The sequence below is a fragment of the Acinetobacter sp. ANC 3832 genome (assembly GCF_002135415.1).
In the GTDB taxonomy this organism is placed as follows: Bacteria; Pseudomonadota; Gammaproteobacteria; order Pseudomonadales; family Moraxellaceae; genus Acinetobacter.
The window spans coordinates 115344-230686 of record NZ_NEGJ01000002.1 but is presented as its reverse complement, the minus strand read 5'-3'; the positions used below and the strand labels follow the sequence as shown (position 1 = coordinate 230686).

At 38.4% G+C, this 115343-nt stretch carries 94 protein-coding genes and 1 tRNA gene (1 of these 95 only partly in view); 53 read left to right on the top strand and 42 right to left on the bottom strand.

All coding sequences use genetic code 11. The features are described from left to right. Positions 1-295 precede the first annotated feature (295 nt). On the top strand, positions 296-1957 hold the full coding sequence (ettA, locus tag B9T35_RS03475; RefSeq protein WP_086189738.1) for an energy-dependent translational throttle protein EttA: 1662 nt from the start codon (positions 296-298) through the stop codon (positions 1955-1957). Positions 1958-2049: 92 nt separating this feature from the next. Here the strand turns inward: ettA and B9T35_RS03470 are convergent, their stop codons facing one another. Continuing rightward, the gene (locus tag B9T35_RS03470; RefSeq protein ID WP_086189737.1) at positions 2050-2454 is read right to left on the bottom strand and encodes a tetratricopeptide repeat protein; all 405 of its coding nucleotides are present in this window, start codon (positions 2452-2454) and stop codon (positions 2050-2052) included. 168 nt (positions 2455-2622) lie between these two features. Then, complete coding sequence (locus tag B9T35_RS18805; RefSeq protein ID WP_086189736.1) at positions 2623-2997, bottom strand: SEL1-like repeat protein; 375 nt, start codon at positions 2995-2997, stop codon at positions 2623-2625. Between the two features lie 273 nt (positions 2998-3270). Here B9T35_RS18805 and B9T35_RS03460 point away from each other — a divergent pair, with 273 nt between their 5' ends. From B9T35_RS03460 to B9T35_RS03445, 4 genes are all read left to right on the top strand, one after another. Next, positions 3271-3723 carry a cation efflux protein, CzcI-like gene (locus B9T35_RS03460; RefSeq protein WP_086189735.1) on the top strand — a complete coding sequence of 151 codons (453 nt, stop codon included), beginning with the start codon at positions 3271-3273 and terminating at the stop codon, positions 3721-3723. Positions 3724-3785: 62 nt separating this feature from the next. Continuing rightward, entirely contained in the window at positions 3786-5192 is a 1407-nt protein-coding gene (locus tag B9T35_RS03455) for a TolC family protein (protein WP_086189734.1), read from the top strand. 1 nt (position 5193) lies between these two features. Then, positions 5194-6498, top strand: a complete 1305-nt coding sequence (locus tag B9T35_RS03450; protein ID WP_086189733.1) for an efflux RND transporter periplasmic adaptor subunit — start codon at positions 5194-5196, stop codon at positions 6496-6498. Then, positions 6488-9718, top strand: a complete 3231-nt coding sequence (locus B9T35_RS03445; protein WP_086189732.1) for an efflux RND transporter permease subunit — start codon at positions 6488-6490, stop codon at positions 9716-9718. The genes B9T35_RS03450 and B9T35_RS03445 overlap by 11 nt, the downstream gene beginning before the upstream one ends. A gap of 54 nt (positions 9719-9772) precedes the next feature. Here the strand turns inward: B9T35_RS03445 and B9T35_RS03440 are convergent, their stop codons facing one another. After that, the gene (locus B9T35_RS03440) at positions 9773-10576 is read right to left on the bottom strand and encodes a DUF4198 domain-containing protein (RefSeq protein WP_086189731.1); all 804 of its coding nucleotides are present in this window, start codon (positions 10574-10576) and stop codon (positions 9773-9775) included. Positions 10577-10756: 180 nt separating this feature from the next. Here B9T35_RS03440 and B9T35_RS03435 point away from each other — a divergent pair, with 180 nt between their 5' ends. Beyond that, positions 10757-11728 carry a cation diffusion facilitator family transporter gene (locus tag B9T35_RS03435; RefSeq protein WP_086189730.1) on the top strand — a complete coding sequence of 324 codons (972 nt, stop codon included), beginning with the start codon at positions 10757-10759 and terminating at the stop codon, positions 11726-11728. A gap of 104 nt (positions 11729-11832) precedes the next feature. On the opposite strand, the gene B9T35_RS03430 is transcribed toward B9T35_RS03435, so the two are convergent. The 4 genes from B9T35_RS03430 to B9T35_RS03415 all read right to left on the bottom strand — a co-directional run bounded on the left by B9T35_RS03430 (position 11833) and on the right by B9T35_RS03415 (position 14475). Next, positions 11833-12177, bottom strand: coding sequence for a hypothetical protein (locus tag B9T35_RS03430; RefSeq protein ID WP_086189729.1), 345 nt, complete (start codon positions 12175-12177; stop codon positions 11833-11835). 144 nt (positions 12178-12321) lie between these two features. Beyond that, a tRNA-Glu gene (locus tag B9T35_RS03425) sits at positions 12322-12397 on the bottom strand. Between the two features lie 118 nt (positions 12398-12515). Then, positions 12516-14024, bottom strand: a complete 1509-nt coding sequence (gltX, locus tag B9T35_RS03420) for a glutamate--tRNA ligase (RefSeq protein WP_086189728.1) — start codon at positions 14022-14024, stop codon at positions 12516-12518. Positions 14025-14151: 127 nt separating this feature from the next. Then, on the bottom strand, positions 14152-14475 hold the full coding sequence (locus tag B9T35_RS03415) for a hypothetical protein (RefSeq protein ID WP_086189727.1): 324 nt from the start codon (positions 14473-14475) through the stop codon (positions 14152-14154). A gap of 385 nt (positions 14476-14860) precedes the next feature. Here B9T35_RS03415 and B9T35_RS03410 point away from each other — a divergent pair, with 385 nt between their 5' ends. The 9 genes from B9T35_RS03410 (at position 14861) to B9T35_RS03370 (ending at position 25348) form a co-directional block, all read left to right on the top strand. Beyond that, positions 14861-15859 (top strand): sulfate ABC transporter substrate-binding protein, encoded by a 999-nt coding sequence (locus B9T35_RS03410; protein ID WP_086189726.1) that lies wholly within the window; start codon positions 14861-14863, stop codon positions 15857-15859. 231 nt (positions 15860-16090) lie between these two features. Beyond that, positions 16091-17107 carry a sulfate ABC transporter substrate-binding protein gene (locus B9T35_RS03405; protein WP_086189725.1) on the top strand — a complete coding sequence of 339 codons (1017 nt, stop codon included), beginning with the start codon at positions 16091-16093 and terminating at the stop codon, positions 17105-17107. Between the two features lie 213 nt (positions 17108-17320). After that, positions 17321-18247, top strand: coding sequence for a 16S rRNA (cytosine(1402)-N(4))-methyltransferase RsmH (rsmH, locus tag B9T35_RS03400; RefSeq protein ID WP_086189724.1), 927 nt, complete (start codon positions 17321-17323; stop codon positions 18245-18247). After that, positions 18244-18576 carry a cell division protein FtsL gene (gene ftsL, locus B9T35_RS03395; RefSeq protein WP_086189723.1) on the top strand — a complete coding sequence of 111 codons (333 nt, stop codon included), beginning with the start codon at positions 18244-18246 and terminating at the stop codon, positions 18574-18576. The genes rsmH and ftsL overlap by 4 nt, the downstream gene beginning before the upstream one ends. 10 nt (positions 18577-18586) lie before the next feature. Further along, on the top strand, positions 18587-20419 hold the full coding sequence (ftsI, locus tag B9T35_RS03390) for a penicillin-binding protein PBP3 (RefSeq protein WP_086189722.1): 1833 nt from the start codon (positions 18587-18589) through the stop codon (positions 20417-20419). Positions 20420-20430: 11 nt separating this feature from the next. Beyond that, positions 20431-21927, top strand: coding sequence for a UDP-N-acetylmuramoyl-L-alanyl-D-glutamate--2,6-diaminopimelate ligase (locus B9T35_RS03385; RefSeq protein WP_086189721.1), 1497 nt, complete (start codon positions 20431-20433; stop codon positions 21925-21927). A gap of 9 nt (positions 21928-21936) precedes the next feature. Next, positions 21937-23343 (top strand): UDP-N-acetylmuramoyl-tripeptide--D-alanyl-D-alanine ligase, encoded by a 1407-nt coding sequence (locus B9T35_RS03380; RefSeq protein ID WP_086189720.1) that lies wholly within the window; start codon positions 21937-21939, stop codon positions 23341-23343. Further along, positions 23343-24461, top strand: coding sequence for a phospho-N-acetylmuramoyl-pentapeptide-transferase (gene mraY, locus B9T35_RS03375; RefSeq protein ID WP_086189719.1), 1119 nt, complete (start codon positions 23343-23345; stop codon positions 24459-24461). Before B9T35_RS03380 ends, mraY begins: the two co-directional genes overlap by 1 nt. 83 nt (positions 24462-24544) lie before the next feature. Beyond that, entirely contained in the window at positions 24545-25348 is an 804-nt protein-coding gene (locus B9T35_RS03370; protein WP_086189718.1) for a putative RNA methyltransferase, read from the top strand. Between the two features lie 92 nt (positions 25349-25440). On the opposite strand, the gene ponA is transcribed toward B9T35_RS03370, so the two are convergent. Next, the gene (gene ponA, locus B9T35_RS03365; protein WP_086189717.1) at positions 25441-27996 is read right to left on the bottom strand and encodes a penicillin-binding protein PBP1a; all 2556 of its coding nucleotides are present in this window, start codon (positions 27994-27996) and stop codon (positions 25441-25443) included. Positions 27997-28160: 164 nt separating this feature from the next. Here ponA and B9T35_RS03360 point away from each other — a divergent pair, with 164 nt between their 5' ends. From B9T35_RS03360 to B9T35_RS03305, 12 genes are all read left to right on the top strand, one after another. Beyond that, on the top strand, positions 28161-29219 hold the full coding sequence (locus tag B9T35_RS03360; RefSeq protein WP_086189716.1) for a pilus assembly protein PilM: 1059 nt from the start codon (positions 28161-28163) through the stop codon (positions 29217-29219). Next, a complete protein-coding gene (locus B9T35_RS03355; protein ID WP_086189715.1) occupies positions 29219-29851 on the top strand; it encodes a PilN domain-containing protein in 633 nt (210 codons plus the stop codon). Before B9T35_RS03360 ends, B9T35_RS03355 begins: the two co-directional genes overlap by 1 nt. Then, the gene (locus B9T35_RS03350; RefSeq protein ID WP_086189714.1) at positions 29848-30576 is read left to right on the top strand and encodes a type 4a pilus biogenesis protein PilO; all 729 of its coding nucleotides are present in this window, start codon (positions 29848-29850) and stop codon (positions 30574-30576) included. Before B9T35_RS03355 ends, B9T35_RS03350 begins: the two co-directional genes overlap by 4 nt. Further along, the gene (locus tag B9T35_RS03345; protein WP_086189713.1) at positions 30573-31100 is read left to right on the top strand and encodes a pilus assembly protein PilP; all 528 of its coding nucleotides are present in this window, start codon (positions 30573-30575) and stop codon (positions 31098-31100) included. Before B9T35_RS03350 ends, B9T35_RS03345 begins: the two co-directional genes overlap by 4 nt. A 20-nt stretch (positions 31101-31120) precedes the next feature. Further along, positions 31121-33292: a type IV pilus secretin PilQ family protein gene (gene pilQ, locus B9T35_RS03340; RefSeq protein WP_086189712.1), complete on the top strand. Its 2172-nt coding sequence runs from the start codon at positions 31121-31123 to the stop codon at positions 33290-33292. Positions 33293-33328: 36 nt separating this feature from the next. After that, positions 33329-33871 (top strand): shikimate kinase AroK, encoded by a 543-nt coding sequence (aroK, locus tag B9T35_RS03335; RefSeq protein ID WP_086189711.1) that lies wholly within the window; start codon positions 33329-33331, stop codon positions 33869-33871. A gap of 26 nt (positions 33872-33897) precedes the next feature. After that, positions 33898-34977, top strand: a complete 1080-nt coding sequence (gene aroB / locus B9T35_RS03330; RefSeq protein WP_086189710.1) for a 3-dehydroquinate synthase — start codon at positions 33898-33900, stop codon at positions 34975-34977. A gap of 15 nt (positions 34978-34992) precedes the next feature. Next, a complete protein-coding gene (locus tag B9T35_RS03325; RefSeq protein WP_086189709.1) occupies positions 34993-35859 on the top strand; it encodes a hypothetical protein in 867 nt (288 codons plus the stop codon). 427 nt (positions 35860-36286) lie between these two features. Beyond that, entirely contained in the window at positions 36287-40762 is a 4476-nt protein-coding gene (gene gltB, locus B9T35_RS03320; RefSeq protein ID WP_171264212.1) for a glutamate synthase large subunit, read from the top strand. Positions 40763-40859: 97 nt separating this feature from the next. Beyond that, positions 40860-42281, top strand: a complete 1422-nt coding sequence (locus tag B9T35_RS03315; RefSeq protein ID WP_086189707.1) for an FAD-dependent oxidoreductase — start codon at positions 40860-40862, stop codon at positions 42279-42281. A gap of 318 nt (positions 42282-42599) precedes the next feature. Next, complete coding sequence (locus tag B9T35_RS03310; protein WP_086189706.1) at positions 42600-43490, top strand: metal-dependent hydrolase; 891 nt, start codon at positions 42600-42602, stop codon at positions 43488-43490. 208 nt (positions 43491-43698) lie between these two features. Further along, positions 43699-44595, top strand: a complete 897-nt coding sequence (locus B9T35_RS03305) for an alpha/beta hydrolase (RefSeq protein WP_086189705.1) — start codon at positions 43699-43701, stop codon at positions 44593-44595. 199 nt (positions 44596-44794) lie between these two features. Here B9T35_RS03305 and B9T35_RS03300 read toward each other — a convergent pair whose 3' ends face one another. The 8 genes from B9T35_RS03300 to B9T35_RS03265 all read right to left on the bottom strand — a co-directional run bounded on the left by B9T35_RS03300 (position 44795) and on the right by B9T35_RS03265 (position 54307). Further along, complete coding sequence (locus tag B9T35_RS03300; RefSeq protein ID WP_086189920.1) at positions 44795-45175, bottom strand: Na+/H+ antiporter subunit G; 381 nt, start codon at positions 45173-45175, stop codon at positions 44795-44797. A 21-nt stretch (positions 45176-45196) separates the two neighbouring features. Next, positions 45197-45472 (bottom strand): monovalent cation/H+ antiporter subunit F, encoded by a 276-nt coding sequence (locus B9T35_RS03295; RefSeq protein ID WP_086189704.1) that lies wholly within the window; start codon positions 45470-45472, stop codon positions 45197-45199. Further along, entirely contained in the window at positions 45469-45993 is a 525-nt protein-coding gene (locus B9T35_RS03290; protein ID WP_086189703.1) for a Na+/H+ antiporter subunit E, read from the bottom strand. Before B9T35_RS03290 ends, B9T35_RS03295 begins: the two co-directional genes overlap by 4 nt. Beyond that, positions 45994-47808 carry a monovalent cation/H+ antiporter subunit D gene (locus B9T35_RS03285; protein ID WP_086189702.1) on the bottom strand — a complete coding sequence of 605 codons (1815 nt, stop codon included), beginning with the start codon at positions 47806-47808 and terminating at the stop codon, positions 45994-45996. Next, positions 47808-48176: a Na+/H+ antiporter subunit C gene (locus tag B9T35_RS03280; protein WP_086189701.1), complete on the bottom strand. Its 369-nt coding sequence runs from the start codon at positions 48174-48176 to the stop codon at positions 47808-47810. The genes B9T35_RS03285 and B9T35_RS03280 overlap by 1 nt, the downstream gene beginning before the upstream one ends. A gap of 3 nt (positions 48177-48179) precedes the next feature. Then, the gene (locus tag B9T35_RS03275) at positions 48180-51017 is read right to left on the bottom strand and encodes a monovalent cation/H+ antiporter subunit A (RefSeq protein WP_086189700.1); all 2838 of its coding nucleotides are present in this window, start codon (positions 51015-51017) and stop codon (positions 48180-48182) included. 369 nt (positions 51018-51386) lie between these two features. Continuing rightward, positions 51387-52784: an AAA family ATPase gene (locus B9T35_RS03270; RefSeq protein ID WP_086189699.1), complete on the bottom strand. Its 1398-nt coding sequence runs from the start codon at positions 52782-52784 to the stop codon at positions 51387-51389. Positions 52785-52813: 29 nt separating this feature from the next. Further along, positions 52814-54307: a UvrD-helicase domain-containing protein gene (locus tag B9T35_RS03265; protein ID WP_086189698.1), complete on the bottom strand. Its 1494-nt coding sequence runs from the start codon at positions 54305-54307 to the stop codon at positions 52814-52816. A 257-nt stretch (positions 54308-54564) separates the two neighbouring features. Between B9T35_RS03265 and B9T35_RS03260 the strand changes: the two genes are divergently transcribed. Further along, positions 54565-56556, top strand: a complete 1992-nt coding sequence (locus B9T35_RS03260) for a PhoX family protein (RefSeq protein WP_086189697.1) — start codon at positions 54565-54567, stop codon at positions 56554-56556. A gap of 147 nt (positions 56557-56703) precedes the next feature. Here the strand turns inward: B9T35_RS03260 and hisIE are convergent, their stop codons facing one another. From hisIE to B9T35_RS03230, 6 genes are all read right to left on the bottom strand, one after another. After that, a complete protein-coding gene (gene hisIE, locus B9T35_RS03255; protein ID WP_086189696.1) occupies positions 56704-57486 on the bottom strand; it encodes a bifunctional phosphoribosyl-AMP cyclohydrolase/phosphoribosyl-ATP diphosphatase HisIE in 783 nt (260 codons plus the stop codon). Between the two features lie 96 nt (positions 57487-57582). Beyond that, the gene (locus tag B9T35_RS03250; RefSeq protein ID WP_086189695.1) at positions 57583-58890 is read right to left on the bottom strand and encodes an FAD-dependent oxidoreductase; all 1308 of its coding nucleotides are present in this window, start codon (positions 58888-58890) and stop codon (positions 57583-57585) included. A gap of 197 nt (positions 58891-59087) precedes the next feature. After that, the gene (locus tag B9T35_RS03245; protein ID WP_086189694.1) at positions 59088-60707 is read right to left on the bottom strand and encodes an ABC1 kinase family protein; all 1620 of its coding nucleotides are present in this window, start codon (positions 60705-60707) and stop codon (positions 59088-59090) included. A gap of 12 nt (positions 60708-60719) precedes the next feature. After that, positions 60720-61382 carry a ubiquinone biosynthesis accessory factor UbiJ gene (locus tag B9T35_RS03240; protein ID WP_086189693.1) on the bottom strand — a complete coding sequence of 221 codons (663 nt, stop codon included), beginning with the start codon at positions 61380-61382 and terminating at the stop codon, positions 60720-60722. A 20-nt stretch (positions 61383-61402) separates the two neighbouring features. After that, positions 61403-62347 carry a bifunctional demethylmenaquinone methyltransferase/2-methoxy-6-polyprenyl-1,4-benzoquinol methylase UbiE gene (gene ubiE, locus B9T35_RS03235; RefSeq protein ID WP_086189692.1) on the bottom strand — a complete coding sequence of 315 codons (945 nt, stop codon included), beginning with the start codon at positions 62345-62347 and terminating at the stop codon, positions 61403-61405. Positions 62348-62500: 153 nt separating this feature from the next. Continuing rightward, on the bottom strand, positions 62501-63208 hold the full coding sequence (locus B9T35_RS03230; protein ID WP_086189691.1) for an FFLEELY motif protein: 708 nt from the start codon (positions 63206-63208) through the stop codon (positions 62501-62503). A 194-nt stretch (positions 63209-63402) separates the two neighbouring features. On the opposite strand from B9T35_RS03230, the gene B9T35_RS03225 reads away from it, so the two are divergent. Continuing rightward, entirely contained in the window at positions 63403-64821 is a 1419-nt protein-coding gene (locus B9T35_RS03225) for a phosphate--AMP phosphotransferase (protein WP_086189690.1), read from the top strand. A gap of 130 nt (positions 64822-64951) precedes the next feature. Here B9T35_RS03225 and B9T35_RS03220 read toward each other — a convergent pair whose 3' ends face one another. Further along, the gene (locus tag B9T35_RS03220) at positions 64952-65464 is read right to left on the bottom strand and encodes a hypothetical protein (protein ID WP_086189689.1); all 513 of its coding nucleotides are present in this window, start codon (positions 65462-65464) and stop codon (positions 64952-64954) included. A gap of 204 nt (positions 65465-65668) precedes the next feature. Here B9T35_RS03220 and B9T35_RS03215 point away from each other — a divergent pair, with 204 nt between their 5' ends. The 3 genes from B9T35_RS03215 (at position 65669) to recD (ending at position 75022) form a co-directional block, all read left to right on the top strand. After that, on the top strand, positions 65669-69400 hold the full coding sequence (locus B9T35_RS03215; RefSeq protein ID WP_086189688.1) for an exodeoxyribonuclease V subunit gamma: 3732 nt from the start codon (positions 65669-65671) through the stop codon (positions 69398-69400). A gap of 3 nt (positions 69401-69403) precedes the next feature. Then, positions 69404-73117 (top strand): UvrD-helicase domain-containing protein, encoded by a 3714-nt coding sequence (locus B9T35_RS03210; protein ID WP_086189687.1) that lies wholly within the window; start codon positions 69404-69406, stop codon positions 73115-73117. A 96-nt stretch (positions 73118-73213) separates the two neighbouring features. Next, the gene (gene recD, locus B9T35_RS03205; protein WP_213033347.1) at positions 73214-75022 is read left to right on the top strand and encodes an exodeoxyribonuclease V subunit alpha; all 1809 of its coding nucleotides are present in this window, start codon (positions 73214-73216) and stop codon (positions 75020-75022) included. 806 nt (positions 75023-75828) lie between these two features. Here the strand turns inward: recD and B9T35_RS03200 are convergent. Then, a complete protein-coding gene (locus B9T35_RS03200; protein WP_086189685.1) occupies positions 75829-77127 on the bottom strand; it encodes a serine hydrolase domain-containing protein in 1299 nt (432 codons plus the stop codon). Positions 77128-77374: 247 nt separating this feature from the next. Here B9T35_RS03200 and rpsO point away from each other — a divergent pair, with 247 nt between their 5' ends. From rpsO to B9T35_RS03185, 3 genes are all read left to right on the top strand, one after another. Beyond that, positions 77375-77644, top strand: coding sequence for a 30S ribosomal protein S15 (gene rpsO / locus B9T35_RS03195; protein WP_086189684.1), 270 nt, complete (start codon positions 77375-77377; stop codon positions 77642-77644). Between the two features lie 269 nt (positions 77645-77913). Further along, positions 77914-80013, top strand: coding sequence for a polyribonucleotide nucleotidyltransferase (gene pnp / locus B9T35_RS03190; protein ID WP_171264211.1), 2100 nt, complete (start codon positions 77914-77916; stop codon positions 80011-80013). 115 nt (positions 80014-80128) lie between these two features. Continuing rightward, positions 80129-81352 carry a magnesium transporter CorA family protein gene (locus tag B9T35_RS03185; protein ID WP_086189682.1) on the top strand — a complete coding sequence of 408 codons (1224 nt, stop codon included), beginning with the start codon at positions 80129-80131 and terminating at the stop codon, positions 81350-81352. A gap of 9 nt (positions 81353-81361) precedes the next feature. Here the strand turns inward: B9T35_RS03185 and B9T35_RS03180 are convergent, their stop codons facing one another. The 7 genes from B9T35_RS03180 to B9T35_RS03150 form a co-directional block, all read right to left on the bottom strand. Continuing rightward, positions 81362-81625 carry a YdcH family protein gene (locus tag B9T35_RS03180; protein WP_086189681.1) on the bottom strand — a complete coding sequence of 88 codons (264 nt, stop codon included), beginning with the start codon at positions 81623-81625 and terminating at the stop codon, positions 81362-81364. A gap of 106 nt (positions 81626-81731) precedes the next feature. Beyond that, positions 81732-82064 carry a chaperone modulator CbpM gene (locus B9T35_RS03175; RefSeq protein WP_086189680.1) on the bottom strand — a complete coding sequence of 111 codons (333 nt, stop codon included), beginning with the start codon at positions 82062-82064 and terminating at the stop codon, positions 81732-81734. A gap of 12 nt (positions 82065-82076) precedes the next feature. Then, positions 82077-83042, bottom strand: a complete 966-nt coding sequence (locus B9T35_RS03170; RefSeq protein WP_086189679.1) for a DnaJ C-terminal domain-containing protein — start codon at positions 83040-83042, stop codon at positions 82077-82079. A 227-nt stretch (positions 83043-83269) separates the two neighbouring features. Beyond that, positions 83270-83716: a DUF2147 domain-containing protein gene (locus B9T35_RS03165; RefSeq protein ID WP_086189678.1), complete on the bottom strand. Its 447-nt coding sequence runs from the start codon at positions 83714-83716 to the stop codon at positions 83270-83272. A gap of 118 nt (positions 83717-83834) precedes the next feature. Continuing rightward, positions 83835-84710: an Hsp33 family molecular chaperone HslO gene (gene hslO, locus B9T35_RS03160; RefSeq protein WP_086189677.1), complete on the bottom strand. Its 876-nt coding sequence runs from the start codon at positions 84708-84710 to the stop codon at positions 83835-83837. A gap of 71 nt (positions 84711-84781) precedes the next feature. Beyond that, entirely contained in the window at positions 84782-86674 is a 1893-nt protein-coding gene (locus B9T35_RS03155) for a monovalent cation:proton antiporter-2 (CPA2) family protein (protein ID WP_086189676.1), read from the bottom strand. A 193-nt stretch (positions 86675-86867) separates the two neighbouring features. Next, positions 86868-89093 carry a primosomal protein N' gene (locus tag B9T35_RS03150; protein ID WP_086189675.1) on the bottom strand — a complete coding sequence of 742 codons (2226 nt, stop codon included), beginning with the start codon at positions 89091-89093 and terminating at the stop codon, positions 86868-86870. Positions 89094-89246: 153 nt separating this feature from the next. Here B9T35_RS03150 and gspF point away from each other — a divergent pair, with 153 nt between their 5' ends. The 3 genes from gspF (at position 89247) to B9T35_RS03135 (ending at position 91573) form a co-directional block, all read left to right on the top strand. After that, positions 89247-90452 carry a type II secretion system inner membrane protein GspF gene (gene gspF, locus B9T35_RS03145; RefSeq protein WP_086189674.1) on the top strand — a complete coding sequence of 402 codons (1206 nt, stop codon included), beginning with the start codon at positions 89247-89249 and terminating at the stop codon, positions 90450-90452. 55 nt (positions 90453-90507) lie between these two features. Continuing rightward, positions 90508-90945, top strand: coding sequence for a type II secretion system major pseudopilin GspG (gspG, locus tag B9T35_RS03140; protein WP_086189673.1), 438 nt, complete (start codon positions 90508-90510; stop codon positions 90943-90945). A 292-nt stretch (positions 90946-91237) separates the two neighbouring features. Next, complete coding sequence (locus B9T35_RS03135; RefSeq protein ID WP_086189672.1) at positions 91238-91573, top strand: hypothetical protein; 336 nt, start codon at positions 91238-91240, stop codon at positions 91571-91573. 89 nt (positions 91574-91662) lie between these two features. Here B9T35_RS03135 and lnt read toward each other — a convergent pair whose 3' ends face one another. After that, positions 91663-93222 carry an apolipoprotein N-acyltransferase gene (gene lnt / locus B9T35_RS03130; RefSeq protein WP_086189671.1) on the bottom strand — a complete coding sequence of 520 codons (1560 nt, stop codon included), beginning with the start codon at positions 93220-93222 and terminating at the stop codon, positions 91663-91665. Continuing rightward, a complete protein-coding gene (locus B9T35_RS03125) occupies positions 93219-94058 on the bottom strand; it encodes an HlyC/CorC family transporter (RefSeq protein ID WP_086189670.1) in 840 nt (279 codons plus the stop codon). The genes lnt and B9T35_RS03125 overlap by 4 nt, the downstream gene beginning before the upstream one ends. Before the next feature lie 462 nt (positions 94059-94520). Here B9T35_RS03125 and tusA point away from each other — a divergent pair, with 462 nt between their 5' ends. Continuing rightward, on the top strand, positions 94521-94778 hold the full coding sequence (gene tusA / locus B9T35_RS03120) for a sulfurtransferase TusA (protein WP_086189669.1): 258 nt from the start codon (positions 94521-94523) through the stop codon (positions 94776-94778). Positions 94779-94888: 110 nt separating this feature from the next. On the opposite strand, the gene B9T35_RS03115 is transcribed toward tusA, so the two are convergent. Continuing rightward, positions 94889-96601, bottom strand: a complete 1713-nt coding sequence (locus B9T35_RS03115) for an electron transfer flavoprotein-ubiquinone oxidoreductase (protein ID WP_086189668.1) — start codon at positions 96599-96601, stop codon at positions 94889-94891. A 270-nt stretch (positions 96602-96871) separates the two neighbouring features. Here B9T35_RS03115 and B9T35_RS03110 point away from each other — a divergent pair, with 270 nt between their 5' ends. The 5 genes from B9T35_RS03110 (at position 96872) to B9T35_RS03090 (ending at position 101294) form a co-directional block, all read left to right on the top strand. Continuing rightward, positions 96872-97483, top strand: coding sequence for a DUF1285 domain-containing protein (locus tag B9T35_RS03110; RefSeq protein ID WP_086189667.1), 612 nt, complete (start codon positions 96872-96874; stop codon positions 97481-97483). Positions 97484-97528: 45 nt separating this feature from the next. Further along, positions 97529-98407, top strand: a complete 879-nt coding sequence (gene murI, locus B9T35_RS03105) for a glutamate racemase (RefSeq protein ID WP_086189666.1) — start codon at positions 97529-97531, stop codon at positions 98405-98407. A gap of 113 nt (positions 98408-98520) precedes the next feature. Then, the gene (locus B9T35_RS03100; protein WP_086189665.1) at positions 98521-99537 is read left to right on the top strand and encodes a DUF4062 domain-containing protein; all 1017 of its coding nucleotides are present in this window, start codon (positions 98521-98523) and stop codon (positions 99535-99537) included. A gap of 82 nt (positions 99538-99619) precedes the next feature. After that, on the top strand, positions 99620-100639 hold the full coding sequence (gene hemH / locus B9T35_RS03095; protein WP_086189664.1) for a ferrochelatase: 1020 nt from the start codon (positions 99620-99622) through the stop codon (positions 100637-100639). Between the two features lie 10 nt (positions 100640-100649). Then, positions 100650-101294 (top strand): MBL fold metallo-hydrolase, encoded by a 645-nt coding sequence (locus tag B9T35_RS03090; protein WP_086189663.1) that lies wholly within the window; start codon positions 100650-100652, stop codon positions 101292-101294. A gap of 418 nt (positions 101295-101712) precedes the next feature. Here B9T35_RS03090 and B9T35_RS03085 read toward each other — a convergent pair whose 3' ends face one another. Together B9T35_RS03085 and B9T35_RS03080 are read right to left on the bottom strand one after the other, a co-directional pair. After that, on the bottom strand, positions 101713-101892 hold the full coding sequence (locus tag B9T35_RS03085; RefSeq protein ID WP_086189662.1) for a hypothetical protein: 180 nt from the start codon (positions 101890-101892) through the stop codon (positions 101713-101715). Between the two features lie 143 nt (positions 101893-102035). Beyond that, complete coding sequence (locus B9T35_RS03080; protein ID WP_086189661.1) at positions 102036-102215, bottom strand: DNA gyrase inhibitor YacG; 180 nt, start codon at positions 102213-102215, stop codon at positions 102036-102038. Positions 102216-102301: 86 nt separating this feature from the next. Here B9T35_RS03080 and B9T35_RS03075 point away from each other — a divergent pair, with 86 nt between their 5' ends. The 3 genes from B9T35_RS03075 to B9T35_RS03065 all read left to right on the top strand — a co-directional run bounded on the left by B9T35_RS03075 (position 102302) and on the right by B9T35_RS03065 (position 104669). Continuing rightward, positions 102302-102985 carry an SAM-dependent methyltransferase gene (locus B9T35_RS03075; protein ID WP_171264209.1) on the top strand — a complete coding sequence of 228 codons (684 nt, stop codon included), beginning with the start codon at positions 102302-102304 and terminating at the stop codon, positions 102983-102985. Beyond that, entirely contained in the window at positions 102975-104189 is a 1215-nt protein-coding gene (locus B9T35_RS03070) for a TIGR03862 family flavoprotein (RefSeq protein WP_086189659.1), read from the top strand. Before B9T35_RS03075 ends, B9T35_RS03070 begins: the two co-directional genes overlap by 11 nt. Positions 104190-104258: 69 nt before the next feature. Further along, positions 104259-104669, top strand: a complete 411-nt coding sequence (locus B9T35_RS03065; RefSeq protein WP_086189658.1) for a GFA family protein — start codon at positions 104259-104261, stop codon at positions 104667-104669. An 81-nt stretch (positions 104670-104750) separates the two neighbouring features. Here the strand turns inward: B9T35_RS03065 and B9T35_RS03060 are convergent, their stop codons facing one another. Beyond that, on the bottom strand, positions 104751-105083 hold the full coding sequence (locus B9T35_RS03060; protein WP_086189657.1) for a HopJ type III effector protein: 333 nt from the start codon (positions 105081-105083) through the stop codon (positions 104751-104753). Positions 105084-105236: 153 nt separating this feature from the next. Between B9T35_RS03060 and B9T35_RS03055 the strand changes: the two genes are divergently transcribed. Both B9T35_RS03055 and crcB read left to right on the top strand, forming a co-directional pair. Then, positions 105237-106103, top strand: coding sequence for a DUF2071 domain-containing protein (locus tag B9T35_RS03055; protein WP_086189656.1), 867 nt, complete (start codon positions 105237-105239; stop codon positions 106101-106103). A gap of 107 nt (positions 106104-106210) precedes the next feature. Beyond that, on the top strand, positions 106211-106591 hold the full coding sequence (crcB, locus tag B9T35_RS03050) for a fluoride efflux transporter CrcB (protein WP_086189655.1): 381 nt from the start codon (positions 106211-106213) through the stop codon (positions 106589-106591). A 101-nt stretch (positions 106592-106692) separates the two neighbouring features. Here crcB and B9T35_RS03045 read toward each other — a convergent pair whose 3' ends face one another. Further along, positions 106693-106941, bottom strand: coding sequence for a type B 50S ribosomal protein L31 (locus tag B9T35_RS03045; RefSeq protein ID WP_086189654.1), 249 nt, complete (start codon positions 106939-106941; stop codon positions 106693-106695). An 81-nt stretch (positions 106942-107022) separates the two neighbouring features. Continuing rightward, a complete protein-coding gene (locus tag B9T35_RS03040) occupies positions 107023-108324 on the bottom strand; it encodes an ABC1 kinase family protein (protein ID WP_086189653.1) in 1302 nt (433 codons plus the stop codon). A 200-nt stretch (positions 108325-108524) separates the two neighbouring features. Between B9T35_RS03040 and B9T35_RS03035 the strand changes: the two genes are divergently transcribed. After that, entirely contained in the window at positions 108525-108737 is a 213-nt protein-coding gene (locus tag B9T35_RS03035) for a DUF1737 domain-containing protein (protein WP_086189652.1), read from the top strand. Positions 108738-108824: 87 nt separating this feature from the next. Here B9T35_RS03035 and B9T35_RS03030 read toward each other — a convergent pair whose 3' ends face one another. Together B9T35_RS03030 and B9T35_RS03025 are read right to left on the bottom strand one after the other, a co-directional pair. Further along, positions 108825-110183, bottom strand: a complete 1359-nt coding sequence (locus B9T35_RS03030; RefSeq protein ID WP_086189651.1) for an MATE family efflux transporter — start codon at positions 110181-110183, stop codon at positions 108825-108827. Between the two features lie 33 nt (positions 110184-110216). After that, positions 110217-110678 carry a DMT family transporter gene (locus B9T35_RS03025; protein ID WP_086189650.1) on the bottom strand — a complete coding sequence of 154 codons (462 nt, stop codon included), beginning with the start codon at positions 110676-110678 and terminating at the stop codon, positions 110217-110219. A gap of 115 nt (positions 110679-110793) precedes the next feature. Between B9T35_RS03025 and hemW the strand changes: the two genes are divergently transcribed. Both hemW and B9T35_RS03015 read left to right on the top strand, forming a co-directional pair. Beyond that, entirely contained in the window at positions 110794-111948 is a 1155-nt protein-coding gene (gene hemW, locus B9T35_RS03020; protein ID WP_086189649.1) for a radical SAM family heme chaperone HemW, read from the top strand. Between the two features lie 76 nt (positions 111949-112024). Then, positions 112025-112525, top strand: coding sequence for a hypothetical protein (locus B9T35_RS03015; protein WP_086189648.1), 501 nt, complete (start codon positions 112025-112027; stop codon positions 112523-112525). A 445-nt stretch (positions 112526-112970) separates the two neighbouring features. Here B9T35_RS03015 and B9T35_RS03005 read toward each other — a convergent pair whose 3' ends face one another. Continuing rightward, a complete protein-coding gene (locus B9T35_RS03005; protein ID WP_086189647.1) occupies positions 112971-114794 on the bottom strand; it encodes an acyl-CoA dehydrogenase C-terminal domain-containing protein in 1824 nt (607 codons plus the stop codon). A gap of 240 nt (positions 114795-115034) precedes the next feature. Here B9T35_RS03005 and B9T35_RS03000 point away from each other — a divergent pair, with 240 nt between their 5' ends. Next, positions 115035-115343, top strand: the beginning of a protein-coding gene (locus B9T35_RS03000; protein ID WP_086189646.1) for a hypothetical protein. 2061 nt of this gene lie beyond the right edge of the window; 309 of the gene's 2370 nt are visible here — the first part of the coding sequence; its start codon is at positions 115035-115037; its stop codon lies off the right edge, out of view.

Genomic DNA, 115343 nt, shown 5'->3' with positions numbered 1-115343 from the left:
ACTTTGTCATCTTATTCCGTTAATTTTCAATCGAGTGTAGCATTAAACTATATGAAGTAAAGCTACAAAAAACTGCATACTTATTCTTTTTATTTCATAAACATGAACAATTTTCATGCCGAGTTGAATTTTCTGATAGCTGTATTAATATGTTTATTTTTTAAACATGATTTGAATTGAGAAAAGCATTTTTATAATGATGGGGAGCCTTATTTTTTCGGCACTTTCATCGTATAATGCCTGCAATTATTTGTTCACATTTGTGAATGTTGGTTTTTTTATAGAGGAGTCCTACGTGGCCCAATATATTTACACGATGAACCGTGTCTCTAAGTTAGTACCGCCTAAGCGTACGATCTTAAAAGATATCTCTTTATCATTTTTCCCAGGTGCCAAAATTGGTGTGCTTGGTTTAAACGGTGCAGGTAAATCTACCTTGCTTCGTATTATGGCTGGCGTAGATAAAGATTTCTCAGGTGAAGCACGCGCTCAACCCGGTATCAAAATCGGCTATTTAGAGCAAGAACCACCATTAGATGAAACTAAAGACGTTCGTGGTAACGTTGAAGATGGCGTTCGTGAAGCATTAGATGCTTTGGCACGTTTGGATGAAGTTTTTGCTGAATATGCAGCAGAAGATGCTGACTTTGATGCACTTGCAAAAGAGCAAGAGAAATTAGAAGCCATCATTCAAACTTGGGATGCACACAATCTCAATAACCAACTCGAAATTGCAGCGGGTGCATTGAATCTTCCACCTTGGGATGCAGATGTTAAGTTGCTTTCAGGTGGTGAACGTCGTCGTGTTGCATTATGTCGTTTATTGCTTTCTAAGCCTGACATGTTGCTTCTTGATGAACCGACCAACCATTTGGACGCAGAGTCCGTGACTTGGTTAGAACGTTTCCTGAAAGATTTCCCAGGTACAATCGTTGCGATTACGCATGACCGTTATTTCTTAGATAACGTTGCTGAGTGGATTTTAGAGCTTGACCGTGGCATGGGCATTCCTTACCAAGGTAACTATACCAATTGGTTAGAGCAAAAAAATGCGCGTTTAGAGCAAGAGAACAAGCAAGAAGAATCTTTTGCGAAAGCATTGAAGAAAGAGCTTGAATGGGTTCGTTCTAATGCCAAAGGTCAGCAAAAGAAAAACAAAGCGCGTATGGAGCGTTTTGAAGAGCTCAATTCACGTGAATTCCAACAGCGTAATGAAACCTCTGAAATCTATATTCCACCAGGCCCACGTTTGGGTAATAAGGTTGTAGATGTTGAAGGGATCAGTAAATCGTTTGATGGTCGTTTGCTGTATGAGAACTTAACGTTCTCTGTACCACCAACAGCAATCGTGGGTATTGTTGGACCGAATGGTGCGGGTAAAACGACACTGTTTCGTATGATGACTGGCGAACAACAACCTGATACAGGATCTGTGACTTTAGGCGAATCGGTTAAAGTCGCGTATGTGGGGCAGTTACGTGACACCTTAGATGATAAGAAAACAGTCTGGGAAGAAATTTCTGGCGGTTTAGATATCTTACGTATTGGTGATTATGAAATCGCATCACGTGCCTATATCGGTCGTTTTAACTTTAAAGGTCAAGATCAGCAAAAACGCGTAGGTGAATTGTCAGGTGGTGAGCGTAACCGTTTACAACTTGCGAAAATCTTACAAATGGGCGCAAACGTAATCTTACTGGATGAGCCATCAAACGACTTGGATATTGAAACTTTACGTGCGCTTGAGGATGCAATTCTTGTATTCCCAGGTACGGTAATGGTGGTATCGCATGACCGTTGGTTCTTAGACCGTATTGCAACGCATATCTTGTCATTTGAAAATGATAAACCTGAGTTTTATGAAGGTAACTATGCTGAATATGAAGCATATCGCCAATCACGTTTAAGTGATGATGGTTCTTCTAAACGTTCTAAATACAAAAAAATTACAGGTTAATTCCTTTATTTTTGTGTGAAAAAACCAGCTTTCGAGCTGGTTTTTTTGTATTTAATTTAAAGGATTTAAAAAGTTTAAATGACAATCAAAAATTAAGACAAAAGCTGAGCATTATGAATTTTTGTTAATTCAGTTTGCGCTTCAATGTGCCCTTGGTTTGCAGCGAGAGCAAGCCATTCTTGCGCTTTAAAAGTATTGGATGTGAGACCAAGTTGACCATTTAAATAACATTGACCTAGCTTAAATTGCGCAGAACTATAACCTTTACTTGCTGAATGGAGAAAACACCAAATCGCGTTACGTTCATCTCTATTGGATAAAAGCAGTTCAGTATGGTTTGGATTAAAATAGTTAAGTTTAGATTGATACTCGTAACGTCGGGCTTGCTGATATTCAAGATAAGCTTCAGACACATAAACATGAGGATGTGTATTTTTTACCTTTAAATAAGGTAGAACACTATTTTTTATATAATATACAATCTCGTTAATGTCCATAATTTAATCTTCTACGCTATTAAGCTGTACTGTGTCACATTTATTTTTTTGGTTTTAACTTATTAATAATTAATAACATATAGTGAAAAAATAGACATGTCAAACGAATAAAAACCAGTCCGAAAACTGGTTTTTATTTCAAATAATTGTGAATAAAATAAATTTTTTTTAAGAAAACGCGAGTTTTTTATAAGCCTCTTGGAGTTCTTGTTTTGCTTCAAGATGCCCTTGATGAGCCGCTTGGTCTAACCATTTTTCAGCATGAGAATAACTACGGTCTAAACCGAGTTGACCATTTAAATAAGAGAGTCCCATTTTATACTGTGCTTCTTTATCTCCTCTTAAAGCAGCACGTAAATAACACCACATTGCATTTCGAACATCATGGCTTTCAGCATCTATTAAGGCGGCATAACTGGCATGAGGTTGGTTGACAGCTTGTTCGAGGAAAGGCTGTTTTTGTAATTCACCTTCAGACAATTTGTGAGATTGGCTCTCATTTTCAGCATAATTTTTAAAACGATTAAAAATATGTCCAATCATATAAACCTCCTTGTTAATCCATTAACAATATGTGAGATGACTAATCAGAAATAATCGATTAGATATAATTAATTTAGCTGATTTTTAAAACTTTTCAAATAATAAATTGTAATTGATGGATCTTTAACTGTATGAGTTTATTGAATAACAATATACTGTTTATAACACTTTAATTTTATTTTAAGCAATTTAGTTGACTGAAATAAAAATAATGTAATTTTATTACATGTGCTTTGCTTGTTATATTGGGGAAATGAGGCATGTAGACTGAATATGGTCAAACGTTCGGGTATTTTTATTGGTATTTTATTAAGTTTGTTCATGTTCCAAAGTCTTTGGAATGTGGCTGCGGCTTTTTGCACCCATGAAAATCGTAAGGATGTACCAACCTTAGGTCTAAAGCACTTTGGTCATCATGTGGCTTTAAGTTGCCAGAAAGATGATCAACATGATTTAGAACATGCTGATCTTCAAAAAACCAATAATAATAAACAGTTGTTATTAGATCAAAGTGTTTCTTCAACAAGTTTTGATCAAAATCTAAAAGATGATCATCGTGATCACTTGCCCTCATTTTCACACTTTATGGTCATTGATGTTCAGCAAGAAGCAGATAAGCCTCATTTTTCAATCAATCTGCGAACATTATTCATGGATTGGAATAATTTATACCAATCACCACATTTATTTCTCCCCAATCCACCGCCCGTATATTCCCCGCTATAAGGTGGGGTAGCCAAAAATAAGCCCACCACTTGGTTTTATCACAAACTTAGTGGGGCATAATCATGTCAAAATTTATTCAAAAAGAAAGTATCGATCAACATTCCAATAGGGTGGAATATTCAAGGTTACTGTTTTTACAGCAAACGAAGCGTAGAGTTTTGTGGACAGCATTATGTGCTGTGTTATTCAATCCCTTCACTTATCTACAAGCTGAGCAAGTCCAAAACTTAACTTTGGACGAAGCGATTCGTCGCACAGAAACTTATCAGGCTTCTCAGGGGATTTGGCAAAGCCAACAACAGATTTCTGAAGCGAACATAAAACAATCGAAGCTGTGGATAAATCCAAACTTATCCATACAGCAATCTGGTTTTGCTTCGGATCAAGATCAAGAGCTTTCCATTGGCATATCTCAGCCTTTGGATATTTTTGGTGAGCGTAAAGCGCAACAAAATTTGGCTGAAATTGCAAAATCACAGGTCGATTTAAAACAAAAAATTTATCAGGCTCAGCTTCAATTGGTAGTGAAATATTTGTGGTCACAATTGGCCATTTTTGAATTGGAGCGGGATGTTGTTCATGAACAATTGCAGGTCAGTCAGGACAATTTAATCGCTATAGAAAAGCGTTATCAGGCGGGTAGTGTGGCTCAGGTTGATGTCGATCGGGCAAAGCTGAGCCAATCTGAAAATCAACGTTTATATCATCAGGCAGATTTACAGCTACAAGTCGCAACTCAGCAATTGTCTAATGTATGGGGGCAACGAGATAAAAGTGTCAACATTGCATTATCCCCAAGCTTACTCTGGCCAAAGTCTACCTTTCAGCAAGTAGAGCATTATCTCGCTGAAAATCTATATGAAAAATCTCGTCAATTGCAACTTATCGAAGCAAAAGCGAATGTGAAATATCTGCAAGCGCAGTCAAAACCCAATCCGACTTTAAATGTCGGTGTCAACCGAACCAAGTCACCTGAAGTATCTACTGAAAATGAATGGGTGATTGGTGTATCTATTCCTTTGAATATTTTTAACCATCAGCAATATGGCGTTCAGATTGCACAAGCCAAGCAAGATTTATTGCTCAAACAGCAGGAATTCTATTTAAAGCAAAATGCATTACAAGTCGGAACACTATTAACGGAATTGCAAGGTTTAGAAGCCCAATTTAAAGCAGTTAATCAGACCCAAATCCCCCTCGCAACACAGGTACAGCGCAAAACTTTAATGGGTTTTAGTGCCGGAAAATTTGCTGTGACAGATGTGCAACAAGCCACATTGCAATTGCAGGATGTGCGTATGCGTAAAGTGCAGTTACTTAAAGACGCATGGCAGCGTGCCATTGAAGCTGAAAGTTTAAGTTTGGGTATCCAACCGAGTGCTGTGATGGCGAAAGATGCGATTGCGCAAATGAATCAAAATTTATGGCAGGACACACAGGCTTTACCTGTGATCGGTGGGAGAAATTAAGATGTTAAATCTACAAAAAACCTTCAAAAATCAAAGTGGTCAGATTTCACAAAAATTACTCATCCTCCTCGTTCTGATTATTACAGCACTGCTTGCTGTTGCGATTTATTTTTTCGGTCAAAATAAGTCGAAGCCTGAAACAGATGAACATGGTAGTCATGAGGAATCAGGCGAGCATGCACATACAGATACTGATCAGGAGCATCAAGCTGATGGAGCGAAACATCAAGAGGCTGAGGGTTCGCATGATCAAACTTTGGAGCAGAGTCAGGCAATTGCATTAACAGCCAAGCAAATGACTGAGCAGGGGATTCAACTGGCTAAAGCAGAGTTGGGTGAAGTGCTTCAAGTCTCAGCTTATCCTGCAAAGTTAGTGGTTAACACAGATCGACAAGCGCATGTTTCACCAAGTTTCGCAGGTCATGTGGAATCGGTGAATGTGGAATTGGGTCAGCAGGTACAAAAAGGGCAAATACTTGCGACGCTATTGGTTCCTGATTTGGTGGATCAGCAATCTAATTTACACATTGTACAATCCAATTTGAATTTGGCTCGACAAGATTATGAGCGTGAACGTCAATTGTGGTCACAAGGTATTTCTGCAAAACAGGATTATCAGCGTGCTTATAATGCCTATCAACAAGCACAAATTCAGGTACAGGCAAACAAGTCACGACTTTCTGCTTTTGGTGCAAGTGCAGGATCGAATGGACGTTTTATACTGAAAGCCCCGATTTCGGGAATAATTAGTAAAAAAGATTTAGTCGTGGGTGAGAATGTTCAGCTTGCAGATCAATTATTTATTATTGATCAATTAGATCAGCTTTGGCTTGAATTTATTGTACCGAATGCAAATTTTGCTTCGATTGCGCCCAATCAACAAATTGAATTTAAATCACTACAAACAGGAAATACTTTTAAAGCGCAAATTCAAAGTTTAAACAGTGAGGCAGATGCGCAAACAGGTCGTTTACAAGTACGTGCCAAAGTACTTTCCAATGCTTCTGAATTACGTCCCAATTTAATGGTGAATGTGCAGTTGAAGCAAAATAGTTCAACGCAGGCATTACGTATTTTAAAAAGTGCCGTACAAAAAATTGAAGGTCAGGATGTTGTGTTTGTTGCAACTGAACATGATCAAAAAATTGAATTTAAAGCTCAGCCTATTGTTATTGGGCAAGTTTCAGGTGATGGTCAATGGGTTGAAGTTCAATCAGGTTTAAAGCAAGCACAGCAATATGTTGCGCAAGGTAGCTTTTTATTGAAATCTGAATTGGAGAAAGGAGAAGCAAGTCATGAGCATTAATGATTTAGATCCTTCTTCAAAAGATAAATTATCTGCTGAGTTATCTCCACAACGACAATTAGATCAACAGTCAGATTCTCCATCAGATCAACAATTACCTCCACCTGAAGGTTTATTTGATCGGATTATTCAGTTCTCTATTCAAAATGCAATTTGGGTCATGTTGTTTATTGTGACGTGGATGGGTGTCGGAATATGGAGTTATCAAAAACTTCCTATTGATGCTGTACCTGACATCACCAATACCCAAGTGCAAATTAATAGCCAAGCCAACGGTTTTACAGCTTTGGAAGTCGAACAACGGATTACGTATCCTATTGAAACAGCAATGGCTGGAATGCCTGATTTAGAGCAAACCCGTTCTATTTCACGTTATGGTTTGTCGCAAGTGACCATTATTTTTAAAGATGGCACTGATATTTATTGGGCAAGACAGCAGATTAATCAGCGTTTGCAAGAAGCTCAAGCTGAATTGCCGACGCAAATTGTACCGACCATGTCACCTGTTTCAACAGGTTTAGGTGAAATTTATCAATGGGTGATTAAAGCAGAATCGAATGCGAAAAAAGCAGATGGTACAGCTTATACTGCCATGGATTTACGTGAAATTCAGGACTGGATTGTGCGTCCGCAATTGCAACGTGTGCAAGGTGTGGCAGAAATTAACAGTATTGGGGGTTATAACAAAACCTATGTGGTTGCACCTGACTTAAAACGCTTACAGCAACTACAAATTCCCTTGAGTGATTTGCAACAAGCTTTAACTGAAAATAATGATAACCGTGGTGCGGGTTTTATTGAAGAAAATGGTCAGCAACTGACGGTTCGTGTACCTGGAACGTTGAATAGTATTGAAGATATCCAGAATATCAGCCTCGCCAATAAAAGTGGTTTTCCAATACGTGTTGCAGATGTTGCCACCGTATCGATTGGGCATGATTTACGCACAGGAGGGGCAACCTATAACGGAGAAGAAACCGTATTAGGCATTGCCATGATGATGATGGGTGAAAACAGTCGAACTGTGGCGAAAGCAGTAGATGCCAAAATTAAAACCATTCAGCAATCTTTACCCAAAGGTGTTGTGATTGAAACGGTGTATGACCGTACAAGCTTGGTTGAAAAGGCGATTAAGACGGTACAGAAAAACCTGATTGAAGGGGCAATTCTGGTCATCATTATTCTGCTTTTGTTTTTAGGGAATTTACGAGCAGCCTTAATTACTGCCTGCGTTATCCCACTGTCTATGTTATTCACATTAGCAGGAATGGCAGAGCAAAAAATCAGTGCCAACTTAATGAGTTTGGGGGCGCTCGATTTCGGCATTATCGTTGATGGTGCAGTGGTTATTGTAGAAAACTGTATTCGGCGTTTGGCAGAAGCCCAGCATGCAAAAGGTCGCTTGCTGACTAAATCTGAGCGTTTTAAAGAAGTTTTTCTTGCAGCAAAACAGGCACGTCGTCCTTTAATTTTCGGTCAACTGATTATCCTCGTGGTTTACCTGCCTATTTTTGCATTATCGGGTGTAGAAGCAAAGTTATTTCATCCGATGGCAATGACAGTGGTACTGGCACTGGTCGGTGCAATGATTTTATCGGTTACCTTTGTTCCTGCAGCAGTTGCTTTATTTGTTCAGGGTGAAGTCAAAGAAACAGAAAGCCGTTGGATGCTTTGGTTGAAGCGTAAATATGAAGCCATTTTAAACATCGCTTATTCATTTAAAGCGGTCGTTCTAACAATAGCGGGCGGCATTCTATTTTTAACGGCCGTATTAGCCACACAGATTGGCAGTGAATTTGCACCACAACTCAGCGAGGGAGATTTTGCAGTACAGCAAATGCGTTCACCGAGTACGGGATTAGAGCAATCTTTAAGGATGCAGGAAAATACTGAAAAATTATTGCTGAAAGAGTTTCCTGAAATTAAAGCCATTTTTGCACGAACAGGTACCGCCGAAGTGGCAACGGATGTAATGCCACCGAATATTTCGGATGCGGTGATTCTATTAAAAGCCAAAGATCAGTGGGAAAATCCAAAAGAAAGTATTGATGAACTGCGTCAGCGCATGATCAGCTTTTTGGCAACGTTACCTGGCAATAATAGTGAGTTTTCTCAACCCATTGAATTACGTTTTAATGAGCTGATTTCAGGTGTACGTAGTGATGTTGGAGTGAAAATCTTTGGCGATGATATGGAAGTGTTGAACCGTGAAGCCCAACGAATTGCTCAACAGATCAAGACGATTTCAGGTGCTACAGCCGTCAATGTAGAGCAGACCAATGGTTTACCACTGTTAAATGTTGAAGTGAATAAAGCTTTGGCTGCACAGTATGGTTTATCTGTGAAATCAATTCAGGATTTAGTTGCGAGTAGTGTAGGTGGGCAAAATGTTGGGCAAATTTTACAAGGTGATCGTCGTTTTGATTTTGTGATTCGTCTGGATGATACTCAACGAACAGAACAACATTTAGCAAGCTTGCCAATACAACTGCCGAATGGGGGACTAATTCAACTTCAGGATGTTGCTAAAGTTGAAAATATATTGGGTGTGAACCAAGTGAGTCGTGAGGATGGTAAACGCCGTGTCGTGATCACTGCCAACGTTGAAGGACGTGATTTAGGCTCATTTGTGACAGAGTTGCAAACAACCTTGGCCAAGCAGACATTGCCTGCAGGTTATTGGCTTGACTATGGTGGTCAATTTGAAAATTTGGCTTCGGCAAAAACACGGATGCAGTTGGTTGTACCTTTGGCACTGATCACGATTTTTATTTTATTGATGGCTGTTTTTCATAACTTTAAGGAAAGCTTATTGGTGTTTAGTGGTGTGCCTTTTGCTTTATGTGGTGGACTAATTGCACTGTGGTTACGTGATATTCCATTATCTATGTCGGCAGGTGTTGGTTTTATTGCATTGTCAGGTGTCGCTGTATTAAACGGTTTGGTGATGCTGACCTTTATTAAAGAGTTACGGCAAACACTTGATGTTTATCATGCGACTTGGCAGGGCGCAATTTTGCGTTTAAGACCTGTGTTGATGACAGCATGTGTGGCATCACTGGGTTTTATTCCAATGGCTTTGGCAACAGGTACAGGCGCAGAAGTACAACGACCATTAGCAACAGTAGTGATCGGTGGCATTATTTCTTCGACATTATTAACCTTGGTTTTATTGCCGATGGTTTATCGTTGGATGAATGAAGCTAAAATAAAAGTTTAACGCTAAAGCCTGTGAATCAATGAATTCACAGGCTTTAAACTTACACAGAGAATTTTATTTTGTGGTAGTGGGCAAAATGCCTAAGCTGATGATGGTGTAATACTGATTGCGTGGCTTGGCTGTTTTATTCACAGTTTCACTCACTTCAATCAGGTATTGTCCTGAATGAGGAAAGCTTAAAGTTGCTGTACCATCTTGTTTGACTTGAACATGTTGAGCTTGCTTATCTGTGGTGCCTTGTGCCCGAATCAAAACTTCAGCTTGCTTTAATGGCTGACCTGATTGGGTGATCGAAATTTCAACAGGTTCTGATGCATGAATATTATTGGGATGGGTTTTGAATGCAACCTGAATAGGTGATTCTGTAATCGTATTAACAGCTGAAGTTTCATTTTTGGAAACATAGCTTTGAAGAGACCATTCACGGGTAATCTCTACAGGTATAGGTACTTTTTTAAAATCAGAAGGAACTACATATTCACGTTCATTGATGGGTTCGGCTTTATCCGCAGGTACATCAAACAGCATTTTCCATTCTTTATTATGCTGAACATATTTGAGTGGGAATGATGTTTTTGCAAAAATACGATAGGTTCCTTTGTCTTTAAGCGGTAAATTAAAAATAGAGGCAGATTGAGCAGTATCTATAGATTGAATGGTCAGCTGGCTGTTATCAGGTTGAATGACTGTGAAATTAAGCTGTTTGAGTGCATGTTCTGAATTCAAAGCTTCTTCTGCATAACCACTGATCACAGGAATTTGTGTATTGGTAGTGACATAGCTTAAAGGAGCGACATAAGGTTCATGTGCATGGCTATAAGCACAAAACATAAGTGCAAGAGAAAGATATTTTTTCATTGGCAGTGTCCCTGATAGATGCAGGCTGATTTTAAAAAGTGAAATATTTAAACGTGTTGTAGTATATAGATAAAATATTATAAACGATAATAAATATCATTATCATTTGTTGAGTAAATTAATAAAGTACTAATTAATCAGGAGAGCTGATGGAAATGGACATGAAATTAGAGGTGACCGATGAGTGAGCATCATGGGCATGACCATAGTCATGCAGTTGTCACTGAAGGCAATGCAAAGAAACTGACTTTTGCATTGGCACTGACAAGTACGTTTTTAATTATTGAAGTAATCGCAGGCTTTATGACGCAAAGTTTGGCATTACTTTCTGATGCGGCACACATGTTTACCGATGCAGCTGCTTTGGCCATTGCTTTGGTTGCGATTAAAATTGGTAAATTACCTGCGGATAACAAGCGCAATTTTGGTTATCAGCGCTTTGAAATTCTAGCAGCCTTATTTAATGCGATGATGTTGTTTGTTGTCGCAATTTATATTTTATATGAAGCTTACCAACGGTTTAGTCATCCACCTGAAATTCAAAGCATGGGGATGATGATCGTTGCAAGTATTGGTTTGGTCATTAATCTTATTTCAATGAAAATCCTTTTTTCAAGCTCACAAGATAGTTTGAATGTAAAAGGTGCTTATCTTGAAGTCCTCAGCGATGCTGTAGGTTCTGTCGGTGTGATTATTGGTGCAGCGGTTATTTATTTCACAGGTTGGATGTGGGTGGATACCATCATTGCTGTATTGATTGGATTTTGGGTATTACCAAGAACGTGGGTATTGCTGAAGCAAAGTATTAATATTTTATTGGAAGGTGTGCCAGAAGAAATCGATATTGAAAAATTGCGTGATGATTTATTGGCACTGGATGGTGTGGAGGATATTCATCAACTTAAGGTTTGGGCAATTACTTCCAAAAATGTGCATTTGACTGTGCATTTACTTGCACCATCTGCTGATCGGAATCAACTGTATCAACAAGCAATGGAAATGCTTCAACATGAGCATGCGATTACAGAAATCACCTTACAAATAGAAGATGATGCATGCATGGCACATACGCATCAATCGAAAGAGCATGTACATTCAGATCACGATCACGATCACGATCACGATCACGATCACGAGGCACATGAGCATTAAAGTTATTTAGAGGTAAAATAAAAAGTGTGATTGCTCATATTTACAGGGCAATCACACTTATTTAAAATATGGTATGTAAAATATTTATTTAAGACCGACCACTATTATTGTGTATGCCACTCATGGTTACAGTCGCGACATTTCCAGTTTTTATTTGCATTCATAAAGGATTGCATTGAAATTTTGAAATCTGGAAGATCACGCCAAAAGAAAACACCTGCAATTAAACACACTAGAAAAATAACCACGGTTGCAATTTGTAGCGTTTGACCTGCGCCATTGCCAAAGATCCACATCGCAATACTAATAATCACCAATAATAATAAAATGAAAATAGCAGGGATTAAAAAAACCAGACTTTTTGGCACAACTGGGCGTACAGCAGGAGCATTGCTACTTGCTACAGGTAAAATTTTACGACTTTGGCATTTAGGGCATTGGTATTGCATGACAACTCCACAGATCTTTTTAATTTAATTCTATCGTAATGTGCTGGAAATTTAAAATTGTGCTTAAAATTTAAATTTATAATCGAAATCTTAAATTTAAAGCAATAAAAAAGCCACTGAATGTGTCAGTGGCTTTTTAGAATTTGGCGTCCCTACGGGGATTCGAACCCCGGTTACCGCCGTGAAAGGGCGATGTCCTAGGCCTCTAGACGATAGGGACAATATCGAGGCAACACACCAGTAAATTAAAAATTTACCAACTGATTTGATTAAATCGTCTCAGCTTGTGTGAGCGCCATATTAGGGATATTCCACTCACACGTCAATAAGAAATTTAATTAAGCTTCATCAACTGCATCATTTTTCGGCAGTTTTAAGCTTTCATTGAGTTTTTCCCAAACTTTCGCTTCTTTTTTGCTCGGACCACCCACAATTTCAAGCGCATGACGTAAACGAGCAAATGTTAAATCAGGACCAATGGTCACCATCGATTGCATGACAGGTGTTGAACTTGTTGAACCTGCAATGGCAATAAAGAATGTTGGCATAAAGTCACGTAACTTCACTTCCATTTGCGTTGCAAGATCCATCAGCGTTTGGCTTACAGTATCATTATTCCAAGTGAATAAACTTTCTAAACGCCAAATTGCAAATTGCAGACTTTGACGAACTTGCTCTTCACTGAGTTTTTTACTTTCAAACTGTTCTTTTGAAAGTTGTGGGAATTGGTTGAAGTAAAAACCAGCCCAGTTTACCGCTTCTGAAAGTAAGTTAATTCGAGGTTGAATGGCTGCCGCAATATCTTCTAAAGTTTTACGGTCTGCTTTCCAAGCCAACAAAGTATCAAGAAGCTGTGAAGGAGAAAGTGCTTTAATCCACTGACCATTCAGCCAATTCAATTTTTCAACATCAAAAATTGGACCACCCAATGAGACACGTTTAATATCAAAATGTTCAATCATTTCAGACAAAGTAAATTTTTCACTTTCATCTGGCATTGACCAACCCATACGACCTAAATAATTCAACAAAGCTTCAGGTAATACGCCAATATCTTTATAGTAATTAATTGATGTTGGATTTTTACGTTTTGATAATTTAGATTTGTCTGGATTACGCAACAATGGCATGTGGCACAGTACAGGCATTTCCCAACCAAAGTATTGATACAATAATTGGTGTTTAGGTGCAGAAGGAATCCATTCTTCACCACGAATCACATGCGTGATTTGCATTAAGTGGTCATCGACCACATTGGCTAAATGGTAGGTTGGTAAGCCATCTGTTTTCAGCAAAATTTGCATGTCAACTTGAGCCCAAGGAATTTCGACTTCGCCACGTAACATATCATTAAATTGGCAAATACCTTCTTCAGGTACTTTCATACGAATAACGTGTGCTTCACCTGTAGCTAAGCGACGTTCAACTTCTTCTTGTGAAAGCTTTAAACCACGACCATCATAACGTGGAGATTCACCACGTGCTTGCTGTTCTACACGCATTTGGTCAAGTTCTTCTGTTGTCGCGAAACAATAGAATGCATGACCTTTTTCAACCAATTCTAAAGCATAATTTTTATAAATATCCATACGTTCTGATTGGCGATATGGTGCATGTGGACCACCAATATCAGGTCCTTCAGACCAATTTAGACCTAACCAACGTAAAGAATCTAAAATCATTTTTTCAGATTCAGGGGTTGAGCGTAATTGATCAGTATCTTCAATACGAAGAATAAATTCTCCACCATGCTGTTTGGCAAAGCATAAGTTGAAGAGTGCAATATACGCAGTACCTACGTGTGGAAAACCTGTAGGAGAAGGAGCAATACGAGTACGGACTGTCATAATCAAATATTATTCAGAATGTAGATTAAATCTATTATAACGAAAAAGCCCAATTGCTTAAGGGTTAATTCACCATTAAACAATTGGGCTTTTTAATTCTCTTGGGGAAAAGAATTTTTATTATTAATTAAGAGGTATGTGGTTGGAATAAGGCTTGAACAAAACGTGAAAACCGTTGATGTTGTTCAGCTAAAAAATTCTGTGCGGGTGCTGTTTTAATTGAAGTTAAAACTTTAAGCTGATCATCATTACTGACAAGTGTGTAATCGCCACGTTTATCTTTGATTGATGATTTTTGAGTTAAAGCTTTTTCCATTGCTGTTTGTTTATCTGTAACGACAGCTGAAATGATCGGTTTTTGTGTATCTTTAATAGCAGCGGCTTGTGTTGTTTGAGCAACCACAGATAAGAATAAACTGAAACCAAGTACTTTATAAAATTGTGTATCCATTAAAACATCCCCCATGTTCATCGTTGTTCTTATAGCTTAGGATTTTTCACCTTTGGCTATATATTAACTATAAATAATAAAAAAAACCACAAATATGTCACATTTATTTACATAATCAAGGAATAAAAGCACCTTTCATTGGTGCAGATTCATCATATTGAAGATGTTGTTCTTATATCAGCTAACTGTGTAGACACAGTGAAGAGTTTGCTAAAAAGATACATGATTAACAATGAGATTTATTCTCATTTATTTAACTAAAGAAAGCAAGTTTTAAGATATCTAAAAAAAGAATTATTGTTGAATTTATTGATATAACCAGATGATTGTTCAAATTGAAAAATAAAAATATAGTGCTTACAAATCTTAAAAATAGTGAAAGACAATGAAAAAAATCATTTTTGTAAGCTTGTTGGGTTTAGTGGGGCTGGGAAATACAAGCAGTTATGCTGCAAAAGAATTTTTAAATGTTTCTTATGATCCGACACGTGAGTTTTATCAAGAATATAATCAAAATTTCGCAACATACTGGAAAAAAAGAACAGGTCAAGAGGTTGATTTTAAGCAATCACATGGTGGTTCTGGCAAGCAGGCACGCGCAGTTGTAGATGGTTTACAAGCAGATGTGGTGACTTTGGCTTTGGCAAATGATATTGATGAAATTGCCAATGTCGGTTTAATTGAAAAAGGTTGGCAAAAAGAGTTTCCCAATAATTCAGCACCTTATACATCAACAATTGTTTTTTTAGTGCGTAAAGGAAACCCTAAAAATATTAAAGATTGGAATGATTTAACAAAAACAGGTGTTGAAATTATTACACCAAATCCTAAAACGGGGGGAGCACCACGTTGGATTTATTTATCTGCTTGGGGTTATGCTTTAAAGCAACCCAATGGCAATGATGTGAAAGCACGCGAGTTGGTGAAAAAGCTGTATAAGAATGTCAAAGTGCTCGACTCAGGTGCACGAGGTTCTCTGACAACATTTGCTGAACGTGGCATTGGTGATGTTTTATTGTCTTGGGAAAATGAAGCGTTATTGGCAACACAAGGTTTAGGAAAAGATAAATATGAAATTATCTATCCTTCTATATCTATTCTCGCAGAACCTTCGGTTGCTATTGTAGATAAAACTGTAGATAAGGATGGTAATCGTAATTTAGCTAAAGGTTATCTGAACTATTTATACTCGCCACAAGGTCAAGAGTTGGCAGCAAAATATAACTTTCGTCCTCGTAATACTCAAGTTGCCGCAAAATATGCATCAAAATTTCCCAAAATAAAGCTATTTACTATTGATGATGTGTTTGGTGGTTGGGCAAAAGCGCAAAAAACACATTTTGTTAATGGTGCGATTTATGATCAGATTTCATCGGAAAAGTAAGAAAGAACTTAATTCGATAAATGAAGAAATAGAGTAATTCATTATTCTATTTCTTTATAAGTGGTGCATAAAAAGGTATAAAAGTGTAATAAGTAACTCACTAAGTCTTTAACTTTTAAAAACAATTACTTATCTTTATTTTTCTGTTTTATTCGCAAAATATTTTTAATTGCGATTTATGAACATATTTCATATATTTATCATAATTAAAGATCATTGATTTGTGCTGAAATGAAAAATAAATTTAAAGGCTTATTAAGTGTAGTATTGCTGCTTTCAAGTGTGACCTTCACGGCAACATCTGTTCAAGCTGCAGAGCGTGACTTCTTAAATGTTTCTTATGATGCTACACGTGAATTTTACGATGATTTTAATAAGTCTTTTGGTGCGTATTGGTTAAGTCGCACAGGCAATAAAGTAAACTTTAAACAATCACATGGTGGTTCTGGTAAGCAGGCACGTGCGGTTGTTGATGGTTTAAAAGGTGATGTGGTTACCCTTGCATTGGCCAATGATATTGAAGAAATTGTGAAATCTGGTCAAATTCAGCCGGGCTGGCAAAAAGAGTTTCCTTATAACTCGGCACCTTATACGTCTACAATTGTTTTTATGGTACGTAAAGGAAATCCAAAAGGCATTAAGGATTGGACCGATTTAACTAAACCAGACGTGCAAATTATTACGCCAAATCCAAAAACAGGTGGATTACCGCGTTGGATTTATCTTTCAGCTTGGGGTTATGCATTAAAACAACCCGGTGGTAATGATGCCAAAGCCCGTGATTTCGTGTCTAAAATGTACCATAACGTTAAAGTGATGGATCCTGCGGCACGTGCTTCTATGACAACATTCGCAGAACGTGGCATTGGTGATGTGTTATTAACATGGGAAAATGAAGCACTTATTAGCAAAAAAACTTTGGGTGATAAATTTGATATTGTTTATCCATCGATGTCTATTTTGACTGAGCCTTCAGTTGCCATTGTTGATCGCACTGTTGAAAAGAATGGGAATAAATGGTTAGCAACAGGTTATATCAACTATCTATATTCTCCATTAGGGCAAGAAATGGCAGCAAAACATTTCTATCGTCCACGCAATGAAAAAGTGCTTGCAAAATATTCTGTACAATTTCCAGAACTAAAAACATTCACGATTGATGAAGTTTTTGGTGGTTGGCCTAAGGCACAGCAAACCCATTTTGTGAATGGTGGTATGTTTGATCAAATTTATAGTGATAAACGATAATTCAATTTGAATATATTTCTGATTTAAAGTCTTATCCAAAATAGCAATTGTTTAAAAAAAGCCTCTGTTACAGGGGCTTTTTTATGTGTGAGAGAATATAAAATGGTTTTCTCTATAAAAAGTAATATTTCCCTACAAAAAGTCGTTTGGAGCTTTGACAAAAGAAGGTAATAATGTGCAGTTACATTTTTTGAATGAATTGAATCCTAACTTATGTCTCATATTTCTGTATTACTACATGAAACTGTTGAAGCTTTACTTGCAGATCGCGATACAGGAATTTACATCGATGGGACGTTTGGCCGTGGTGGACACACACGATTACTGTTATCAAAATTAGATGCCAATGCGCGTGTATATGCTTTTGATAAAGATCCCCAAGCCTTAGCTGTTGCAACTGAATTAGAACAAGAAGATTCACGATTCAAAATTATTCATGCCAGTTTTGCAGATTTAAAACAAGAAATGAATCAACTGGGTATTTATGAAGTTGATGGGATTATGGCAGATTTAGGGGTGTCTTCACCGCAACTGGATCAGGCAGAACGTGGCTTTAGTTTTATGAAAGATGGCCCTTTAGATATGCGAATGGATAATTCACAAGGACAGACAGCTGCACAGTGGTTGGTAGATGTCAGTGAAGAACATTTAGCCAATATTATTTATCAATATGGTGAAGAGCGCTATAGCCGTCGTATTGCTAAAGCGGTGAAGAATGCAGGTTATATTGAGACCACTGCTCAGCTTGCTGAAATTGTGAAAGTTGCCCATCCAAAATGGGAAAAAAATAAACATGCAGCAACACGAACCTTCCAAGCGATTCGTATTGAAATTAATAAAGAACTTGAGGATGTACATACATTTTTACCTCAAGCTTTAGATTTGCTAAAATCAAATGCGCGTTTGGCAGTAATAAGCTTTCATTCACTTGAAGATCGCATTATTAAACAATTTATCCAAAAAGAATCGACATTAGCCGAAGATACGGGCTGGGGTATGCCCCAAGAGCGAGAAGATACACGTCGATTAAAAAAAGTTGATCGGATTCGTGCCAGTGAAGCAGAAGTGAAAGAAAACCCTCGTTCACGGAGTGCATGGTTGCGGGTAGCAGAACGCTTAGAACCTAAAGGCGCAGAATGAAAGAAGAAATTATAGAAGCTAAGAGTGATAAGTTAGTTGTCAAAAAAGTCATTGTATATGGGCTATTGGTGACCCTGGTTCTCGTCAGTGCTTTCATGGTTGTACTTCAAGTTTTTGCATATCGTCACGATTTTCGTGATCTCAACTCTTATATGCGTGAACGTGAAGATATCAATGCTGAATGGGGGCGATTGCTAATTGAGCAACAAACTTTTGGTGCAACTGCACAAATTGGTACACGTGCAGTGACGCAATTAAGAATGTATTCACCACCAGCGGCACAAACGGTTGTCATTTCATTACCAACTGAACCAGAGCAAAAGAAATAAGGCATGCTGTATGGCAGATAAGCAGATCAAACAAACACGACAACCGCAGAAAAAACAGCAGTCTATTACAGAGAAATCTACGGTTGCTGTCGAAATGTGGCGTTTTTACTTAATGTGGGGTGCAGTATTGCTGTGCTTTATTTTACTTGTTGGGCGCGCATTTTATGTACAAGTGATTAATAAAGATTTTCTGCAAAATAAAGCCAATGCCAATATTTTAAGAACCGAAAAACTTAGGGCAATGCGTGGCGTAATTAATGATCGTCATGGTGTACCTTTGGCAATTAGCACACCGATTATGAAGGTAGTGATTGATCCAAGAGAGTATTTTGAGACTTTGGAAGAGTTTAATAACGTTACAGATGCACTGAAAAAAGAACCAAATAGCCGTAAATTAAAACGCCAATTGCCGAATAAAAATCTAAATTTAGATGAATTAGCTGATGCTGTGGGCATTGATCGTGCTGATTTAAAGAAAAAGCTCAATGATCGCCCACGTTCTCGTTATTTGGTGTTGAAAAAAGAAGTACCACCGCCTCAGTCTGACCTGATTGTGAAGCGCAATTTTGCAGGGGTATACGCTGAAAAAACCTATAAACGCTACTATCCTCAGCCACAACCCAATGCTCAAATTATTGGTTTAACCAATAGTGAAGGCATGGGGATTGAAGGCTTAGAGATGCAGTTAAATGCACGTTTAGCTGGGAAAGATGGCGAGCAAAAAATTTCTCGTGATAAACATGGGAATCGGGTTAAAACACCTGAAGTGGTTAAAGAAGTTGAGTCAGGTGAAAACATCACGCTGAGTATCGATTCACGTTTACAATATATTATGTATCGCGAATTAACGGCTGTTGGTGTCGCAAATAATGCACGTTCAGCATCAGCTATTGCAGTTGATGTGAAAACAGGTGAGATTTTGGCACTGAGCAGTTGGCCTTCTTATAATCCGAATGATAAAGATGGTTTGCATAATAAAGATGCGATGCGTAACCGTGGTGCGATTGATATGTTTGAACCAGGTTCAACCATGAAGCCATTTACGATCTCTGCTGCTTTGGAAACAGGTAAATATAGTCCGACCTCTATTGTGAATACCTCTCCTGGTTCTATGTTATTAGGTCGGCATACCATTCGTGATACCCATAACTATGGTGCGCTCACAGTGACAGGCGTGATTATTAAATCCTCGAATGTGGGTTCAGCAAAAATTGCCTTATCGTTGCCTAAAGATACATTGCCCGCATTTTTCAAACGTGTTGGATTTGGTCAACGTTCAGCTGTTAAATTCCCTGGTGAAAGTGGTGGATTGATTGCACCAACAGATCGTCTGAATTCAGCGCAAATTGGAACCATGGCATATGGTTATGGTCTAAATGCAACCATTTTGCAGTTGGCACAGGGCTATGCCATGTTGGCAAATCACGGTGTGAAAAATCCTCTTAGTTTATATAAATTAGATGGCCAGGCAAAAGGTGAACAAGTTTTAGAGCCTAAAATCGCGGATGAAGTTTTATTGATGCTTGAGCAAGTGACCATGCCAGGTGGTACTGCGAAACAAGCCAATATTGCAGGCTATCGTGTCGGTGGTAAAACAGGTACAGCACATAAATTACGTCCAGACCACAAAGGTTATTCAAATACAGAATATCGTGCATTATTTGCAGGTGTTGCACCGATCAGTGATCCGCGTTTAGCGATTATTGTAGTGGTAGAAAACCCTCGTGGGCAATATTACGGTGGTTTGGTGGCTGCGCCAGTATTTGCCAAAATTATGCAAGAATCTTTACGTTTAATGAATGTGCCTTTAGATAAACCGCTTGAAACAGCAAAATCTCCATAATTAGGTGAAATATGACAATTTGTTTTCAAGACATTGATAAAGTCGAAAATCTGCAAGTTTGGATGACTGAACCTTTTTATGGATTTTGTTTAGATAGTCGTTATGTTGAGCAAGGGCAAATTTTTATTGCCCTGACAAGTTATTCTCAACCTGAAAAAGCAGTGGAATTTGCACGAATTGCGCAATCTAAAGGTGCGCTTGCTGTAATCAGTGAAATAGATTTAGGTCTAGAGAATAATTGGGTGTGTACTGACGTTCGTCATTTAATGGGTACGTGGCAAAAGCAATATTTACAAGCAACAGATCCTATCGTGCCTGTTCGTATTTTGGCTGTAACAGGAACCAATGGTAAAACCACGATTTCTCGTTTAGTGGCTGAATTGATTGCTTTACAAGGTCGCGCTTGCGCTGTGATGGGGACAACAGGAAATGGTATTTTACCCAATCTAGAGTCATCTACACACACCACATTAGATGCATTACATTTACAAAATTTACTGCATAACTTTGCCAAGCAAGGTGCTGAATTTACTTCGCTTGAAGCAAGTTCGCATGGTTTGGAGCAAGGTCGTTTAAACGGTTGTGAGATTGAAATTGCAGCATATAGTAATTTAAGTCGTGACCATTTGGATTATCACGGTACGCTTGAAGCTTATGCAGAAGCAAAATCACGTTTATTTAAATTTCCAAATTTAAAAGTAGCGGTCATTAATATTGATGATGAACACGCACAGATCATGTTGGATGCAGCAAATGCTAATCCATCCCATCCAAAAGTACTCAGGTATTCGACCAGTCAAACTGCAGATTATCAAGTTTTTGATATTCAATATAGTTTGAATGGTGCAACCTTCCAGCTTAAAACAATAACAGGCGAGTTCAAGATTCACAGTCCGCTGCTTGGGCATTTTAATATAGAAAATTTAGTAGTCAGTTTAATTGTTGCAGAGCAAGCAGGTTTTGAATTGTCTAAGTTAATTGCGACTGTACCTCAGTTACAAGGTGCACCGGGACGTATGCAAGTGATTCGTGATCAAGATCGTCTGTTTATCGTGGATTATGCACATACACCAGATGCTTTGACACAAGTGTTAAAAACCTTAAAGCGTCATGTTGAAAATCAATTATGGGCTGTCTTTGGCTGTGGTGGTGATCGTGATCGTGGTAAACGTCCACTGATGACGCAAGCTGCTTTAGAGCAAGCCAACCCTATCATCATTACTTCAGATAACCCACGGACAGAAAATCCAGAACAAATTTTTGCGGATATGAAGCGAGATATGGATTTTAGTCAACATGATGTACATGAAATTCACGATCGCCGTGAAGCGATTAAATATGCAGTAAAGCATGCTCAATCGGGTGATATTGTTGTCATTGCTGGAAAAGGGCATGAGAACTATCAGGAAATTGATGGTGTACGCCATTGGTTTGATGATGTTGTTGAAGTGCAATCCGCTATTGATGCGCAACATCATCAACCTGATTCAGCTTATCCAGCTCAGTAGGAAGAAGAAATGCACACCTCGACCACCAGTACTTTGCCTTTGGAGCCATGGTCAGCAGAACAACTCGCTGAAGCGACTCAAGGTTATTGGTATTTAGATCATGCACCACAAGGTGATATTAAGCGTATTTTGACAGACTCCCGTCATGCGGAATCTGGTGATGCATTTTTAGCACTCAAGGGTGAACGTTTCGATGCACATGATTTTATTCAACAGGTTGTGGACAATGGTTGCCAAATCGCAATCGTGAGCCATCCTGTTGATATCAATATTCATCAGCTGGTGGTGAAAGATACACGTTTGGCATTGGGGTATTTAGGTGCTTATCGTCGTGCACAGCATCCACACTTAAAAGTGATTGCACTTACAGGCAGTAGTGGTAAAACCACAACCAAAGAAATGTTGGGTAGTATTCTTTCACGTTTGGCACCAACGCTCATTACGCGTGGCAATCTAAATAATGATTTAGGTGTGCCGATGATGTTGCTTGAGTTACGTGCTGAACATCAATATGCAGTCATGGAGCTTGGTGCAAGTCATCAAGGTGAAATTGATTACACTTCAAACTTAGTGCAACCACATGTTGCAGGTATTCTTAATATTGGAACTGCACATTTAGGTGAATTTGGTGGGCGTGAAGGTATTTGCCGTGCGAAATCTGAAATTTATGCACATATTAATCCAGCAGGTATTTCAATTGTCCCTGCTGAAGATGATTTTGTTGATGCAATACGTCAAGCCATTCAAACTAAAAAAACATTAAGCTTTGGTGTTGGTGGTAATGTTTTTGCAACTGAAATTGAATTATTGGCACAGTCTGCAAACTTTATCATGAATACACCCACAGGTAATGTTCAGATCCAGTTGCCATTTGCAGGTCTACATAATGTGCATAATGCTGAGGCAGCAACAGCTTTTGCACTCGCCATTGGTATTTCACTGAATGATATTGTCATCGGACTTGAGACGGCACAAGGTGCCAAAGGTCGATTGAATTTCATCAACAAAGCGAATCATTTATTTATTGATGATACTTATAATGCCAATCCAACATCGATGCGCGCCGCAGCTGAAGTATTAGCGCAACAGCAAGGCATTAAAGTCTTGGTGATGGGTGATATTGGTGAACTTGGTGCATCAGCCGCACAACAACATTATATGCTAGGGCGTGATTTAGTTGCTCAGGGTGTACATTTTGTTGTTGCAGTTGGTGAGTTTGCGCCTGCTGCGTTAGAAGGTGCGCGTAGTACTCAATATGGTAAAAAAATGCAGGCTTTTTTAACACAAGCCCAAGCACTTCCTTTTTTAATGAGTTTGGTCGAAACACATCAACCCCAGTCCATGAGTTTCCTGTTTAAAGGTTCTCGTTATACCCATATGGAAACGTTGATGGCTGATTTGATGGAGAAATTTTAATGCTGTTATGGTTATTTGAACATTTGGCAGGTTATAACAATACCTTTCAGGTGGTTCGGTATTTATCTTTACGTGCATTGCTGAGTGTTTTGACAGCATTGGCGATTGGATGGGCTTTGGGTCCAGTCATGATCCGTAAATTACAAGCCTTGAAATATGGGCAAGCTGTAAGTTCATTTGCACCAGAAAATCATGCTAAAAAAATGGGTACACCGACCATGGGTGGGATATTAATCCTACTTTCAATCGGGATTAGTACCTTACTTTGGGCAGATTTATCTAATCCCTATGTCTGGATTGTACTTGCTGTGATGATTATTTTTGGTGCAGTGGGTTGGGCGGATGACTGGATTAAAGTTCGCTATAAAGACAACGCTGGCTTACCTGCGAAGAAGAAATTTTTCTGGACCTCAGTGGGTTCAATTGGTGCAGGGATTGCTTTATATGTGATTGCAATACAACAGCCCAATCCTGAACATACTGCAAATATGTTAGATTTGCTTATTCCTTTTTTTAAAGATCTCAGTATTCCCTTATCTTCTGTTCCATTGGGCATTGGTTTTATCATTTTCACTTACTTAGTGATTAATGGTGGCTCAAATGCGGTGAACTTAACAGATGGCTTGGATGGTTTGGCGATTATGCCAATTGTTCTGGTTGCAGCAGGTCTAGGCGTATTTGCATATTTAGCAGGTGATATTCGTTTTGCAACGTATTTGCATATTCCTTATGTGAAATACACATCTGAACTTGTGATTATTTGTGCAGCAATGATTGGTGCAGGCTTGGCATTTCTTTGGTATAACGCACATCCTGCGCAAATATTTATGGGTGATGTCGGGGCATTATCATTGGGTGCAATGTTGGGTACAATTGCAGTGATGGTCCGTCAAGAAATTGTTTTTGCAATTATGGGCGGTGTATTTGTTATCGAAGCTATTTCTGTATTCTTACAAATTGGTTCACTACGAATGCGCAATAAACGTGTATTCCTTATGGCGCCTTTACATCATCATTATGAGAAAAAAGGCTGGCGTGAAACACAAGTGGTTATTCGTTTCTGGATTATTACAATTATGCTGGTAGTTTTAGGTCTAATGACTTTAAAATTGCGTTAAGCAAAAAATGATTTTAAAAGTCGGCATTTGCTCCCACATTTGCCGATTTTTTTATGGCTGACGATTAAGTTCTGGAGAAAATGATGAATCTGCTGATGTGTCCTGTATGTCGTCAGGCATTGGTACTGATAGATAAAACGTGGCAGTGTGAATTGAAGCATAGTTATGATGTTGCGAAACAAGGCTATGTAAATTTACATGTGGTACAGCATAAGCACAGTAAAAATCCAGGTGATACGCCTGAATCTGTCGATGCTCGTCGTCAATTTTTAAGTGCAGGTTTTTATCAACCTTTACAAGAAGCTGTTGTGAATATTTTACAAGATCTTCAGGTGGATAATTTGCTGGATATTGGCTGTGGCGAAGGCTATTACACAGATGCAATGCAAAAAAAAGTTATGCAATGCATCGGTGTAGATATAGCGAAAAATGCTGTACAAGTTGCAGCGAAGTTAAATAAGGCAGTGACTTGGGTGGTGGGAACGGGTGCAACTTTACCTGTTTTAGATCATTCTATTGATATCTGTACCAGTTTATTTAGCCCGATTCCGCAACAGGAAATTTTACGCGTACTGAAATCTAAAGCTTATTTATTGGTGGTTACACCAGCGCCACAACATTTATATGCCATGCGTGAAGCTTTATTTGATGAAGTTAAACCCCATGATCCACAGAAATTTGTTGAACAATTACAGGCTGATTTTGAGCTGATAGAGCAACCTATTGTGGAGTCGGATTTTACCTTAGATCAGCAACAATTGAAAAATCTGATCGCGATGACACCTTATGCATATAAAGCTAAAGCTGATAAGCGTTTAGCTTTAGAACAGCAACAACAAACCACGTTAAAAGCCAGTTTTCAAATTTATCTTTTTCAGAAGAAATAAATAGATTAAAGAATTAATTCGGCGCTTAGAATTACAATTTAAGGAAGTAAAAAAGCCATCCGAAGATGGCTTTTTTTATAGTTTAATGAAATTTATTGCACTTCATTAATCAAGTTTTCTAAGGAGTCTCTGGATTCTCGTTTCACCGATGGAGTTCCTTGGTTTAATGCAGGTGGTGCATTATTAGAAGGTTTGAGAGATTTCTCCTCATCATCAGGTAAATCATCAAAGTCATTCGATGGATTACGCTTCGGTGCAACAGGTGCGGGACGATAAATTGGTCGAGCAAGAGGAGGAGAACTACGATAGTCATCCTTCTGCTCAGCTTCTATCTGTGGTTGTTGCCCTCGCTGTTCTCTAGAAAGAGGATCTTTGGCATTTTTATCAAAATGCACCCATGAAGAAGGCGTTCCCGCTAAAGCTTTATCCATGAAGTTTGTCCACACAGGTAATGCTGCAATACCACCATACTCACGACGACCTAAAGTCGTGGGTTGATCAAATCCAACCCATGTAATTGCAACGAGTTTGCCATTAAAGCCTGCAAACCACGCATCTTTCGCATCATTGGTTGTTCCTGTTTTACCACCAATATCATCACGACCAATTTTCAATGCTGCCCGACCTGTACCATGCACAATCACATCATGCAGAATATTTGCCATATCAAATGCAGATTGAGATTTAAGAATGCGTTGTGCTTGACGATATTTACTTTGCTCTTCTTTGCTCAGTTTACTCGTAGTTTTAGTATCAGTTTTGGTCTGATTGGTGACCTCAATCACTTCATCATCTGGAGTAATCGCTTCTTGGTCAACATCCACATCTTTGCCATTGATACATGGAATGCAAGCATATTCAGGATTCGATTCGTAGATTACTTTACCAAATGCATCTTCAATTCGATTAATGAAGTGAGGTTGCACGCGATACCCACCATTGGCAATAGCCGCATAACCAGTCGCCATTTGTACAGGTAACACTTGTGGTGTACCTAGTGCAATGGTGAAATTACGAGGAATCTGATTTTCTTGAAGTCCAAAATCCATAAGCAATTGTCGAGCACGTTCAATACCAACTTCTTGTAACAATCGAACAGAAACGGTATTTCGAGATAGATATAACGCACGACGCAACGGAATCATACCTAAATAGCGACCATCAGAGTTTTTAGGTGTCCATTTACCAATGGTAATTGGGCTATCATTCACCATGGTATAAGGGGTCATGCCTCGTTCAAGTGCTAAAGCATAAATAAACGGCTTAATGGTTGAACCAGGTTGACGCCAGCCTTGTAAAGCACGGTTAAATTTAGACTGATAGAAATTATATCCGCCAACGATTGCCTCAATTGAGCCATCATTCGGATTAATTGCGATCAATTGCCCTTGCACTTTTGGAATTTGAATTAATGACCATGCCGTTTTTTCAGCATTGGGTCTTAGGCGGATGATGTCTTTCACTTTAACAATTTGTGATGCATTACTTGGAGCACCACCGACACTATTTGCATTGCGGTAAGGTCTTGCCCATGACATTCCAGACCATGGCACAGTGACTTTGGTACCATCCTGCATCAAAGCTTCAAAACTACTGCTATTGACTTTGATCACTTCAGCAGGGTAGGTGTTTGCATAAGCGATAAATTCTTTTAAAGGTTTATCATGTGCTTCAGCACCACGCCAACCATGACGACGATCATAATCTTCAAGCCCTTTCTGTACAGAGTCTTCTGCAAAAGCCTGACGTTTACTGTCTACAGTTGTATAAACTTTATAACCAGAATCGACTGCTTGTTCACCAAATTTTTCAACCAATTCAGAGCGAACCATTTCCCCTACATAGGGAAATTTATTACTCACTCCACGATCTGGCATGTTCAGGCTAACAGGCTCAGCCACTGCTTTCTTATATTCAGCTTGGTTGATGTAACCCAATTGCAGCATACGACCCAAAATCCAGTTGCGACGTTCTAAAGCACGTTCAGGATTGACCACTGGGTTGTATTTTGACGGTGCTTTAGGTAAACCTGCAATCATCGCCATTTGTGCTGTGCTGAGTTGATCTAAGCTTTTGTCATAATAAATCTTCGCAGCAGCAGCAATACCGTACGCATTTTTACCTAAGAAAATTTTGTTGACATATAACGTTAAAATTTCTTCTTTTGATAAATTTTGTTCTATTTTTCGAGCTAAAAAAACTTCCGTTAATTTACGTTTTAAAGTTCGTTCAGAAGATAGATAGTAGTTTTTTGCTACTTGCATTGTGATGGTTGAACCACCAGTTTGCACATTTGAGCCTGTCACACTTTCACTAACTGCTCGACCTAAGCCTTTGAAGCTAATGCCGCTGTGTTCAAAAAAGGAGGAATCTTCAGCAGCTAAAAAGGCATGGATGAATGTTGGTGGGATTTGTTTATATTCCACAGGCACGGAAAGTTTGCCACCATATTCTGCAATCAGCTGGTTATCTGCAGTATAAACCTGCAGTGGTTTCAGTAATGGCGCCTTCTTTAAGGAACTCATTTCTGGAAGGGATGGGGCAATATAGAGATACATGCCATAAAAGCCCATCGGAATTGCGATTAAGATAATAATAATCAGCAAAAAAAAGGGGTGAATATAACCTAAACGAGATAGCTTTTTCATAACAAGTAAGTTTTAATAAGAGCTAATGGCAAACTAATTAATGGTCAGTATAGCTTTTCATTTGACGGATTGTTAGATGAGATATTGTATCTGGGAAAAAATTAAGACCAGCTGTATTTAGTTTGTATTATTGTTGGGGATAAAAAAATAATAGGAATTGTATCGTGCTTAGACTATATCGTAAGCCAAATAAGGGGTTGATAGGGGTAGATATTAGTTCTACTTCTGTAAAGTTATTAGAACTCTCTGTTAAGAACGGTCGTTACTGGGTTGAAAGTTATGGATTAAGTCCATTATTAGAGGGGAGTGTGGTTGAGAAAAACATTCTCAACCCAGAAGCAGTTTCAGACGCTTTAGAACGTGCGCTGAATATTGCCAACCCTCAATCACAGAATGTTGCTGTTGCTGTGCCTACATCCATGGTGATTCATAAAGTCATCGAAATGGATGCGGACATGGGTGATGAAGAGCGCGAAATTCAGATTCGAATGGATGCTGAGCAATACATTCCGTTTCCCCTTGATGAAGTCAGTTTAGATTTTGAAGTATTGTCTGATAAATTGGCAAACCCAAATCGTGTCAATGTACTCTTGGTTGCTACACGCACTGAGAATATTGAATCTCGGGTTGAAGTTGTTGAAATTACAGGGTTAACACCAAAAATTGCAGATGTTGAAAGTTACGCATTAGAACGTGCATTTGAAGTGTTCTCTGATACGTTACCTATTGGGGTAAATATGGTTGGTGTGCTTGATATCGGGCATACGATGACCACATTGTCAGTGATGCAGAATGGCAAAATTATTTATACACGTGAACAAGTCTTTGGCGGTAAACAACTGACACAAGATGTGCAAAATCGTTATGGATTATCTTATGGTGAAGCAGGTCGAGCAAAAAAAGACCGTACTTTACCCGATGATTATGAAACAGAAGTACTGACTCCATTCCTTGAAGCAGTTGTTCAACAAGCCGCACGATCATTACAATTCTTTTTTTCTTCGTCACAATTTAATGAAATTGATCATATTTTATTGGCGGGTGGTAATGCCAATATTCCGGGTCTCTCTAAATTATTACAACAAAAACTAGGCTATCGGGTGACTATTGCCAATCCATTTTTACAGATGGGTTTCTCACCACAAATTGATCTTAAAAAAATAGAAAATGATGCACCGTCTTTAATGGTTGCATGTGGCTTAGCGTTGAGGAGTTTTGATTAATGGCAAAGATTAACTTACTCCCTTGGCGTGATGAGCTAAGAGAACAAAGAAAGAAACAATTCGTCGCAATCTGTGTCGGTATTGCATTACTTGGCTTGGTTGCCGTCATGTTGGCTTGGTTTTATTTTGATCACAAACTAGAAGATCAAGAGCAAGCGAACCAATTGATCACCAATACCAATCAGAATTTAGATACGCAATTAAAAACGCTTGATGGCTTACAAGAACGTCGAAATGCAATTATTGAGCGAATGAAGCTGATCCAAGGTTTACAAGGACAACGACCTGTAACAGTGCGTTTGGTTGATGAGTTGGTTCGTGTTATTCCATCAGCAATGTATGTCACTAAGTTTAGTCGTGTAGGTGATAAGTTTACGATTGAAGGTAAAGCAGAAAGTCCAAATACAGTTGCTGAATTATTGCGAGGCTTGGAAGCATCACAATGGTATAGAAATGCATTTATGAATTCATTCCTTGCAGCTGAAGAAAACAAAAATAAAGGTACAACGTCGATTGTGCCTAGAGTTGAAGAATCTTACGGAAGTTTTGTCGTGAGTGTGGATTTAGGTGAAATCGCACTTCCTTCTGCTGATGAAAGCTCGGATAAAGCGAATGTAGGAGGTGCAAAATGAGCCGTAATGAATTAAATAAAACTGACTCGGAACACGAAGCACCTCAAAAGAAAAAAATGTCTGTTGAAAAGTTTTTCCAGCAGTTCAATACATTAGATATGAATAATTATGGTAGTTGGCCGATGTCGGTCAAATTTACCTGTTGGTTATTTCTATTTTTTGTGGTCTGTTCAATTGGATATTTTTTAGCAATTAAACCTAAATTAGACACCATTGAAACAGCCCAAGCTCAAGAACAAAATTTATTAAATGAATTTAAAGAAAAAGATTCTAAACTTAGAAATTTGCAACAATATCAAACGCAACTGCAACAGATGGAAGCAAATTTCAATCAACAGTTAGAACAGTTGCCTAAAGAAACGGAAATTCCGAGCTTGGTTGAAGATATCAACGTGACAGGCGTTAGCTCAGGATTGAAGTTTAAAAATATTCGTTTGGAAAATGAAGTTAAGCAAGAGTTCTTTATAGAACAGCCAATTTCAATTGAAGCAACAGGCGACTACCACTCATTTGGAAGTTTTGTCAGTGGAATTGCAGCTTTACCACGAATCGTAACATTGCATGATTTTACAATTACAGCGACCCAGAGTCAGGATAAAAAATCTGATATTCCTGTCGTTGATTATTCTCTTAAGGCTAAAACTTACCGTTATGTAGGGGCAGATGATACAGCTAAGGCAGATGTACAGACACCTGCGAGTCAATCGGGAGGGCAACAAAAATGAAAATAATTAAAATAGCTAGTGGTTTGATTATTGCTGTTTCATTGATTGGTTGTGATTCTCGAATTGATGCGGTTAATCAAGAAATGGCAAATATTAGAAGTCAACAGCCTTTACCTATAGAAGCGGCTCCAGTTTTTGCGCCAGTCCCAAGTTTTAATTATTCAGCACAACAACTTCGTAGCCCATTTATGCCAGGGTCATTGGCGAATGAGTTGAAGATTATGTCTGGAAAGCGTGTTTATCCAAATTTTTCTCGTCAAGCTCAACCGCTAGAAAGTTATGCGATTGAAACGCTGAATATGAAAGGCAGTATGAAAGGTAATGATGGTCAAGTGATCGCATTAATCCAAACGCCTGATGGTCAAATTGAGCGAGTTCAACGAGGTAATTATTTGGGTGTCAATCAAGGACGAATTGTTGATATTTCGCCGACGCGTATTGATCTGATAGAAATTGTGCCTGATGGTCGAGAGGCTTATATCGAAAGACCAAGAAGCTTAGTTCTTCTCGGGCCAACAGATTGAGATTAAATTAAGGAATAAAAATGAAAAATAGTGTGCAAAAATTCTTAAGTGGGGACGGTAAATTCATGAGTAGTCATCTTCGTCAATTTTCTATGGCAGTTGTATCTGTTGCGATCATGCAAGTGGTATCTGCACAAGTAACCATGACCAATGTGGTACCGATGCAGGTTGCGGGTCAAGGAACAGAAATCCGTGTGATGTTTAATGGCTTGCCTCCTCAGCCACAAGCGTATCAGGTAGAAAATCCATCTCGATTGATTTTAGATTTTAATCAAGCTAAACAGTCTTTAAGCCAAACCGCTATTCCAGTGGCGACCACTGAAGCAAGTTCAATTGATGTCGCTTCTGATGAGCAACGCGCACGTTTAACTGTCAATTTAAATGAGAAAAGTGCTTTTACAACACGTGTAGAAGGCAATACTTTTATTCTTAAAATTAACAAAGAAGGGCAAACATCGAGCCTACCTAACTTAGCACCTGTTGCAAATATTCAGAGACAAGGCGTGTCTGATATTGGCTTTCAACGTGGAAATAATGGTGAAGGTTTAGTTGGAATTAATTTGGCTGGTCCAAATACCCCAGTTGATGTGCAACAACAAGGCAGTAAAGTTGTTGTTCGACTTCTGGGGAATAAGCTTCCAGCACATCTTGTGCGTCGTTTGAATGTGAACGATTTTTCAACTCCAGTTTCTGTGATTGATGCTTATAATGAAGGTCAAAATGGGGTGATTACCATTCAGTCTTCAGGTAGCTATGAATATATGGCTTACCAAGCTGAGAATAAATTAACCATCAGTTTAAAACGCCCAGAAGAAAAGAAAGGTTTAAAGAATCCGCAATCTGCAAATGCATATGCTGGTAAGAAAATTTCCTTAGATTTTCAAGATATTGAAGTTCGTAGAGTATTACAATTATTGGCAGATTTTACTGGGATCAATATGGTTGCTGCCGATACCGTACAAGGCAATATTACCCTACGTTTAAAAGATGTTCCTTGGGACCAAGCTCTTGATATTATTTTAAAAACCAAAAACTTAGATAAGCGTCGTAATGGTAGTGTAATTTGGATTGCACCTGTTACTGAGCTCATTAAATCAGAAGAAGACGAAGCAAAAGCACTTGCACAAAGTGTAAAGTTATCACCGTTGCAAACTGAATATATTCAATTGAATTATGCCAAGGCAATTGATATTGAAAAGCTGATTACTCAAGGTAAAAGCAATGGTAATTCTAGTTCTGGGAATGCATCAGATCCATTGGGTGATAGTGTCGGTTCTCTTTTAAGTCCTCGTGGAACAATTTCGACAGATCCTAGAACAAATACATTAATTATTAATGATACAGCACAAAAAATTGATCAAATTCGTAAAATGATTGATTTGCTTGATGTCTCTGTTAAGCAAGTCATGATTGAGGCGCGTATTGTTCGAGCAACCACAGATTTTACCAAAGAAATGGGGGTGAAATGGGGGATTTTATCTCAAGGAGTTACTCGAAATAATGATCTACTCGTAGGTGGTAGTGATACGACTTTGTGGGATTTAAAAACACCTGATGATGATGGGAAATATACCATTCAACGTCCAGATAATCTCAATGTGGATTTAGGTGTGACAGCAGCGGGTGCAAGCCGTATCGCATTTGGTTTGATTAGTTTATCTGATTTTATGTTGGATTTAGAATTATCGGCTTTACAGGCAGATGGTTATGGTGAAGTGATTTCAACGCCGAAAGTTTTAACAGCTGATAAGCAAAAAGCCAAAGTAGAGTCAGGTTTCCAAATTCCATACCAATCTTCAGAGGGTGGTGGTGCAAATGCAGTATCAAAAACTGAATTTAAAGATGTCGTATTAAGTTTAGATGTGACACCAAGTATTACGCCTGATGGTAAGGTGCAAATGGGGTTAGATATTTCGAGTGACAGTATTGCTGGAGTTACTTCTGGCGGAGAATTTTATCTAGCTAAAAATAAAATCAATACCAATGTACTGGTTGAAAATGGTGAAACAGTGGTTCTTGGTGGGATTTTTGAACAGGAAACTATTAATAAGCAGACCAAAGTTCCATTCTTTGGTGATATTCCTTATATCGGACGTTTGTTCCGTAAAGATGCTAAATCAGAGAATAAACGTGAGCTGTTGATTTTTGTGACACCACGAATTGTTAATGACAGTCAAACCAGAAATCATTAATATACTTTCAATGAAAGCAATTCAATAGGTGACTCCTTGCAAAGCAAAGAGTTTGAGTCCCTACCAAACATTTATTTGGTAGGGCCCATGGGCGCAGGGAAAACTACAGTGGGTCGGCATTTGGCAGACTTATTGGGGCGTGAATTTTTAGATAGTGATCATGAAATTGAACGTAAGACAGGTGCAACCATTCCATGGATTTTTGAAAAGGAAGGTGAACTTGGCTTTCGTTCGCGTGAAACAACAGTCATAGAAGACCTTACCTCAAAAAAAAATTTGGTCGTTGCAACGGGTGGTGGTGCTGTCACCCAAGTGGAAAATCGCGAATTTCTCAATCATCGTGGAATTGTGATTTATCTTTACACTCCTGTAGAAATTCAACTACAGCGAACTTATCGCGATAAAAATCGTCCGCTTCTTCAAGTCGAAAATCCTGAAAAAAAATTAAGAGATCTGCTCAAAGCTAGAGATCCGCTTTATCGCGAAGTTGCACATTATATTATTGAAACAAATCAGGGTGCTGCACGTGATTTAGCACAAAATATTTTACAGTTAATTATTGCTGAAGAATTGAATTAAACACACGTTTATTGGCGTAGGAACTCATGCAAACTTTACACGTTGAACTTGGCGATCGTCGTTATCCTATCTTTATTGGTAGTCAATTAAATCCACAGCAATTACTTGAACCTTATATTAAAGGCAAGCAAGTGATGATTGTGACGAATACAACGGTTCAACCATTGTATTTAAAACATTATGTTGATGCTATAAGCGCTTTGGGTAAAAAAGTTGAGACGTGTGTATTAGCTGATGGTGAAAAATATAAAAATATTGAACACCTTAATTTAATTTTTGATGCTTTGTTGGAAACTGGTTTTAATCGAGATTGCACTGTTTTGGCTCTTGGCGGTGGTGTGATTGGTGATATGGCAGGTTTTGCTTCTGCATGTTTTCAGCGCGGTGTGTATTTTATTCAAGTACCAACAACATTATTGTCTCAGGTAGATTCAAGTGTCGGTGGTAAAACAGGGATTAATCACCTTCTTGGGAAGAATATGATTGGTGCTTTTCAACAGCCGCAAGTGGTTTTGGCTGATATGGCACAATTAAATACCTTGCCTGATCGTGAACTTTCCGCAGGTTTGGCGGAAGTAATTAAATATGCACTTTTAGGTGATGTTGAGTTTTTGGCATGGCTTGAAGAACATATAGATGCTTTGGTCGCGCGTGATTCTGCTTTATTGGCTGAGGCTGTCTATCGTTCATGTGCTCACAAAGCACGAATTGTTGCCAATGATGAAAAAGAGCAAGGTGAGCGTGCATTATTAAATTTAGGGCATACTTTTGGACATGCTATAGAGTCGTACTTGGGCTATGGTGTGTGGTTGCATGGCGAAGCTGTAGCAACAGGTATGGTGATGGCTGCCGATTTATCACATCGAATGGGCTGGATTTCATCTGAAGATTTAGCGCGTACAAAAAAGATTATTCATCGAGCAAATTTGCCTGTAGCATGTCCTCAAATTCCACTTGATGCGTTTTTATCATATATGTCTCATGATAAAAAAGTATTGAATGGGCAGTTGCGCTTAGTTCTGATGAAACAATTGGGCTGTGCAATTATAACTAAAGACTTTGATGTGGAATTGATGAAACAAGCAATTCTTGCAAATCAAATTTAAGATAAAGGTAACACCATGCGAGCAGTCCGTTTAAATTGGCAAAATATTCGACAATATATTTGGTTGATTGGTGGGTTGCTCTGTCTTTTGGTTGCACTTATTTTCTGGGTAATGACGGATACTAAATCTTTGGTCACAACCGAAAATCCAATTGAAGATTCACAAGTGCAAATTCAATCTGAGAAAGTCACTGCAACAACACATTTAGGTAGCTTGACGGATGAAGTAAGACCACTAGAACAAACAACACGTATGGTCGCTTCAGGCAATCACGGGGTTGAGTTTCGTGGCACAAAATTTATTCAAGAAAATAAAAAAAATTGGACACTTGAACTTTTCCGTACAACTGACGAAGACATCATTAAAAGTTTTTTATTAAAACAAATAGATCGTAAAAATTTCATTTATTTTCGTTTAAGTGGTGAAAATCAGGCTGAACAATATGTTTTAGCGTATGGCGTATTTAAAAGTGATGCGGAAGCTAAAACCCAGCTGACACAATTAAGTTTGGGTTTGCCTGCTTCAGTACATCCTAAAGCGATACAAATTGATCAATATGTGCCTTTGGTGAATGATTTAGGTGCAGATGAAATGCAGGGTGGTAGTAATAAGCTGTATGAAGTGAAGCTAAAATCTGCGCCATTACCGATCATTGATGAAACTTTATTGCCAAAACCAGTGGTGGCTTCTCCAATTACAAGCGCAATGGAAACCGCAACAAAGACAACAATTACACGTAAAGATCAACAAGGTCAGGTGGTTGATGTGCAACGCTCACAATCGACTGTGAATCAGGGGCAAGCAGAACAACCTAAAGCCAAAGAAAATGGTGCTGCTGAGAAAAAACCTGTACAACATGAAATAAGTGATCCATTTAACTAAAAGTGGTTCTAAAATAGCGCAAATTAAGTTATAAAAATAAGCATACCGCACAATAATGGTGCGGTATGTTTGAATAAGATGATTCACTAAAAAATACTAATGCTTTTATTTCACGATATTTAAATCGTTTCGTAAATAAAAATAAGGTTTGGCATATTTTTTGCTTTATTGGTGCACTAATTGAGTTAATAGTCCCTATTTTGGCGCGAAACGATTCAATTAGTGTGCGATTTAAGTGAGTTCATTTGCTTTAAAGAAGTGCAAAGCTTGTAAAACAATTTTGCAATTAAAGTGAATACTGACTGGAGCAAGATCATCGTTCAGTGTTTTACTGAAGATGTAGAGCAGGCTCTAAAGAAGTCGTGATTTTGATAATTTGAATGTTTTTGCCCTAAGGGCCATGTTAAAAGAAGGGTACGCTATGCACATGCCATCGCCTAATACTGTAGCTCCCGCTCAAGGTTTATACCAACCGGATGAGTTTAAAGATAACTGTGGTTTCGGTTTGATCGCCCATATGCAGGGTGATGCAAGTCATGACTTAGTCAAGACCGCAATGCATAGTCTAAGTTGTATGACGCACCGTGGTGGTATTGCTGCAGATGGCAAAACAGGCGATGGTTGCGGACTATTATTGGCAATGCCAAAACAATTTTTCCGTGAAGAAGCAAAAAAACTCAGTGATATTACACTGAGTGAAGTTTTTGCTGTAGGTACAATTTTCTTAAGCTTAGATTCAGCGATTGCACAGAATGCAAAAAATATTTTAGCCAAAGAAATTGAATCTGAAGGTTTAAGAGTACTTGCTTGGCGTGTTGTGCCGACCAATATTGATGCTTTAGGTGAAATTGCTTTACGTTCTATGCCGGCTTTTGAGCAAGTGATTGTCAATTGCCCAATGGGTGTGGATGAAGTTGAATTTAACCGTAAATTATTTTTAGCACGTCGTCGTGCAGAGCAACTACTGAGCAATGACAAATCATTTTATGTAACTACATTGTCTTCAAATGTGATTACCTATAAAGGTTTGATGATGCCAGAAGCCATTGCTGACTTCTACACCGACCTTGCTGATGAACGTCTAAAATCACACATTGTAGTTTTTCACCAACGCTTCTCAACGAATACCTTGCCCCTTTGGCATTTGGCTCAGCCGTTCCGTTATCTTGCACACAATGGTGAAATTAATACCATTACGGCAAACCGTAACTGGGCAATGGCACGTGCACCTAAATTTGAAAACCCATTATTACCAGGCTTAGCCGATTTAAAACCTATTGTAAACCGCACTGGTTCAGATTCTTCAAGTATGGATAACATGCTTGAGATTCTTGTGGGCGGTGGCATGGATTTATTCCGCGCGCTTCGTATGCTTGTTCCGCCTGCTTGGCAGAATGTTGAAACTTTAGATGCTGATTTACGTGCATTTTATGAATTTAACTCTAAGCATATGGAAGCTTGGGATGGTCCTGCAGGTCTTGTGATTCAAGATGGTCGTCATGCAATTTGTATGCTTGACCGTAATGGTTTACGTCCGGCACGTTGGGTGATTACCAAAAATGGTTACATCACACTTGCATCAGAAATTGGGGTGTGGGGTTATGAACCTGAAGATGTAATTTCTAAAGGTCGTGTTGGTCCAGGTCAAATCTTGGTGATTGATACTTTGACGGGTAAATTGCTAGATACTAAAGATGTCAGCAATCATTTGAAAAGCATGCGTCCATACCGTGAATGGTTGCGTGCAAATTCAGTGCGTTTACAAGGTAGCCCTGAGCTTGAAGAATATTTATGTGACCAAGGCTTAAAAGGCGATGACCTCAAAGCGGCACAAAAAATGTTTATGGTGACCTTTGAAGAACGTGATCAATTGCTTCGTCCGATTGCTGAAAGTGGTCAGGAAGCAGTAGGTTCAATGGGTGATGATACACCGATGGCAGTATTGTCACGTCAGGTTCGTCATCTGTCTGACTATTTCCGTCAACAGTTTGCCCAAGTGACCAATCCACCGATTGATCCATTACGTGAATCGATTGTGATGTCTTTGGAAACGTGTTTGGGGCGTGAGCAAAATGTTTTTGAACAAAGCCCAGAACATGCGGATCGTTTAATTATTTCAAGCCCTGTTTTATCGAATTCTAAAATGCATCAAATGCGTACTTTAGGTCGTAAGGGTTATGAAATCGCAGATATCGATTTAAACTATGTAGAAACTGAAGGTCTGCAAGCTGCAATCACACGTATTTGCGAAGAAGCGGCTCAAGCCGTTCGTGATGGTAAAACCTTATTGGTGATTTCAGATCGAAAAATCCGTCAAGGTTATTTACCTGCGAACGCTGCGATGGTTACAGGTGCGATTCACCATTACTTGATTCAAGTGGGTTTACGTACGGATGCCAATATTATTGTCGAAACAGCACTGGCACGTGATCCGCATCAATTTGCTGTGATTCTTGGTTTTGGTGCAACGGCGATTTATCCATACTTGGCTTATGATGTGATCAATGATTTGATTGCCAAAGGCGAATTATTGGGTGATCCAATTCATGCACAAGCCAATTTCCGTAAAGGAATTGAGAAAGGCTTATTAAAAGTACTTTCGAAAATGGGTATTTCTACGGTTGCCTCTTATCGTGGTGGGCAATTATTTGAAGCTGTGGGTTTATCTTCTGAAGTGGTTGATCAATGTTTCCTTGGTGTACCAAGCCGTATTCAAGGTGCGACTTTTGTTGATCTGGAAAATGATCAGAAAAAATTAGCTGAAAATGCATGGAAAGCACGTAAGCCGATTGATCAAGGTGGTTTACTCAAGTTTGTGTTCGATAAGGAATATCATGCATTTAACCCTGATGTGATTAATGCACTGCATAAATCGGTACGTTCAGGGAATTATGCTGACTTTAAAGAATACGCTGAATTAGTGAATAATCGCCCAATCGCAACGATTCGTGATTTATTCAAATTAAAAACAGATAATTCAATTCCTTTAGAAGCTGTTGAATCTGTTGAAGCGATCTTGCCACGTTTCGATTCTGCTGGTATGTCTTTAGGTGCGTTGTCTCCTGAAGCACATGAAGCTATTGCGATTGCTATGAACACCATTGGTGGTCGTTCAAATTCAGGTGAGGGCGGTGAAGATCCTGCACGTTACGGTACGATTCGTAACTCGAAAATTAAACAAATTGCATCAGGTCGTTTTGGTGTAACACCTGCATATTTAACGTCTGCGGAAGTGTTACAGATCAAAGTGGCGCAAGGTGCAAAACCAGGTGAAGGTGGTCAGTTGCCGGGTGGTAAAGTGAATGGCTTAATTGCACGTTTACGTTACTCAGTGCCGGGTGTAACGCTGATTTCACCGCCACCGCATCATGATATTTATTCAATTGAAGATTTATCACAATTGATCTTTGATTTAAAACAAGTCAATCCACAAGCGATGGTCTCTGTGAAACTGGTTTCAGAGCCGGGCGTAGGAACCATTGCTGCAGGTGTTGCAAAAGCCTACGCTGATTTCATTACTATTTCAGGTTATGACGGTGGTACAGCTGCATCGCCACTTTCCTCGATTCACCATGCGGGTTCGCCTTGGGAATTAGGTTTAAGTGAAGCGCATCAAGCACTTCGTGTGAATGACTTACGTGGCAAAGTTCGTGTACAAACCGATGGTGGTTTAAAAACAGGTTTAGATGTTGTTAAAGCAGCTATCTTAGGTGCAGAAAGCTTCGGTTTTGGTTCTACACCAATGATCGCATTGGGTTGTAAATATCTTCGTATTTGCCACTTAAATAACTGTGCAACAGGCGTGGCAACACAACAGGATCATTTACGTCAGGAACACTATATTGGTGAACCTGAAATGCTGATCAATTTCTTCCACTTTATTGCAGAAGAAACGCGTGAATGGTTAGCAGCTTTAGGTGTATCTTCACTGAAAGATTTGATTGGTCGTACAGATTTACTTGAAGTATTACCAGGTGATACAGCTAAACATGCACATTTAGATTTAAGTGCTTTGTTAACATCGCATCCATCTGCTGAAGGTAAAGCGCAATATTGCCAAGTTCAAGGCAATGCACCGTTTGATAAAGGTGTTCTTGCTGAGAAAATGGTAAGCCAAATGCTTCCTGCAATTGAAGCGGGTACAGGTGGTGATTATCACTTCAAGATTGGTAACTGTGACCGTTCAATTGGTGCACGTATTTCAGGTGAAATAGCGCGTCGCTATGGCAACTTGAGCATGGAAGCGCATCCAGTGGTGATGAACTTGAAAGGTACTGCGGGTCAGTCCTTAGGTGTTTGGAATGCAGGTGGTCTTCACATCAAATTAGAAGGTGATGCGAACGATTACGTGGGTAAAGGTATGGCAGGTGGTCGTGTATCCATCTTCCCACCAAAAGGTTCACCATTCCAAACCCAAGAAACTGCAATTATCGGTAACACCTGTTTATATGGTGCGACTGGTGGTAAAGTTTTTGCTGCGGGTACAGCAGGTGAGCGTTTTGCAGTACGTAACTCAGGTGCTTTCGCTGTAATTGAAGGTGCAGGTGATCACTGTTGTGAATATATGACGGGTGGTATTGTAACTGTACTGGGTAAAGTCGGGCATAACTTCGGTGCAGGTATGACGGGTGGTTTTGCTTATGTACTCGATCTTGACAATGACTTCGTTGACCATTACAACCATGAGTTAATTGAATTAAACCGTATTTCTACAGAGGCGATGGAAGAACATCAAGAGTTCTTAACACGTATCTTAGATGAACATATTAAAGAAACAGGTAGTGCTTGGGCGTATAAGATCCGCAATGAGTTTGACTATTACAGCCGTAAATTCTGGCTTGTAAAACCAAAAGCTGCGAATTTGCAGACACTTTTGAAAACAACTCAAGCAGATCCACAATAATTCCACTACTCAAATTTTAGGCAGGTGTGGATAACTTTAAGGTTATACACAAAAGGGTATTGCAGAAGCAGATCCACACTTACCCACGGAGAGAGACATGGCAGAGCGCCTAAACAATGACTTTCAATTTCTGGATGTAGCACGCCAAGATCCAGAGAAAAAAGATCTGAATGTCCGCAAAGCAGAGTTTGTGGAAATTTATAAGCCTTTTACAGCTGAAATTGCGGCAAATCAAACACATCGCTGTTTAGGTTGTGGTAATCCGTATTGCGAATGGAAATGTCCAGTACATAACTACATTCCAAACTGGTTAAAACTGATTGCAGAAGGTCGTATTTTCCAAGCAGCTGAACTGTGTCACCAAACCAATACATTGCCAGAAGTTTGTGGTCGTGTTTGCCCACAAGATCGTTTATGTGAAGGTGCTTGTACCTTAAATGATGGTTTTGGTGCAGTGACCATTGGTAATGCTGAAAAATATATTAATGACACAGCATTCGCTCTAGGCTGGCGCCCAGATATGTCCAATGTAAAATGGACGAACAAGAAAGTGGCAATTATTGGTGCAGGACCTGCAGGTTTAGGTTGTGCTGATATTTTGGTACGTGCAGGGGTAAAACCCGTTGTATTTGATAAACGTCCAGAAATTGGTGGTCTACTGACTTTTGGTATTCCAGAATTTAAGATGGAAAAAGATGTAATGAAACGCCGTCGTGAGATTTTCTCAGGCATGGGCGTAGAATTCCGTTTAAATACTGAAATTGGTACAGATATCACCATCGAACAACTGCTTACTGATTATGATGCAGTCTTTATGGGTATGGGAACTTATACCTATATGAAAGGCGGTTTTGCAGGCGAAGAGTTAGAAGGTGTTTATGATGCACTTGATTTTCTCATTGCCAATGTGAATCGCACTCAAGGTTGGGAAAAAGATGCTGCTGAATACATTAGTGTAGAAGGTAAAAAGGTTATTGTTTTAGGTGGTGGCGACACTGCGATGGATTGTAACCGTACTTCAATTCGTCAAGGCGCTGAAAAAGTAACGTGTGCTTATCGCCGTGATGAAGAGAATATGCCAGGTTCACGCCGTGAAGTTAAAAATGCCCGTGAAGAAGGTGTAGACTTCCAGTTCAATCGTCAACCTGTTGAAATTGTCGGTGAAAATGGCAAAGTTACAGGTGTGAAAGTTGTGACAACGCAATTGGGTCAACCTGATAGCCGTGGACGTCGTAGCCCTGAACCTGTACCTGGTTCTGAAGAAATTTTACCAGCAGATGCAGTACTTTTAGCTTTCGGTTTCCGTGCGAGCCCTGCAGATTGGTTTACTGGTGCGAATATTGGTCTTGATGGCTCAGGTCGTGTGGTTGCACCTGAAAAACAAACTTATAAATTCCAAACATCGAACCCGAAAATTTTTGCGGGTGGTGATATGGTACGCGGATCTGACCTCGTTGTTACAGCAATTTGGGAAGGTCGTGAAGCAGCAGAAGGTATTTTAGATTACCTTGATATTTAATATAGATATGATGTATTAAAAATTCAAAGATCAATTTCCAAAGCCCACAATAATGTGGGCTTTGTTTATTCTTACAATAAAAAATAAATAAAGTTGATGGTTTGGACAAAATATTGAATTTATTTAATTGAATTATTTTTATTTAAATACATGATTTTTAATTATTAATCATAATTTTTTATTTAAACTTATTATTATAGTAATTGGCTTAAATGACAAAATGAGCATTTTGGTCATTTTGTGTGCTTTTTAGCAATGTACAAATAAAAAGCATCTGTCAATATAGATCTAAATTCAGACAAATGTAGGATTAGACCTATGAGTTTAGCTCAAGCGACGGCAAAAAAAACATACTTAAATCGTCCTAAAGCCATTGGTATTAAAGTCCGTAAACCAAGCTTTAACCCGAAAGCAATTCGTAGACATTTTTTTGCGAACTCTCCGGTGATGTCACATTTATTGACTGCACTTTCTTCTACTTTTCCGATCGGTGAGCAATTTTTTGTACACAGTGTACGTAATGTACGTGCCAAAGTAACAGATGAAAAATTGCAGACAGAAATTGCGGCTTTTATTGGTCAAGAAGCGATGCATTCTAAAGCACATGCAGAGTTTAATGATGCTTGGCGTCGTGATGATTATAATTTAGATAGTTTTCAGGCTTGGCTTGCTGCACGTGATTCATTTATCAAATCGGTGCATCCAAAAGTTCAGTTGGCTGTGACTTGTGCATTTGAGCATTTTACCGCTTTACTCGGTGGCTATATTTTAAGACATCCAGAGATTCTCAGTACTCTAGATGATGATGCAATCAAACTTTGGGTTTGGCATGCCATCGAGGAAATTGAGCATCGTGCAGTTGCATTTGACGTCTACCAATCTGTTTATAAAGATGACAAATTACGTCGAATGATTATGCGTAATGTAACGACTGGTTTTGCAAGTTTGACATTCTATGGTGCGAGTCGTTTGTTTATGCAAGATTGGAAGAAAAGTGTACCTAAAGTGACAGGTAATTTATACGGTGTTTATATGATTTCAAAAATGTTGATTTCATTGATTCCTGAATATCTCTCTTATTTTAAAGCCGATTTCCATCCATCAGAAATTGATTATAGTAAAATTGTGGAATATTGGAAAGAACGCCTAGCGGATGAATATGGTATGGAAAGCTTCCAAGAAGAAGTGCATCCACCTTTGTATAGTTAATCCATATGAATCTAGAGTGAGATAAAAGAAAGCCAATGTAGATCATTGGCTTTCTTTTTCTGAAAATACAGTGCCTATAAATTTGATTTAAGGGAAATATATTCTCTTATTTTGCAGTTTTTAAGATTAATTTTAGTGTAAAGCCAATTATTTTAATTGAATTAGACGCTAGGCTTTGCGTATACAAATATAAAACTCAGGTACAACTGTGATCAGTCCTCAAGCACGTATCGCTATGCTTCTGTTTAAACAACAAAAACGAATGTTATTGGCACATAAAAATAATACTCATTTCATGCGTAAATTATTTGAACAAGGCACTCGATTTTCTCCAGTACCATCTCATATTCAGACCTGTATGCATCAATTGGAACATATTCAAATGATGCAAATTAGTAATCTAAAACCCAATAGAAATCTCAATAAAATTTTATTTTATATTCATGGTGGTGGGTTTGTTATTGGAAGCTCTAATAGTTATAAGGCTTATGTTGCAAGTCTGTGTAAAATTTCTGAGGCTGAATTTGCCTATTTACCCGATTATAGATTAGCGCCTGAAGCTCGTTTTCCGAATGCCTTAAATGATGTTTTAGAGGCATGGAAATATGTTATTGCGAAACATCCAAACCATGAAATTGTATTGGCAGGAGATTCTGCGGGTGGAAATCTTGCATTAGCACTTTGTATTCAATTGCGAGATTTACACTTAAAAATGCCTACTCGGGTTTATTTACAGTCGCCGTGGTTGGATTTAACGCTAACGTCTTTAAGTCATAAGAAGCAAGATCATCGAGATCCATTTTTAGGGACTTATTTTTTAGAACGTGATTTTGCTCGTCATTATGTCGGGAATGCAGATCGCAAAGATCCATTCATCTCACCATTATTTGCAGACTTTACAGGTTTACCACCATTTTATGTTCAAGTTGGTTCAAAAGAAGTGTTACTTGATGATAGCCGTGAATTTATTAAGCGCGCAAAAGACCATGGTGTAGATGCAACTTTAGATATTTGGACAGGAATGTGGCATGCATGGCCAATCGTACCTTTTGTACCAGAAAGTAAGAAAGCACGAATTAAAGCAGGACAATGGTTAGCGAATTAAAGTGAGCAAAATTTATTTTGAAAGGGAAGATGTAGTATTTAAATGAATAAGTAAAAAAATTGATGATTCTTATATTTTGAAGCTTCTATTTATATTCTTGAATGAGAAAGCCCAATCCCCAAAATTAGGCTTTCATCTAAATTGAATCAATCAACATCACATTTTTTATAGTCGTAAATACACAATGGTTTCATCCAACTTATAACTCTTCCTCTTGATGTCTAGCTTTACGTTGTCTTTGCCAAGGTAAAGGGCGATCTAAAGATTCAGGTACATCACCCGATGTTGAACGTAGACGTAAATGAATTGCTGCCTGTGCAATTAAATTAGCAGAAACAGGCGCAGTAATAAAAACCAGTAAAGTAATCAGTAACTCGGAAAAACCAAATCTGCTATTAAAAGCACTATAAATCATGGCTGCAATGAGGAAACTTCCAAGGCCTAAAGTACTGGCTTTGGTGGGTGCATGTAGGCGCATGAACAAATCGGGAAGTTTGACCATCCCAATACCACCGACAAGTGTAAAAAAAGCCCCAATGATTAAGAAGAAAGAAACGGTAATTTCCATTACAAGTTGCATGTTATTTTCCATATCGTTCTCCTAATCAACCACATGACCCGTGGTGAAGTATCTAGCCAAAGCCGCAGTAGATACAAAACCAAGCATGGCAACGAGTAAAGCACCTTCAAACATATTGGTGCTGGTCCAATAGATCCCTAAAATAATGATGAGACAGGTCGCATTTAAAAATAAGGTATCTAAAGCCAATAAGCGATCGACAATGGATGGCCCCATCACTAATCGGACTAAACACAGCAGCATCGAAATGGTTACCACCAATAAACAGATTCCCAAAGCGTAAGGCAAGATGATCATTTATTTTCTCCTTGTTGCGCATTAAAAATCACGATCAATGGGGCTTCATAGCGAGCTTTAATATCCAGAATTTCTGCATCAGGATCATCGGAACTTAATGCATGAACCAAAATATCACCACGTTCCTGATCAATCCCTGCACTTACTGTCCCTGGAGTGGTGGTAATGATCATTGCCAATAAAGCATTGACATGTTCATGGTCTGTATCCAATGGAACACGATACCATTTTGGATGTAAATTTTGAGTAGGACCTAAAACCTGTTTCGCAACACGTACATTAGAAACCACAATATCCCAAAGCACGATAAAGAATAATTTGATTGCCATACGCCAATTGATATTGGGTGTTTGAACAATAAAAGGCTGAATCAGTTTAGGAATAATCAATCCCAATACAAGAGCGACAACAATATCAAACAGTTCAGCACTGTGATTCAGCATCAGCCAGCTTAAAGCCACAAGTACAGAAACAAATGGATGCGGTATGCCACGATCAAAAAAGGAAGAGTTCTGCTTCATTTATTGCTCCATCGGTTTAAGTTTTGCATCATCAGCATGATGATCTTGATTTCGATGCTGTTGTTGCTGTTGAATTTGTCGTTGCTTATATTCAGAAATATGTTCACCTTGCAAAGTCGCTTGGGAAATTGCATAAGGAATATAGTGTGCATTTGGATCAACCGCTTCACCACCATACTTGGTTTCTGGTAGATAATTTGGATCAAAAGGCTGCACGCTAATGACTTCATTTTTATCATCTGTTTTTAAGATCGCATGTTGATACGCTTGCATATCTTTAAGCTGATGTGAAGTTTGATCTAAATATTTTAAGATTGTTGGTGCACAAGCGACATATAGAACTAAGCCTGTTAATAGCAGATAAATAGCTTTATCGTTACGCGGAGGGGCTTGGTCTGGCAATTTTTGATAGACATCACACGCCACTTTCTTCGGATCAGCTTCGGGTGTCGTCGCACGCCAAAACAAGATAAATCCGACACGGGTAAAAGCCAAAATACTGAGCAAACTGACCAATAAAACAATACCGATGATCCAACCTTGATAAGGAACATTTGCAGTTGCTTGTAAAAGTAACACTTTGCCTAAAAATCCACTGAAAGGTGGAAGTCCTGCCATCATGAGCGCAATGATAAAGAAAGTACTTGCCACGACTTTATCTTGTTTCATTTTGGGTGCAACTTTTAGATGGTCTTTAAACTCGCCACGTTGCGAGGTGATCCATCCACAAAGCAAATAAAATGAAGCTGCAATGAGCGTACTATGTACCAAATAATATAGACCAGCAGTCCATGCAGCAGTATTAAAGAGTGCAATAGCGACTAAAATCGTTCCGACAGAGGACAGCACCATAAAGCCAACAAAGCGTCTTAAACGATCTGCACCTATTGCGCCAATCACACCATATAGCGATGTGACTAAGCCAATAGGGAGTAAACATGCTGTGAATATACTTTGCCCAAGCTCATCATTAAAGACGGTGCCGTTCACCCTTAAAATGGCATAAACGCCGACCTTGGTCATAATGGTAAATAATGCTGCGACAGGAGTTGTTGCAACAGCATAGGTTTTCGGTAGCCAAAAACCAACAGGAAGCATGGCCGCTTTAATTCCAAAAACAACGAATAAAAGTAATCCAGCTGCAATGGCTAATTTATGTTGATCAGGCTGTAAAGTAGGTAATAAGCGCCCAACATCTGCCATATTTAAACTACCGACACTGCCGTAAATCATACCTAAGCCGATTAGGAAGAGGGCAGAAGCGAGCAGGTTGATGGTGACGTAATGGATCCCCAATTGAAAGCGTGCTTTGCCTTGACCGTGTAACAGCAAGACATAAGATGCCAACAACAAAACTTCAAAGAATACAAATAGGTTAAATAAGTCGCCTGTTAAAAATGCACCGCTCAGACCCATCAATAAAAAATGGAACATGGTATGGAAATAGCGACCACGTTCATCCCACTCTTTACTGGCGAACCAAAGTAAAGGAACGGCAAGTCCATAAGTCAGTACTAACATGAGTGCTGAAAGTTGGTCTAGAACTAATACAATCCCAAATGGAGCAGTCCATTCACTGAGTTGATAAACTGTAATTTGGCCAGAACTTGCATGAATTAAATAACTGATTGCCGTAGCAAGACTGAGTATAACTGAGAATAGGCTAATGCCTCGGCGCCAAGGTTGACGCCAATCTTGTGCTAAAGAACCAGAACCTGGATTGCCCAATAAAACTAAAAAGAATGCAGTAAAAGCAGGAATTAAAATGCTTAAAATCGGGGTGTGAGTATGCCAAAATTCAACCAAATTCATCATTATGGCTTATCCTCACGTGGGTCAAAACTATCATGTTGATCTTCTTTACTATCTACATGATCATTACCAGATTCAAAGCGACTGCGCAGTGCCAGTTGTACAATAAATGCAGTGGTTGCAAAGCCAATAACAATAGCAGTCAGGACTAAAGCTTGTGGTAAAGGATCAGTCACTTGGCTGGCTTCGGTTAAGATACTCGGTGAGCTGATTTGAATGCGCCCCATCGCAAATAAAAACAAATTCACGGCATAACCAATCATAGCTAAGCCTAAAACCACAGGGAAAGTACGAGCCCTGAGGATTAAATAAATGCCAGTCGCTACCAGTAATCCAATCGCTGAAGCCAGTAAAAATTCTAAGCTGATCATGAATTACTCCTTAGGTAGCGGACCTGACATACTCGAGTGTCGAGAATCGCCAAGTACAGAAATTAATAGCATGGTCGCACCAACAACGGTGCCATAAACCCCAAGGTCAAAAGCAGCGGCTGAAGCAAAATGGAATTTACCAAAAATGCCTGATTCAACATAAACATGCGCACTGGTTAAGAAGGGGCGACCCCATAACCATGCTGCAACACCTGTCAGCCCTGCAATGAGTAAACCTAAACCAATCCAAATTTCGTATAAACGACCAGATTTGGCTTTCAGCATTTGTTCGGCTTGATCTTGCCCCAATGCGACGTATTGAATGATGAGAGCCATTGCAGTGATTAAGCCTGCAATAAATCCACCACCTGGATAATTATGTCCACGAAGGAAAATGTATAAACTGACCACCAAGGCAATCGGTAAAATCCAAGAGGCGGTCATTCGGAACATCAATGGAGATGGATTAAAACGGAAGGTTAAACCTTGGGTGATGGTTGTACCATGAGCACGCATACCATCCATAAGGCAGACCGCGCCAATTGCAGCAATACCCAATACAGTAATTTCGCCGAAGGTATCGAAACCACGGAAATCGACCAAAATCACATTGACGATATTTGAGCCACCACCAAGAGGGATGGATTGTTGTACAAAGAACCAAGAAATCGAATTGTGATCACGTGTCAGAATCAGCCATGTAATCCAACCAATGCCTAAACCTCCACCAATCGCAATGATGGCATCACGCCAACGACGGGTGCGGCTAGATTCATAAGGTGTCAGCTGTGGCAGAAGCGATAAGCTCATTAGCAATAAAACAGTCGTCACGACATCAACCGTGATTTGAGTTAAGGCTAAATCGGGTGCAGATAAGGTCACAAAAACCATGGTCACCACTAATCCAATTGCACCACTAATTAAGACAGCTTTAATTCGTTCGTGATGGAACCACAACATCATCCAACAGGCAGAGAACAGTAATAGCCAAAGCACAATTGCCATCAGTGGCGCATGGGTGAGTTCACGTGTCCCTGTAGTTAGACCTTGATTGAGAAGTGGTGTGGCAACCATTGCGATACTAAAGATCACAATCCACAGTAAATAATTCTGTAGAGAACCCGTCTCTGTTTTAAATTTAATTTTTCTAGAAATTAAGAGAAGATGTTTTAAGAAATCTTCAAACAATAACTTACCTTGAAATTTCCCCAGAATTGGATCTAAGTCAATTTCACGAATCCGACCACCTTTGGCTAAACTAAAGTAGAAAATCACACCACCAATCAGGGCAATTGCACTCATTAAAAGTGGTAAGTTAAAACCATGCCAAATGGCTAAATGTATGCCTTCAAATGTGCTCAATTGAGTGCTGGCACGTGTGCCTGCATTCACAATCGGTTCAACCATTAAAGCAGGAATAATGCCGACTAAAATACATAAAGTCGCAAGTAGAATAGCAGGTGCACGCATCCCCAGTGAAGGTTCATGTGCATCTTTATTTGGTACATTACGTCCTAAATCACCATCAAAAAATACGCCGTGAACTAAACGGACTGAATATGCGACGGCAAATAAACCTGCGAAGGTCGCAATAATAGCTGCAATAACAACGTATCCACCTGATAAATTCGCTAGTAATTCGGTAAAGAACATTTCTTTGGATAAAAAACCATTGGTGAGTGGAACACCTGCCATAGATGCTGCGGTGATCATGGTCAGTGTTGCAGTAAACGGTAGGAGTTGCCAAACACCACTGAGCTTTCGTAAATCACGGGTTCCTGTTTCATGATCAATAATGCCTGCGATCATGAACAGTGCAGCTTTAAAGGTTGCGTGATTGATAATATGGAAAATGGCTGCTGCTACAGCAAGCGGGGAGCCAATTCCCAATAAGCAAACAATTAATCCCAAATGGCTGATGGTTGAATAAGCCAATAAGCCTTTTAAATCTTCTTTGAAAATAGCAAAGAAAGCTGCCATACACAGGGTAAATAGCCCCACTGTGGTGACCAAATTATGATATAGCGCAGAACCGACAAAAATAGGCAATAAACGTGCAAGTAGGAAGATACCTGCTTTCACCATCGTCGCAGAATGTAAATAAGCAGATACAGGCGTGGGTGCCGCCATGGCATTCGGTAGCCAAAAATGGAATGGGAACTGCGCACTTTTGGTAAATGCACCCAATAGAATCAGCAATAAAGTTGGAACAAAGAGATGACTGCTTTGAATTGTCGCGGTCATTCCTAAAATTTGGTCAATTTGATAGGTTCCCGTGATTTGTCCGAGTAGAACAAATCCACCTAACATGGCTAAACCACCCATCCCCGTGATGGTCAATGCCATACGAGAGCCACGTTGTGCAGCATCGTAATTGTTCCAATAACCGACCAATAAAAAGGAAGAGATACTGGTGAGTTCCCAAAAAACTAAAAGGAGAATTAAGTTATTGGATAGTGAAATCCCAAGCATGGCTGCCATAAATAGCATAAGCAATGAATACAGCTTACTGAGGGAATTTTTCGGGCTTAAATAATAATAAGCATAGATGTAAATGAGTGTACCGATCCCAGTGATCAGCAAAGCAAAAATTAAACCCAGTGCATCAAGGCGGAAACTTAGATCAATTCCAACCTGCGGAAGCCATTCCCAGCTCTGCGAAATAACAGAACCTTGAAAGACTTGCTTGGCTTGCATCAGTAGCAAAATAAAACTGCTTAAACTGACAGCGATGGCGCCAAAAGCTGTTACCCCGCGAGAGAATTGCTTCAGCCACGAGACAAGGGTTGTGCCAAGTATTAACGGTAACAATATAATAATCGGTAGCACACGCGTATCCATTGTCTTGAATAGGTCGAAACCTATGATGAATCTTATCTTTCAAGCATTTGAGGACAGCAAAGAGTTATCCAACGTCTTAAATCTTGAAAGCCGAAGTGAGTTAAAAATAACTAAAAACAAGTTGTGTTGCGCAACTCGAACAAGTTATAGCAAACAGCGGTAGCCAATTTTGCTATAAAAATCTAATGAGTTTTGATCTTATTACATGAATAAAACAACATCAAACATTTTTTGCGCACACTTTTGTTATTGTACGCCTCAGAGGTAGGATTATCAGCCTTGATTGAAAATTGCTTGATTTTATTAGAATCAAGCGATTTGAGTTACGGTATTTTTAAACGGTTCATTTTCCGTTAGGCAATATCCCGATTATTTTAAGGGCAAAGAATGTGGTGCCGTTTGATCATCGCCTGTCTTTAATAGTCTGAGTAATTCAGCTTGTTGTTCAATATCCATTTGTTGAATTTGTTGGAAAATCTCTTCTGCATTTGATGCTTGATTTTCAGGGGTTAATACAACATCAGCTTCTACAGCTGCTTGACCTTGTAATAGGTGTTCATAAATTGAATGATAATGCTCCCAAGATGCTGGAGGCTTTATTTCTTGAATCATTTTATTTTCAAGTTTTAAACATTGAAAATGGGCTGCATTTTCCATGAGTTCAGGACGATTGCCCGTCGCGATAATTTGGATTTGCGGAAAAGCTTGATGCAAGCGATCTAAAATCACTTCGGCATGGTCTTGATCAAGATGGGTATCAATATCATCAATCAATAAAATACCATCGCCTTCTAAACAAGGAAATAAACTTGCAGGATTGAGTAAGCATAAACGTCTGACAATATCGCCAATCAAAGCAATCCAATTTTTTAAGGTATTGGAAAGTTGTAGATAGGGAACAGTTTGATTTTGATACGTTACCATCAATTGTAATTTTGGATGATATTCCAAGTAAATATCAGACAGCTCAGGAAAGATTTTATTCAGACTATTTCTTAACGCTTGTAGGCTTGGCGAATGCAGTTGAGTTTGTGCTTGAAAAAGCGTGTTTTGTAAGTCTTTTTCTAAGATAGAGGGATCTTCGCCTTCAAAATTTGGCGACATATTTTCTAAAATAATATGGTGGAAAAGTTGCGCTGTTTGTGCATTTTCAATGTCACTGATTTCTCTTAACCACTCAAAAAAACGGGCAAAAGTGGTAAAAGGAATGGCTGCACCTTCATAGGCAGCATGTGTTTGTAAAACACTTGGATTGTTCTTGCTCAGCAGATTCATATCGTTGACGAAACGCTCAGAAGGATAATAAGCAATCATCGGTAGACCTTGTAAAGGGTCTTTTTTGATGGCTTGTAAATATAAGCCAACACATTGTTCAAGTTGCTGAGTTTCAACTTTACTCAGTCCAATACCACTTGCGTTGAGGGTTTTATACAGTTGCCATGCACAACTCGACACTTCATCCGTTTGTGAGTCGGGACTTTCAGTTAGCGTACCAATCTCTGTTGGAATACTGATTTTAAGATCAATTTTTGATTGGACACGGGTATTCATGATGTCTTGATCAAGCATCACCACACCGGCCGTGCGTAAATCTTTAAGGCGTGAAGGAAACCAAGTTAAAGCTTGGTAAATATTTTTAATAATGGCAGTTTTGCCCGAACCTTGATCACCCATAATCAATGTAATAGGTTTATTTGCTGAATCAAAATTGATGCTGAGATCAGCAAAATGATAAGTGTGCCTAAGTTGAATGGATTGTAGCTTCATGAGATTACCTACAAATTTAAACTACAGATTTATGCAGTTGCTTTATTTTTTAAAGATGCCTTAACTTTGAGTTGTTGTATAAGGTCGTAAATATGATGAATGTTTAAGCTTACTTTAGCACGGGTACATGCGACGTATAATAAACGTAATTCTTCATCACTAATTTTATGTTCAAGTCCATTGATTTTAAATTGATAATCATCTTCGATGTGAACACGATTCCACTCCAAACCTTTGGCTTTATGGGCTGTAGAAATCACATAATCTGCTTGTTCTATGGGTGTGATTTTTGCGAGCGCTCTTTTTAGTGGATCAGTACCATGGTCATCAACCAGTTTAACTAAGGGTTTAATGTCACTGCCATCATTGGTTTCACAATATTCATGCACATCATGCCATGAATTAAACCAAGCCAGCTCAGGTACATCAACGACTCGTTTCCCTTGTTTCAGCAAACTGGCTGCATCCACAAAGCGATTGAGTTTGGCTTGATCTGCCTGTAAGCCGACTTTATCACCTTGAACTAAACCTGAAAGTAATAATTCCATTGCTCGGGCATTGGTACGACACAAAATAGCATCACGCATTTTAGTATGTGGTTTATTGACGACACTCGATTTAGCATCTGGATTGCCAAGTAGCGGAACAGTTTCATCTAATGCACTGAGCAAATGATTTGCCACATCTGCAATCGGCTCACCAAAACGAAAAGAAGTGGTTAAGCGAGATTCAGGTAAGGGCATCTGCTGCATGGCATTGACTGCGCCACGCCATGCATAAATTTGTTGATGAGCATCGCCGACATAGATGACTTGGGTACTGCGTTGTTTTAATAAAATACCTAACATCAATGGATCAGCATCTTGTGCTTCATCAAATAACACATAATCAGCAGGAATAAAGGGATCAGACAACGCCCAAAGCTTTAAATAAATATCATGCCCAATACCTGCTTGATGGTTTTGATCAATCGATTCTAACCAACGTTTTTCTACAGCAGGGTAGAGATGCTTTTGTAATGATTCAATATCATCTGCATGTAACCAACTTGGTGCTTGAATATGGCGTGGAGCAGGATATTGCGAACTGGTTGAGCAAAAATAACTGACGGCATTGGCAACCAAACTCGCCAAACGACTAGGCATTAAAAGATATTTTTCATAACGTCCACCCATTAAACGACGGAGCGTAATCGGTTCTAAACGATATTCTTTTGCTATAAAACTAGGACTTAAACGCGGTAAACGAAGTTTGTCCGTGACTCCACGTGGAACGCTACGGAAAGCAAGCGAGTGGAAGGTACGGCAATCAACATTGCCATGAAACTTATTTTGAGCTTCAGTTGCAATCGCTTTATTAAAAGCCAAATACATCCCACGTCTATTTTGCATAGCATCGCTAATCAACTTTAAAGTCGTGGTTTTACCTGTGCCAGCATAGGCAATCACTTTGAAAGACTGACCTTTTTGTGCTTCTGCAATTGCAAAACTTTGTTCTAATGTGGGTTTGAATATATCAGGCACAGCGTTTAATAGTCTTAAAATAATAGGGGATTTGATCTTGGAGTATAGCAAAAATTAAACAGTCGAAGGAGTCTAATTCCTCAAGCAATGATTATCCATCTGAAAAGCAAAAATAAAAATATTTGCCTGTTTGGAGGAGCATTTTTACTTTAACGATCAATTGTCTTGAAAATGACTTAAAAGTGAAACTGAATTGTCACGACAAATTTTTACACTCTAGTAGGGAAAAATTTTAAATTCAAATATTGGATATATGTATGACAAATTCAGCCAACCAACATACTCGTCGCGAAGTAATTAAATGGTTAGCCAGCATTCCTTTTTTACCACTTGGGGCAATGGCAACGTCTGCAGCACTTGCAGGGTGTAATGATGATAAAGAGGTCGTAGTTGCACCACCAGTAACAGCTGCAAAATTAAAAACTGCAACATTCACATCCATGGATGCGCCGACTTTAGCCAATGCAGCAGCGATGGCGACAACAACGGTTGCATCGGGTTTAGCCGTGACTTGGGATGATAATACCAAGACAGATTATAAACTTGCGTATAAAACCTTTTTCCAAACGGGTGATATGGTCAGTGATGGTAAAGGTGGCCAAGTTTTAGCAGGCGGTTATTACGATATTAATAACAAGCCAATTATGGACAGTTCTAAAGGCACAGCACGCCAATTTTTTTCAGATTGTCCAGATGGCACATCGTTATTAACGGTAAAAGATGCCAAAGTGGATGGTGTTAAAGGTAATCCTGTCTTTGCAGTAGTTCAATTTGAATATACAACCCGTGATTTAGCGGGGAATGATATGTATGGCAAATTACCCTCACCGATTGCAGTGCTTTCATTAGATCAAGACCCAAAAACAGGTCATTTATCTCTTGTGAAATATTATAATGTAGATATGTCTAAAGCGCACGGTTTGTGGATTACTTGTGGCGCAAGCTTATCGCCATGGGGAACGCATCTTTCAAGTGAAGAGTATGAGCCAGATGCTTTCGGTCAAGGTCTAGGTACAGATATGACCACTATGAAAGCATATAGTAAAAATGTGTATGGTGATGAAACATCAGCAAAACCATATAACTATGGACATTTACCTGAAATTATTGTGAATAAAGACGGAACAGGTACTGCCATCAAGCATTATTGCTTGGGTCGTATCTCGCATGAATTGATTCAAGTAATGCCAGATAATCGTACTGCTTTAATGGGTGATGATTATACCAATGGTGGTTTATTCATGTTTGTTGCAGATAAAGAAAAAGATTTATCTGCGGGAACATTATATGTTGCGAAGTATTTGAACGAATTGAATGAAACATCGATTGCACAAATTCAATGGATTAAATTGGGTCACGCAACCAGCCAAGAAATTGATGATCTTATCAATGTGAAGAATATTCAGCCTTCAGATATTATGGAAAGCTTGGATAAAGATCCATTAGATGCAAGCTATACCAAAGTGATCCTTGCGAAGAAAACCATTTGGTTGAAGTTGAAACCAGGTATGGAGAAAGCAGCAGCTTTCCTTGAAACGCATCGTTATGCTGCACTGATGGGTGGGAGTATGGCTTTCACCAAGATGGAAGGTACAACTGTGAATGCAAAAGATAAAGTTGCCTATTCAGCTTTAGCAAATATTCAAGATTCAATGATTAAAGATAATGCTGCTTGGTCGGCGGCTCATAATGTATCTTTTGCCAAGAAAATATCTGCGGGTGGTATTTTTGCACATGATATGAAAGCATCGATGAGTGATAAATCGGGTAGTCCAATTATCAGTGATTGGGTGCCTTATCAATCGCATATGCTATTAATCGGTAAAGATATTGATGCTGCATCTGATCCATTAGGTATCGGTAATACTTCTGATCCAAATACGATTGCAAGTGCAGATAACTTAAAGTTCTCTGAAACTTTCCGAGTGTTATTCATTGGTGAAGATAGTGGTAACCACGTGAATAATTACTTATGGGCTTATGATGTTGATGCGAAAAAATTAATTCGTATCTTGTCTTGCCCAGCGGGTGCTGAATCTACAGGTTTACATGCGGTCGACTCAATTAATGGTTGGACATATATTATGAGTAATTTCCAACACGCAGGGGATTGGTCTTCTTTACATAATAAAGTACAAGCAACGTTAGACCCGCTTATTCGTGCAAATTATAAAGATCGTTATGCAGCAGCAGTGGGTTATTTAACGGCTGACCCGATTGCTCCTTCGGTTGAGAAGAAATCAGCTTAATTTAACTTTTTGTATAAAGCCTTTTTACTGTTTCTCAGCTAGGGAGGAAAATAAAAAGGCTTTAGCAGAATGTTGGTTGGATGATGAAAAGAAAAACCCATGCAATGGCATGGGTTTTTTACGACTTAAAGATTGAGTTAAAGTGAATTAATGATCTCGGCCAGCTTTTTCGACTAAGCCAGAAAGCCCTTGGCGACGCGCTAATTCATTCAGAACCAATTGAACATCAAGGTCAAAATAACCGAGCATGACAATGGTGTGGAACCAGAGATCTGCGACTTCATAAATCAAATCATTTTTATGATCTTCAGTGGCTTCGGCTTTAAAATCTTTGGCAGAAATCACCGTTTCAAAGCTTTCTTCACCGACTTTTTCTAAAATTTTATTTAAGCCTTTGTGGTAAAGCTTTGCCACATAAGATGAATCAGGATCAGCCACTTTACGCTCAGCCATCATTTGACCCAAATAGCTCAATACATCCACTTGTTCAGATTGCGCATTTGAAGCATTCATTGCAATCGTATGTGGATTTGACGATTTTTCACCATAAATTTGGCTCGGATCTTTTAATTGTGCATCGACAATTTCCCATCCGTTTGCTGTGAGTTTACGATAGAAACAAGACTCACGACCAGTATGGCAAGCAATACCACCATGTTGTTCAATTTGCAGTACGATCACATCCGCATCACAGTCTAAACGAATTTCGTGTACGGTTTGAAAATGACCGGATTCTTCACCTTTGTGCCATAGCTTACTACGTGAACGTGAAAAGTACACCGCTTGGTTTTTCTCTGCGGTTAAAGCTAATGCTTCCCTGTTCATCCATGCCACCATCAAAATACGTCCAGTTTGATGGTGTTGTGCAATAGCAGGAATCAGTCCTTGTTCGTTAAATTTTACTTCATCGAGCCATTGCAAGTTGTTCATAGGATTTCACCAAAGTTGTTCGTTAAAATATATGGAAACGGTTAAAACCGCAGGGCTATAGTTTACGTGATCATTAATGGTTTTGCGTCATAATCTTTATTCAATTTTAAAAGCGGAGTCGGTCAATTCTCTATTTCTTGAAAATGGATGGGCGACATCCTCATATTGCATTTGGCTGAACATCCCTGTTTTTAAGCCTGAAACTGTCAGTGCCATTTCTTTACGAAAGTAAGGAATACGATACATCCAAGGAAAAGAAAGATCTCTTATAACACTTGTCCACCATAAATCAGACTGATATAAAGGGGTGAGCAGCCGACTTAAAAACTGATAAAAAGCCGTCGATGATTGGCGATGTTGATGGTAATTTTTCCAAAGCTGTGTCCAATCCATACTTTCACTATTTCGAACAGACTGAACTGCTTGCCCCAAAGCCCATGCATCCAAAAGTGCCATATTTGCACCTTGCCCAAGTTGCGGGCTCATGGCATGTGCTGCGTCACCCATCACACCAATACGACCTTCACCAAATTTAGACATCACGACATCACGATATTGAGCAGATAACCACTGCTGTTGATCTTCAGGATTGACAATGACTTGTTCAAGCCAGTCGGCAGCAGGTTTCCAGCGTTTTGAGATTTGTTTTAACCATGCAGATTTGGCCTGTTGATGCGGTAGGAAATTATTTAACTGGTTTGAAGGCAAGCTCCAAAAAACACTGGATAAGCGCTGATCTGGTTGTGTTGGAATTGCACCTGTTGGCAGAATTCCCATCATGATTTTAGAGCGATTATAAAACTGATGTAAAATTTCAGAATTCAATGTCAGGCACTCAGGAACAATCGTCCATTTTGCTCCCCATGGATAAGCTTGATCGACTTTGACCCAACTCGGTGGTCTTAAAGTACTTCGAGTACCATTGGCAATAATGACGGCATCAAAACAGGCATCAAATTTTTGCCCAACGCTTAAACCATAAATTCGAGCTTCATTATGTTGTTCTTCAATTTTTTCAATCTCAGTATTCATTCGCCATGTGATCAATTCTGAATATTCAGCAAGTTTAGATTCAAGAACATGACATAACGCCGCACGATGAATGCCTAAACCATAAAAGTGTTCACCTGCTTGACGATAATGGCTATTCACCAGTAATTGCCCACTTGGCATTTGACCTTCTAAACCTGTGACGATTGCACCGAGCTTCAAGGCTTCATCTAAAACACCCAAATGTTCAAATACCGCAAGGCCTGAGGGTTGAAGCAGTAAACCTGCGCCAATCGGTTCAAGTTGTGGGAATTTTTCAAAAAGAGTGACATGAATGTTTTGTTGTGCCAATAAAATTGCACTGGCTAAACCTGCTGTTCCTGCACCGATAATGGCAAAGTGGAGTGGTTTCATGGATAGGTGAGTCATTTATTAGAATATTATTGTGTAATTGTTTTAAATTTAACAAAAATTACTGAATTAGCAAGATATCTATTATTCTCCCTTTAAAGGAAAATGAAAAATGATGTCTAAGAATTCTGACGATTGAACGTTTATAGATATAAAAAAAGCCTATTCATTTGAAATAGGATTTCGATTAAAAAATATACTTATTTTGCAATTCGCCAAATGGCTAAAATGCTCGATAAAAGAATGAGAATAATTGAAATATACCAAGGTGTAATAATCGCAATAGCGAGGAAAATGGCAATAACACTGCCAAAAACCCAACTACGCTTTTGTTGATGTTCCACTTCTAAACGCATCATCTGTAATTCATGCAATTGCTTCGCATGCCAAGCAGACTGATTTTTTAAACCATTTAAACTGTCGATCATTAACGTTGGGAAATCCTGCGCACCTAAAAGTAAATCAGGAATTTTCTGTCCTAATTCTTTTAAGTTCTTTTGCGGGTTCATTTGTGCTTTAATCCATTCAGTTAGAATGGGTTTTGCTAATTTCCAAATATCTAAATCAGGATAAAGATCTGTTCCCAAACCCTCTACATGCACCAAGGTTTTGAGCAATAGCATGAGTTGTGGTGGAATTTCTAAATGGAAACGACGTGCAATATCCATGACTTGAAGCAAGATGCCTGCAAAGTCCAACTCACTCATGGGTTTAGAGACCATTGGACCTACAGTACGACGCATTTCACGTGCTAAAGCATCTTGATCTGTACCCGGTGGAATCCAACCTGCTTGATGCACAATCAGAATCAATTGCATGAAGTCGCTGTTCATTACAGCAAGTAACATACGGGCAATTGTCATTTGATCATGCTTAGACAATTCGCCCATGATTGCGCAATCTAGTGCAATAAAGCGTGGATTACTTGGATTAATCGTTTCTACAAAAACATTTCCAGGATGCATGTCTGCATGGAAAAAGTTGTCACGAAAAACTTGGGTAAAGAAGATGGTTAATCCTCTTTCTGCCAATTGTGCACGATCCATCCCCAGTCGATCAAAGGTTTCAATATCTGAAATGGGTACGCCCGTAATACGTTCAGCCACCATCACATCGGTACTGTCCATATAGACATCAGGCACATACATCATGCTTGAGCCTGTAAAGTAATGGCGCATACGACGGGTATTGTCAGCTTCTAAACTCAAGTCCAATTCATTCAAAATGACTTGACGATAATCCTGAATAATTTCAGACAAGTGAAATGCACGAGCAGCTTCTAAGCGCTTTTCAAGGAAGTTACCTAACCATTCTAAAATTTCAAAATCTTGTAAAATTTGTTTGCGAATATCAGGACGCGTTACTTTGACAACGACTTCACGACCATCATGCAAAGCCGCAGTATGCACTTGTGCAATAGATGCTGCAGCCAGTGGTTGCTCATCAAAACGTGAAAAAAGTGTATTGATATCAGCCTTAAGAGATTGCTCAATACGAGTTTTGGCAACATCTGAACCGAAAGGTTTTACTCGGTCTTGGAGTAACACCAATTGCGCTAAAATTTCAGGCGGCATTAAATCACGACGAGTTGAAAGTAACTGTCCCATCTTAATAGCGAGAGGACCCATATCCTCTAAAGCTTGTTTAAGCTTTAGAGGATTTTTACGTTCTTTACTTGACCATGCAGCAGGGTGCATACGAATCAGTGCTAAAGCATGACGGGCTTTTTCAGGTAATTCTTCCGCAGGAACCAACGTGTCGAGTCTATAGTGAGCTGCAATGCCCCAAAGTTCGAATAAGCGGGTAATGTGCGGAATCATATATGGTATTACCTAGTCGTGTGTCGGTTGAATTTGAGATTGTAATTGCTGAATTTTCGCATCAAGACGATCTAAGTCTTGATTCAGTTGACGTGTTGCATGATGTAGATCATCCATTTGCCAACGTGGTGCCAATAAACCTGTATCTTCTTTTAAAGCATCTTCTGCAAAGAACAAGTGGCTTTGTATGGAGCGTTTTAAATGTTTCGGTGCAAGCTGAATTTTAGCAATTTCATGTGCCAAAGCAGGACCAACCCATGGGCTCAGTTTTGCTGCTAGATCAGGCTCAGTTTGCTGGATGATGCGTTGAATATCTTGTAAAAGATGATAATCACCTTGCAAGGGGATATTGCCAATATCATCTGCTAAAAATAGTTTAATCAGCTCAATCACATTTTGAACATGCAAGGTTGCTGTTGCTTCAGTAAAGGCATTATTTTTATCAAAAGGGCGCTGTTCAAAAATAGAAGATGTTGTGCTATGACCCGTCACTGTCGGTTCAAGACGAACTTTATGATCATCAAAAAATACATCAACAGACAATTGTGGTGAGTCAATCACCACACGTAATATCTTGCCTTGAAGCTCATTTAATTGGATGCGCGTGATGGCATCCAAATTGATCACTTGGTTGATTAATCGTTCAACTGCACCGAGTGCAAGAATCGACCACATAATTAAACCTTAATCTAGAATCAGAGTTTAAAACCACGGTGAACGGCAACAATACCGCCTGTTAAATTGTGGTAATCACAGTTTTGGAAGCCTGCATTTTCCATCATACCTTTTAAAGTACGTTGGTCTGGATGCATACGAATAGATTCCGCAAGGTATTTATAACTTTCAGCATCATTCGCAATCAGTTTGCCCATAATTGGCAACGCTGTGAATGAATATAAATCATAGAGTTTTGAAAATGGTTCAAAAATTGGTTTAGAAAATTCTAAAATCAGTAAACGACCACCTGGCTTAAGCACGCGATACATGGCTGCAAGTGCTGCGTCTTTATCAGTCACGTTACGAAGACCAAAGCTGATAGTGAGTAAGTCAAAACTATTGTCTGCAAATGGTTCTAAGGTTTCAGCATTGGCAAGTACAAAATCGACATTGGTACAGCCTGCATCAATTAAACGATCACGACCGACATTTAACATTGATTCATTAATGTCAGATAAAACCACATGACCCGTAGGGCCGACTTCACGGCTAAATACTTTGGCTAAATCGCCTGTACCGCCTGCAATATCAAGCACGTGTTGACCACGACGAACACCTGACATATTAATCGCAAAGCGTTTCCAAATACGGTGAATACCGAAAGACATCAAGTCATTCATAATGTCGTATTTACTTGCCACTGAGTGGAAAACTTCAGCTACTTTTTGTGCTTTATCTTCACTACTCACCGTTTGGTAACCGAAGTGTGTGGTTGCACCGACATTGCCTGTATTGGCACCACGGGGTAAATTATATTTAGGAATCGTTCCTGAAACAGGCGTATCAGTCAATGTTTGTTGTAACGATTGTTGTTGACCTTGTGGCGTACCTTGCGGTAATGGTTCGGTTAGAAAAGGACTCACATTGTCTGTATTTTGTGCCGACTCCGTTTGAGCATTCGGCTTTTGATTTTCATTCGACATTTGAGTCACTCCTGAACACAAAAATAATAAATCTTGCAGTGGTCTGCATAATGACAGATTCTTTTGCCTTTTACAGCGTTCATCATGCAATTGTTATGAATAATATACAGAAAATATGCGAATCAAGTCTTGATCACATCGGCTCAAACCTTATCATATTTTAAAAGGATCTTGTTTTCCTAAGTGTACATTTTCAACGATTTTGCGTTCTTGTGCAGTAAAACTTTTGATAAAAATTGCTGCAGATTTCAACGGTTTCATTGCCACAAAACCTTCACCTATAAAGTCATACATCAATTCAAAGTGATATTTGGCAGCAGTGCCTTTACACATTTTAAAGGCGGTATGCATAATAAATGAACGCATGTATTTATCCAGTGCTAAACCTAACTCATCTAATAAATCAAGCTGTTGCAGACGTTCTTTTTCCTGATCGAGTTTAATTAAAGTTAAACGCATCATTTCATCATCAATTTTTTGTTCAGCGGGATAATCTTTTAACAATTGTTTTGCCACTTGCTCATCTAATTGCATAGCGAGAACAGCCAACCCCACAGATTTTAAACCAGTTCGGATTGCATTTTCAGGCAAGATTTTTTCAGCTTTATGGGCATATTTCAGCAAGCGTTCAATTTGCTTGGCAAGGTCGTCAAAATCAGGACCGCCATATAAACGATTGATAAAGTATTTTGCCATTAATTGATTTTCAGGCTGATTAAACAGTTCTTGGTGCGTGTTTAGAATTCTTTCTTTTAACCAATTTTGTGCATCATGTAGACGTTGATTTAAAATAGGGTCTTGGTGATAAGCCAATGCATTATATTGTTCTAAAAGTTCATCGAGTGCTGCAAGCTTAGACATATCAAAACTCAAAAAATTAAATTTGAAAAAAGCATAAAGGGAGTTTACGTGTATCGCTATGACAATTGAATAGAAACAAGCATGAATTTAGGTCAGTACGCATGTTTTATTCATAAAAAGCTGTACAGAAAAGATATAGCTCAAAGAAATGAAATGGATATACTTTATTTAAAATAGATAAAAGTGTGAATTTTATGCTCGAACAACAATTACAATTTTCTTTGCGAGATGAAGATGAACTTTCTGTTGATCTGATTGAAGCACAGTATGCGCTGAAAAATACGCGTGATCAAAATAACGGTAAAAGCTTGGTCATTCTGGTGAGTGGGATTGAACTCGCAGGTAAAGGTGAGGCAGTTAAACAGCTACGTGAGTGGTTAGATCCGCGCTATTTACGTGTCAAGGCCGATGCACCACATTTATTTACAGATAATCAAACATTTTGGCAACCTTATGCACGTTTTATTCCTGCTGAAGGTCAAATACAGGTCATGTTTGGCAATTGGTACAGTGATTTATTATCCACAGCAATGCATGTCTCTAAACCTTTGGATGAGACCATGTTTGAAGCTTATGTTGAAAATATGCGTGCTTATGAACAAGACCTTAAAAATAACCATGTTGATGTGATTAAAGTGTGGTTTGATTTACCGTGGAAAAGCTTGCAAAAGCGTTTAGATGAAATGGATTCATCCGAACAACGTTGGCATAAATTACATGGTTTGGATTGGCGCAATAAAAAACAATACGATACGGTACAAAAGTTACGTCAAAAGTTTACCGATGATTGGTTGGTGATTGATTGTGAAGATAAAGCATCACGTGATCAGCAATTTGCACAGTATCTTTTACAAGCTTTAAAGCAACTTCCTAAACATAAAACCACGGTTCGTACCAAGTGGAAACAAGCAGCAATTCCAGAAGCACTCTTAGCACCATCCACAGACGTTTTAAAAGAAGAAGATTATAAAGCTGAATTGAAAAAGCTGACTAAAAAAGTATCAGATGCATTACGCAATGATTCTCGGAATGTGGTGATTACTTTTGAAGGTATGGATGCAGCAGGTAAAGGCGGTGCAATTAAACGTATCGTTAAAAAACTCGATCCACGTGAGTACGAAATTCATACCATTGCAGCGCCTGAACAATATGAATTGCGTCGTCCATATTTATGGCGGTTTTGGACAAAATTAACAGAAACACATGAAATTACCATTTTTGATCGAACTTGGTATGGTCGTGTTTTGGTGGAGCGTATAGAAGGTTTTGCTAAGCCCGCTGAGTGGCAACGTGCTTATGATGAAATTAACCGCTTTGAAAAAGATTTATCGGATAACCAAACGGTGATTATTAAATTTTGGTTAGCGATTACAATGGAAGAGCAAGAGGCTCGTTTTAAAGCCCGTGAAGAAACACCACATAAGCGTTTTAAAATTACTCCTGAAGATTGGCGTAATCGTGGGCATTGGGATGAGTATTTAAATGCGGCAGCGGATATGTTTGCACGAACCAATACTGAATATGCACCATGGCATATTATTGCAACCAATGATAAATATTCAGCACGTATTCAAGTTTTAAAAGCAATTTTGAAACAGTTGAAGGTTGATTGATTTTATTCTTCATCATCAGATTTTTTACATGACTATTTAAAAGTAGTTTTGTAAATTGAATCAGATCTTGAATACTTAGACAAAAAAAGCGGATTTAAAATCCGCTTTTTTTACATCATCGAAAACTTGATTAAGAGTATTTTACAACTTGCGCATTTTGCTTTTGTTGAATGCTTTTTGCCAGTTTGTAGCATTCTTCTACATGCGCTTCAGCGACTTTTTTCATTACAATATAGCCCAAGCTCGCTGCAATAATTGAACCGCCTAAAGGAATGAATTTGGTCACTTGTTTGGTGATCATTTTCGCAGCCATATTGTTCAGTGAAGATTTAACCGCAGTACGTGCAACCACGAGACCTGAAAACTCAAAGCCGCGTTTGCGCAGTTCATTCCAATGAATCTGCTTAGTTGCAGGGTCATAAACGCTGACTTGATCAGGCGCTAAACCAAAGCGTGCATTAATTTCAGGAATTAATAAAGAGAGAATACCAACATCAATCACCACATCAAAAAATGGGATGGGGATTACCGCAACACCTGCTGAAACATAGGCACGTTTTTTTACCAACTCTAAGCATTCAGTACGAATTTGTTCTAAGTTTAAATTTGGATCGATTGAATCTGGAATTTTATCAATTTTCATAAAGGAGTTACCTATCAACAAGCTTGTGAGATTTATTGTTCATTTCGCATGATTCATAAAGCATAGCTTAGCTTGTTTTTTCAAAAGTTTTTGTTGATCTGTGCTGTAAAAATGCCACACTCACATTAAGATGTATAGTGCTGAATGTTTGTGTTTTTGTGCATTGGTTCAAAATATATAATTGAATGAAAAAGTTGAGGGAATATGGCAATTCATGTGATTCAAAGCCAACGTATTGATGTGTTGGTACAAGGTGTGTTGCAAAGTACAACTAAACCCTCCCAGAATCCATTTGCCGTTTTAAAAACTCAGCATTTTATTGTTCCGACACCAGCGGTTGAAGAATGGCTCACACAAAAAATTGCCGAACAGCAAGGGATCAGTGCCAACAGTCAGTTTCATCAACGAATTCGAGGTTTTCAATGGTTTGCTTACCAACAAGTATTAGAAGATAAAGATAAGGTTCGTAAAGCCAATATTCCACGTTTGATTATGAAATGGCGGATTTATCAGGCACTGAAAAGTTTTATTTCCACAGATGAAATCGCTTTAACGAGTGAGCATCCTTTATATTCGATTATTCTGCGAATTTATGAAAGTGTCGCTCAGCTTGAAGATGGTTTAGAAAAAAGATTAAAAAAACAAAGTATGTTGTATTGGGTTTCTGAGCAAGTCTCAAAATTGTTCAGCAATTATATGATTTATCGTGGTTATTGTATTCAAAGCTGTGGCGATAGTTGTAGCTGCTCAACAAATTGGTTACAGATGTGGGGGCGGGATCAGGAACTGAATGTTGAACAGCAGTTTTTTAAAACCAATACTGAAATTTCTGCGTTTAGTTTAAATCAAGCACAAGAATTGGAGAGTTGGCAACGTTGGTTGTGGCAACATACTTTTCATGAAGATTTTGCTGAAATGCAAAGTATTGATACTGATTTTTGGCAAATTATGGATGATGCTGAAAAACGTCAAGAGGCTTTAAAAAAATTACCCTCGCAGCTGATTGTATTTACGCTTTTAGATTTACCACCGAGTCAATTACAGTTTTTACGTCGCTTGGGACAGTATTTAGATGTATTGATTTTACATTACAACCCATCGCAAGAATATTGGGCAGACAGTGTCGATCCAAACTGGAAAAAACAATACGATTTACGCGTGAAAGAACGCTTTATTGCGAAGAACCCTAAAGCGACCGATGAAGATATTGATAAATTTTTTCAAGAATTCACCTTAAATTTTAATGCAGAAGTCCGTGAATCTCGTCATCCATTGTTGACTCGTTTGGGTAAACAGGCACGTGATCATTTTTCGATTCTTTCTAATCTTTCTTCAGGTGAAGAAGGGCAATGGGTCGATGCTTTTGTGGACGAGTTTCCACCGCATTTATTGGGGAAATTACAATCTGATATTTTATATTTGGTCGAGCCTGAACAGCATGCTTATCCGCTTCACCTGCAAGATGATTCAATTCAAATCCATGTCTGTCATTCAACATTAAGACAGTTGGAAGTTTTAAGAGATCAATTTACCCATTGGTTGGCGCAAAGCACATTGGAAAATCCACATCGCCCAAGTGATATTCTGGTTTTAGTTCCTGATCTGAAACAAATTGAACCTTTAATTCGGAGTGTATTTCCACATGCACCGAATCATGAAGGCATATTTTTACCTGTGAAAATAGCAGGTGTAACACAGTTGGATGCCAATAATGCGTGGCGTGCTGTATTGGGTCGAATTGAACTAGTTCAGGGACGTTTGAGTATTGAAGATTTTGCCGATTGGTTGAGCTTAAATGCGACACAATTACGTTATGGCTTAGATATTCATAATACTGAACGTATGATTGAACTATTGGTTCAAGCAGGCTTTAAACGCGGTTTGGATGCAGAACATTTACAACGCAGTTTGAGTCAGGGCGATGATGATTATCGTTTTAGCCTGAAGTTTGCTTTAGATCGGCTTGCATTAGGCATCGCTATTCCTGAACATGCCATGTTTGCAGAAATTTTAAGTTATGCACAGGTTTTGCCCAGTGAATTTGAATTAATCAGCACTTTAATCGAAATTTATCAAGATTTTGCACAACGCCGTAACTGGATGATTGCACATGAATTAAAATCTACAACAGGCTTAACATTGAATGTTGAAGCTTGGCTTAAATTGTTAATGCAAGACATTATTGAGTTTGAGCAAGCTGGTGTGGAATCTCTTAAAAAAGTCCGTGAGATTGTGAGAAAACAAGAACGGATGCTAACTTTGGCAAGCTTTTATGATGAGCAAGATGATTCAATCCTTCGCAATATTAATTTGCCTTTGCCTTATTTACTCAATGAAATTCAAAATACTTTAGATAGCCAATTGGATCAGGCTGTACCGACAGGTCAAATTACTTTTAGCCAAATTGGTCAGATTCGCCCTTTGCCTTATAAGTTGATGGTAATGTTGAATTTAGATGGTGGCAAATTTCCAACACGAAATAATCATTTGCCTTTTGATTTAATGCAATTACTACGTCCGCAATTGGGCGATCGGTCTCGTTTGGAAGATGATCAAGGTGCATTCTTAGATGCTTTACTATTAGCACAAGAAAACTTATGGCTGTTTTATAATGGCTTTGATGTGAGTGATGGTGAAGTTCGTGAGCCTTCAAGTGTTTTACAAGAACTCATTAACCATCTTGCCTTTATTACACAATCACCTCAAAAAATGGATTCATCGCCATCTTCTGCATCTGACGTACTGAGCCAAGTCGATACTTTGGTTTCAATTGAAGGGATTGAAGTGCCTGAGCAAATTCAGCAACTTTATCATGTCCATCAATTACAACCCTTTGATCCACTTGGATTTGAAAAATCTGAAATTATTCGTTATCAGGATCAATGGTTTCAAGTTGCGCAACAGATTCGTCATACAAATGCACACTCTAAACGTGAAGCATGGGCAAATGTGGAATATCAACGTGAACAGGATGCTGTCACTGTTTTGGATGCAGGGCAGTGGATTCAAGATATGACTTTTCCTGCGCGGTTATACCTCAAGACTTTGGGTGTAGAAAATTTAAAACCTGAGGATATCCCTGCACAGGATGAACCGTTAGTTTTAGATGGATTAGGTCGTTATGCCATCCGAGATTTTTTACAGAAACAACAAAGCCAGTCATCAGATAATATTGAGAGTTTTAAACCTGAGCTGTTACAAGACCAATTACCTGTCGGAAAAGTTCAGCATAGTGCATGGCAAATGAGCTTGGCTGAACAAGAAAATTTAAAAGCACGCTTACATCGTTATGCACCTGAAGTAACCCAGATTACACAACGACAGTGGCGGATTCAGCCTGATTTAACCATCAATTTAACGGTACCTAAATATGCAAGTCTTGATGGAAAAAAAGATTGGGTGAGTTTAGATGCCTCTAGTGCAAGAGCCAAGCGCCGTGCCAAAGTCTGGTTGGAATATTTGCTGTGGCTGAGTTTTAGCAATTTAAATGATGAGCGATCACCTCATTTAAAACGTATCGCTATTTTTAGTGATGTCACACTCATCAATACAGGTGTGAGTTCGGCGCAAGCCAAAGCGTTTCTATTGTCTTGGTTTAAGGCTTATCAGTATGCACAAACTCAACCTTTGGTTTTACCATCAGCCTTACTTTTACAACTTGCTGAAAAAGGCAAAGAACTCGATTGGAATGAAGATGAGTTTGGTCAAATGAGTTTGAATAACTTTGCTGATCTTCTAAAAGAATGGAATGCTGATTCAGCTCGATTCCAGACTTCTTTTTCTGTAGAGAATAATGAAGCGACCAAATACCATCGAGATTGGCAATTTATTTTACAAGAACAGGATGCTACGGCTTTGCTCAAACATGCTTGTGACACCTTTGCTTATGACCTATATCAACCGATTTATCAGCATCAATATGTGGCGGAGGAATAACACATGACGCAGCAAAAAGTGTCTATTCAACCGATTGCAGATATGCAGTTTTCAGGCTTACATTGGATTGAAGCATCTGCGGGAACAGGTAAAACTTATACGCTTTCGAGTTTGATGGTACGAATTTTTTTAGAAAAATATTTACCAAGTCAGGTCATTGCAACCACATTTACTCGTAAAGCATCCGCAGAGTTAAAAAGTCGAATTCGCTCACGTTTGGTGGAAACCCATCGTTATTTTGAGAGTTGTCGAGAGTTAACCGAACAACAAGTTTTAGCCAGAGCACAACAGGAAAATGACCCTTTGTTTGCCAAAGTTTTACAGATTTTTTCGACTCAAATTGGTTATGCTTGTGAACGCCTAAAATTAGTCATTGATCAATTAGATGAACTTTTTGTCGGAACCTTAGATAGTTTTAGTCAGAAGTTATTACGTGAATTTGCATTTGAAAGTGGCAAAATTGAACGAGCTGAAATTACCGATGATGCAAAAAGTTATACCTATCAATTGATCCATGATGTTTTACGCGAATGGATTCAGAAGCAACCACAAAATATTATTGATTATCTACTGCTGAATAAAAAACTAAAATCTCAAGAGAACTATATTTCTGTGGTGGAAAATAGTTTGAATTTTGCTTCGGCACAGTTTCAGGCTGTACCACAACCTGAAATAGATTTAGAACAATTCAACGATGAAATTCAAAAACTTCAACGATTAGATTTAACTCAACTTGAAACGCTATCTGAGTATTATTTGCCAGAGGGGCAACATCATAAAATTATTGCAAAAAAATGGCGTGACCAAGCCAAAATGCAAATGCTTTTTACCGAGGTTTTACCTGCATTTTTAGTATCATTACAACAGCAGGGAGCTTATGCACTATTTGCACCGCAATATGCAAATACGCTGAAACAACTGACAGAATTAACCACCAAAAAACCACTCAATAAATGCGCTGAAGATGTTTTACAAAGTTTTGAAAATCATCCCATTATTCGTTCTCTCAAGCTGTTTATTGAGGGAATGCAAAAGCTCACAGTTGATTTAGATGTTTTAGACAGTTATTTACAATTTCATCTTGCCAGTGAAGTGAAAAAACGTTTACCACAAGTCTTACAGCAAAAAGGTGAAACCACTTTTGCACAGCAAATTCGAACCTTGGCTGAAGCTTTGCAAGGTGAACAAGGGCAGAAATTTGCGAGCTTTGTCCATGCTCGTTATCCCTTAATTTTAGTCGATGAATTCCAAGATACCAATCAAGATCAGGATGATATGTTGGCGCAAATTTGGCGTCATCCAAAACGTGTCAAAAATGGTTGTATGATTATGGTCGGTGACCGTAAACAGGCAATTTATGGTTTCCGTGGTGGAGATATGCTGACCTTTTTAAAAGCCCATCAGGACGTTTTTGGCAAAGAAGGGCATGCTTATAATTTGGTGCAGAATCATCGTTCAGTTCAGCCTTTGGTCGAAGCTGTTGATGCCTTATTTCAGCGACAGACTGATTTTGGGGAACAGGTAATCTATACGCCCGTACAGGCAGGTAGTCGTCCACATCCTGATTTAATTGACCAACAACACATTAATCCTGTACCACTACGCTGGTTGCAACTTGAAGATAAAGCGACTGAAGCAGAACAAGTGGCATGGAAAATTCGAGATTTACTCAATCAAGGCATTCAGGGTTCATTATATTTTGCTGAAAAATCAGGACATCGTGCTCTTGATGAAAATGATATTGCGATTTTATCCAAGAATCATGATGGCTTAGATAAAGCCCAGTCAATGCTGGAATATTTAGGTGTTCGCGTCAGTCGTCCATCGAAAAAAAGTGTCTTTGAAAGTAACCTTGCCAAGGATGTGGGAGCTGTACTGAGTGCGATTATGCATCCTTATGATGAAGGTAAAATTAAGCGTGCTTTACTCAGTCGTTTACTTGGATTTAACCTACAAAAATTGATGCAATTGGAACAACAAGCTGATGGTTTAAGCGCTTATATTGAACAGTTCGATCAGATTCGTGAGATGTGGCTCAATCAAGGCTTTTTAACGGCTTGGCAATTTTTTTTAAATCAATTCGATGTATGGAAAACACTGGTTGCAAAGCAAAGTCGGGACAATGAACGTGTGGTGGTGAATCTACGTCATGTTACAGAATTGCTGAGTCAGCACAGCGAAGATTATCAAGGGGCGCAGAATTTACATTATTGGTATTTAAAACAACTCACTTCACCCATGCAACGAGAATGGGAACTCGAACGTAAACTGTCGAATGAAGCAGGTGTGCAATTGATGACGATTCATCAATCTAAAGGTTTAGAGTTTAAATTTGTTTTTCTTTTAGGTGCGGATAAAGGCATTAAAGAAATGAATAAAACTCTGAATTTTTCCACGTCTGAAAAAATAAATATGCAAACAGGGCTGATTGAAATACAACGTATTGTTGCTGTTAATGATAAAAATATTTTAGAACAAGCAGATATTGATCGGCATGATGAGCGGGCTTTGGCAGAACATCACCGTTTATGGTATGTGGCACTGACACGTGCCAGTTATCGTGTTTATGCCATGATGCAGGACAATGATGGAAAATCGACAACGGGCTTGGCATTTTGGCGTGGGCATGGCGCAAATATCTTCCAACATCCGAATAGTGCGCTTGAGCCTTTACTCACAGAAAGACCGATTAAGATTGAAGCCAAACCTTCAGAGGTGATTGTGCCAATTCAGGCGCATCAATTTCCACAACAACGCTTTTATCCACGGGGTAAAACCAGTTTTAGTTATTTAGCACAACACTTAACCCGTCGACAAATTCAAGATGCTTTAGCGGTTGCCAATGCGGAGACGGAAAGTGCAGAAGATGAAATCAATCAACCTATTCCTCAGATTATTATTGCTGAGGCGAATCAACCGATTACATGGATTAAAGCCAGCTTTCCAATGGGCACAGTTGCAGGGAATTTCTTACATGAAATTTTTGAACATATTGATTTTCAAAACTCACAATATTGGCATTTAGAAATTCGTCGTCGTTTTAAAAATGACTATGCAATGCTGTGGAATGAATTGATTGAGAAATTTAGTAAAGCATTTCCAAGTGAACAACAGATCGAAGAAACTTTACTGCAATGGATGTCGGAATGGTTAGAGCATATTTTGGATACACCGATCCAGTCGGATTTTAAACTTAAACAATTGGCATCCGATCAACATCTGGCAGAGTTTCCATTCTATTTGGCTTTATCAGATCGTGTGTTGGCGATTCAGCGTATTCATCAACTGTTTGATGAGTATGGAATTGCGATGCCTGATTTTAAAGAAGCCAATTCAGCTCGTTATTTGAATGGCTCAATTGATTTACTATTTTTTGATGGTAAGCAATATCACATTGCCGATTATAAAAGTAATTTCTTAGGTGCAGATCAGCAACATTATAATACTGCATCAATTCAAGAAAGCATGTCGCATGCCAGTTATTGGTTACAAGCATCCTTGTATCTCGTCGCTTTACATCGTTATTTAAAAGTTCAACTATTGGATTATCAAATTGAAAAAGACTTAGGTGGTGCAATCTATCTTTATTTACGGGGTATGAATGGGCAAGCTGAACAGGGCTATTATTACTGGAAGCCAAGGGCCGAATTTATCCTACGACTTGATGCAATCTTGGGCTATTTTATTGAAGATTTAAGCGTGGATAAAACGGCTTAAATTGCATGAATGATTATTTGAATAGCTGTATAAACAGAAAGTTACCATGTGGATAACTGTGTTGAAAACCTTGTAGATAACTCTGAGGATAACTGTGTGGAAAATAGACAGGATTTAGAAAGCCAAGTGCCGCAATGGATTGCGACTTGGAGTAAATACATTTTACAGCAGTCATCCACAGGCTCAGATTTACATGAAAGGTTAAATGAGGACTCACTGGAATTAGTCCAAGATATATTACTTGCGATCACTCGTGGCGATAGTTGTATCCACCGTGCAGGAAAAAATATTCAATCGTTATATCAGCTCGTGATTGATGAGCAAGATGCACTTTATCAAGTTGCCCCTTTTGTGGCTGATGATGAATATTTATATATGTATCGCTACTGGAGTTTAGAGCAGCGTTTAGCAACGCAAATTATGCGTTTAAAACAACAACAGATTCAGGCTGTTGATATCCAAGCGTTTGAACATTTATTACAAGATGAACATCAAAAAGCTGCTTTAGCGATGGTTGCTCAAAATGCATTTAATATGATTACAGGTGGGCCAGGAACAGGGAAAACTTATACGCTTGCACGTATTATTGCGGTTTTGAGTCAAGCCATTCCTGATATTCGCATTGCGATGGCAGCACCGACGGGTAAAGCCGCTCAACGGATGAAAGAAGCATTACAGAATTCACTGAATGATGAAAAACTTAATGAATTGGGCTTAATTAGCGATACGTTGAAACAACAGGATACGCTCACTATCCACCGTTTATTGGGTTTAGGTACACAATATAAAGCACGTTTTAACTTAAAACAGCCTTTGCCTTATGATGTCATCGTTATCGATGAAGCATCCATGTTAGATCTCAATCTTGCGACTTTATTATTAGAAGCAGTGCCTGATCATTGTCGTTTGATTTTATTGGGTGATGCCAATCAGTTGGCTTCAGTCGATGTGGGTTCTGTATTGGCAGATTTACAGCAGGCTGAATCACTGGCAGAAAATCGCGTTAATTTAGTGACCAGTCGCCGTTTTAAAGAGGGTGCATTGATTGGGAAAATGGCACAGTTTATTCAAACACAAAAGAGCCTTTCAACACAAAATCATTCAGGCACTCATTCAACACAATTATTGGCAAATTTTGAACAGGAAATTGTCTCTGCTGCTGAATTCAAGCCAATTGCATTATATCCAAATATGCCAGATGTGATTCAACTGGAATATTTACCAGAAGTGATTGCTCAAGCAGATATCACGGGTTATTACCAAAAATTGAGTTGGGGATATCAAGACTACTTTAATAGTATCCAACATTATTTGAATCAGGATGATCCAAAAACTAAAGTTGCAATGGTGATCCAGGCTTTTGACCATTATCGAATCTTAACAGCCATTCATCATGGCGTATTGGGACTGGAAGCATTAAATAGAGCGATGGAAAAGGCTTTATTTGAATATCTTACGAGCTTACAAAAGCAAGGTGATTGGTATGTCGGTCGTCCAGTGATGATGAGTTATAACGACTATCAACTCGGAACCTCCAATGGCGATATTGGAATTTGCTTTAAGCATCGTCAACAATCCAATCAGTTTGAAGTCTATTTTCCAAGTTTAGACAAATGGATTCCTGCGACACGCTTACCTAAATCGATTCAAACAGCATTTGCATTGACCATTCACAAATCACAAGGTTCAGAATTTACTCATACGGCAGTGGTTTTAGATTCTGCTGCAACTAAGCTCCTCAGCCAAGAATTAATTTACACAGCGATAACACGAGCAAAATCGGTTGTTAGTCTTTTGGTTGATTCAGAAGCTTTTATTCAGTCTTTAAGCATTGCAACGACAAGGCAAAGCGGATTGCTTAGAAAAATTAACACAAAAAAAACACTGTTAAATCCAAGTACATAAATGTAACGCTGTACGAAATGGCTTACAGATATTCGAGAGATTAGCGCATAGAGCTTTGTCTAACTTTTTGCGATGATGACTGTCATAAAGAACTCAACATGGAATGCTGAGTAAAATCGCACAATAATAATGATTTAAAGTCGAGAGACTGCGAACTTACAAGAAGTAAGTATAAAGAGGAAACTTACAGCCGCTAAGCCTTGTAGTTTTGGGAGAGACTACAGGGCTTTTTTATATCCGCTCTTTTAATATCTAATGTTGAATTAATCAGTGAATATATAATTGACATAAACATAAATAGCCTCTGTATTTCATAACGCTATGAAGACATAAAAAATTTTATGCAGAAAAAGAATAAAATGAGATTTTTTATTTATCCATTAGTAGTTGAAATAAAAAGAATTATTTACTTAAGCTATGAGTTTTTTTTAACATAAGATACATTTTGTGCGCTTTTGCTTACACAAACATACGAAAAATGCGACTTTTGTAGCATTTTATTTGTGGCAGAATAGGTTTTATAAGGAAATGTTGAAGTAAGAACAAGGAACGTATTAATAATAAAAGTGAAACATTCACTCAATATAATAAATACAATAAATTAAACAATAATAATGAAAACATAAGAAACTACAGCGCCGGAAAAGCCCTAGAAGAGATTCTAGGGCTTTTTCACTATTTGGCTATAAAGCTCATATTCTTAAATATCTTGCATTTATAGCCACACAAGGGCCTTTAACTTCTTCGTTAAAGCGGAATTAAAAACAGAAAAATTAAAAGTTTTTATGCAATACATTTATTCAAACTTAAACTAAATCTGTTTCAGTCGAATCTGTGCCAAATAATGAGCGACGTTGCTCTTTAGGGATTTTAGGGCAATTTTTTGAAATCTGATATAACACATTGGCAAGCGCTGGAATATGCGTACCCACTACAGATTTACCTGTGTTTAAAAATGAAATACTAATATCACGCTCAGGGTCAGCCCAACAGAGAATATTCGAAAATCCAAGATGACCAAAAGCTTGTCCAGTCATTGGGCCAAAAATACCAATAGGATTACTGCCCAGCATTGGACCAAGTGCATAACGCATCGGTGCAAGCAGGGTGCGGTCTATACTGGTATTAGACGTAGGTAAAGTAGAGCGAAACACTGTTTGTGGGCTCATAATTCTTTTGCCATTATATTCCCCTCCGTTGAGCAACATTTCAAAGAAGCGATTGGCTTGTTCAGCACTGGTATAAATATTTCCAGCGGGGCAAACGGTATCCATAAAACGATGATCATTGGTGACATCAACAGCCAGTTGCAAGCCACCACCCAATACATGATTTAAATAGTGGTCTGTACCCAATCTAGGGTGCATACCTGTTGGGTAATTTAAAGCAACATCATCTCGAAATTCAGGTTTTAAACCATAATTGAAATAAGGCATATTCATCGGTTTTTCGATGTATTCATGCAAAAACTGGCGAATATCTTGTCCTGTCACGCGTTCAATCAGTTCACCTAAAATATAACCTGCAGTTACTGCATGATAAGCAAGATGAGAGCCTGCTTTAGACACCGGTTTCGCTGCATAAAGATGCTGCAAAATACGTTCACGATCAAACAGTAATTCAGGGGTTACTTCCATTTCAACGCGTGGAATTCCCCCACGGTGTGATAATAAATGGAAGATCGTAGCACGACGTTTGCCATTTTGAGCATATTCAGGAATGTAATAACTAATGGGGTCGAGTAAATTAATCTCACCCATTTCATCTAACATATGAATGAGCATCGCGGTAACGATTTTGGATGCTGAAAATAAACAAACTGGTGTATCTGGCGTGGCAATCATAGGATTGTTGTCTAAACCATCTGCTGAATTGCCACGTGCATAGCCAATACTTCGATTGAGTAAAATTTTTCCCTGACGCTTTAAGCAAAAGCTAATCAGTGGAGAATTACCCGTTTGATACAAGTTTTCAACGCTTGTCCAAATATTTTTAATCTGTTGATCCGTCATTCCTCCAAGTTCAGCAGGAAGTTCATCTTTGGTTTGCGTAATCGTATTTAAATCTTTTGGTACATAACAGGTATTGGTTGAAAATAGTTTCACATGATCCTCTGGAAATTCTTTGTTTTTATTCTGAACCAGTGTGCCTATGCATTGATTCAATGTCAGTGTCTGAATTGCCCTGATCTGAGTAACAATTATGCAAGAAGATTTGCGGATAACTTTGCATTATATGGGTACTTCCTTTAAAATAGCCCACTGCTGTAGTGATGCACGGCAGTCAAATGAGTTTTGAAGAACTTATTTGATTTGTATCAAATATTTAACTTAAGCATCTCGGAGAAATCGAATGGCTTTAACAAACGCAGATCGCGCAGAGATCATCGCTAAATACGCTCGCGCTGAAAACGACACTGGTTCACCAGAAGTTCAAGTCGCTTTATTAACTGCGCAAATCAATGATTTGCAAAGTCACTTTAAAGCACATAAACACGATCATCATAGCCGTCGCGGTTTGATTCGTATGGTTAACCAACGTCGTAAACTTCTTGATTACCTTAAAGGTAAAGATGCGACTCGTTATACAGATGTGATTGTTGCTTTAGGTTTACGTCGTTAATTCGATTTAAACTTTTATTTTCGGATGATTGCATGTCAAATGCTGTACTGATGAAAACTAAAGTCTGCCTTGCTTTTGTAAGGTAAAAGAGAAGGGGCGATGTTTCGCTCCTTCTTTGTGTTTAAAAATAGTGTATTAATAAGTGTTTATTATATCTGGTGAGGTCGGCTTCTAAGCTTTGTCATTTACCATCATTGTTTTGTTAGATGTGAATGCCAAACCTTAGGGGTCTCCACTAGAATAAAATTAGGAAAGAAAAATATATGTCGATGTTTAATATTATTCGTAAAGAATTTCAATATGGTCAACACAACGTTATTTTAGAAACTGGTCGTGTTGCACGTCAGGCAAATACTGTTGTGATTACAATGGGCGGCGTAACTGTTCTTGTTGCGATTGTTGCTCAACCAAAAGCAAAAGCAGGTCAAGACTTTTTCCCATTGACTGTAAATTACCAAGAAAAGCAATATGCTGCAGGTCGTATTCCTGGTGGTTATGGTAAGCGTGAAGGTCGTCAATCTGAATCTGAAACTTTAATTTCACGTTTGATTGACCGTCCAATTCGTCCATTGTTCCCAGAAGGTTTCTATAACGAAATCCAAGTAACAGCAACAGTTGTTTCTTCTGACAAAACTATGGATGCTGATATTGCTGCAATGCTTGGTACTTCAGCTGCCATGTCAATTGCAGGTGTTCCATTCCGTGGTCCTATTGCTGGTGCTCGCGTTGGTTTAATCAACGGTGAATACATTCTGAATCCGAACCACGAACAATTGAAAGAAAGTGATCTTGATCTTGTTGTTGCGGGTACAGCGGGTGCGGTACTTATGGTTGAATCTGAAGCGAAAGAGCTTTCAGAAGACCAAATGTTAGGTGCTGTACTTTTTGGTCATGACGAAATGCAAATTGCAATTCAAGCGATCAAAGAATTTGCTGCAGCTGCTGGTGCAGTTGAATCAACTTGGGTTGCGCCAACCAAGAATGAAGCACTTTTAGCTCAATTAAAAACTGCATTCGAAGCTAAAATCTCTGAAGCGTATACGATTGCTGTTAAGCATGACCGTTATGCTGCATTAGATGCACTTCAAGCTGAAGCAATTGCTCAATTCGTTCCTGAAAATGACGAAACTGGCATTGCTGATGACGTAAACGAATTATTTGAAGATCTTAAATACCGCACTGTACGTGACAATATTTTGTCAGGTAAACCACGTATTGATGGTCGTGATACGAAAACTGTTCGTGCTATTGACGTACAAGTGGGTGTATTGGGTCGTGCACACGGTTCAGCATTATTCACACGTGGTGAAACTCAAGCGTTGGTAACAACGACTTTGGGTAATACACGTGATGCATTGATGGTTGATACATTATCTGGTACGAAAACAGATAACTTCATGTTGCATTACAACTTCCCTGCATACTCTGTAGGTGAAACTGGTCGTGAATCTGGTCCTAAACGTCGTGAAATTGGTCATGGTCGTTTGGCACGTCGTGGTGTTCAAGCGGTTCTTCCGCCTGCTGATCGCTTCCCGTACGTGATTCGTATCGTATCTGATATTACTGAATCAAATGGTTCATCTTCAATGGCTTCTGTATGTGGTGCTTCATTATCACTGATGGATGCAGGTGTTCCATTGAAAGCACCAGTTGCAGGTATCGCAATGGGTCTAGTGAAAGAAGGCGAACGTTTCGCAGTTCTTTCTGACATCTTAGGTGATGAAGATCACTTAGGTGATATGGACTTTAAAGTAGCGGGTTCTGCAAACGGTATTACTGCACTTCAAATGGATATCAAGATTGAAGGTATCAATGAAGAAATCATGGAAGCTGCATTAAATCAAGCGTATGCGGGTCGTATGCACATCCTAAATGAAATGAATCAAGTGATTTCACGTGCTCGCCCTGAAATTTCTATGCATGCACCTACATTCCAAGTGATCAATATCAACCCTGATAAGATCCGTGATGTGATTGGTAAAGGTGGTGCGACTATTCGTGCGATCACTGAAGAAACTAAAGCTGCAATCGATATCGAAGATAACGGTACAGTACGTGTATTTGGTGAAACTAAAGCTGCTGCAGCTGCTGCGGTTGCTAAAATTCAAGCACTAACTGCTGAAATTGAACCAGGTACAATTTATATGGGTAAAGTTATCCGTATCGTTGAATTTGGTGCATTTGTAAACATTATGCCAGGTACTGATGGTTTACTTCATATTTCTCAAATTTCAAACGAACGTATTGCAAATGTTGCAGACGTTTTGACTGAAGGTCAGGAATTAAGAGTACAAGTTGCTGATGTTGATAACCGTGGTCGTATTAAATTAACCATGAAAGATATTGATCAAGCAGCTCCACAAGCTTAATCATTCTTCTGGTTAAAAAATTAGCCTTGAGCTTTGCCAAAGTAATGACTTTGGCTTGCTCAGGGCTTTTTTTATGGCATTATGCAAAGCATGAGCCAAGACCATAATAATCACTATGCAAACATTTTATTTTTTTCAACATCCTGATGAACAATATATCTGTGTTCAAAAGGAGCCTACACATGACCAAGAACAACAATTTATGTGGATTGACTGCACTCGTGAAGATGTTGTAAATCACTCTGAACAATGGCAACAAGATATATTAAAACAAAGCCAATTATTTCTGAATGAATACCATATTAAAGATATTTTAAATCTGGAACATCCTTGTGCTTTTGATACCATGGATGAATATGATTTGCTTATTTTTCGTAAATTAATTACACCAGATGACAAAATTTATAGCGGTGAAAATGCTGTTGAAAAACATGAGAGTGTCTTTGGCTTAGCAACCTCCCCAGTGAGTTTTATTTTTACCTCTCAAGTATTGATTACGGTGAGAGAACAAGGCAATCATGCGATTGAAAATTATCTATCTCGTATAACGAATATTATGAATAAAGGTATCGACGAGCAAAATAAACCAAGAAAGTTACCGACTACACCTATAGATTTAGCATTAAGACTCTTAAATACCATGATTGATGGCTATCTTGATTTAAGAAATCCACTCAGTCGCCGTGTAGAATTTTGGCAACAAGAGTTATTGCAAGGCAATCGACGTTTTGAAAAATGGCATCAACTTTTTCAAGAAAATATGGCATTTCAGCAAATTGAAAATCTATGTGAAGAACAAATTGATGCCTTACAAGAGTTTCGAGATGAAATTGTTGAAAATTATGCACATCTAAAAGGTAAGAAACGCACAGAGAAGCAAGATATCACATTGGTTCGAGTAGATGATTTGGTTAGTCATGTGGAGCGGATTCAGAAATACACCACCCGTTTAGCTAGTGCAATTCAATCTGCAATTGATTTACATTTTTCTGCAGTGGCAAACCAAACCAATGAAAATATGCGCATCTTGGCGATATTAACCGCTGTTTTTGCGCCACTAACATTACTGACTGGTGTTTATGGGATGAATTTTGAGTTTATTCCAGGCTTAAAAAATCCAGTGGGCTTTTGGATTATGCTCATTGTGATGTTGGTATGTACTTTATTATTGATGATTTATTTTTATCGTCGTCATTTAGTCGGGCGTGGTGAACGAAGTGTGATCGATATGTTGGCACAGCAACATAAAGATCAACACGTCAATTTATTTTGGTTCTTGGACTATGAACCGATTAAACAAACCATGAAAGAAGTCGAGAAAATGACTAAATTCAAATAATCATTTGGCTTATTTTAAATTTTCTTGTTCGGTTCGTTTAAGAATCTGATAAAGCTCATCTTTGTATTTGAGTTTTTTCCGTTTTAATTTTTCAATATCATCATTAATCAGATTCACTGGATTAAGTTCGAGTTGGGTAATTTCACGGTCTAATGCATCATGTTCTTCAAGCATTTTAGAAAAATGCGGGTTTTCTTGTTTCAAGAGCGTCATTAATTCGCAGTATTCTGGAAACATATTCTTAATCTTTTTGTTCATTACCTTAATATTCATAAATTTTTGACACCTTTTACAATGTTAAAGTTGAATAGAAAACGATCATCATGACAGGTAATTGAAGCCCCTGTCATGTGATTTAACAAAAAGTTGCGAATAATATTTATTCAAAGTGACTGTGTCGTACTTGTTTGCGGAGTTGTTGAACTTCGTCAATTAAATCCATCATCATGGCAACAGCAGAAAGGCTGGCTTCGAAATCACGTTGTAAGCGATATGCACGACGAGCTCGTGAAATATCTTCTCCAAAAAATTGGTGAATTCGTTCTTCGGGGCGAGCAGGTAAGATTTCGTATTCTAAAAGTTGTAGAACCCATTCAGGAGGTTGTCCACAAGCTTCGGAAAAATGATTGAGGTCGAAACTACGACTTTCATCCACAATTTCAACATCATGGAATCCATCATAAACAATTTCACGATAATGTATGGTGGTCATGAGTATGCTCCTTTAAGATGCGCGAGGGTCGAATTCGGCAAAAGTATCTGCAAGATTTTGATAAGCTTGTTGTTCTGCTTCAGTTTGAGCAGCAGGGAATACAATATTAAGTACGAGGTAAAGATGACCTGGGGTTTTACTTGGAATGCCTTTATCTTTGAGACGTAATTGCTGTCCATTTTTGGCATTTTTAGGAATATTGACTTTAACTTTACCCGCAGGTGTGGTGACTTCGATGCTTTGACCCAAAGCAGATTCCCATGGGGCAATATTGACGGTGTAATAAACGTCAGCACCTTCAACGCGAATGGTGTCGGTATCTTTATAGTGAATCTCAATATAAAGATCGCCATTTTCACCCCCATTGATGCCTGCTTGCCCTTGTTTAGAAAGTCGGATTTGCTGACCTTCTTTCATACCTTTCGGGATTTTGACCTGCAAAGTTTTACGTTGAACTTCAGGTTCGCCATAAGCATTATAAGTTGGAATTTGTAGCGTAATATTTTGAGTTGAACCTTCATAAGCAATATCGACATCAACTTCTATGCTTGCATGTTGATCTTCCCCTTTATAACTTCGTTGCTGTCTTGAATTACGTTGCCCAAAATCTTGAGACTGACCACCACCGAATCCACCACCAAAACGTCCAAATAAATCTTCAAAGCCACTAAAGTCTGAACCACCTTGAGCATCGCCTTGGCGGTAAAATTGAGCACCGTCAAAGCCACCTTGACCTGCTTGTTGGTTAAATCCTGAAAAGCCTTGAGGATGATCAAGTTCAAAGTCGTATTCTTTCTTTTTTTCAGGATTGCTTAATGTGTCATAGGCAACATTAATGGCTTGCATTTTAGTTTCAGCATCAGCTTCTTTACTGATATCAGGATGATATTTGCGTGCTAATTTACGGTAGGATTTTTTAATTTCTTCGGGTGTTGCTTCACGAGCAACGCCGAGCTCTTCATAATAATTTTTTGCCATAATTTAAGGTCACAAATGATCTTCATTTGTTTCATTATTAAGCTATTTTTAGAAAATTTCATAGTTTTTATTGGTGTTGATATTGTTTCAATTTTTATTTAATTCAGATGTGATCGAGAGTTAAGAGTATCTATAGTGAGATTGTTGAGCATTCAGTCTCATTATTAGAATTGAAAATAAAAAAGCGCCGAAGCGCTTTTTTATATTTTATCATATTGGAAGAATGATTAATCGTAACGAATCCACGTTGCAGATCGACCAAGGGCAGAAATCCCAATATAACCACGCATCGTTAAACGAGTACCTTTCGCATTGATTTTTACTTTACCGTTGTAAACATTGCCTGAGAGAGGGTCAAGTACACGACCATCTGTATATTCATTTTCTGATTTTGGATTTTGTTTAAAACCACTGACAATTTCTAAACCGACATAGGGTTTATTCTTAAGTGCGCCTTTGCATTTTTCACATGTCTCTACCAATGGTTTATCTGGTAATGGGCGAATTGCAATAATTTTTCCTGAGTAGGTTCCATCATTATTTTTAGTTACCAGAACATCCCCACGTGAAAATCCAGTTTTATCATCAACAGTTTTCCATTTTCCAGCGAAGTCAGCGGCAAAACTAGATGTCATCATCGTAGAAAGTATAAGAGTCGCCAAAATCCTTTTCATTGTTATTTCCTAATTGTCATTATACGAATTGAAAAAAAGAGTGAATCTAGGTTCACTCTTTTTAGGATAAAAATCAATCTTTTATTTGCTTATAAATTAAAATAAGCCATTGTTTAGATTAACTTAAATGTTCCCCAAATAAACTTAAAGCTTCTTCAGCAGTAAAGGTGTATTTGCTGTTGCAGAACTGACAATCCATTTCAATTGGATTTTGCACTTCTAAGGTTTCACGAACGGCATCAATACCAATTTGCTGTAAAGCATTGGTACAACGTTCTCTAGAACAAGTGCAACCAAAGTGAAGTTGCTCAACTTCAGGTAAGCGAACTTCTTCTTCGTTATAGAGACGATAAAGGATTTCTTGAGCATCCAATTGGGTCAATTCATCGGCTTTTAATGTTTCTGTTAATACAGTTAAACGTGGCCAAATGTCTTCATCGACCAATTGTTGTTCTTCTTCATTATTACGTGGTAATAATTGAACCAGTAAGCCACCTGAGCTTTTTGCTGTACTTGCAAGAACAATACGTGTTGGAATTTGTGCAGATAAATCATAATATTGCATTAAACAACCAGCAAGATTCGGTTTGTCTAAAGGAACAATACCTTGGTAACGCTCACCATGTTCAGGTTCAATGTTAATAAATAATACGGGTTTGATTAAAGATGACAATACCGTACTGCTATTTTCAGCATGGCTAAAACGTGAATCTTCTTCATAATCTGCCAATGCACGAACTTGACCTAAATGGTTACATTCAGCCATCGCCCATTTTAATGATCCTTCAGCTTGAATTTGTAAGCTGATGCGTCCTTTAATTTTTAAAGTACTGGCCAATAAAGCGGTTGCGCTGAGCATTTCACCCAATAAAATTTGTACAGCAGGGGCATAATCACGTTGTGCAAGAATGGTTTGTAAAGCCTCTTCTAGATGAACAACTTCTCCACGAACAGGGCTATCTTCAATATAAAATCGTTGACGTAAATCAGACATAAAATTCTCCAAATCCCTGCTTAGATGGTGGCAATATTGCAAATCACAAGTTGCTTTGTATTATAAAGCACTCATTGATTTTGTTCATCTCGTGTCACATTAATTCGATCATTTTGAGTGTTAAAAATTGTGGGGCGTTCAAGACCTGATTCATCAAGATTTTGAACATCTTGATACTGATCTGTATCCGTATCTTCATCTGAAAGTTTGGCATCGCTTTCAAACAGATGTTCGAGTTCTGCTAAAAAGTTTCGATAGGTTTCGAAAACCTTTTGTTCATCTGTATAAACCCGTTGTTGGCGAGACAATAATTCTTCATCGTAATTTCTAAATATTTCAATACTATCGTAAGCCTTACTCTTCTCAATACCAAGTTCACACAGGGTACGATAAGCCATACCCAATGACGTTAAATAAGTTTCACGCCAAATGTGTTGGACGCCTAAATCTCGTAATAGATGCATATGATAACGATCACGCGCACGAACCAATAAACTCAGTTTTGGATAATTGAGGCGAATATGTCGTGCGACATTCATCGATGCTTCGACATCGTCAATCGCGAGTACAAAAACTTTGGCTTGTTCAATACCTGCGGCACGCAATAAATCTGGCAGTGTGACATCGCCATAATAAAGTTTACCGCCATAGCGTCGAACAAAGTCGATGCGTTGTAGGTTGTTATCAATGGCAGTGAAAGGGAAGTGTTGCATATGCGCTAAACGCGCCACAATTTGTCCAACACGACCAAAACCTGCAATGATGAGTGGTGGATGTTCATTTGGAATTTCATCATATTCAGGTTCTGAATTTTTATTAAATAAAGGCAGAATCCATGTCGATGCAAGCCAAAAGACCATAGGTGTGAGTACCATGGAGATGGTGACAATTAAAGTAACAGGTTCGGTAATCGCCTCAGTCAGCACTTTTTCACTTTTTGCAACATTTAAGACCACAAAGGCAAACTCCCCCCCCTGAGCTAGACATGTTGCAATCATTAAACTATTGCTCCAACTATATTTTTTATAGCGGGCAATAGCAGTCATGGTGAGCATTTTGATCAAAATTAAAAGAACCGCGCCACCAATAATCAATAAGGGCATATCCACAATCAAAGACAGTTGAGTGGTCATGCCTACAGTCATGAAAAATAGACCGAGTAACAAGCCTTTAAAGGGGGCAATACTGGCTTCAAGTTCGTGGCGAAATTCAGAATCTGCGAGTAGTACCCCTGTTAAAAATGCGCCCAGTGTGGTGCTAATGCTCAGAGTATCCATGAGTAAAACCACACCAATGACAATAAATAATCCAACAGCAGTAACCAGTTCAGATGCGCCACTGGTTGCGACAAAGCGGAAAAAAGGTCGCATCACATAGCGACTGAGCAGAAATAAACCCGTAAATGTGGCAATGATTGCTGCAAAATATGCAATGCCATGATGTGTAGAGCTACCACCTGCTAAGACCGGAATGATTGCCAATAACGGAATCGCCGCAATATCTTGGAACAGTAGAATCGAAAATGATTGCTGACCATGCGTAGTATTGAGTTGTTGTTTTTCAGAAAGTAGTTGTAAAACGAAAGCAGTGGAGGAAAGTGCTAAGGCAAAACCAATCACGAAGCTAGCAGAGAGAGATTGTTGGAACAATAAAAACACTGTTCCCATTAAAACAATACCAGTAACTACGACTTGTAAAGTTCCCATCACAAAGATAGATTGACGCATTTCCCACAGACGTTGTGGACGTAATTCTAATCCAATTAAAAACATCAGTAGAATCACACCAAACTCAGCCAATTCGGCAATTGCATGGGTATCTCTTACAATATTTAAAACATTTGGACCGAGTAGAATACCTGTAAATAGATAGCCTAAAACTGTAGCAATTCCCAATTTTTTACCCAGTGGCACAATTAGCAACACTGCACCTAAAAAAATGGTGATTTCCAGTAATAGTGACATTCACTTGTCCTAAGCGTTATTTGTGATTTTCAGAAATTGTAACGTGAAAAACCTGAAATGCTCAGTATTATTTATATTAAGTTAACTTTGATTTTATCTTTTTAAAGAGGAGGATAATTTTGAAGATGAATATGTTTAAAAAACTCTCCTCTTTAGAAAAAGGAGAGATACCTTGCTAAGCTGTTTGAGGGATTTAATTTAATTCTTGTGGATCAACATCAATGGTGACTTTCATCTGAGACGGTTTTGCATGTAAAAGTTGTAGCCACCACTGGCGAATATAAAAATGCATTTTGGCACGGTCTAAAGATAGTAGAACAACATGTGCTTGGTAACGTCCTGCTTTACGTTCCATCGGGGCAGGAATAGGGCCCCAAATATCAATGAGGTTTTCTTCAGATTGTTGGCGTAGAAGCTGCGACATTTCATTCAAAAACTTTTGATTTTCTTCCTGACTTTTAGATTCACAACGAATTAAAATGGCATAACGACAAGGCGGTAATAACGCCAATTTACGATCACTTAAGGTTTGTTTTGCAAAGGCGCGATAATCGTTATCCAGTAAAATACTTAATAAGGGATGATCCGGGCGAAGGGTTTGTAGATAAACATCCCCTTTTTTCTCACCACGACCAGAACGGCCTGAAACTTGGACAATTAATTGCGCTGTGCGCTCAGCGGCTCGAAAGTCGACACTGAGTAAGCCTGCATCAACATCTAAAATGGCAACCAATGTGACGTAGGGAAAATGGTGTCCTTTTGCCAGCATTTGTGTGCCAAGTAAAATAGTTGGTTCACTTTTTTGAATTTGATCGTAAATTCTTTGCCAACTGCCAACACGACTGGTGGAATCACGATCGACTCGCAATATAGGAAAGTTGGGGAAAAGCTCATTCAGGCTTTCTTCAACTTTAGCCGTTCCCATACCAATCGGTTTCAGTGTTTGTTGATTACATTGCGGACATGCATCAGGTAAGCGATTAATTGTCCCACAATGATGGCAATGTAAATGTGAATAGGGCTTCATATGTAATGTGAAATGAGCATCACAGTGTGGACAGTTGGCTTGCCACGCACAACTTTCACAAATTAAAACAGGGGCATAGCCACGACGATTGAGAAAAATTAAAACCTGTTCCTTTTTTTCTAAACGTTTTGCAATTTCATCAATCAGTTGTTCACTGAGTCCATGCTTTTTCTTGGCAATTTTTAGATCAATCACATGCATTTTAGGCATGAGGGCTATGCCCGCACGTTGGTTCAGCTCTAACTTCGTCATTTTGTTTTGCTGAACTAAATGATAGCTTTCAATACTTGGTGTGGCAGAGCCTAAAATAATCGGGCAACTTTCTAAATGTGCCCGATACAGTGCCACATCACGGGCATGGTAACGGAAACCTTCTTGCTGTTTAAAAGATAGATCATGTTCTTCATCTAATACAATCAAGCCTAAATTTGGCAGAGGGGTATAAATGGCTGAACGTGTTCCCAGAATAATAGAGGCTTTGCCCGTTTGCGCATGTTGCCAAGCTTGAAAACGTTTTGTGTCATTTAAGCCTGAGTGTAATAAAGCAATATGACAATGAAAGCGTGATTGAAAACGACTAATGGTCTGGGGGGTTAAACCAATTTCAGGTACTAAAACTAAAACCTGTTTGCCTTGTTTTAAAACTTCATGCATGACTTGCAAATACACTTCTGTTTTACCGCTACCTGTTAAGCCATCTAACAAAAAAGCCTGATATTTTTTTTGTGCTTTTAAAATGGTTTGAATGGCTTTCTTTTGATCTTCATTCGGTGTTAATGGCATTTGTGCCAACTGAACAGGTTCTGCCTTAAAGTTTTGTTCTTCTAAATCACGTCGGATAATTTCTTTTTTTTCTAATGCTTTGAGTGTGGCTGTTTCAATACCACTCAAATTTAAAATGTTTTCTAAAGTTCCTTGAGGATGTAGCTTTAAAATTTTATAGGCATCTTGTTGCTTAACAGAACGTTTTACTTTTTCTTCAGCATGTAAATCTAAAACTTTCCACATTCTCGCCAATAAATTATAGGGTTTACCCTGACGTAATAATGTAGGTAAAGCTGCTTGCATCACTTCCCCAATCGGAAATTGGTAATACTGTGCAGACCATTTAAGTAAGGCTAAAACTTGAGGATTGATGATAGCTTCATCATCTAATAATTCAGTAATAAATTTCAGTTGAAAACGTGGATCAATTGGTTCACCCAGTGCTAATTTTTCAACAATAATTCCAGTGACATGTTGGCGTCCAAATGAGACAGCAACGCGTGCACCGACTTCTGCTTGCGCATATTGTTCAGCACTGAGTTTGTAGTCAAAACAATCATACAGATGTACAGGTATCGCAACGCGTATACGGTAAATGGCAAGGCTTAAATCTGTCGAATTCGGCATATTAAATTGTCAGCTACTCAGGGTGAAATAATATCGTGATCAGTTTTAGGTTATGCTAGAGTGTAGCGGTCATTTATAGATTTGAATATGAATGATTTGAAGGGTCAGACGCAACAGCAAAGACTAAAAATTTTGGAAAACTAGAGCATCATAATGCCTGCATATCAATTTACTGCCATGGATGCTTCTGGGAAGCAACAAAAAGGGGTGTTAGAAGGTGATTCTGCACGCCAAATTCGACAGCAACTCAGAGATAAAGAATGGATTCCTGTTACTGTTGATCCCGTAGAGCAGAAAGATAAAAGTAAAACGTCAGGATTCTTTCAAAAGAAATTTTCAGCTTACGAATTAGCACTAATGACACGCCAACTTTCCGTTTTGGTTGCTGCGGCGATTCCTTTGGAAGAGGCATTGCGTGCAGTCGCTAAACAAAGTGAAAAAGCGCATGTGCAAAATTTATTGTTATCAGTCCGCTCGAAAGTTCTTGAAGGGCATTCTTTAGCTCAAGCGATGCAACAAATTGGACGATTTCCAGATTTATATATTGCAACCATTGCTGCAGGCGAACGCTCTGGACATCTCGATTTAATTCTCGATCAATTGGCAGATTACACAGAAAATCGTTTTGCGATGCAAAAGAAAGTGCAAGGTGCGATGGTTTATCCCATTATTCTCATGCTCATGTCATTTTCGATTGTTATGGGATTAATGACTTATGTTGTGCCCGATATTGTAAAAACCTTTGATCAAAGTAAACAAGCCTTACCTTGGATTACAGTTGCATTAATGAAAGCCAGTGATTTAATTCGCACTGCATGGCCATTCATGATTGTTGCCTCTATTTTGGGTGTGTTTCTATTGGTTCGTTTTCTACGGACGACTGCGGGGCATTATGCCTTTGATCGTTTAACACTCAAGTTGCCATTATTTGGTAAATTATCTCGTGGTATAAATGCCGCACGTTTTGCCAGTACCTTGTCTATTTTGACACGCTCAGGGGTTCCCTTGGTTGATGCACTGAAAATTGGTGCGGCAGTCAGTAGCAATTGGGTAATTCGCGATGCTGTGAATATTGCTGCTGAAAAAGTAACCGAAGGTGGTAATTTAGCAACCCAACTTGAACGCTGTGGTTATTTCCCACCGATGATGGTACAAATGATCAAAAGTGGTGAAGCCTCTGGTGAGTTAGATCGAATGTTAGGGCGTGCTTCGGATATGCAAGATCGTGAAGTGACCACCTTTATTTCAACCTTACTTGCCTTGTTAGAACCTTTAATGTTGGTTTTTATGGCAGGCATCGTATTGGTCATTGTGATTGCGGTGATGTTACCCATCGTGAATATGAACAATATGATTTAGGCTTATTATTTCACCTATAATTATGTCATAACGAATTTTATCAGAGAGAAATTGAATGCAACGGAAGACATCTCAAACTAAGCAATCAGGTTTTACTTTAATTGAAGTGATGGTTGTGATTGTTATTTTAGGCGTACTTGCAGCTCTAATCGTACCGAATGTGATGGGGCGTGGAGAAAAAGCAAAGGTAGACACCACTAAAATTGCTTTAAAAGGTGTTGCTGGTGCATTAGATCAATATAAGCTTGATAATGGACATTTCCCAACGACTCAAGAAGGTGGTTTAGATGCTTTGGTACATCAACCTGCAACGGTTAAAAATTGGTTACCAGGTGGTTATGTAAAAGGTGGATATCCTAAAGATAGTTGGGATAATGATGTGCAATATGTCATTCCAGGTTCAGAAGGTCGTTCTTTTGATCTTTACTCTTTCGGTGCTGATGGTAAGCAAGGTGGCGAAGGAAATGATGCTGATATTTATTACCAACCTTGATTAAGAATTATTCTAATTTATTTATTATAAATAAATGAGTAGAATGAATCACTTCACTTAATGAAATTAATAAATGTTAGGTGAAGTGATAATGTTTCTTAATTCCATATTAATACTTAAGCTATTGGAAAGTATTGATTATTTAAAATTTATACATTTGAGAGTTATAATAAGAATTATTTCCATGTGTAATGGTTACAAGAAAGTTAAATAATGGATAAAAATAGACTTTTTATTTAAATGAAAGCTTGCATAATAGTTCTTAGACAGCCAATTTGTCGTGGAGGATAGAATGAAAGCATTATTTGTATTAGATGAAATGAATCAATTTCATTGGTCGATGCTGAAATCTGTTCTTTTAATTTTGAGCTTGTTGCCAATGAGCCAATTTTTTATCAGTTTATTACAAAGCACTGATGCTAGTAGCCAAATTATGGTTGGTTTTTTAGCAATGAGTATGTTTAGTGCATTCTCAATTATTAGTTTTTATAGCGCTTTGAATGCAACAATAATTCAAATTAAATCAGAACAAGCATCGTCTCTAGAGCAAAATATTTTTAAAATTTATCGTTATGTTCCAATGCTGTTTTTAACTGTAATGGTCTCGTATTTAGCAACACAAATTTAAATATTTTCAATAAAAAACCCGAGGAAAGTTCCTCGGGTTTTTTATATAGAAATAAACAGGCTTAGAATAGAAACCTTGTAAGTGTTGATTTATCTTCTTGACTTAAAGCTGACATCCACCTGTTTAGGGCGATACATCCAACCTAACATCAGTAATAATAATGATAATCCAAGAATTGGCCAGTCGCTAAAACGGGTGTACCACGTCTCGCCTTGCATTGCAGGTAAGTCACCACGTAATACTGCTTCTTTATCCATGGGTGCTTGTTTCACAATATGCCCATTATGATCAATAAAGGCAGTCACACCTGTATTGGTCGCACGAATAAACCAACGCCCATTCTCTTTGGCGCGCATTTGAACCATTTGTAAATGCTGTAAAGGGCCTGCTGTCCCCGTAAACCATGCATCATTAGAAACGGTTACTAAAAAGTCACTATTTTCAGCATTACGACGAGTCAAATTTGGATAGGCAACTTCATAGCAAACTGCAGCAGCTAAATGATGTCCTTTAATATTAAATGGCTTTTGCTCACTTGCACCACGTGAAAAACCACTCATAGATGGATCATTTTGTAGTGCAGGCAGTACCCAACTGAGTAAACCTGAAAGTGGGATATATTCACCAAAAGGGACTAAGCGTTGCTTTTTATATAAGCCAGAAGAGTCACTACCCGAAGCCATCATACTGTTGTAGTACATAGGGTAGCCATTTTGTTCAGATTCTTTTAAATCCCAATAGGGAATACCTGTAACCCAAGCTGTACCTGTTTTTTTCGCTTGCTCATCCATCATTTGTAAAAATTCAGGAATATCGGTTTGGAATAATGGAATCGATGATTCTGGCCAAACAATTAAATCACGGCCCCATTCTGTACGGCTTAAATTGACATAAATTTCTAAAGTTTTGATTTGGTATTCTGTGAGCCATTTTAAATCTTGAGGAATATTTCCTTGAATTAAAGAGACTGACAATGGTTTTTCAGCTTTAGGTTCTACAAAGTTAATGTACGAAACACCCCAAGCACCTAAAACTAACAGCGCAGAAGGAATGAGCCAAAAGACTTTTTTATTGAGAACCTCAACTAAAGCACAAGCTAAAATAATCACGACAAATGAAACAGCAAATACACCAAATAATGGGGCATAACTATCTAATAATCGTTCAGTGAAAGCATAACCTGCAAAAAGCCATGGAAAACCCGTAAATACCCAAGTTTTAGACCATTCAAAAAGCACCCAAAGTGGCGCAAAAGTAAGGGGGGTTTCTGGAAAAAACCGTCTGTATGTCCATGTTTGTATGGCGGTGAATAAACCCATGAGCAAAGCCATGAGTGCAATCATCCCCACACTTAAAAAAGCATTGGTATCACCATAAGTATGGATCGAGGTAAAGAGCCAAAAAGCACCGACAAACCATAAACCAAAGCCATAACTCAGTCCAAGTGCAAAAGCTTGCTTGGCCGTGCGTCCTTTTAAGCATGCATATAATAATGCAGGCGAAAGAATAGCAAGCCACCACCAATGATAAGGTGCAAGTGCTAAACTAAAGACAGCACCAGCAAGTAAAGCAATGATGAGTGGATAAATAAATGGAAGCTGCTTTTGGTGTGGTGAAAGATTTAACAATTTGTCAAAGTGTGTTCTCATTTACGTACAGCTCGAATCAGATGAATAGTGCGGGCATCTGCTTCAATAATCGTAAATTCCCAATCGCCAAGTTCAATAATTTGACCTTGTAAATCACTCACTAAGCCAATTTCTTGAAGCAATAAACCGCCAACAGTTTCTACTTCATCATCAGAAAAATCAGCATCTAAAATAGTGTTGAAATGTTCGATTGGTGTAAGTGCTTGTACAATCCATGCATTGGTTGTGCTATGGCTCGGGTCAGGAAGAATGAATTGTGCTTCTTCATCTGCATTGTCGTGTTCGTCTTCAATTTCACCAACAATTTCTTCTAGAATATCTTCTAAAGTGACAATTCCTGAAGTTGTGCCATATTCATCAATCACAATCGCAATATGTGTCTGCGTGTTTTTGAGCATACGTAAAACTTGATCTGAGCGTGCACTTTCTGGAACAAATAAGGGTTGGCGCATTAAATCACGAATATCAACTTTGGCTGTGCGGTCTGTCAGAAAAGGCAAAAGATCTTTTGCCAATAAAATCCCAACGACATTATCAGGTTGGTCTGAAGAAAACACAGGAAAACGAGAATGTGCAGATTCAATGAGCACATCCAAAATATCAAGCAATTGATCATCTTCTTGTAAGCTGATCATTGCCGTTCGGGGAGTCATGACTTCACGAACTTTGGTTGCTGGAAGATCTAAAACGCCTTCTAACATAGCAACTGTATCTGGTTCTAAAAAACGACGTGAATCTTGTACTAATTTTAGTAGTTCATCGCGGGTTTCGGGTGCTGTACCCAACCATTTGCGTAAGCCACGCATTCCCCACGATGGGCCTGATTCCTCGTGCATGATCTTTCCTAAAGACTCTTATTTCAAAAAAGTAAATTTTATCATACCGCAGAAAATACAGATGTCTATCAATAAAATGCTGAGAAACGATGAATATTGAAGTCAAAAATTAAAATTAGAGAATATTTTTAATAGCATGTAATTTACCTGTCATAAAATGATCTATTTATAACAATAGGCTTAAATATGAAATGAATGATAGGTTTATTCTTTTATTTTGACCAATAATATCTCAGCTACACATGATCGTGATATTTAGGTGTCGGCATGGGAATAAGCTAATAAATCAATGTGGATAGATATAAAATTGCGATGCAAGGTCAACACAAGTATCAATAAATGTGGATTATCCAAAAAGTATATAAATAATCAATTTATGTAGAGAATCATGTTGTTATGTCTTTCAATGGGTTTTTAATTTTAATATGCTAAAATTAGCAAGATTTTTTATAGAGCTTAAGCATGTCTGAATCGACAAATACTCCGACTATTCAAATCAATACACGTGGGTTGCGTTGCCCTGAGCCTGTAATGATGTTACATCAAGCGATTCGTAAGTCAAAGTCTGGTGATGTGGTTGAGGTTTTTGCGACAGATAATTCAACTTCTTGGGATATTCCAAAATTTTGTATGCATTTGGGACATGAGCTCATTCTTCAAGAAGAAGTGCTTGATGAGACAGGAAATAAAGAATTCCACTATTTGGTGAAAAAGGGTTAATCCGAAGGATCGTGTAAAGAGAGTTCAATTTATATTTTAAGAGTTTAATAAATAAAAATTGTCCTATAAATAAACCCGCATTTCGCGAGTTTATTCTTTATAGAGACTAATTACATATTAGGGTAATTGGGACCACCGCCACCCTCAGGTGTTACCCAAGTAATGTTTTGAGAAGGGTCTTTAATATCACACGTTTTACAATGTACACAGTTTGCAGCATTAATTTGGAAACGCTTAGAACCATCATCATTTTCCATGATTTCATACACACCAGCAGGGCAGTAACGTTGAGCAGGCTCATCCCATTTAGGTAAATTTACATTTACTGGAATAGAAGCATCGGTCAATTTCAAATGTGCTGGCTGGTTTTCTTCATGCACTGTATTCGATACAAATACAGAAGATAAACGGTCAAATGTTAACTTACCATCTGGTTTTGGATAGTTCGGTTTAAACGTCGACGGATCTACAGTTTTTAACACACTGAAATCAGGCGCTAAGTCATGCAATGTAAATGGCACCTTAAAGATGTTTTGATCGATAAAGTTAAATGCGCCCCCCATCCATAAACCAAATTTATGCATTGCAGGGCCAAAGTTACGTGAGCGATATAACTCTTCTTTTAACCAACTGTTATTAAATTTGTCTGTGTAAGCCGTTAATTCTTTAGCGAAGAAATCTTCGCCTTCAGTGACACGAGCAACAGCTAAATCACCGCCTTTTTTATGACCTGATTGAATTGCTTCAAATACAGCTTCACCACAGAGCATGCCAGATTTCATGGCAGTGTGAGAACCTTTGATTTTCGCAAAATTCAAGAAACCTGCATCATCACCAATTAGGCAACCGCCTGGGAAGGTCAGTTTAGGTAACGCATTCATACCACCTTTAGTAATCGCACGAGCACCATAAGAAATACGTTTTCCGCCTTCAAGATATTGCTTGATCAGAGGATGGGTTTTCCAGCGTTGCATTTCTGCAAATGGATACATATTTGGATTGGTGTATGACAAGTCAACAATCAGACCCAAAGTCACTTGGTTATTTTCAGCGTGGTATAACCACCAACCGCCTGAAGAACCTGTTTCATTTAATGGCCAGCCTGAACCATGCATCACTAAACCTGCTTTATGTTTTGCAGGATCTACTTCCCAAAGTTCTTTAATACCAATACCGTAATGTTGTGGATCAGCATCTTTGTCTAAATTATATTTAGCAATTAAGCGTTTGCCTAAATGACCACGGCAACCTTCCGCAAAAATTGTATATTTTGCATGAAGTTCATAACCAGGGGTAAAGTTGTGCGTCGGTTCGCCATCTTTACCAATTCCCATATCACCTGTTTGAATGCCTTTTACAGAACCATCTTCATGATAAAGAATTTCTGAAGCCGCAAAACCAGGAAAAATAGAAACTTCTAATTCTTCTGCTTTAGTTCCTAACCAACGAACAACGTTACCTAAAGAGATCACATAGTTGCCATCATTGTGCATGGTTTTTGGAACCATCCAATGCGGTGCTTCTTGTGATTTAGTATCTGAAAGAAGGAAATAGGTTTTGTCTTCAGTGACAGGCACGTTTAAAGGCGCACCTTCTTCTTTCCAGTTTGGAAATAACTCATTGATCGCACGTGGTTCAAGTACAGCACCAGATAAGATATGCGCACCAACTTCGGAGCCTTTTTCAACGACACACACAGATAAATCTGGAAGGTTGTTTTCAATTGCTAGTTGACGAATTTTGATCGCGGCAGAAAGACCAGCAGGGCCTGCACCTACGATAACTACGTCAAACTCCATCGCTTCACGTTCGATGTGTTCCATGTAGGACTCCTCATATTGCTAAGGGTGGCAACCGTAATCATTTAAATATTGAAAATAAAAAAATCGGTGCTGCCATGAGTGTTCTTAATTAGGAGGTACAATTCTGTTATCGTACCTGTAGCATTTGTTGACTTTTTATTTCTGGATGCAATTGCAAAGCAGTAATAAACTGTTAACAAACCTCTATATAGTTTGCGCTAGTATAGTTTCAAACCTTGATCTAGCCAATTGGCTGAGTCGCATTATTTTTTAGTCAGCAAGGTATAAACCATGGTAAATCAAAATAATTCAACATCAGAGACTCGAAATCAGCCAAGTTCTGATCATAAAAACTTAATGGACATTGCACAATACTTAAAAGATGCACAGGCGGGTCACAAAAGGTCAATACCCCCTTTGCAGCAATGGAAGCCAAAGCATTGTGGCAAAATGGATTTAACGGTAAAAGCCAATGGAGAATGGTGGCACGAAGGTCAATTGATTAAGCGACAAGCACTTCTCGATCTATTTACCAAGGTACTTTGGAAAGAGGATGGAAAATTTTATTTAAAAACACCAGTGGAACAGATTGAAATTGACGTTGAAGATGAACCTTTGCTGGTCAATCAAATCGATAAAATTGATATTGATGGTAAAAAATATTTACAGTTTAAAACAACAAATCAGGATATTGTGATCGTTGACTCAGAACACCTTGTTTTTATGCGAGAGTATGCAAATGAGTTGCGTCCCTATGTACATGTTCGATTTGGGATAAATGCTTTGATTCAACGGCATACATTTTTCCATTTAATTGAATATGGAGAACTCCTTGAAAATGTGCAAGGAGAGACTATTTTAACGTTACAAAGTGGTGATTTGCACTTGCAATTAGGCACTTGAGGTTTAAGCTTTACTGAGTAATGTGATTTGCAAATAGATGTAATTATGACTGCCATTTATCCGTTGTATCCGCTTCATGATCCTATGCCTAAGACATCGGCAGATGCACCTATTGGTATTTTTGATTCAGGCGTTGGTGGTTTATCCATTGCACAAGAAATTGCAAATTATTTACCCAATGAACATTTTATTTATTATGCCGATACAGCTCATGTTCCTTATGGTCCTCGTGATGATCAGGAGATTCGAGAATTAACGGCACATGCGATTGAATGGTTATATCGTCAAGGTTGTAAAGTGGCTGTTGTTGCATGTAATACGGCATCTGCGTTTAGCCTAGATTACTTGCGAGAACACTATGGAGATAATTTTCCAATTGTTGGTTTAGTGCCTGCATTAAAGCCAGCGATACTACAATCTAAAAGTAAAGTTGTTTCAGTTTTGGCGACACCTGCAACATTTCGAGGGCAGTTAATTCGAGATGTCATGCAAAATTTTGCTGAACCTGCTGGAGTGAGTGTTTTACCTATAACTTGTTTAGATTTAGTTCCTTATGTCGAAGCAGGGTTGCAACACAGTGAAGCATGTTATAGCAGTTTAAGAAAAGTGCTTCAGCCTGTTGTTGATGCTGGAGCTGATTATTTGGTTTTAGGATGTACGCATTACCCTTTTTTGAAAGAGGCGATTCAACAGATTTATGATGAAAAGCTGATTTTGATTGATTCAGGGGGAGCAGTTGCTCGACAGACGGCACGAATATTAATCAAAAATGGGTTAATATCTGAGTCGATACAACATCATAGAATAAGATTAAAATGTTTTGTGAGTGGACAGAATGCATTCGAATTACAAACGGTTTTAAAACATCTAATTCAACCGAATATTTCGTGGTCAATAGAAAATATTGTTGATAAACTGAACTAATTAGTTCAGCATATAAATGTTTTATATTATTTTTTTAATTGGTGTAGGGCATATTAACTTCGGATCCTTTTAGCAAGGTTTTATAAAGTTATATGAAAGGAATAGGTTTACCTATGCTCGATAAACGTTTTCAAGTTTTTATAACAACATCAGGCAAAGAGATGCTGCCAGAAAGAATGGTAGTGTCACAAACACTGATTGGTATGGGCTTCTTTTCATGGGGCCTAGAGCAACGTACGCCATTAAGTACGGCTTTTGCACGTCGTCAAACAGATGATTGTGATTATGTTTTACTTCTTTTAGGCAGCCAATATGGTGAACAGTCTGTTTCAGGTGTAAGTTATATGCACTTGGAATATATTTATGCGGTTACCAAGCAAAAACCGATTATCGTGTTCATGCATGAAAGTCCAGAATCGCGTGATACAAGCCTGCAAGATACCAAGCCTGAATTAAAAGAAAAATTTAATGAGTTTAGGCATCAACTACAAAAAGAAGTCGATCAAGTTGTTACTTATCGAACGCTGAGAGACTTAGAACTTGCTGTTCGGTCTTATATGCCACAAATGCTAGAACGATATCCTGTGACGGGGTGGGTACGACCGCAAAGCATTCAAATATTACAGGATGAAATTGATCGTTTAAAAATGAAATTGGCTCAAATTACACCTGAGCAAGTAAAAAAAGAAGCAGATCCATTTTTGACTTTGCCGAAAGTTACTTTCCATGAAGTGTTTAGTTTTGATTATCGTATGCATGCATACCAAGATGGTAATTTTAAAGACTTAAATCCCATTCGTGAAATGACATGGGCGGAATTATTAAAAGTATTATCTGTTGATTTTCGTCAGCCGACTTTGGAAGACTTTTTTTCTAAAGTGTTGAATGAATATTTAAATGTCAGTGGTTTAGCTGATGCGCATGTGACCATGCCACGTGCTCATGCGGTGGCACGTTCGCAAATTAATATTCGTGCTTTATATACGATTAAACAGCAAATGCGTCAAAATGAATGGATCGTTCCTGTTGGACGTGATGATCGTCAACGTATGTTATGGCAAATTACCTCTAAAGGTTTAAAACTACTAGAGGGCGCACAACAAACAGGGCGACACTCATCTATTTCGTAGATGATTTGAGGTTGAATAGAATCATTGATGATTATTCTGATAAAGTAAGGCAGTGAAAATATTGCAGTGTGGTTGAAACGAAATGTCTTCAAAGCCTAAAGTATTGGTGATTGTTGCAAATTTAGGTACACCTGATGAGCCCACTGTACCTGCTGTACGTCGGTTCTTAGCACAATTTTTATCGGATCAGCGTGTGATTGAAATTCCAAAATTACTTTGGAAGATTATTCTTTATGGTTTTGTATTACCTTTTCGACCGAAGCATGTCACTGAAGCTTATGCAAAGGTGTGGTCTAAAGATTCCCCTATGCGTGAAATCTTATTTTCACAAGCTGAATCACTTCGACAGCAATTAACGTCTAAATATGCTGAATTTGATTTGAATATTGTGCCTGCAATGACCTATGGTAATCCAGGGATTAATCAAGTTCTTATAGATGCATCATTACAACAATATGATCACATCATTTTATTACCACTTTTCCCGCAATATTCTGCAACCTCTACTGGCCCATTATATGATGCTATTGCTCGTTGGATTCCAACTCAGCGCAATTTGCCGGGCCTCAGCATTATTCGTGATTATTATCAGCATCCTTTATTGATTCAATCACTGGCTAATAGTGTTATTGAATATCAGACGATCCATGGGCAAGCCGATAAGTTACTGATGTCTTTTCATGGTATTCCACAACCCTATGCGGATAAAGGTGATCCTTATGCAGAACGTTGTCGTATTACAGCTCAAAAAGTTGCAAAAGCTTTAGGCTTAAATCATGATCAATGGGCAATTAGTTTTCAATCACGTTTTGGTAAGCAAGAGTGGGTGAAGCCTTATACTGATCAGGTTTTAACAAGTTGGGCTGAGCAAGGGATTGAGTCTGTACAGGTATTGAGTCCTGCATTTTCAGCAGACTGTTTAGAAACCCTAGAAGAACTAGCAATTCAAAATTCAGAATTATTTTTAGGTTTAGGTGGAAAGCATTATGCTTATATTCCTGCTTTAAATAATCGTCATGATCATATCGAATTATTATCTGGCTTAGTTCAAGCTCATTTAGATGCATTAAAAGCTACATTATTGGTTTCAGAAGAGATTTGAGGGTCGCAATATGTTGCAAGTTAAAATTGTTCCAGTTACTGCATTTTCACAAAACTGCTCCATTGTTTGGGATTCTGAATCTAAAGAAGCTATTCTGATTGATGCTGGTGGTGAACCTGAAAAATTAATGAAAGAAGTTCAATCTCTTGGATTAACCGTCAAAGCATTGTGGTTAACTCATGGGCATCTAGATCATGCAGGTGCGGTTGGTGCATTGGTTAAAGAATGGAATATCCCTGTTATTGGTCCACACAAAGAAGATCAATTCTGGCTGGATATGTTGCAAGAAGTCTCAGCACGTTATGGATTTCCGATTCCTGAACCTGTTAATGTGGATCAGTGGTTAGAGGGTGGTGAAATTCTTAAATTGGGCGAGGAAGAGTTTGAAGTACGTTTTGCACCAGGTCATACCCCAGGTCATGTCATTTTTTATAATCAAAATTATGGGATTCTGTGGACAGGCGATGTTCTATTTAAAGGATCAATCGGTCGTACAGATTTTCCAAGAGGGAATCATGACCAGCTCATCGAGTCCATTCGACGAGAGTGTTTTAGTCTTCCTGATGAAACTCAGTTTATTTCAGGTCATGGTCCAATGAGTAGCATTGGTTATGAAAAGCAATTCAATCCTTTTGTTGCGAGTAAAGCTGGATAAATAAATTTTATTTGAACTTCTGTCAGAAATAAAAGAAACTATTATTTTCCTAAAAAAGGGTTAAGTAATAATTCTTTTATTTCAAGTTTAAACAATATACCCGCAATGACGAATAGAATTGAAACGATAATCAGTGACGCATCTAAAGCATAAAATCCAAGTACTGCAAAACAAAAGCCCAGTATGAAAAAAATGCTTGTTATTGATATTAAGGTTCTGTACATAATCATAGTCTTGATCTTTTTATTAGTGATGACTTTGTCACAATAACACTAAATTAAGTGTTTTGTATTGAATGTTTTGATAGTTTTTTATACTAAATGTAAAAAAATATTAATTTTATTAAGGTTTTAAAGTAATTTGATATAAACACGCTCTATTTAAAAATTTAACTGAGTAATCAATTTTAATACGAGGTTTAGTGTCTGAAAGGGTTACGTAAATATTGTTTGTTTTCTAAACCAATTAAGAGAGCAGCAACGGCAAATAAAATTGAAATTGAAATTAAGGCAATATCTAGAGAATACAAACCAAATCCAATAAAAACTAAACAAGCGATGAGGAAACTATAAAAAAGTAAATTAAGACCTGTCTTCATTACGATTACCCCATCATTCTTAATGCAGAATTTTTACTTCATTTTATTATCTTAGGAACTTTAATAAAAAAATATGGCAGGAATGTATCACTTAATAAACAGTTGTTCGCATTTTGTAAGTTTTGTTTAATGGTTATTGAAGTTTAATCATCGTATTGATCTAAATCTGCTTGTGGGGCATCTTCAGTTGGCAAAGCATATTCATCACTTGCCCAAGCACCTAAATCAATTATTTTACAGCGCTCAGAACAAAAAGGTCTATAGTCATTGCCTTCCCAAGTTGATTTTTGACCACAACGAGGACATGGGAAAGTACGTGGCATGATGGATATCCTTTAAGTGAATGAAAAGCAAAATAGGCAAATACAGCAAGAGTTGTTAGACTTAGACTGATTTTTACTAGTTTGATCTGATTATGCCGATTCGTCAATTTCAAGCACAGCATATGCATGCGCCTCGTGAGTTTAAACCGATAGTAAATCAGCCGATTTGTGTTGAAATTGGTGCGGGAAAAGGAAAGCATGCACTTTTATTTTCAGGGCAAAATCCTGAGCATAGTTTGGTTGCGGTTGAACGAACACGTGAGAAATTCCTTGCGATGCAAAAACAGCATCAAATCGAAGGTCAAACGAATTTAAGTACCATTCATGCCGATGCTTTACCTTGGGTTGTACATGCTTTACATCCACAACAGGTGCAACAGTTCTTTATTTTATATCCAAACCCTGAGCCACATAATCCTGCTCAGCGTTGGTTGAATATGCCTTTTTTTGAGTTCTTACTTTCACGCTTAGAAGTGAATGGAAGAATTACACTTGCGAGTAATATTCCTGAATATATTGATGAAGCAGAACAACAATTGAAAGAAGTTTGGCATTTGCCTTTTGAAAAGCAAATCATTGCAAAAGATTCTGCTCGAACTCATTTTGAAATTAAATATTTAGAGCGTGACGAATTGTGCCAACAATTGATTATTACAAAGCCTGAAAATTATAATACGCGTTTTGATGATTTTCAGCCTTTACTAGGTCAAAGCATGATTGTAGATCAATCAAAAAATCAGACATCTTTAGAGAATGTTGATGTCAAATAAAAGTAAAAGTATTGCGATTATTGGTGCAGGCCCAGCGGGCTTAATGGCTGCAGAGGTGCTCAGTCAGTTTGATTATGATGTGCATGTTTTTGAGCAAAAACCATCAGCAGCCCGTAAATTTTTGATGGCAGGTAAAACTGGTCTTAATGTTTCGCATGCTGAACCGATTGAACAGTTTATTGAGCGCTATGATCAAGCGGATTGGTTAAGTGCTTGGATTAAGCAGTGGGATGCCAATTGGATTCAAAAGTGGATGCAAGATTTAGGTATCGGTTCATATATTGGAACTTCAGGGCGTATTTTCCCTGTGGAGATGAAAGCTGCACCATTGCTCAGAGCTTGGTTAAAACGATTATCTGAACAGAGCGTAAAATTTCACTATCGCCATCAAATTACCGATTTAGCAGAGCAAACACTGAGTATTAAAAACCTAGTCACTAATCAAGAATATTCACAAAATTTTGATGCGATTATTTTGGCATGTGGTGCTGTGTCATGGACAAAGCTGGGCAGTGATGGTAAATGGCAAAATTGGTTGGCATCTACTGAAATAGAGCCCTTTCAAGCCAGCAATGCAGGTGTGAAAATCGCTTGGTCTGCGTTTATGCATCCTGTATTTGGACAACCATTAAAGCGTGTAGAAGCTTGGGTTGATCCGCAACAGAAAACTGTTGGGGATATTGTCATTAGCCATTATGGTTTAGAGAGTGGTTTGGTTTATAAGCAAGGTCGTGCTTTGCGTGAATTGGTCAAAACTCAACAAGTAATGCGACTTTACTTAGATTTACTCCCTGATCAAACGGTTGAACAATTAACGCAAAAATTGCAACCATCCAAAAAACAATCTTCAACAAATGTATGGCGTAAAGCGGGTTTAGATCAAGCGAAAGCCAGTTTAGTTCGAGAATTGGTGAATAAGTCATTCTGGAATCAACCTGAACAATTAGCACAACAGATCAAAAATCTATGTATTGATTTAACAAGCTTTCGTCCGATTGAAGAAGCAATTAGTTGTGCAGGTGGTGTTAAGCAAGACGTGTTGACTGAACGATTACAGTTAAAATCGAATGCTCATGTTTTTTGTTGTGGTGAAATGTTGGATTGGGATGCGCCCACAGGTGGCTATCTGCTGACAGCATGCTTTGCAACGGGGCGTGCAGCAGGAGAGGGTGTCCATCACTATCTTTCGGGCAAAACAAATTAAGCTTAATTGTTTTGTAGATAATATTTACTCATGTTAATTTCATTATGGTTTTATTCATGAGTAAATGAAATGTCAGAGCAAAAATTATATACAGGAAGTTGTTTGTGCGGTGGTATTCGTTATGAAATTCATGGCGAAATTGGGGAAATTATTCAATGTCACTGTCAACGCTGTCGTAAAGCCAGTGGAACGGCTTTTGCAACCAATGCACCGATTCAAAAAGCAGATTTTAAAATTGTACAAGGTGAAAGTTTACTGAAAAAATATCGTTCTAGTGAAACGACTGAACGCTGTTTCTGTGGCGAGTGTGCATCACCGATTATGAGTATTAAAACGGAAACGCCTGATATTTACCGTTTGCGTATCGGAACTTTGGATACACCACTAGAACAGAAACCGACACATCATATTTTTACCGCTTATAAAGCAGAGTGGGACAGCATTTGTGATGGATTGCCAGAATATGCTGAACGACCTTAATCTTTGATAAGATTATGTAAATAAGCGTTTTAAAATAAAAAAGGAATCGAGCGTGATTCCTTTTTGTTAATCTTTGATTTTTTATTTTGCTGTTAAAGCAGTACCTTCAAATTTCACACCATTCCAGCCATTTTGCATGAATTGACGGATATTCTGATGATCGCTTGCTTCAGGTGTGGTTAAGACAGAGGCATAGTGTTCTGCAAATAAACTTAAAGTTTGCTGTTGATCTAAATCATTGAGTTTGGCAAAAGAAAAGACTTTAGCACTGCCTTGGTTTTCTGAAGCGGCATTGTGTTGCTCACCATTACTAAATGCAGTTGCTGTATGGTTGTAACGAGCTTCAATCCATGCGATAACATCAGCAAATTTCGCTTCGCCTGCTTGAAGTTGTTTTAATAATTCTAGAGCCATGTGGTTTAGTCCTAATTTAAATTGCTTGAGCATCATAACTAAAAAAATGAAAAAGGTCAGGTAATGTGCAAATTATTCCACCTCAATAATTTTTAATTTGTTAAGATCATGCTTCATTTAAATATAAATTAAAAAGTTATTATTAATAGTCTTATGAATCGTCATTCATTCAAATTTATCCATAAAAATATATATTTTCGACTGCTGATTTGGCTCGTCTCTTTATCTGTTTTATTAAAAATTCGTCGTTTTGTGATGCGATTTTCACCTTTTTTACGTTTGGAAAGCCAGGCAACAGATACTGTTTATATGTCTTGGCTGGTGGATATCGAAAAAGTTAAGAATCGTTTTCCTGAACCTATACAATTATGGGAGAAGGATGGAAAAACAATATTCAGTATTCTGTTTTATCATCACCATCATTTTGGTTTACATTGTTTAGGTCCGCTTAGAAAGATTTTCCCATCACCGAGACAAAGTAATTGGCGCTTTTATCTCGCGGATGACATAGTGTCCAAAACGGTAATTTTTGAACAAATCGTTGTTGATAAAATGCTGTATGTATTTGGTGGACGACTCCTCAGTGATGCTATGCCTGCGCAATATGATCCGAATTTTCAGCATGATGTTCAAAGGATGGATCAGGAGTTAAAAATACAAGCTCGAATTGAAATGGATGCAAAATATTCTTTACAGGTGAAATTACAAAGTGAAAAAGCTCAGCAAATTCCGATTGAGTGGTGTGATATTTTTCAGCATTGGAATGAAGCTTTTGAATTTCTTGTACCGCAAGAACATGCTTGGGTAGAATGTGTGGATGATCCTCGTCAATTATCGCAAGGGAATATTAAAATTATGGCTAATTTTAATGATATCCAAACATTAAAAATTACCGAGATAGATTGTCCTCTTTTGGAGGAATTTGGAGTGGATGTGAATAGCCCTGCAATGTGCTTTTATATTCCAAACTTGGATTTTCATGTGCTGAGTGAAGAACCCGTAAAAGCCCTAGAAAAATGAGCCATTCATAGTTATTTAGAATGAAGCTTCCAAATTTAATGAAGTGCACATAAATGTTATACATTGTGGATAAGTTAAGACTTATACACATGAGGAGAATGTACTAGATGAATTGGTTGTTGGTCGCATGTGGTGGAGCAATTGGGGCAAGCTTACGTTATGGTGCCGGTTTTCTGATGAGCAAACCCCATAGCATGTTCCCATGGGCAACATGGTCCATTAATCTGCTTGGATGTTTCTTGGCAGGTATTTTTTTTGCTTTTTCGCAACGTTATCCAGTTCTACAAAATGAAGCACGCTTATTATTAATGGTTGGAATCTTAGGTGGATTTACCACGTTTTCGAGTTTTGGTCTGGAAACCTTCCAACTCATTCGTCAAGGGCAGTTTCCAATCGCTTTTGCTTATACTGTTTCTAGTGTCATTATGGGTGTGGTTTGTTTAGCCATTGGCTTTTATATTTTTCAAATTTTATTAAAAACTCATTAAAAAACTAGACATAAAAAAAGAAGCTTAAGCAGGAGGAGTACGCTTAAACTTCTAAAGTGTTTCAATATTATTCACTATAAAATACGAAGCTTAAAGAAAAATTAACGTTTAAAACGTGAGAAGCGTTTATTGAAACTAGCTACACGTCCTTCGTTGCCTACTTGGCGAACTTCGCCTGTATAAAATGGATGTGATGCACTTGAAATATCAAGCGTGACATAGGGATAGCTTTTACCTTGATATTCTTTGTTGTGTTTGGTTTGAATCGTGCTACCAATAATGAAGTAGGCATCAGCATTGGTATCGTGAAACAGCACTTCTTGATATTGCGGATGAATATTTACACGCATGATTTGACCTATTGAAGATTTATGTAATGTTATAATATTACATTTAATTGATCTCAGTTGTCAAATCATGAAAAAAGCTTTTTATTCACCTAGTGTGGGAACCAGTTCTTCAAATAAATCATTTAAATTATCATTCACTTTTAAATGAATTAAATTCCAGTATTGCCCTGAAATGGTTCGATTGACCATTAAAGTATCTGGAGAGGGTTTGAATGCATCCCAATATTTCAAAGATTTCTTCACTAAACGGACACCATCATGATGGGCTGAGTTTTCAGTAAAATCATATTGAGTCGTGAGTGGACGCAATAAAACCTCGAGCCAATCTTTATATAACTCTTCAGGAAATTTACCTTTTTCAACCAGTGCATCTAAGGTAATCAGATGATCTTCAATGGTTGCAATATCTTGTTTACGTGCAGCACGAACCAAGACTTTAAAGTGAGTAATTAACTCATTGGATAAGGTTTTGACCCCACCAAAATCATAAATAATCACACTGCCATCTTCTCTAAATGCAAAGTTGCCTGGATGTGGATCACAATGGAATCGTTTTAAGAAGAAAATTTCTTGTCCTAAAGCTTGAACCAAGCGACGACCTAATTCATTGCGAACATGAAGATCCCAAGTACTCGCAGTTTCAATACTTTCACCTTTTTCAAAACTCAGTGTTAAAACACGGCGCGTTGAGTAATCTAAGTAGACTTGAGGGATAATAATTTTTGAATCGAGAGCTTGGTGGAAGGTGTGGAAAACTTGTAAGTTCTGTGCTTCAATTTCGTAATTGAGTTCTTCATGTAAGCTGTCTTGAATTTCTTTAAACAGACGATCTTGTAGTTTTTTATCAACCTTTAACACACCCATTAAGCGTAATGCTAAACGAACTTGTTTTAAGTCACTTTCACAGGCTTCATCTACCCCTGGATATTGCACTTTAACCACAACTTCTGTGCCATTTAGTAGAGTTGCTTTATGTACTTGACCAATTGAAGCAGCGGCAAAAGGTTGTTCATCAAAATGTTTAAAAGTTTTATCTAAAGGCTTTCCAAGTTCTTTTTCGACTTGTTGTTTAATTTCAGCAAAAGGCATGGCAGGTGCTTGGCGTTGTAATTTGGCAATGGCTCTAGCGACTTCAGGTGGGAAAATATCTTTATATTGTGATGCGATTTGTCCAACCTTCATCACCGCACCTTTCATTTCACCTAAGGTGTCAGCAATTTGAATACCAATGTCTTGAAAGAGTTTACTGCGAGATTCGTTTTTTTGTTCTTCATCTGCATTAAAGTTACGAATGGAGTTTGACACCGTTTTGGTTGCGATACTTGCCGTCATACTGGCAAGTTTCATAAAACGTCGACCGGGTGTGCTGGAATTTTTTGACATTCGTATTGATTCCTAAACTTAGATAAAGTTTTTCTATTTTTGATCATAGGCGACAAATTACAGACTGCCTACTTTAAATTGTTAAGATATTGTTTCTTCTTGGCTATTTTATTAAACGATAAGCAAACTCAGACCGATTGAGCATATCGCAAAGTGAAATGGATTAAAATGCATGAAAATTGAGATATTGATGGGATGATATGAAGGTTTATCGTTATTTAACCGGTAAAGATGATGTAAATTTTTGTGCAAGAGTGACCAAAGCTTTGAATGATGGTTATGAATTGTATGGTTCACCAACCATGACGTTTAATGGTATCGATGTCATTGTTGGGCAAGCGATGATGAAAGAAGTTGCAGATGAATCAGAGATATCTCAGAGTCTGAGAAATGCAATAGATCAACAAATATAATGATCAATTGGTATCATAATGAATAAACAGGATGATCCAGATTTTCCCTAAGCACATTTCAAAGTTTTAGGGAAAATCTATAAGTCATTAATTATTGAAGCTCAATCTTTTATTATTCATGTGCAAGCGTGTCAGTAATAGTACACAGGCAATACTTAAACCGACAATTAAGCCGACCCAAACACCTGCTGCCCCCATCTCTGTAAAGCGAGCCAAGTAAATGCCGACAGGGAATGCAATCACCCAATAAGCAAACATGGTGATCCACATCGGGCCTTTAGTATCTTGCATACCACGTAAACAACCTGCAGCACTGACTTGCCAGGCATCCATGAGTTGATAAGCGATGGCAAAGAGAATGAGATAGACGGCAATTTGTGTGACCTCATAATCAGAAGTGTAGGCGGCGACAATTTCAGCACGAAGTAACCACATCAATAACATGGTGATCAATGCAAAAACGGTTCCTGTCGCAAGTCCTAGTACTTGAACTTTACGCATCGCATCCCAGTTTTTTTCACCATAATATGTACCAACACGAATGGTTAAGGCAATTGCTAAAGACATGGGAATCATGAAGAGTTGTGAGGTTACAGAAATGGCAATTTGATGCGCTGCAACGGTGATCTCACCCAAAGGGCTGAGGATAATAGCTGCTGTACTAAAAATACTCACTTCAAAAAATATCGCTAAACCAATGGGTAAACCCAGTTTGAGAATACGTTTAATCCAATAGCTATTCAATTTTTCCCAAAGTGCAAAAGGCTGCGTTTTCTGATAACGCTTGGCTTTAAAAACATAGCTCGCCAAGCTGATAAACATCAACCATTGCAAAATTGCTGTGGCAAAACCACAGCCTGCACTGCCTAAATGTGGAATAGGCCCAATACCATACATGAATAAAAAATTCAGCGGAATCAGTGCAACCAGTGCAATTAAGCTGATTGCTGTCACAGGGCGTGGATAGCCTAAAGCTTCGGAATAGCCCCGTAATGCGGCGTACATGGTGACTGCGGGCATACCAAAACCAATGGCATGTAAAAATAAACTGGCTTTAGGCAATAAATTTTCAGGCACACCTAGAATAGGTAAAAGCAAAGGCATGGTTTGCAGGATGAGCATGGCAATGATGCCAAGAATCAAAGCAACCCAAAGTGACTGACGTACAATAGAAGGGATTTGTTCAGGTGTACGTGCACCATTGGCTTCCGCAACGAGTGGTGTAGTGGCAATCATAATACCGCTGAATAACAACATGATTGGAATCCACAGCCCCACACCCACAGCAATTGAAGCAAGGTCTTGTGGGGATAAATGCCCCGCCATAATGGTATCAATCAGTCCGAAACCTGCCTGTGCAAATTGCGTCACCAATATTGGAATCATGAGGTGGAAGAGTTGCTTTAATTCAAAGCGGGTGGTCGTAACAGTCGTAGCATTTGACACAAAAGTACTCGTTTTAATTCGTAAAGTTAGGATTTAGCGTTGCAGGGTTAAAAGTACCCCTGAAAAAATAACAATCGCACCTAAAAAGCGTTGCCATGAAATTGGTGTTTTTTCGATACCGAGCCAGCCAAATTGATCAACAAGCATCGACATAACCATTTGCCCAAAAATAATCAACCCAGATAAGGTCAGAAAACCAAGCTTAGGCGCAGTAAAAATACTGATACTAATGGCATAAACACCTAAGCATCCACCCATCCATAAAAACCATGGAATGTTGGCTAAAGTGGCTAAACTGGGTTTGGGTGCGTGCTGAAAAAACACCAAAACAGCTAAAACAATTGTACCAACCAAAAAGGATAAAAGGGCAGCTTGTAAGGGCGAATATACATATTCCCTTAATTGGCTGTTAATTGCCGTTTGAAAAGTCATGGCAATTCCAATCCCGATGGCTAAGGGGGAAAGTGCAAGCAAGTGACTGGATATTTTCAGCATATTCTTATCTCATTCTTCTTGGTTTTAAACAGTCTAATTCAAATCGATGACATTCGCTCAGTGTTCTTATGAAGGCATGCTAAAATAGATTTTTGTTTTGTTTTGAGCTTGTTCCTTGGCTGATTTAAATCCTGTACTTGTTCCTTTGTCTTTATACATTCATATGCCGTGGTGCGTGCGGAAGTGTCCGTATTGTGACTTTAATTCACATGCTGTGCCTGATGGGAAACTGTCTTTAGATTTAGAACAAGAATATTTAAATGCCTTGGTTGAAGATTTTAAAACGCAGATTGATTTCGCTCAAGGACGTCAAATTCACAGTGTATTTATTGGGGGTGGAACGCCGTCTTTAATTTCAGCCAAAGCCTATGTCTGGTTATTTCAACAACTGAAAAGCATCATTCCTTTTGAAAGTGGTTGTGAAATTACCTTGGAAGCCAATCCTGGAACAGTGGAGCATGATCCTTTTGCAGATTATTTGGCAGCAGGAATCAATCGTCTTTCTATAGGTGTGCAAAGTTTTAATACTGATCATTTAAAAAAATTAGGTCGAATTCATAGCAATGATGATGCGATTCATGCCATTCATAATGCCAAAGAAGCTGGTTTCGAACGAGTCAATGTCGACTTGATGCATGGTTTGCCTGAACAGACTTTAGAACAGGCTTTGTTCGATTTAAAACTGGCAGTGGAAAATGGCGCAACGCATGTCTCGTGGTATCAATTGACCATTGAACCGAATACAGTATTTTTTAGAACACAGCCTGTACTGCCTGTAGATGATGTGTTGGAAGATATTCAGGAACAGGGCGAAGCCTATTTAAAAGCCAATGGTTTTGTGAACTATGAAGTATCCGCTTGGCGTAAGGAAAAGCCATCTACCCATAATTTAAATTATTGGCAGTTTGGTGATTATCTCGCAATTGGTGCAGGGGCGCATGGCAAAGTTACACAAGCAGATGGTGTCTATCGTTTTCAAAAAACCCGTTTACCGAAAGATTATTTAGCCAAAGTACCTGCTGAAAATCTTCAATATAAAAAGATTGAAGCAACAGAAATGCCATTTGAATTTATGATGAATGCTTTGCGTTTAAATAAAGGTGTTGAAACTCAACTTTATGCGGAGCGTACAGGTTTAGATTTAGCAAGTTTAGATCAAGTTTTAACGTCATTGCGTTCACGAAAACTAATGGTTGAAGATCAAAATCGACTCGCCTGTACTGAACAAGGGCATGTATTTTTAAATTCAGTTTTGGAAGAGTTTCTATAAATACAATGTGAGCAATATCTACTTTTGCTATGATGATGTTTAGACAAATTACGAATAAAAACGTCTGGACATCATCATGCATAAATTACTCATTAAGATGCTCTTTGTCATAACGACAATATTCATAATTATCCCTCTAAGCAATGCGAAAAATACAGTTCCTCAATTTAGTGAGTATCCAGTCAAATCTGTTTATACAGGTACAACAGCAAGATTAGATATTTCTGATCCCGATGCTCGAATGTTTCGCACCCGTTTAAATGATGCATTGCAACAAAAAGCTGATTTCGCAGGAGAGTATGTCACGACTATGTGGGGCTGTGGTGCGAGTTGTCGCATGTATTCTTTTGTGAATAAGCGCACTGGAAAGTTATTACAGGCAGGTTTCGGTGGTGAGGAAAATTCAGAAGATGTTATAGCAACAAATCCATGGAGTCGATTACTGGTGACTCAGGAAGAACACATGGATCAAAATTATGCGGTGGAAAGCCTAACGGTTCGTTTTTATGTGTTGGAAAATGGAGAGTTGAAGCTTATTAAAACCACAAAAAAGGCTGTCACGCAGGAAAAAAATTAAGTTGAGTTTTAATCTGAATATGGTGTTTTACATCTCGCCTTTTATTTTTTTGGTTAAGCAAAAGTATTTAAATAAACAAACAAAAGAGCACTTTGGCGCTCTTTTCTATTTTAAAATAAAAACTAAACTAAGTGAGTAAAAATGAATTTTTATAAAACGTATTCAGCAAAAAGATAGCCTAAACCAATTCCAATAATTGAATAAAATATCATGATGAAGAATACAAAACTTGTTTTATTCTTCTGTTTCCAAAAGTTCATCATTTCAGTATTCCTTATTCAATCTAAGTAATATTATATTATCTTACTTCACCAAAAAAGTACTAGATATTTAAAGAGTAAGTGGTCTGAATAATTAAACCATGTAACAGACCACTTTAGATTCATTTTATTTAACGAATATAAAAGAGCGCCTCAGCGCTCTTTTATATTTACAAGTTTAAAGATTAGTAATCAAAACTAAAATGTTCAGCTTCTAAAGACATCATTGTTTTTGATGGGTTGACCATTGATTCCGCATGACCTTGTGAACGTGGTAATAAACGTTCAAAGAAAAAATCAGCAGTTTTGATTTTAGCTTTATAGAATTCTGGGACTTCAGCGCCGTTACCCGATGCTAATTTTTCTGATGCAACAGCCGCTTGTTGTGCCCAATAGAAAGCCATCATTGCATAACCAGAGAACATCAAGAAATCGACTGAAGCAGAAGAAACGATGTCACGATCTTTACGTGCAGCAAGCATGATACGAACCGTTAAAGCATTCCATTGTGCACAGACTTTGGTTAAGTCCCATGCAAAACGACGCATATATTTGTTGGTTGCATGTTGAGCGCAGAATTTCAAGATTTCGGCGGTATAGTCACGAACCACTTTACCTTTAGAAGAAAGTAAAACTTTACGACCAATCAAGTCTAACGCTTGAACGCCTGTAGTTCCTTCATACAAAGTTGCAATACGTGCATCGCGTGCAATTTGTTCCATGCCATGTTCTTTAATATAACCATGACCACCGAAAATTTGCATACCGTGATTGGCAGCTTCTAAGCCCATTTCGGTTAAGAAACCTTTTAGAATTGGTGTATAGAACCCCAATTTGTCATCGTATTCTTCGTATTTCGCTTGATCGCCTTGAAGCAATGCATCCGTCATTTTATCTGCAAGTTGAGCTGCATGATAAATCATTGAGCGGCCACCTTCAGCAATCGCTTTCTGAGTCAGCAACATACGACGTACATCGGCATGGTGAATAATCGCATCTGCTACTTTATCAGGATCTTTTTTACCTGAAAGTGCGCGCATAGACATACGGTCTTTTGCATAAGGTAGAGAGCCTTGGAAAGCCAATTCAGCATGCGCAACACCTTGAACTGCAGTACCAATACGTGCAGTGTTCATGAACGTAAACATGGCATGTAAGCCTTTGTTCACTTCACCAATTAAGTAACCTGTTGCTTCATCAAAGTTAAGCACGGCTGTTGCAGAAGCACGAATACCCATTTTGTGTTCAATCGAACCACAAGTCACAGGATTACGTTCACCAACACTGCCTTCAGCCGTTGGAATGAATTTAGGTACGATAAACAGTGAAATACCACGTGTACCTGCAGGTGCATCTGGGAGGCGAGCAAGGACAATATGAATAATATTTTCAGTTAAATCATGCTCACCCGCAGAGATGAAGATTTTTGTGCCTGTAATTTTGTAAGTACCATCTGCTTGAGGCTCAGCTTTTGATTTTACTTGCCCTAAGTCTGTACCACATTGTGGTTCAGTCAAACACATCGTACCTGACCAAGTACCTGCAGTCAGGTGTGGCATATACGTTGCTTTTTGTTCATCTGTACCAAATTGCATGATGGTGTTCATACAACCCATGCTCAAACCTGGATACATGGTGAAAGACCAGTTTGCAGTCCCCATCATTTCAGATTTAGCTAGATTTAAAGACATTGGTAAGCCTTGACCACCAAATTCTTCTGGGTAAGACAGACCTTGCCATCCACCTTGAACAAATTGGTCGTATGCTTCTTTAAAGCCTTTTGGTGTGGTGACTTCGCCATCTTTAAAATGGCAACCTTCTTCATCACCGCTTTGGTTTAAAGGAGAAAGTACGTTTTCACAAAAATCTGCTGCACCTTCAAGAATCATATCAACAGTATCTGGATCAGCATTTTCACCAATCGATAAAGTTTTATAGTGCGCAGGATAGTCAAAAACTTCATTCATTAAGAAGCGAATATCACGTAAGGGCGCTTTATATGCTGGCATGTATTTAATCCTAAATTTAAAAATAGCTTGGATTTATTAATCAATAGATTGATTATTCATTCTTGAGTTTAAAAATACATTGATAAGACAAACTGAAAAAAATGTCAGAAAAGCGAATTTGGTAGAAAAGATAGAGGTGCAGTTGATGGCTTTTTGATAGTATTCTAAATATATATTGTGTCTATTTTATCGGCAATTTTGAATTTGTCATTATAAATAATAAGGTCTTGGAAGAATATTATGCGATTAAAATATTTAAGTTTATGTTTACTCGGACTGAGCTTGTCAGCTTGTTCTTCTCATGTCATTAAAACCAATACAAGTCCTGTGAATAGTATTGAACAAAGGGCTGCCAATGGCGTAAATGCCATGTATGAATACCCAAGTTATGATTATAATGGTCGTTTTAATGTGGCTTTAGATATCGATCAAAGCAAAAAAAACAGCCTAAACTCAACGACTCAACAACCCTTAGATACACGCTTAGAAAAGCAAATTAATGATTATTTGAAAGCTCAAAATATTGCTTTAACATCACAACAAAAACAA

Bases quoted from the DNA above. Each gene is read 5' to 3' on its own strand.
- B9T35_RS03245 (WP_086189694.1), bottom strand. From the start codon at position 60,707: ATGATTCCGCACATTACCCGCTTATTCGAACTTTGGGGCATTGCAGCT.
- B9T35_RS03295 (WP_086189704.1), bottom strand. From the start codon at position 45,472: ATGATCATCTTGCCTTACGCTTTGGGAATCTGTTTATTGGTGGTAACC.
- B9T35_RS03065 (WP_086189658.1), top strand. From the start codon at position 104,259: ATGTCAGAGCAAAAATTATATACAGGAAGTTGTTTGTGCGGTGGTATT.
- aroB (WP_086189710.1), top strand. From the start codon at position 33,898: ATGCAAACTTTACACGTTGAACTTGGCGATCGTCGTTATCCTATCTTT.
- B9T35_RS03470 (WP_086189737.1), bottom strand. From the start codon at position 2,454: ATGGACATTAACGAGATTGTATATTATATAAAAAATAGTGTTCTACCT.
- B9T35_RS03345 (WP_086189713.1), top strand. From the start codon at position 30,573: ATGAAAATAATTAAAATAGCTAGTGGTTTGATTATTGCTGTTTCATTG.
- B9T35_RS03035 (WP_086189652.1), top strand. From the start codon at position 108,525: ATGAAGGTTTATCGTTATTTAACCGGTAAAGATGATGTAAATTTTTGT.
- B9T35_RS03355 (WP_086189715.1), top strand. From the start codon at position 29,219: ATGGCAAAGATTAACTTACTCCCTTGGCGTGATGAGCTAAGAGAACAA.
- B9T35_RS03165 (WP_086189678.1), bottom strand. From the start codon at position 83,716: ATGAAAAGGATTTTGGCGACTCTTATACTTTCTACGATGATGACATCT.
- B9T35_RS03005 (WP_086189647.1), bottom strand. From the start codon at position 114,794: ATGCCAGCATATAAAGCGCCCTTACGTGATATTCGCTTCTTAATGAAT.
- B9T35_RS03025 (WP_086189650.1), bottom strand. From the start codon at position 110,678: ATGCTGAAAATATCCAGTCACTTGCTTGCACTTTCCCCCTTAGCCATC.
- B9T35_RS03460 (WP_086189735.1), top strand. From the start codon at position 3,271: ATGGTCAAACGTTCGGGTATTTTTATTGGTATTTTATTAAGTTTGTTC.
- B9T35_RS03440 (WP_086189731.1), bottom strand. From the start codon at position 10,576: ATGAAAAAATATCTTTCTCTTGCACTTATGTTTTGTGCTTATAGCCAT.
- B9T35_RS03435 (WP_086189730.1), top strand. From the start codon at position 10,757: ATGAGTGAGCATCATGGGCATGACCATAGTCATGCAGTTGTCACTGAA.
- B9T35_RS03260 (WP_086189697.1), top strand. From the start codon at position 54,565: ATGACAAATTCAGCCAACCAACATACTCGTCGCGAAGTAATTAAATGG.
- B9T35_RS03310 (WP_086189706.1), top strand. From the start codon at position 42,600: ATGAGTTTAGCTCAAGCGACGGCAAAAAAAACATACTTAAATCGTCCT.
- gspF (WP_086189674.1), top strand. From the start codon at position 89,247: ATGCCTGCATATCAATTTACTGCCATGGATGCTTCTGGGAAGCAACAA.
- B9T35_RS03280 (WP_086189701.1), bottom strand. From the start codon at position 48,176: ATGATCAGCTTAGAATTTTTACTGGCTTCAGCGATTGGATTACTGGTA.
- B9T35_RS03110 (WP_086189667.1), top strand. From the start codon at position 96,872: ATGGTAAATCAAAATAATTCAACATCAGAGACTCGAAATCAGCCAAGT.
- B9T35_RS03155 (WP_086189676.1), bottom strand. From the start codon at position 86,674: ATGTCACTATTACTGGAAATCACCATTTTTTTAGGTGCAGTGTTGCTA.
- B9T35_RS03385 (WP_086189721.1), top strand. From the start codon at position 20,431: ATGACAATTTGTTTTCAAGACATTGATAAAGTCGAAAATCTGCAAGTT.
- hisIE (WP_086189696.1), bottom strand. From the start codon at position 57,486: ATGAACAACTTGCAATGGCTCGATGAAGTAAAATTTAACGAACAAGGA.
- B9T35_RS03045 (WP_086189654.1), bottom strand. From the start codon at position 106,941: ATGCGTGTAAATATTCATCCGCAATATCAAGAAGTGCTGTTTCACGAT.
- B9T35_RS03370 (WP_086189718.1), top strand. From the start codon at position 24,545: ATGAATCTGCTGATGTGTCCTGTATGTCGTCAGGCATTGGTACTGATA.
- B9T35_RS03410 (WP_086189726.1), top strand. From the start codon at position 14,861: ATGAAAAAAATCATTTTTGTAAGCTTGTTGGGTTTAGTGGGGCTGGGA.
- B9T35_RS03325 (WP_086189709.1), top strand. From the start codon at position 34,993: ATGCGAGCAGTCCGTTTAAATTGGCAAAATATTCGACAATATATTTGG.
- lnt (WP_086189671.1), bottom strand. From the start codon at position 93,222: ATGAGAACACACTTTGACAAATTGTTAAATCTTTCACCACACCAAAAG.
- B9T35_RS03085 (WP_086189662.1), bottom strand. From the start codon at position 101,892: ATGAAGACAGGTCTTAATTTACTTTTTTATAGTTTCCTCATCGCTTGT.
- B9T35_RS03170 (WP_086189679.1), bottom strand. From the start codon at position 83,042: ATGGCAAAAAATTATTATGAAGAGCTCGGCGTTGCTCGTGAAGCAACA.
- B9T35_RS03230 (WP_086189691.1), bottom strand. From the start codon at position 63,208: ATGTCTAAGCTTGCAGCACTCGATGAACTTTTAGAACAATATAATGCA.
- B9T35_RS18805 (WP_086189736.1), bottom strand. From the start codon at position 2,997: ATGATTGGACATATTTTTAATCGTTTTAAAAATTATGCTGAAAATGAG.
- B9T35_RS03290 (WP_086189703.1), bottom strand. From the start codon at position 45,993: ATGAAGCAGAACTCTTCCTTTTTTGATCGTGGCATACCGCATCCATTT.
- rsmH (WP_086189724.1), top strand. From the start codon at position 17,321: ATGTCTCATATTTCTGTATTACTACATGAAACTGTTGAAGCTTTACTT.
- B9T35_RS03430 (WP_086189729.1), bottom strand. From the start codon at position 12,177: ATGCAATACCAATGCCCTAAATGCCAAAGTCGTAAAATTTTACCTGTA.
- B9T35_RS03220 (WP_086189689.1), bottom strand. From the start codon at position 65,464: ATGAAAATTGATAAAATTCCAGATTCAATCGATCCAAATTTAAACTTA.
- B9T35_RS03210 (WP_086189687.1), top strand. From the start codon at position 69,404: ATGACGCAGCAAAAAGTGTCTATTCAACCGATTGCAGATATGCAGTTT.
- gltX (WP_086189728.1), bottom strand. From the start codon at position 14,024: ATGACAGTCCGTACTCGTATTGCTCCTTCTCCTACAGGTTTTCCACAC.
- pnp (WP_171264211.1), top strand. From the start codon at position 77,914: ATGTTTAATATTATTCGTAAAGAATTTCAATATGGTCAACACAACGTT.
- B9T35_RS03040 (WP_086189653.1), bottom strand. From the start codon at position 108,324: ATGTCAAAAAATTCCAGCACACCCGGTCGACGTTTTATGAAACTTGCC.
- B9T35_RS03225 (WP_086189690.1), top strand. From the start codon at position 63,403: ATGCTCGAACAACAATTACAATTTTCTTTGCGAGATGAAGATGAACTT.
- B9T35_RS03115 (WP_086189668.1), bottom strand. From the start codon at position 96,601: ATGGAACACATCGAACGTGAAGCGATGGAGTTTGACGTAGTTATCGTA.
- B9T35_RS03445 (WP_086189732.1), top strand. From the start codon at position 6,488: ATGAGCATTAATGATTTAGATCCTTCTTCAAAAGATAAATTATCTGCT.
- B9T35_RS03135 (WP_086189672.1), top strand. From the start codon at position 91,238: ATGAAAGCATTATTTGTATTAGATGAAATGAATCAATTTCATTGGTCG.
- ponA (WP_086189717.1), bottom strand. From the start codon at position 27,996: ATGAAAAAGCTATCTCGTTTAGGTTATATTCACCCCTTTTTTTTGCTG.
- pilQ (WP_086189712.1), top strand. From the start codon at position 31,121: ATGAAAAATAGTGTGCAAAAATTCTTAAGTGGGGACGGTAAATTCATG.
- hslO (WP_086189677.1), bottom strand. From the start codon at position 84,710: ATGTCTGATTTACGTCAACGATTTTATATTGAAGATAGCCCTGTTCGT.
- B9T35_RS03350 (WP_086189714.1), top strand. From the start codon at position 29,848: ATGAGCCGTAATGAATTAAATAAAACTGACTCGGAACACGAAGCACCT.
- B9T35_RS03240 (WP_086189693.1), bottom strand. From the start codon at position 61,382: ATGTGGTCGATTCTTGCACTCGGTGCAGTTGAACGATTAATCAACCAA.
- murI (WP_086189666.1), top strand. From the start codon at position 97,529: ATGACTGCCATTTATCCGTTGTATCCGCTTCATGATCCTATGCCTAAG.
- B9T35_RS03455 (WP_086189734.1), top strand. From the start codon at position 3,786: ATGTCAAAATTTATTCAAAAAGAAAGTATCGATCAACATTCCAATAGG.
- B9T35_RS03090 (WP_086189663.1), top strand. From the start codon at position 100,650: ATGTTGCAAGTTAAAATTGTTCCAGTTACTGCATTTTCACAAAACTGC.
- B9T35_RS03175 (WP_086189680.1), bottom strand. From the start codon at position 82,064: ATGACCACCATACATTATCGTGAAATTGTTTATGATGGATTCCATGAT.
- B9T35_RS03405 (WP_086189725.1), top strand. From the start codon at position 16,091: ATGAAAAATAAATTTAAAGGCTTATTAAGTGTAGTATTGCTGCTTTCA.
- rpsO (WP_086189684.1), top strand. From the start codon at position 77,375: ATGGCTTTAACAAACGCAGATCGCGCAGAGATCATCGCTAAATACGCT.
- B9T35_RS03015 (WP_086189648.1), top strand. From the start codon at position 112,025: ATGCATAAATTACTCATTAAGATGCTCTTTGTCATAACGACAATATTC.
- B9T35_RS03380 (WP_086189720.1), top strand. From the start codon at position 21,937: ATGCACACCTCGACCACCAGTACTTTGCCTTTGGAGCCATGGTCAGCA.
- B9T35_RS03185 (WP_086189682.1), top strand. From the start codon at position 80,129: ATGCAAACATTTTATTTTTTTCAACATCCTGATGAACAATATATCTGT.
- B9T35_RS03125 (WP_086189670.1), bottom strand. From the start codon at position 94,058: ATGCACGAGGAATCAGGCCCATCGTGGGGAATGCGTGGCTTACGCAAA.
- crcB (WP_086189655.1), top strand. From the start codon at position 106,211: ATGAATTGGTTGTTGGTCGCATGTGGTGGAGCAATTGGGGCAAGCTTA.
- gspG (WP_086189673.1), top strand. From the start codon at position 90,508: ATGCAACGGAAGACATCTCAAACTAAGCAATCAGGTTTTACTTTAATT.
- B9T35_RS03100 (WP_086189665.1), top strand. From the start codon at position 98,521: ATGCTCGATAAACGTTTTCAAGTTTTTATAACAACATCAGGCAAAGAG.
- B9T35_RS03150 (WP_086189675.1), bottom strand. From the start codon at position 89,093: ATGCCGAATTCGACAGATTTAAGCCTTGCCATTTACCGTATACGCGTT.
- gltB (WP_171264212.1), top strand. From the start codon at position 36,287: ATGCCATCGCCTAATACTGTAGCTCCCGCTCAAGGTTTATACCAACCG.
- ftsL (WP_086189723.1), top strand. From the start codon at position 18,244: ATGAAAGAAGAAATTATAGAAGCTAAGAGTGATAAGTTAGTTGTCAAA.
- B9T35_RS03080 (WP_086189661.1), bottom strand. From the start codon at position 102,215: ATGCCACGTACTTTCCCATGTCCTCGTTGTGGTCAAAAATCAACTTGG.
- mraY (WP_086189719.1), top strand. From the start codon at position 23,343: ATGCTGTTATGGTTATTTGAACATTTGGCAGGTTATAACAATACCTTT.
- B9T35_RS03055 (WP_086189656.1), top strand. From the start codon at position 105,237: ATGAATCGTCATTCATTCAAATTTATCCATAAAAATATATATTTTCGA.
- B9T35_RS03415 (WP_086189727.1), bottom strand. From the start codon at position 14,475: ATGGATACACAATTTTATAAAGTACTTGGTTTCAGTTTATTCTTATCT.
- B9T35_RS03180 (WP_086189681.1), bottom strand. From the start codon at position 81,625: ATGAATATTAAGGTAATGAACAAAAAGATTAAGAATATGTTTCCAGAA.
- B9T35_RS03060 (WP_086189657.1), bottom strand. From the start codon at position 105,083: ATGGCTCTAGAATTATTAAAACAACTTCAAGCAGGCGAAGCGAAATTT.
- B9T35_RS03300 (WP_086189920.1), bottom strand. From the start codon at position 45,175: ATGCAACTTGTAATGGAAATTACCGTTTCTTTCTTCTTAATCATTGGG.
- B9T35_RS03275 (WP_086189700.1), bottom strand. From the start codon at position 51,017: ATGGATACGCGTGTGCTACCGATTATTATATTGTTACCGTTAATACTT.
- ubiE (WP_086189692.1), bottom strand. From the start codon at position 62,347: ATGTCGAATGAAAATCAAAAGCCGAATGCTCAAACGGAGTCGGCACAA.
- B9T35_RS03450 (WP_086189733.1), top strand. From the start codon at position 5,194: ATGTTAAATCTACAAAAAACCTTCAAAAATCAAAGTGGTCAGATTTCA.
- ftsI (WP_086189722.1), top strand. From the start codon at position 18,587: ATGGCAGATAAGCAGATCAAACAAACACGACAACCGCAGAAAAAACAG.
- B9T35_RS03315 (WP_086189707.1), top strand. From the start codon at position 40,860: ATGGCAGAGCGCCTAAACAATGACTTTCAATTTCTGGATGTAGCACGC.
- B9T35_RS03250 (WP_086189695.1), bottom strand. From the start codon at position 58,890: ATGAAACCACTCCACTTTGCCATTATCGGTGCAGGAACAGCAGGTTTA.
- tusA (WP_086189669.1), top strand. From the start codon at position 94,521: ATGTCTGAATCGACAAATACTCCGACTATTCAAATCAATACACGTGGG.
- B9T35_RS03285 (WP_086189702.1), bottom strand. From the start codon at position 47,808: ATGATGAATTTGGTTGAATTTTGGCATACTCACACCCCGATTTTAAGC.
- B9T35_RS03215 (WP_086189688.1), top strand. From the start codon at position 65,669: ATGGCAATTCATGTGATTCAAAGCCAACGTATTGATGTGTTGGTACAA.
- hemH (WP_086189664.1), top strand. From the start codon at position 99,620: ATGTCTTCAAAGCCTAAAGTATTGGTGATTGTTGCAAATTTAGGTACA.
- B9T35_RS03070 (WP_086189659.1), top strand. From the start codon at position 102,975: ATGTCAAATAAAAGTAAAAGTATTGCGATTATTGGTGCAGGCCCAGCG.
- B9T35_RS03270 (WP_086189699.1), bottom strand. From the start codon at position 52,784: ATGAAGCTACAATCCATTCAACTTAGGCACACTTATCATTTTGCTGAT.